At 72.8% G+C, this 90814-nt stretch carries 70 protein-coding genes, 2 tRNA genes and 4 pseudogenes (1 of these 76 running past the window's edge); 29 read left to right on the plus strand and 47 right to left on the minus strand.

The window, feature by feature from the left end; genetic code table 11:
• From GPA10_RS14485 to GPA10_RS14500, 4 genes are all read right to left on the minus strand, one after another.
• A protein-coding gene (locus tag GPA10_RS14485) for a serine/threonine-protein kinase (RefSeq protein WP_058846399.1) crosses the window boundary here: on the minus strand, positions 1-981 show its 5' portion. The gene continues 561 nt to the left of window position 1, outside the view; the window shows 981 of its 1542 coding nt (coding positions 1-981); it begins with the start codon at positions 979-981; the stop codon falls past the left edge of the window.
• The gene (locus tag GPA10_RS14490; RefSeq protein ID WP_343040921.1) at positions 978-1541 is read right to left on the minus strand and encodes a hypothetical protein; all 564 of its coding nucleotides are present in this window, start codon (positions 1539-1541) and stop codon (positions 978-980) included. Before GPA10_RS14490 ends, GPA10_RS14485 begins: the two co-directional genes overlap by 4 nt.
• 298 nt (positions 1542-1839) lie before the next feature.
• Positions 1840-2583: a GNAT family N-acetyltransferase gene (locus GPA10_RS14495; RefSeq protein ID WP_343040833.1), complete on the minus strand. Its 744-nt coding sequence runs from the start codon at positions 2581-2583 to the stop codon at positions 1840-1842.
• Positions 2584-2732: 149 nt separating this feature from the next.
• Positions 2733-3425 (minus strand): HNH endonuclease family protein, encoded by a 693-nt coding sequence (locus GPA10_RS14500; protein WP_425505752.1) that lies wholly within the window; start codon positions 3423-3425, stop codon positions 2733-2735.
• A gap of 238 nt (positions 3426-3663) precedes the next feature.
• Here GPA10_RS14500 and GPA10_RS14505 point away from each other — a divergent pair, with 238 nt between their 5' ends.
• A complete protein-coding gene (locus GPA10_RS14505; RefSeq protein WP_157165888.1) occupies positions 3664-4131 on the plus strand; it encodes a nuclear transport factor 2 family protein in 468 nt (155 codons plus the stop codon).
• A gap of 94 nt (positions 4132-4225) precedes the next feature.
• On the opposite strand, the gene mfd is transcribed toward GPA10_RS14505, so the two are convergent.
• Both mfd and GPA10_RS14515 read right to left on the minus strand, forming a co-directional pair.
• Positions 4226-7774, minus strand: a complete 3549-nt coding sequence (gene mfd, locus GPA10_RS14510) for a transcription-repair coupling factor (protein ID WP_157165889.1) — start codon at positions 7772-7774, stop codon at positions 4226-4228.
• Between the two features lie 127 nt (positions 7775-7901).
• Positions 7902-8195 carry a helix-turn-helix domain-containing protein gene (locus tag GPA10_RS14515; RefSeq protein ID WP_058846020.1) on the minus strand — a complete coding sequence of 98 codons (294 nt, stop codon included), beginning with the start codon at positions 8193-8195 and terminating at the stop codon, positions 7902-7904.
• Between the two features lie 450 nt (positions 8196-8645).
• Between GPA10_RS14515 and GPA10_RS14520 the strand changes: the two genes are divergently transcribed.
• Positions 8646-9185: a phospholipase A2 gene (locus tag GPA10_RS14520; RefSeq protein WP_058846021.1), complete on the plus strand. Its 540-nt coding sequence runs from the start codon at positions 8646-8648 to the stop codon at positions 9183-9185.
• 99 nt (positions 9186-9284) lie between these two features.
• Here the strand turns inward: GPA10_RS14520 and GPA10_RS14525 are convergent, their stop codons facing one another.
• Both GPA10_RS14525 and GPA10_RS14530 read right to left on the minus strand, forming a co-directional pair.
• Complete coding sequence (locus tag GPA10_RS14525; protein ID WP_157165890.1) at positions 9285-11876, minus strand: ABC transporter permease; 2592 nt, start codon at positions 11874-11876, stop codon at positions 9285-9287.
• Entirely contained in the window at positions 11873-12661 is a 789-nt protein-coding gene (locus tag GPA10_RS14530; RefSeq protein WP_058846023.1) for an ABC transporter ATP-binding protein, read from the minus strand. Before GPA10_RS14530 ends, GPA10_RS14525 begins: the two co-directional genes overlap by 4 nt.
• A gap of 523 nt (positions 12662-13184) precedes the next feature.
• Here GPA10_RS14530 and GPA10_RS14535 point away from each other — a divergent pair.
• Positions 13185-14714: pseudogene (locus GPA10_RS14535) on the plus strand (MFS transporter); the annotation flags it as partial.
• Positions 14715-15295: 581 nt separating this feature from the next.
• On the opposite strand, the gene GPA10_RS14540 reads toward GPA10_RS14535, so the two are convergent.
• The 3 genes from GPA10_RS14540 to GPA10_RS14550 all read right to left on the minus strand — a co-directional run bounded on the left by GPA10_RS14540 (position 15296) and on the right by GPA10_RS14550 (position 20869).
• On the minus strand, positions 15296-16237 hold the full coding sequence (locus tag GPA10_RS14540) for a cellulose-binding protein (protein WP_157165891.1): 942 nt from the start codon (positions 16235-16237) through the stop codon (positions 15296-15298).
• A gap of 359 nt (positions 16238-16596) precedes the next feature.
• On the minus strand, positions 16597-19878 hold the full coding sequence (locus GPA10_RS14545; RefSeq protein ID WP_425505743.1) for an SUKH-4 family immunity protein: 3282 nt from the start codon (positions 19876-19878) through the stop codon (positions 16597-16599).
• A gap of 10 nt (positions 19879-19888) precedes the next feature.
• On the minus strand, positions 19889-20869 hold the full coding sequence (locus tag GPA10_RS14550; RefSeq protein WP_058846025.1) for an SMI1/KNR4 family protein: 981 nt from the start codon (positions 20867-20869) through the stop codon (positions 19889-19891).
• A gap of 257 nt (positions 20870-21126) precedes the next feature.
• Between GPA10_RS14550 and GPA10_RS14555 the strand changes: the two genes are divergently transcribed.
• Positions 21127-21717 (plus strand): YwqJ-related putative deaminase, encoded by a 591-nt coding sequence (locus tag GPA10_RS14555; protein WP_157165892.1) that lies wholly within the window; start codon positions 21127-21129, stop codon positions 21715-21717.
• Between the two features lie 98 nt (positions 21718-21815).
• Complete coding sequence (locus GPA10_RS14560; RefSeq protein ID WP_058846402.1) at positions 21816-22307, plus strand: SUKH-3 domain-containing protein; 492 nt, start codon at positions 21816-21818, stop codon at positions 22305-22307.
• A gap of 36 nt (positions 22308-22343) precedes the next feature.
• Here the strand turns inward: GPA10_RS14560 and GPA10_RS14565 are convergent, their stop codons facing one another.
• Positions 22344-23684 (minus strand): sensor histidine kinase, encoded by a 1341-nt coding sequence (locus GPA10_RS14565; protein WP_058846026.1) that lies wholly within the window; start codon positions 23682-23684, stop codon positions 22344-22346.
• 265 nt (positions 23685-23949) lie between these two features.
• On the opposite strand from GPA10_RS14565, the pseudogene GPA10_RS14570 reads away from it, so the two are divergent.
• The 6 genes and pseudogenes from GPA10_RS14570 to pth form a co-directional block, all read left to right on the plus strand.
• A pseudogene (locus GPA10_RS14570) lies at positions 23950-24501 on the plus strand (hypothetical protein); the annotation flags it as partial.
• Positions 24502-24530: 29 nt separating this feature from the next.
• Positions 24531-24605: transfer RNA gene (locus tag GPA10_RS14575), tRNA-Gln, on the plus strand.
• Positions 24606-24731: 126 nt separating this feature from the next.
• Positions 24732-26216 (plus strand): bifunctional UDP-N-acetylglucosamine diphosphorylase/glucosamine-1-phosphate N-acetyltransferase GlmU, encoded by a 1485-nt coding sequence (glmU, locus tag GPA10_RS14580; RefSeq protein ID WP_343040836.1) that lies wholly within the window; start codon positions 24732-24734, stop codon positions 26214-26216.
• 148 nt (positions 26217-26364) lie between these two features.
• Entirely contained in the window at positions 26365-27351 is a 987-nt protein-coding gene (locus tag GPA10_RS14585; protein WP_058846029.1) for a ribose-phosphate diphosphokinase, read from the plus strand.
• Positions 27352-27542: 191 nt separating this feature from the next.
• Positions 27543-28133: a 50S ribosomal protein L25/general stress protein Ctc gene (locus GPA10_RS14590; protein WP_058846030.1), complete on the plus strand. Its 591-nt coding sequence runs from the start codon at positions 27543-27545 to the stop codon at positions 28131-28133.
• Between the two features lie 97 nt (positions 28134-28230).
• Positions 28231-28827 carry an aminoacyl-tRNA hydrolase gene (gene pth, locus GPA10_RS14595; protein ID WP_058846031.1) on the plus strand — a complete coding sequence of 199 codons (597 nt, stop codon included), beginning with the start codon at positions 28231-28233 and terminating at the stop codon, positions 28825-28827.
• Between the two features lie 83 nt (positions 28828-28910).
• Here the strand turns inward: pth and ppc are convergent, their stop codons facing one another.
• Positions 28911-31691 carry a phosphoenolpyruvate carboxylase gene (gene ppc, locus GPA10_RS14600; RefSeq protein WP_058846032.1) on the minus strand — a complete coding sequence of 927 codons (2781 nt, stop codon included), beginning with the start codon at positions 31689-31691 and terminating at the stop codon, positions 28911-28913.
• 348 nt (positions 31692-32039) lie between these two features.
• On the opposite strand from ppc, the gene GPA10_RS14605 reads away from it, so the two are divergent.
• Positions 32040-33071, plus strand: coding sequence for an acyl-CoA desaturase (locus GPA10_RS14605; protein WP_058846033.1), 1032 nt, complete (start codon positions 32040-32042; stop codon positions 33069-33071).
• Complete coding sequence (locus GPA10_RS14610; protein WP_058846034.1) at positions 33068-33787, plus strand: TetR/AcrR family transcriptional regulator; 720 nt, start codon at positions 33068-33070, stop codon at positions 33785-33787. The genes GPA10_RS14605 and GPA10_RS14610 overlap by 4 nt, the downstream gene beginning before the upstream one ends.
• A gap of 734 nt (positions 33788-34521) precedes the next feature.
• Here the strand turns inward: GPA10_RS14610 and GPA10_RS14615 are convergent.
• A complete protein-coding gene (locus GPA10_RS14615; protein WP_157165893.1) occupies positions 34522-35361 on the minus strand; it encodes a trans-aconitate 2-methyltransferase in 840 nt (279 codons plus the stop codon).
• 151 nt (positions 35362-35512) lie between these two features.
• Between GPA10_RS14615 and tamR the strand changes: the two genes are divergently transcribed.
• A complete protein-coding gene (gene tamR / locus GPA10_RS14620) occupies positions 35513-36010 on the plus strand; it encodes a MarR family transcriptional regulator TamR (protein WP_157165894.1) in 498 nt (165 codons plus the stop codon).
• Here the strand turns inward: tamR and GPA10_RS14625 are convergent.
• On the minus strand, positions 35969-36745 hold the full coding sequence (locus GPA10_RS14625; protein ID WP_058846037.1) for a LuxR C-terminal-related transcriptional regulator: 777 nt from the start codon (positions 36743-36745) through the stop codon (positions 35969-35971). The genes tamR and GPA10_RS14625 overlap by 42 nt on opposite strands.
• Before the next feature lie 228 nt (positions 36746-36973).
• On the opposite strand from GPA10_RS14625, the gene GPA10_RS14630 reads away from it, so the two are divergent.
• Entirely contained in the window at positions 36974-37426 is a 453-nt protein-coding gene (locus GPA10_RS14630) for a GNAT family N-acetyltransferase (protein WP_058846403.1), read from the plus strand.
• 242 nt (positions 37427-37668) lie between these two features.
• On the opposite strand, the gene galK is transcribed toward GPA10_RS14630, so the two are convergent.
• From galK to galT, 3 genes are read right to left on the minus strand one after another with little or no spacing between them, the layout of a single operon-like run.
• On the minus strand, positions 37669-38940 hold the full coding sequence (gene galK / locus GPA10_RS14635) for a galactokinase (protein WP_157165895.1): 1272 nt from the start codon (positions 38938-38940) through the stop codon (positions 37669-37671).
• 7 nt (positions 38941-38947) lie between these two features.
• On the minus strand, positions 38948-39922 hold the full coding sequence (gene galE, locus GPA10_RS14640) for a UDP-glucose 4-epimerase GalE (RefSeq protein ID WP_058846039.1): 975 nt from the start codon (positions 39920-39922) through the stop codon (positions 38948-38950).
• Positions 39922-40995, minus strand: coding sequence for a galactose-1-phosphate uridylyltransferase (galT, locus tag GPA10_RS14645; protein WP_343040838.1), 1074 nt, complete (start codon positions 40993-40995; stop codon positions 39922-39924). Before galT ends, galE begins: the two co-directional genes overlap by 1 nt.
• Before the next feature lie 202 nt (positions 40996-41197).
• Here galT and GPA10_RS14650 point away from each other — a divergent pair, with 202 nt between their 5' ends.
• Together GPA10_RS14650 and GPA10_RS14655 are read left to right on the plus strand one after the other, a co-directional pair.
• The gene (locus GPA10_RS14650) at positions 41198-42892 is read left to right on the plus strand and encodes a sodium:solute symporter family protein (RefSeq protein WP_157165896.1); all 1695 of its coding nucleotides are present in this window, start codon (positions 41198-41200) and stop codon (positions 42890-42892) included.
• Positions 42893-42928: 36 nt separating this feature from the next.
• Positions 42929-43201: a hypothetical protein gene (locus tag GPA10_RS14655; protein WP_058846042.1), complete on the plus strand. Its 273-nt coding sequence runs from the start codon at positions 42929-42931 to the stop codon at positions 43199-43201.
• Between the two features lie 42 nt (positions 43202-43243).
• On the opposite strand, the gene GPA10_RS14660 is transcribed toward GPA10_RS14655, so the two are convergent.
• The 10 genes and pseudogenes from GPA10_RS14660 to rsmI all read right to left on the minus strand — a co-directional run bounded on the left by GPA10_RS14660 (position 43244) and on the right by rsmI (position 56548).
• Complete coding sequence (locus tag GPA10_RS14660) at positions 43244-43960, minus strand: helix-turn-helix transcriptional regulator (RefSeq protein ID WP_058846043.1); 717 nt, start codon at positions 43958-43960, stop codon at positions 43244-43246.
• A gap of 304 nt (positions 43961-44264) precedes the next feature.
• The gene (locus tag GPA10_RS14665) at positions 44265-46178 is read right to left on the minus strand and encodes an outer membrane protein assembly factor BamB family protein (RefSeq protein ID WP_157165897.1); all 1914 of its coding nucleotides are present in this window, start codon (positions 46176-46178) and stop codon (positions 44265-44267) included.
• A gap of 49 nt (positions 46179-46227) precedes the next feature.
• Positions 46228-48045 (minus strand): outer membrane protein assembly factor BamB family protein, encoded by a 1818-nt coding sequence (locus GPA10_RS14670; RefSeq protein ID WP_157165898.1) that lies wholly within the window; start codon positions 48043-48045, stop codon positions 46228-46230.
• A gap of 146 nt (positions 48046-48191) precedes the next feature.
• Positions 48192-50003 carry an ABC-F family ATP-binding cassette domain-containing protein gene (locus GPA10_RS14675; protein WP_157165899.1) on the minus strand — a complete coding sequence of 604 codons (1812 nt, stop codon included), beginning with the start codon at positions 50001-50003 and terminating at the stop codon, positions 48192-48194.
• 102 nt (positions 50004-50105) lie between these two features.
• Complete coding sequence (locus GPA10_RS14680) at positions 50106-51017, minus strand: 4-(cytidine 5'-diphospho)-2-C-methyl-D-erythritol kinase (protein WP_343040840.1); 912 nt, start codon at positions 51015-51017, stop codon at positions 50106-50108.
• A gap of 293 nt (positions 51018-51310) precedes the next feature.
• A pseudogene (gene rsmA, locus GPA10_RS14685) lies at positions 51311-52162 on the minus strand (16S rRNA (adenine(1518)-N(6)/adenine(1519)-N(6))-dimethyltransferase RsmA); the annotation flags it as partial.
• A gap of 116 nt (positions 52163-52278) precedes the next feature.
• On the minus strand, positions 52279-53784 hold the full coding sequence (locus tag GPA10_RS14690) for a resuscitation-promoting factor (RefSeq protein ID WP_343040841.1): 1506 nt from the start codon (positions 53782-53784) through the stop codon (positions 52279-52281).
• A 158-nt stretch (positions 53785-53942) separates the two neighbouring features.
• Positions 53943-54812, minus strand: a complete 870-nt coding sequence (locus GPA10_RS14695; RefSeq protein WP_157165901.1) for a TatD family hydrolase — start codon at positions 54810-54812, stop codon at positions 53943-53945.
• 102 nt (positions 54813-54914) lie between these two features.
• Entirely contained in the window at positions 54915-55379 is a 465-nt protein-coding gene (locus GPA10_RS14700; RefSeq protein ID WP_058846050.1) for a hypothetical protein, read from the minus strand.
• A 281-nt stretch (positions 55380-55660) separates the two neighbouring features.
• Positions 55661-56548 carry a 16S rRNA (cytidine(1402)-2'-O)-methyltransferase gene (gene rsmI, locus GPA10_RS14705; RefSeq protein ID WP_058846051.1) on the minus strand — a complete coding sequence of 296 codons (888 nt, stop codon included), beginning with the start codon at positions 56546-56548 and terminating at the stop codon, positions 55661-55663.
• An 86-nt stretch (positions 56549-56634) separates the two neighbouring features.
• Here rsmI and GPA10_RS14710 point away from each other — a divergent pair, with 86 nt between their 5' ends.
• The 5 genes from GPA10_RS14710 (at position 56635) to GPA10_RS14725 (ending at position 63156) form a co-directional block, all read left to right on the plus strand.
• Positions 56635-58377, plus strand: a complete 1743-nt coding sequence (locus tag GPA10_RS14710) for a dolichyl-phosphate-mannose--protein mannosyltransferase (protein ID WP_343040843.1) — start codon at positions 56635-56637, stop codon at positions 58375-58377.
• Positions 58378-58460: 83 nt separating this feature from the next.
• A complete protein-coding gene (locus GPA10_RS14715) occupies positions 58461-60086 on the plus strand; it encodes a penicillin-binding transpeptidase domain-containing protein (protein ID WP_157165902.1) in 1626 nt (541 codons plus the stop codon).
• A 180-nt stretch (positions 60087-60266) separates the two neighbouring features.
• Positions 60267-61997, plus strand: a complete 1731-nt coding sequence (locus tag GPA10_RS14720; RefSeq protein ID WP_343040844.1) for a penicillin-binding transpeptidase domain-containing protein — start codon at positions 60267-60269, stop codon at positions 61995-61997.
• A 185-nt stretch (positions 61998-62182) separates the two neighbouring features.
• Positions 62183-62308 carry a hypothetical protein gene (locus tag GPA10_RS43365; RefSeq protein ID WP_281364797.1) on the plus strand — a complete coding sequence of 42 codons (126 nt, stop codon included), beginning with the start codon at positions 62183-62185 and terminating at the stop codon, positions 62306-62308.
• Positions 62305-63156, plus strand: coding sequence for an EamA family transporter (locus GPA10_RS14725; protein WP_343040845.1), 852 nt, complete (start codon positions 62305-62307; stop codon positions 63154-63156). The genes GPA10_RS43365 and GPA10_RS14725 overlap by 4 nt, the downstream gene beginning before the upstream one ends.
• A gap of 196 nt (positions 63157-63352) precedes the next feature.
• Here the strand turns inward: GPA10_RS14725 and GPA10_RS14730 are convergent, their stop codons facing one another.
• Genes GPA10_RS14730 through GPA10_RS14745 form a run of 4 tightly spaced genes read right to left on the minus strand, consistent with a single transcriptional unit; the run spans position 63353 to position 67396 of the window.
• Complete coding sequence (locus GPA10_RS14730; RefSeq protein ID WP_157165903.1) at positions 63353-64621, minus strand: serine hydrolase domain-containing protein; 1269 nt, start codon at positions 64619-64621, stop codon at positions 63353-63355.
• A 36-nt stretch (positions 64622-64657) separates the two neighbouring features.
• Positions 64658-65437 carry an energy-coupling factor ABC transporter ATP-binding protein gene (locus tag GPA10_RS14735; RefSeq protein ID WP_157165904.1) on the minus strand — a complete coding sequence of 260 codons (780 nt, stop codon included), beginning with the start codon at positions 65435-65437 and terminating at the stop codon, positions 64658-64660.
• Positions 65422-66186 carry a cobalt ECF transporter T component CbiQ gene (gene cbiQ, locus GPA10_RS14740; RefSeq protein WP_343040847.1) on the minus strand — a complete coding sequence of 255 codons (765 nt, stop codon included), beginning with the start codon at positions 66184-66186 and terminating at the stop codon, positions 65422-65424. The genes GPA10_RS14735 and cbiQ overlap by 16 nt, the downstream gene beginning before the upstream one ends.
• A 1-nt stretch (position 66187) precedes the next feature.
• Positions 66188-67396 carry an energy-coupling factor ABC transporter permease gene (locus tag GPA10_RS14745; RefSeq protein ID WP_157165905.1) on the minus strand — a complete coding sequence of 403 codons (1209 nt, stop codon included), beginning with the start codon at positions 67394-67396 and terminating at the stop codon, positions 66188-66190.
• A 269-nt stretch (positions 67397-67665) separates the two neighbouring features.
• Here GPA10_RS14745 and GPA10_RS14750 point away from each other — a divergent pair, with 269 nt between their 5' ends.
• Positions 67666-68046, plus strand: a complete 381-nt coding sequence (locus tag GPA10_RS14750; RefSeq protein ID WP_058846057.1) for an SsgA family sporulation/cell division regulator — start codon at positions 67666-67668, stop codon at positions 68044-68046.
• Between the two features lie 90 nt (positions 68047-68136).
• Here GPA10_RS14750 and GPA10_RS14755 read toward each other — a convergent pair whose 3' ends face one another.
• Positions 68137-70374, minus strand: a complete 2238-nt coding sequence (locus tag GPA10_RS14755; RefSeq protein WP_343040849.1) for an MMPL family transporter — start codon at positions 70372-70374, stop codon at positions 68137-68139.
• A gap of 126 nt (positions 70375-70500) precedes the next feature.
• Positions 70501-71106, minus strand: coding sequence for a TetR/AcrR family transcriptional regulator (locus GPA10_RS14760; protein ID WP_157165906.1), 606 nt, complete (start codon positions 71104-71106; stop codon positions 70501-70503).
• Positions 71107-71330: 224 nt separating this feature from the next.
• Between GPA10_RS14760 and GPA10_RS14765 the strand changes: the two genes are divergently transcribed.
• Together GPA10_RS14765 and GPA10_RS14770 are read left to right on the plus strand one after the other, a co-directional pair.
• Complete coding sequence (locus GPA10_RS14765; protein WP_157165907.1) at positions 71331-74807, plus strand: S41 family peptidase; 3477 nt, start codon at positions 71331-71333, stop codon at positions 74805-74807.
• A gap of 80 nt (positions 74808-74887) precedes the next feature.
• Complete coding sequence (locus GPA10_RS14770) at positions 74888-75100, plus strand: hypothetical protein (protein WP_157165908.1); 213 nt, start codon at positions 74888-74890, stop codon at positions 75098-75100.
• A gap of 104 nt (positions 75101-75204) precedes the next feature.
• Here GPA10_RS14770 and GPA10_RS14775 read toward each other — a convergent pair whose 3' ends face one another.
• The 3 genes from GPA10_RS14775 to GPA10_RS14785 are packed head-to-tail and all read right to left on the minus strand — an operon-like array spanning position 75205 to position 78604.
• Complete coding sequence (locus tag GPA10_RS14775; protein WP_343040850.1) at positions 75205-76092, minus strand: SDR family oxidoreductase; 888 nt, start codon at positions 76090-76092, stop codon at positions 75205-75207.
• On the minus strand, positions 76089-77066 hold the full coding sequence (locus GPA10_RS14780; protein WP_157165909.1) for an alpha/beta fold hydrolase: 978 nt from the start codon (positions 77064-77066) through the stop codon (positions 76089-76091). Before GPA10_RS14780 ends, GPA10_RS14775 begins: the two co-directional genes overlap by 4 nt.
• Positions 77063-78604: a flavin-containing monooxygenase gene (locus GPA10_RS14785; protein ID WP_157165910.1), complete on the minus strand. Its 1542-nt coding sequence runs from the start codon at positions 78602-78604 to the stop codon at positions 77063-77065. The genes GPA10_RS14780 and GPA10_RS14785 overlap by 4 nt, the downstream gene beginning before the upstream one ends.
• A gap of 209 nt (positions 78605-78813) precedes the next feature.
• Between GPA10_RS14785 and GPA10_RS14790 the strand changes: the two genes are divergently transcribed.
• Positions 78814-79470 carry a MerR family transcriptional regulator gene (locus tag GPA10_RS14790; RefSeq protein ID WP_058846405.1) on the plus strand — a complete coding sequence of 219 codons (657 nt, stop codon included), beginning with the start codon at positions 78814-78816 and terminating at the stop codon, positions 79468-79470.
• Between the two features lie 89 nt (positions 79471-79559).
• Here GPA10_RS14790 and GPA10_RS14795 read toward each other — a convergent pair whose 3' ends face one another.
• Both GPA10_RS14795 and GPA10_RS14800 read right to left on the minus strand, forming a co-directional pair.
• A complete protein-coding gene (locus tag GPA10_RS14795; RefSeq protein ID WP_246259101.1) occupies positions 79560-80615 on the minus strand; it encodes a DUF6528 family protein in 1056 nt (351 codons plus the stop codon).
• 148 nt (positions 80616-80763) lie between these two features.
• On the minus strand, positions 80764-81552 hold the full coding sequence (locus GPA10_RS14800) for an exodeoxyribonuclease III (RefSeq protein WP_058846065.1): 789 nt from the start codon (positions 81550-81552) through the stop codon (positions 80764-80766).
• Between the two features lie 92 nt (positions 81553-81644).
• Here GPA10_RS14800 and GPA10_RS14805 point away from each other — a divergent pair, with 92 nt between their 5' ends.
• Positions 81645-82124 (plus strand): GNAT family N-acetyltransferase, encoded by a 480-nt coding sequence (locus GPA10_RS14805; RefSeq protein WP_157165911.1) that lies wholly within the window; start codon positions 81645-81647, stop codon positions 82122-82124.
• 28 nt (positions 82125-82152) lie between these two features.
• On the opposite strand, the gene GPA10_RS14810 is transcribed toward GPA10_RS14805, so the two are convergent.
• The gene (locus GPA10_RS14810) at positions 82153-82902 is read right to left on the minus strand and encodes an FMN-dependent NADH-azoreductase (protein ID WP_343040852.1); all 750 of its coding nucleotides are present in this window, start codon (positions 82900-82902) and stop codon (positions 82153-82155) included.
• A 76-nt stretch (positions 82903-82978) separates the two neighbouring features.
• Between GPA10_RS14810 and GPA10_RS14815 the strand changes: the two genes are divergently transcribed.
• Entirely contained in the window at positions 82979-83902 is a 924-nt protein-coding gene (locus GPA10_RS14815; RefSeq protein ID WP_157165912.1) for a sigma-70 family RNA polymerase sigma factor, read from the plus strand.
• Positions 83903-83976: 74 nt separating this feature from the next.
• Here GPA10_RS14815 and GPA10_RS14820 read toward each other — a convergent pair.
• The 7 genes and pseudogenes from GPA10_RS14820 to galU form a co-directional block, all read right to left on the minus strand.
• Positions 83977-84050, minus strand: a tRNA-Ala gene (locus tag GPA10_RS14820).
• 103 nt (positions 84051-84153) lie between these two features.
• Positions 84154-85467, minus strand: coding sequence for a divisome protein SepX/GlpR (gene sepX / locus GPA10_RS14825; RefSeq protein WP_343040853.1), 1314 nt, complete (start codon positions 85465-85467; stop codon positions 84154-84156).
• A gap of 163 nt (positions 85468-85630) precedes the next feature.
• Positions 85631-86281 carry a GNAT family N-acetyltransferase gene (locus GPA10_RS14830; protein WP_058846110.1) on the minus strand — a complete coding sequence of 217 codons (651 nt, stop codon included), beginning with the start codon at positions 86279-86281 and terminating at the stop codon, positions 85631-85633.
• Positions 86278-86775 carry a MogA/MoaB family molybdenum cofactor biosynthesis protein gene (locus GPA10_RS14835; protein WP_058846111.1) on the minus strand — a complete coding sequence of 166 codons (498 nt, stop codon included), beginning with the start codon at positions 86773-86775 and terminating at the stop codon, positions 86278-86280. The genes GPA10_RS14830 and GPA10_RS14835 overlap by 4 nt, the downstream gene beginning before the upstream one ends.
• A 140-nt stretch (positions 86776-86915) precedes the next feature.
• Positions 86916-87389, minus strand: a pseudogene (gene moaC / locus GPA10_RS14840) (cyclic pyranopterin monophosphate synthase MoaC); the annotation flags it as partial.
• 246 nt (positions 87390-87635) lie between these two features.
• On the minus strand, positions 87636-88940 hold the full coding sequence (gene glp, locus GPA10_RS14845) for a molybdotransferase-like divisome protein Glp (RefSeq protein ID WP_157166038.1): 1305 nt from the start codon (positions 88938-88940) through the stop codon (positions 87636-87638).
• A gap of 120 nt (positions 88941-89060) precedes the next feature.
• The gene (gene galU / locus GPA10_RS14850; RefSeq protein WP_058846112.1) at positions 89061-89987 is read right to left on the minus strand and encodes a UTP--glucose-1-phosphate uridylyltransferase GalU; all 927 of its coding nucleotides are present in this window, start codon (positions 89985-89987) and stop codon (positions 89061-89063) included.
• Between the two features lie 94 nt (positions 89988-90081).
• Here galU and GPA10_RS14855 point away from each other — a divergent pair, with 94 nt between their 5' ends.
• On the plus strand, positions 90082-90705 hold the full coding sequence (locus GPA10_RS14855) for a 5-formyltetrahydrofolate cyclo-ligase (protein ID WP_157166039.1): 624 nt from the start codon (positions 90082-90084) through the stop codon (positions 90703-90705).
• The last annotated feature ends 109 nt before the right edge of the window (positions 90706-90814 follow it).

Raw genomic sequence — 90814 nt, forward strand, 5'->3', positions numbered from 1 at the left:
CTGGGCGGGGCCGGGCGGCCGGGGCTGCGGGGCGGGCGTCGTGGCGCGGTCGGGCCAGGGCGCGGCCGGGCGCAGGAACGGGCGGGTCGGGTCGAGCGGGCGGCCGGTGGGCACGGCGCGCCCCGGCAGCAGCGGCGCGAGCTCCTCGTACACGTCCTGGGCGCTGGCGGGGCGGTGCTGCGGGTCCTTGGCGAGCAGCCGCAGGACGAGGGATTCGAGGGCGTCGGGCACCTCGGGGCGCAGCCTGCGCACCGGCACCGGCGGCTCGTACAGATGGCGGTGCAGCACGCCGAGCGCGGTCGAGCCGGAGAACGGCACGTCGCCGCTGAGGAGTTCGTGCAGGACGACGCCGAGCGCGTACAGGTCCGTGTACGGGCCGACGGCGCCGCTCATGGCCTGCTCGGGCGCCATGTACGAGGGGCTGCCGATCGGGGAACCGGTGTGGGTGAGGCGGGTGGTGTCGGTGTCCATGACCGAGGCGATGCCGAGGTCGAGGACGGTGACCGTGCCGTCCTGCTTCACCATCACGTTCCGCGGTTTGAGGTCGCGGTGCACGATCGGCACGGCGTGCACCGCGGACAGGACGGCGCACATCTGGGCGGCGACGGCGACCGCCCACTGCCAGGGGTAGGGGGCGTGCTCGGCGAGGTGGTCGCCGAGGTCGGACCCGTCGACGTAACTCATGACGAGGTACAGGTCGTCGCCGTCGCTGCCCGCGTCGTGGACCGTGACCAGGCCGGGGTGGTCGACCTGCGCGGTGACGCGGCACTCGCGGGTGAAGCGGCGCCGCAGCTCCTCGGTCTGGGCCTGGCCCGCGGGGCCCGCGACCCGGTCCGGGCGCAGCAGCTTCACCGCGACCCGGCGGTCGAGGCGCTGGTCGTAGGCCGCCCAGACCTGGCCCATGCCGCCCTGGCCGAGCAGCGTCGACAGCTCGTACCGCCCGGCGACCACGCGGTGGTCCGTGCCCCCCGCCACGGTCAGTTGCCGCCTTCCTGCTTGCGCAGGTAGTCGCTCAGCTCGTCGAGTTCGGCGCGGACCTGGTCGATGCGGGCGGGACCTGGCGGACTCGGCGGACCTGCCGGGCCGGGCCCAGGCGCCGGGTAGCCGTACGACGCCTGGGGCGCCTGCTGGGGCTGGGGCGGCTGGGGCTGGGGTGGTACGTAGCCGCCGCCGAACTGCGTCTGGCCGAACTGCGTCTGCTGGTACGGGGACGGGGCCTGCGTCTGCGCGAACGCCGCGGCCTGCGCCGCCCGCGTGAGCTGGGAGAAGTGCCGGATGTCCATGGTCAGGTAGTAGGCGATCACGGGGACGAGCGTGGAGAGCAGGATCGCCATGCCCGTGTTGCCGGACCCGGTGAACTCGTCGTCGCCCGGGTCCACCGCGATGAGGATGACGGCGGCGGCCTCCAGCACGACCACGGCCGTGAAGAGCAGCCAGTCCAGCGCCTTGCGCGTGACCAGGGCGAGCCGCAGCATCGCGGCCCACGCGAGGAACCCGCACGTGACGACGGCGAGCACGACGAACATCACGCGCAACGTCACATACGGCCCGGAAGGGGCCGGTGATACGTGCGGCCCATAGCCGTGGCCGTGCATGGCTGCTCCAGAGACCCGATGAACGAACAAATGCAGAACGAGCGTATAGGCCGACCAGCACAACCGGTCCCGGGTTGTACCGAACCGTTGCCGTACTGGTCACAAGGGCCCCACCCGTGCCGTCATCGCCCACGGCTCACGGCCGGCGGCTCACCGCAGGTGGCTCGTGGCTCGGAGCACGGCTTACGGCCGGCGGCTCACCGCAGGTGGCTCGTGGCTCGGAGCACGGCTCACGGCCGGCGGCTCAGAGCACGTGCCGCACCCACACGTTCGGTTCCACGTACACCGCGTAGCCGCGCGCGGGCGCGCAGTGCACCGGGACCAGGGCGCCGGGCACCTCGACGAGGCCCTCCGTGTCGAACGGCAGTCCCGTCCAGTCGCGCCACTGCGCCGTCGTGCCCGACACCGTCATGGACACCGGCGCCACCTTCTCGACGACACCGCCCGCGCGGACGTGCGTCCGCAGCCAGGGGTCGTGCGGCAGCCCGTCGTCCCGGGTGCGCCACGCGTACTCCTCCACGGGGGTGGCGGGCTCCAGGTGCTTGGCGTTCGGGCGCACGGGGGCGACGACCTCGCCGTAGCCGCGTCCGCGGGCGTTCTCCCGCAGGGCGGCGAGCATCCGCCCGGACAGGCCCCGGCCCTGCGCGTCGGGGGCCACCGTGATCTCGACCGCGCTGACGGTGTCCGTCTCCCGGCCGCGCTTGAGGTCCGAGAACGCCCACAGCACGACCTGGTCCCACCCGCCGTCCGGCAGTTCCCCGCGCCCCTCGGCCCGCAGCGCGAACGGCACGCTGAACGCGCGCGCCACCACCCGCCCCGCGTCGTCCGTGGCGATCAGGACGTACTCCGGCCACTCCACGGCGATCCGCACCATGTGCGACCACGCGACGAGGTCGTACTGCACGAACTCCGCCCACGTGTCGGGCATGGCCCACATCGCGCCGGTCAGTTCGGGGCGCTCGGCAAGGGTGGTGATCTTCAGGTTCACTCCTCGGACGTTAGCCGCGCGGGCGCGCCCCGGGGAAACGGTTTTCCGCGCCGGGCACCTGCCCGCTGCCCCGCTCCGCCCCACCGGGCCGCCATGCGTCGCGCCCACCGGGCCGCCATGCGCCACGCCCCACCGGGCCGCCACGCACCTCACCGCGCCCGGAACCGCCCCGGTGCCTCGGTCGGGCTGCCGCCGCCCGGCAGCTTCTCCTGCGGGCAGCGCGAGAGGACCCGGCGCATCGCGTCCCGCTCGGCGCCGGTCACCCACAGCCCGTACTTCTTCTTCACCGCGACCTGCCGCGCGACATACGCGCACCGGTAGGGCTTGTTCGCGGGCAGCCAGGTCGCCGTGTCGCCGTCGCCCTTGCCGCGGTTGGGGCCCGCGTCGACGGCGAGGAGGTTCAGGGGGTCGTTGGCCAGGGCTATGCGCTTGCTGGGGCTCCACTTGCCCGCGCCCTTCTGCCAGGCGTCGGAGAGGGCCACGACGTGGTCGATGTCGACCCGGCTGCGACCGCGCGTGAACGTCACGTCCTTGCCGGTGTACGGGTCGGGGGCGAGCCTGCCCGACACCACCGTGCAGTCGCCGCCGCGGAACCTCACGCCGTCCAGGTCCCGTTTGAGTATGTCGTCCCGGGTGCCGCACCCGTTGGAGTCGGTGTCGGCCCAGGGGCTGCCGAACCGCGCGCGGTCGTAACCGGTCTTGGGGGCGCGGCCCTTGACGGCGAGTGAGTCCACGGCCGCCAGCGCCGCTCCGGCCTTCGCTGCGGAGCCCGTGCCGCCGCTCGCGGCATCGCCCTTGCCGCTGTCGGTGTCGCTCTTGCAGCCCGCCGCCCCGCCGAGCAGGACCAGCAGGGCCGCCGCGCCCGCGGCCGTACGCCGCCCCGCCGCCCGGCCTCGCGCCGCCCGCCCTGCCGCCGCCCGTCCACGCGTCACGGTGCCCGCGAACCTCACAGTGTTCCCTCCCCAGAAACGGCCCGCTCAGGACCGGCACCCACCGTAGCGGCCGGGGCCGCCGCTCCCCCGTACGGGTGTTACCTGCGGCGTAATCGACCGGCCCGCCCCGGCGCGGCAAGCTGCCGGTATGGACACCATCAACGTCACCGCACCCACCGAGGCCGGAACGGAAACCCTGGCCGACGCCACCCGCGCCGACGCCACCCGCGCCACCGTCCGCGCCTTCCTCGCCGCCCGCATGGCCGGGGACACCGAGCGGCTCACGGCGCTGTTCGCGGACCGCGTCGACTGGCTGCTCGCCGAGAACCCGGCGTGCCCCTGGATCCGCCCGCGCGCCACCGCCGCCGAGTGCGCCGCCCAGGTCACGGACCTGGCCCGGTACACCGTGACGGAGGACGCGCGGGCCTCCGTGGACGCCTTCCTCGTCGACGGCCCCGACGCCGTCCTCATGGGGTATCTGTCAGGGACCGTACGCGCCACCGGCAAGTCCTTCGAGGGCCCCTTCGCCCTGCGCCTGACCGTCGAGGACGGCCGGATCACCCGGCACCACCTCTACGAGAACGGCCTGTCCATCGCGGCGGCCTGCACTCCCTGAGGCGGGGCCGGGGCCGGGACCGGGGCCGGGGCCGGGACCGGGGCCGGGACCGGGATGGCGCAGGGGCTACGAGCCGCGGGCTACAAGCCGCGGGCTACGAGCCGAGCACCGACGCCAGGAACTCCCCGACCCAGCCGAGCAGGTCCCGGCCGACCAGCGGCTTGCCGCCGACCTTCGCCGTCTTCGGGCGCGGGATGAGCACCTGCTGGCCCGTCGGCTTGATGACGGCGCCGGGGTAGAGCCGCTTGAGGCGCAGTTCCTGGGACTCGCGCAGCTCCACCGGCGCGAACCGGATGTTGCTGCCCTGGAGCACGATCTCGCCGACGCCGCAGGCCCGCGCCAGCATCCGCAGACCCGCCACGAGCAGCAGGTTCTCCACCGGCTCCGGCAGCTTGCCGTAGCGGTCGGTCAGCTCCTCGCGGACGGCCTTGACGTCCTCCTCCGTGTTCGCGGAGGCGATGGAGCGGTACGCCTGGAGGCGCAGCCGCTCGCCGGGCGCGTAGTCGTGCGGGACGTGCGCGTCCACCGGCAGCTCGATCTTGACCTCCAGCGGCGGCTCCTCCTCCACACCGCCCTCTAGGGACGCCCGGTAGTCGGCCACGGCCTCGCCGACCATACGGACGTACAGGTCGAAGCCGACGCCCGCGATGTGCCCGGACTGCTCGCCGCCGAGGAGGTTGCCCGCGCCGCGGATCTCCAGGTCCTTCATCGCCACGTACATGCCCGCGCCCATCTCCGTGTGCTGGGCGATCGTCGCCAGGCGCTCGTGGGCGGTCTCGGTCAGCGGCTTCTCCGGCGGGTACAGGAAGTAGGCGTAGCCGCGCTCGCGGCCGCGGCCCACCCGGCCGCGGAGCTGGTGCAGCTGGCTCAGGCCGAAGTTGTCGCCGCGCTCCACGATGAGGGTGTTGGCGTTGGAGATGTCGATGCCGGACTCGACGATCGTGGTCGAGACGAGCACGTCGAACTTCTTCTCCCAGAAGTCCACGACGACCTGCTCCAGGGCCTGCTCGGACATCTGGCCGTGGGCGGTCGCGATACGCGCCTCGGGGACGATGTCGCGCAGCCGGGCCGCGGCCCGGTCGATCGACTCGACGCGGTTGTGGATGTAGAAGACCTGGCCCTCGCGGAGCAGCTCACGGCGGACCGCCGCGCCGATCTGCTTCTCCTCGTACGGCCCGACGAAGGTCAGGACCGGGTGCCGCTCCTCGGGGGGCGTGGTGATCGTGGACATCTCGCGGATGCCGGTCACGGCCATTTCGAGCGTACGGGGGATGGGCGTCGCGGACATCGTGAGCACGTCGACGTTGGCGCGCAGCTTCTTCAGCTGCTCCTTGTGCTCGACGCCGAACCGCTGCTCCTCGTCGACGATGACCAGGCCGAGGTCCTTGAACCTGGTCTCGGAGGAGAACAGGCGGTGGGTGCCGATGACGACGTCCACGGAGCCCTCGCGCAGCCCTTCGAGGGTGGCCTTGGACTCGGTGTCGGTCTGGAAGCGGCTGAGGGCGCGCACGTTCACCGGGAACTGCGAGTACCGCTCGGAGAACGTGCCGAAGTGCTGCTGGACCAGGAGGGTGGTGGGGACGAGGACGGCGACCTGCTTGCCGTCCTGGACGGCCTTGAAGGCCGCGCGGACCGCGATCTCCGTCTTGCCGTAGCCGACGTCGCCGCAGATCAGCCGGTCCATCGGGACCGACTTCTCCATGTCCTCCTTGACCTCGGCGATGGTGGTGAGCTGGTCGGGCGTCTCCACGTAGGGGAAGGCGTCCTCCAGCTCGCGCTGCCAGGGCGTGTCGGGGCCGAAGACGTGGCCGGGCGCCGCCATCCGGGCGCTGTACAGCTTGATCAGGTCGGCGGCGATCTCCTTGACGGCCTTCTTCGCGCGCGCCTTGGTCTTGGTCCAGTCGGCGCCGCCGAGGCGGTGCAGCGTGGGGGCCTCGCCGCCCACGTACTTGGTGATCTGCTCCAGTTGGTCGGTGGGGATGTAAAGACGGTCGCCGGGCTGGCCGCGCTTGGCGGGGGCGTACTCCACGACCAGGTACTCGCGGGTCGCGCCCTGCACCGTGCGCTGCACCATCTCGATGTAGCGGCCGACGCCGTGCTGCTCGTGCACGATGTAGTCGCCCGCTTCGAGGGTGAGCGGGTCGATGGACTTGCGGCGCCGGGCGGGCATCCGGGCGCCGTCCTTGCCGGCCGCCTTCTGGCCGGTGAGGTCGGTCTCGGTGAGCACGGCGAGCTTCAGGGCGGGGTCGACGAAGCCGTAGTCGATGCAGCCGCACGCCACGTGCACCACGGACGGCGTGAGCGTCTCCAGGTCGGCGTCCAGGCGGGCGGCGATGCCCTCGCCGCCGAGCACCTCGGCGGTGCGGGCGGCGGGGCCGTGGCCCTCGGTGACGTACACCGTGCGCCAGCCGTCGGCGAGCCAGCCCTTGGTGTCGGCGAGGGCCTTCGCGGTGTCCCCGCGGTAGGTCTCCGGGGCGTGCATGCCGAGCTTGAGGGTGTCGGCGTCGCCGTCCAGCGCGCTCTCGCCGGCGGCGAAGGGGCTCACCGACCACCACATGACGCCCAGCTCGCGGGCCCGGTCGCGGACGTCCGCGATGCCCCACAGCGAGGCCGCGCCGACGTCGATCGGCGCCTCCCCTCCCCCGGCGGTCGCGGCCCAGCTGGCCTGGAGGAACTCCTGGCTGGTCGCCACCAGGTCGGCCGCGCGCGTACGGACCCGCTCCGGGTCGCAGACCAGCGTCATGGACCCGGCGGGGAGCACGTCGAGCAGCAGCTCCATGTCGTCCACGAGGACGGGGGCGAGGGACTCCATGCCCTCGACCGCGATGCCCTCGGCGATCTTGCCGAGCAGCTCGCCCAGCTCCGGGTGGGCCTCGGCGAGGGCGGCGGCGCGGCCCCTGACCTCGTCGGTGAGCAGCAGTTCGCGGCACGGCGGCGCCCACAGGCCGTGCTCGGCGACCTCCAGGGACCGCTGGTCGGCGACCTTGAAGTAGCGGATCTCCTCGACGTCGTCGCCCCAGAACTCCACCCGCAAGGGGTGCTCCTCGGTGGGCGGGAAGACGTCCAGGATGCCGCCGCGCACGGCGAACTCGCCGCGCTTCTCCACCAGCTCCACCCGCGCGTACGCCGCCGCTGCCAAGGCCTCGACGGTCTCGTTCAGGTCGGCCGACTCACCGGTGCGCAGCGCCACTGGCTCCAGGTCGCCGAGCCCCTTGACCTGCGGCTGGAGCACGGAGCGCACCGGGGCCACGACCACCGAGACCGGTCCCGTCTCCGGGTCCCCGGTCTCCGGCGCGCTGGGGTGCGCGAGGCGGCGCAGGACGGCGAGGCGGCGGCCGACGGTGTCCGAGCGCGGGGAGAGCCGCTCGTGCGGCAGCGTCTCCCACGACGGGTACTCCACGATCCCCTCGGGCGGCAGGATCGTGCGCAGCGCCGCCGCCAGGTCCTCGGCCTCGCGGCCGGTCGCCGTGACCGCGAGCACGGTGCGGCGGGCCTCACGGGCGAGTGCCGCCACGGCGAAGGGGCGGGCGGCGGGCGGGCCGACGAGGTCGATGTGGTGCCGGTTGCCGTCGGACGCGGCCTTCACCGCTTCGGCGAGGGCCGCGTCCTTGACGACGGCGTCCAGCAGTCCGTGCAGGCTCATGAAGAGGCATCCAGTCCGAGGCAAGAGAGACGGTGCGAACAACGCGAACACCCGACTCGTCGCACGGGCCGGGGGCCTCCAGGGTACGTCGGCGCCGCCCGTCACGCCGTTCGTCTCCGCCGCTCCCCTATCCGGCCGCGGCCTCGGCGCGCGCCAGGTTCCGGAAGCCGATCATGACGGGTCGGCTGGGGGTGATCGCGACCAGCAGGACGGAGTCCAGCGCCTCCGCTATCCGCTCAAGAACCGGAATGGTGGGCATGCATTTTCCGCGTTCGAGGCGGGATATGGCTCCTTGGGTCATCCCGGTGCGTTCCGCGAGTCCCACCTGCGTCATGCCGAACTCCTGCCGCCGCGCCCGCACCGCGCGCCCGACCGACTCCTCCAGTTTGCACTTGGCGCCCGCATCGCCGGGAAACGTCATCCCGAATCACCCCCGTGATTGGTCCCACTGCCTTGCTCCGGTGCGCCGCGGGCCTCTTCCCCGGTCGCTCCCGAGGCCGCTCCCGCGCGCCGGCGAAGCATCAGCGTAGGAGGGAACGTGCCAGGTCGTCAGGGAGTTGAGCCAAATTTGAGCTTGCCCGGAGAGCGCTCCACGCGCACCGTCGCCCGCCGTCCCGCGACACACGGGAACCCCCGCCGCCCACACCCCGCGACGTTAACGAGTGCACCGGCATAACACGGATGGCATATCGCAGGAGTGACATATCCGTGCCCCCCGGAAGGGAAAGCCCAAGCCAGAGAGCATGGAATTAACCATTCCGTTTCCATTCGCCCACCGAGGCCTCTCAAGGGAGTTGCCAGAGATTGCCTGAGCATGTCATCTTCGCAGCGATCATCGACTGACGATCATCGAACGAGGGGACGCTTCGCCGTGAAGAATCTGTACAAGGCAATACCTGGTGCCGCCATCGCCGGACTCATGGTCGTCACGTCCATCACTCCGGCCGTCGCCGACTCCAAGGTCTCGTCCGAGCAGGTTTCCGCCCAGGTCAGCAAGAGCGCGAAGCTGAAGAAGATGAAGTCCATCACGTCGAACTCCAAGGCCTCCACGGCCCGCTGGTTCGACACCTACTCGAAGAAGAACAAGCCGTCCGTCAAGAAGTACAAGTTCAACTGGAAGACCGACGGCTGTTCCTGGGCCCCGGACAAGATCGCCGGCGGCTACGACTTCCACAACCCGTGCTGGCGCCACGACTTCGGCTACCGCAACTACAAGAAGACCGTCGGCAAGACCGCGTTCCGCCGGGACCACAAGCTCCGCATCGACAAGGCTTTCCTGACGGACATGCGGCAGGTCTGCAACTGGAAGCCCTGGGCCGACCCGTACACGCCCGCCATGCGGAAGAAGCTGAAGAAGTCCTGCAACAAGACGGCCAACAAGTACTACCAGGCCGTGCGCTCCTTCAACTGACACAACGCCATGGCCGCCCGGCCGTGAACCCGAAGCGTGGCCCCGTGCATTCCTTCCACGGGGCCACGCTTCCTTTTCCTGCACGTTTCCTACAGGACGCTATTCCGTCGCGATCGCATTCAGCACATTCATCCGTCCCGCCCGGAACGCGGGGATCAGGGCCGCGAACAGTCCCACGAACGCCGAGCCCACGAACACCGTGAGGATCGTCGGCCACGGGATCTCCAGGACCTTCAGCCCTTCGAGTGCCAGGAGCTTCTGAGCCGTGGCACCCCAGCCCATGCCGAGGCCGAGGCCGAGCAGGGCGCCGAAGAGGGCGATGACCACCGACTCCATGCGGATCATGCGGCGCAGCTGCCGCCGGGAGAGGCCGATGGCCCGCATCAGGCCGATCTCCCGGGTGCGCTCCACCACCGAGAGCGCCAGCGTGTTCACCACGCCCAGGACGGCCACGATGATGGCGAGCCCGAGCAGGCCGTAGACCATGTTGAGCATCTGCCCGACCTGGTCCTTCAGGTCGTCCTTGAAGTCGGCCTGGTTCATGACCTGCACGGCCGGGTCCTCGGCCACGGCGGCCTTCAGCGCCTTGTACGCCGCGTCCTGCTGACCCTTGTCCGCCGAGGCGAGCAGCATCGAGTCCAGCGGCATCCGGCCCGCGGGCACATAGCGCTCGGCCGTGGCGATGCTCGTGTACATCGCGCCCTTGTCGAACGCGGTGTCGTCCGACATGACGGCCGCGAGCGTCAGCTTCACCGTCCTGCCGTGGTCGAAGTCGACCGTCAGCTTGTCGCCCACCTTGAGGTGGTGCTTGTCGGCGAACTCCTCACCCACCGCCATCGCGTTCCCGCGGTAGGCCCCGGCCACGCTCCCGGAGACCGTCTCTCGGCGCAGGTCCTTCGTGTACGTCGGGTCCGTGGCGACCAGCGCCTCGCTCTCGGTCTTCCCCCCGGGGGTCGTGAGCTTCGTCTGGACCTCCTTCACGCGCGTGACGTGCCCGGTGTGCGGCGCCTCCCGCAGCTTGCGCACCGACTGCGGGGTGAGCGGCTTGCCGCTGTCACCGGCGGGCCGCACGATGAAGTCCGCACCCACCGACTTGTCGAGTTCGTCGGTGGCCGAGGCGACCATCGAGGAGCCGACCACGGAGAGGCAGGCGACCAGGGCGAGGCCGATCATCAGGGCCGCGCCGGTGGCGCCGGTGCGGCGCGGGTTGCGCAGGGCGTTGCGCTCGGCCATGCGGCCCACGGGGCCGAACATCCGCAGCAGCACCGCGCTGATCACCCGGACCACCAGGGACGCGAGGACCGGCCCGACCACCACGAAGCCGATGAGGGTCAGGACGACACCGCCGCCGAGGAACAGCGAGCCCTCGCTCGCCTTGTCCGCCTGCCCCGCGGTGTAGAGCGCGAAGGCGCCGGCGCCGGTGAGGACCAGGCCGATCAGCGCGCGCACCGCGCCCGCCTTGCCGTCGGCCGGTGTCCCCGCGTCGCGCAGCGCGGCCATCGGGGAGACCTTGCCGGCCCGGCGGGCCGGGAGATACGCGGCCAGGACGGTGACGATGATGCCGAGGGCGAGGCCCACCACGGGCGTCGTCCAGGCGATGGTGAGGTCCTTCGTGGACAGTTCCATGCCCACGCCGGACATCAGCTTCATCAGGCCGACCGCGAGGCCGATGCCCGCGCCGACACCGAGGACGGAGCCGACGACACCGAGGAGCAGCGCCTCCACCAGGACGGAGCGGTTGACCTGCTTGCGGCTGGAGCCGATGGCGCGCATCAGGCCGATCTCGCGGGTGCGCTGGGCCACCAGCATCGAGAAGGTGTTGATGATCAGGAAGATACCGACCAGGAAGGCGATCCCGGCGAAGCCGAGCATCGCGTACTTCATGACGTCCAGGAAGCTGCCGACGGACTTGCGGTCGTCGTCCGCGCTCTCCTTCTGCGTCTTGACCTTGTACGCGGCGGCGTCGCCCGCCAGGGTCCTGGTGACGTTCTGCTTCAGGGCGGCGTCGCTGACGCCGGTCGCCGCGGTGACGCTCAGATGGGTGAACCGGCCGCTCGCACCGAGGAGTTCACGCTGGGCGGTCTTGGTGTCGTAGTAGAAGACGGCCGCGCCCGGGTTGGTCACCTTGAAGGTGGCGATGCCGGAGATCCTGGCCTTGAAGTCGCCGTTGGCCGTGATGGTGCGCAGCTCTTCGCCGAGCTTCAGGTCGTGCTTGTCGGCCGTGTCGGCGTCGACCATCACCTCGGTGGGGCCGCGCGGGGCGTGGCCGGAGGTGATCTCCATGGACCGCAGTTCGTTCCTGGTCCAGTTGCCCGCGAGGGTGGGGCCGCCGCTGGTCGGGCCCATGTTCTTGTTCTTGGAGTCGGCGACCGTGACGCTGGTGCTGGTGATGCCGCCCTCTACGGACTTCACGCCGTCGGCCTTCTCGACCTGGGCTATCGCGGAGGCGGGCAGCGACTCGGGCCTGCCGTTCTTCGGCCCCTCCTCGTCGCCCTCCGGGGCGTTCTTCGGCTTGACCGTGACATCGGCGGACGTCGCCGCGAAGAGCTTGTCGAACGTGGTGGACATCGTGTCGGAGAAGACGAGCGTGCCGCAGACGAAGGCCACCGAGAGGACGACGGCGACCGCGGAGAGCGCCATGCGTCCCTTGTGCGCGAAGAAGTTGCGCATCGAGGTCCTGAGGACGGTCATGACGTGCGCCCCCGGGCGTCGAAGTGCTTCATGCGGTCGAGGACCTGCTCCGCGGTCGGGTTGTACATCTCGTCGACGATGCGGCCGTCCGCCAGATACAGCACCCGGTCGGCGTAGGAGGCGGCCACCGGGTCGTGGGTGACCATCACGATGGTCTGGCCGAGCTCGGTCACCGAACGGCGTAGGAAGCCGAGGACCTCGGCGCCGGCGCGGGAGTCCAGGTTCCCGGTCGGCTCGTCACCGAAGATGATCTCCGGCCGGGACGCGAGGGCGCGGGCCACGGCGACGCGCTGCTGCTGGCCGCCGGACAGCTCGGTGGGCCGGTGCTTGAGGCGGCCCGCGAGGCCGACGGTGTCCACGACCTGGTCCAGCCAGGCGCGGTCGGGCTTGCGGCCCGCTATGTCCATCGGGAGCGTGATGTTCTCGATGGCGTTCAGCGTCGGCAGCAGGTTGAACGCCTGGAAGATGAAGCCGATCCGGTCCCGGCGCAGCTGCGTGAGCTTCTTGTCCTTCAGGCCGGTGATCTCGGTCTCGTCCAGATGGATCTGCCCGGAGGAGACGTTGTCGAGGCCCGCGAGGCAGTGCATGAGCGTGGACTTGCCGGACCCGGAGGGGCCCATGATCGCGGTGAACTGGCCGCGGGCGATGTCCACGTCGATGTGGTCGAGGGCGACGACGCGGGTCTCGCCGGTGCCGTAGGCCTTGACGACCTGGCGTGCCCGAGCCGCCACGGCCGTACGCCCTCCAGTACCCCCGTGCCTGGGAGTGGTCACAGCCGTTGTCACGGTAAGTCTCCTATATCCGTTATGAGATGAGCCGGGTGTGCCGTGCCGTACGCGTTGCCGCTCGCTCACAGCCGCTGGTGTCGCCGCTCGCGCCGCACTCCGTGCCGCCGCTCGCGCCGCCGCTTGCTCACACTGAAGATTCTGGTCCGCCGGGGTGCCCCGGCGCCCTGGTGCGGAGCGCAGTCTTTCCCTGGGGAAAACCCCACCCCCGGGACTGCGGTTCGTCTCCTTGCCGCGCGTCCCCGCCCCCACCCAGCGGGCATAAAGCCAATCTAAGGACCAGGCCGGAGGGTCTCGTCCTCCGTCAGTACCAACGTCGCCCTGTCCGCAGTACGGAGGACCCCCTAGGGGTTCTCCACCCGGCGGTGGAGCGTTTCTCAGGGTCGCTCCACCCTTCAACCGAGCGATCTCCCGCCCCACCAGCCAAGAGAGCCTCCACCCCTGAAGGCGCGCCCTCCCCCGGAAGCCCTCCCGGTGAGAAGGTGACCCGAGGCAATAGGTGCAGGGGGAAGGAATCTTGGGGATGGCAGCGGGTGGAGGAACGCCGCACGGCGGAGCGGCACCACGGGCCGCCGACAGGCGCGGCGCCGTCGTCGCCGCGCTCATGCTCGTCATGGCGCTCGCCGCCCTCGACGCCACCATCGTCTCGACGGCGGTGCCGCAGATCGTCGGCGCGCTCGGCGGCTTCTCCGTCTTCTCCTGGCTGTTCTCCGGCTATCTGCTCGCCGCCACGGTCACGCTGCCGGTGTACGGCAAGCTCTCCGACACCTTCGGCCGCAAACCGGTCCTCGTCGTCGGCTGCGTCCTGTTCCTGCTCGGCTCGGCCCTGTGCGCCGTCGCCTGGAACATGGCCGCCCTGATCGCCTTCCGCGTCGTCCAGGGCCTCGGCGGCGGCGCCCTCCAGGGCACCGTCCAGACGCTCGCCGCCGACCTGTACCCCCTCAAGGAACGGCCGAGGATACAGGCCAAGCTGTCGACGGTATGGGCCACTTCGGCGGTCGCGGGACCCGCGGTGGGCGGCCTGATCACCGCGTACACCGACTGGCGCTGGATCTTCCTCATCAATCTGCCGGTGGGCGCGCTCGCCCTGTGGTTGATCGTCCGCCACCTCCACGAACCCGCGCGCGAGACCCCTGCGCCGGGCACCCGTGCCGGGGTGTGGAAACGCATCGACTGGCCCGGCGCGCTCGCCGTCTTCGCCGCGGGCGGCGTACTGCTCACCGCCCTCGTCCAGGGCGGCGTCGCCTGGGACTGGCTGTCGGCGCCGTCCCTCGCCCTGTTCGCGGCGGGGCTCGCGTGCGTCGCCGTGGTCGTGCTGGTCGAGCGGCGCGCCGCGGACCCGGTGATACCGGGCTGGGTGTGGCGGCGGCGCACCATCGCCGCCGTGAACCTGGCCCTCGGCGCGCTCGGCCTGGTGATGGTGGCGCCGACGGTGTTCCTGCCCACGTACGCCCAGTCGGTGCTGCGACTCGCGCCCGTGGCCGCCGGATTCGTGCTCTCCGTGATGACGCTGAGCTGGCCCGTCTCCGCGGCGCTCAGCCAGCACGTCTACCGGCGCATCGGCTTCCGCGACACCGCGATGCTCGGCATCGGCGCCGCCGCGTGCGTCCTGTTCGCCTTCCCCCTCCTCCCCTACCCCGGCTCCGCCTGGCAGCCCGCGCTGCTCATGCTGCTGCTCGGCGCCGCGCTCGGGATCTTCCAGCTCCCCCTGATCGTCGGCGTGCAGTCGACCGTCGGCTGGGCGGAGCGCGGTACGACCACCGCCTCCGTACTGTTCTGCCGCCAGATCGGGCAGACGGTGGGCGCCGCGCTGTTCGGGGCGGTGGCCAACGCGGTGCTCAGCGCCCGCCTCGGCGGGTCGGGCTCGCTCGACGCCGTGGCCGAGGCGCTCGACGACCCGGGCTCGGTGGCGGACGCGGACCGGCTGCGGCGCGCGGTGGACGCGGCCGTCGACGCGGTGTACCTGGGGGCGGCGTGCGCGGCGGTCGTGTGCCTGCTCGTGCTCCTGTTCCTCGCCCCGCGGCGCTTTCCCGTCATTCAGGAGGGGCCGGGCGCCCCCGCCGAACCGGGCACCCAGGAGATCGCTGGGGAGGACGGCTGGCGGGGCGAGCGGCGTGGCGACCTGCGCGGTGACCTGCGCGGCGAGCGAGCGGGCGACCAGCCGGGCACCCGGCGGGACGACCGGCAGGGCACGCGCCGGGACGCCCGGCGGGACGACCGGCGGGACGACCGGCAGGACGCGCAACCGGACGGCCGGCAGGGCGACCACCGGCAGAGCACCCAACCGGACGCCCGCCGGGACGACTGGCAGGACGCCCGGCGGGACGACTGGCAGGACGCCCGGCAGGATGACCGGCAGAGCACGCACCAGGACACCTGGCGGGACGACCGCCAGAGCACCCGCCAGAACGCCCGCCAGAACGACCGGCAGAGCACGCACCAGAACGCCCGCCAGAACACCCAGCAGAGCACACGCCAGAACGCCCGGCGGGACGACCGCCAGAGCACCCAGCAGGACACCCGCCAGAACGCCCGGCGGGACGACCGCCAGAGCACCCAGCAGGACACCCGGCAGGCGCCTGAAAAAGCACAGTTGACCCCCGCACCCCCCGAGCCAGCCGAGGAACCGCCCGCCTAGGCGCCCGCCTCCGGGGAGGGTCCGGGCACCCCGCGCGAGTTCTCGTCGTCCGGGGCGCCCCGCCCGGTCAACGCGGCCAGACTGCTCCGCACATGCTCCATGTGCGCCCGCACCTCGTCCCACCGCTCCCCGTGCTCCCGCAGCACCCGGTCCGTCTCCCGCCCGGTCCGCTCCTCCTGCATCCGCGCCCGCGCGAGCAGATCCGCGGCCCGCGCCTCGGCGTCCTCCTGCCCGTGCCGCGCGGCCTCCCTGGCCTGGGCCAGCTCCCGCTCGGCCTCCGCGAGCCGCGCCCCCGCGGCCTCGACGAGGGACGACTCGTGCGCCTGCGCCGCCGCCTCCCGCTCGGCGATCTCCCGCTCGGCGGCCTCCCCGCGCTCGGCGTGCTCCTTCTCCTGGTCGGCGAGGAGCCCACCGGCACGCTCCCGCGTCTCCCGCAGCACGGCGAGCGCCGCCCCGCGCCACTCCTCGGCGTCCGTCCGGGCGGCGGTCCGCAACTCGTCGGCGGCGGAACCAGCCGCGCCGAGCCGCTGCCGAGCCCGCTCCTCCGCCTCGCCGCACACCGAAGCGGCGTACGCCCGCGCGGACTCGCCGAGGGCCGCGCCCTCGGCTGCCGCCGCCTCCTCGGACTCGCGCGCCGAGGCGGCGGCCGCGTCGCGCACCGCGGCGGCCTCCTCCTCGGACAGCGCGAGGAGCTCCTGCGCGCGCCGCCCCAACTTCTCGTACGTCTGCGGGGCGAGCCGCGCGACCACCTCGCGCAGCCGCCCGGCCTCCGCGCCCATGTCCTTGGCGAGCACCGTGAGCCGGGCGGCACGCTCCCAGGCCGCGTCCCGGTCACGGGACAGCGCCTCGGCGTACGCCTCCACCTGTTCGGGCCGGTAGCCACGCCCGCGCACGGCGACGAAGCCATGAGGTGATACCGACACACTGCTGCCGCTCATCCTTGATCCCCTCTATCGCCCACACAGACTCTCGCCGTCGTGCCGACCACGTACAACGCGATTGGCGCACATCTTGATGGATCAAGCGGAAGTGGTCATAACGCGACACTCCGCCCATCCTGTCTGGTCAAGGATGCGTCAATTGGTGGCGGAAGTCGGAATCGGGTTGTCGTTCCGCAGTACGTCGAAGGCGTGAACGATCCCCGCGGGACACCTTGTGAGGCGGGTGAACGGGCGAGGCGCCCGCCCGGTATCCCGGGTCGGGCGCCTCGCTCTCGACCTCGCACGGCTCCGTACGGCCTCGTCGTAGGGCTTCGTCGTACGGCCTCGTCGTACGGCCTCGTCGTACGGCCTCGCGGCTACAGCAGGCCGTCCCACATCTGTTCGAGCAGGACGGACCACCAGCTCTCCGGTGACGCGAGGGCCGCCGGGTCGAGCGCGGCGAGCTGCGTCTGGAAGTCCACCGTCCAGCGGCCCGCCTGCTCCTGGTTGAGTCCGTACCGCAGCCGCCACATCCGGCCGAGCAGCCCCAGGCAGCGCGCGAACTCCGGCAGCCCGGTGTTCACGAACTGCGGCGGCACCGGGGTGCCGCCAGGACCGGCCTCCACGGGCACGGCGACGATGTTCGCCGTGCCGTACTGGACACAGATCGCCCGCCCGAAGTCGCTGCCCATCACGAGGTACGAACCGGCGTCGGACGCGGGCTGCACACCCCGCTCCTGCGCCATCTCCGCCAGCGTCGGCACCGGCCGCCCCGGCTGGGCCTGCGCCCAGAAGAACGGCCCGAAGTCGACGGGCAGGCCCGCCACGACGAGCGTGTGAGCCACCACGTCCGGCACGCCCTGACGCGACACCGACCGCTGGTCGAAGCGGAACACCCCGGGACCGAACGCCCCCGCGAGTTCCTGCGCCACGCCCTCCGGCGGCACCGCGGGCGCGGGCGGCACCTGCGGCAGCGGCGCCCGCACCGGCGCGGGGCGCGCCGGGCCGTCGGCGACCTGGTGCAGCTCGCCCTGGTGCGCGAGCAGTTGGTGCATGCCCTGCTGACGCGACGCGTGGTCCTTGCCGTACGGCGCGATCGAGGTGATACGTGCCTGCGGCCAGGTCTCGCGGATCATCCGCGCGCAGTACGCGCCGGGCAGCTCGCAGGACTCCAGCTCCGTGTGCAGCTCCAGGACCTGGTCCGGCGGAATGTTCATGCCGCGCAGCTCGTGGAAGATCTGCCACTCCGGGTGCGGCGTGCCCGGCGCCGAGCGACGGATGACCTGCTGCTCGGAGCCGTCGGGCGCGCGGTAGCGCAGCACGGCCTGGTAGCCGGGGCCCACGGTGGGCCGGCCGGCCGGCGGCTGCGGGTAGCCGTACGCCTGGCCCGGGAGGGGGCCGGGGGCCATGCCCGGGGCGGGGGCCATGCCCGGGGCGGGCGGGGGCATGCCCGGACCGCCGGGGGCACCTGGGGCGCCGGGAGCTCCAGGGGCTCCCGCGGCTCCCGCGGCTCCCGGGGGCATCGGTGCGCCAGGCGGCATGGGCGCGGCCGGGCCGCCGACGGCCGGGCCCGCGAGCATGGTGGCGGCGTGGTGGACACCACCGCCCGGTGCGCCCGGGGCGCCGGGGGGCTGCGGGGCTCCTGGGGGCTGCGCGGCACCCGGCGCGCCGGGCGGGCCGGGAGGCTGCGGAGCACCGGGGGCGCCCGGGGCTCCCGGGGGCTTCAGCCCGCCGCCGAGGCTCGGGTCGGCGAACATCGTCGCCGCGTGGTGCACACCGCCCGGAGGCGTACCCGGGGCGCCGGGCGCGCCGGGGGGACCAGGCGGACCGGGAGGCTGAGGGGCACCAGGCGCGCCAGGAGCACCAGGAGCACCAGGCGCCGCGGGCGTACCCGGAGCGCCCGGAGGCTTCAGCCCGCCCCCCAGGCTCGGATCGGCCAGCATCGTCGCCGCGTGGTGCACACCGCCCGGAGGCGTACCCGGAGAACCCGGGGCACCCGGGGCACCGGAAGGCTGCGGCGCACCCGGAGGCTGCTGCCCGGCCGGAGCACCGGGAGCCGCGGGCGCGCCGGGCTGCTGCCCCTCCGGGCCGAGGGGCGACATGAGCTGCGTCGGCACGTACCCGCCCGCGGGTACGCCCGGCGCACCGGACGGCGGCGGTGGCGTCGCGCCCGCCCCGGGGAACGGAGCCTGCGGCGCCCCGGGCGCACCCGTACCAGGAGCGGAAGCGGCGTCCACGCCCTGCGGATAGCCGTACGTCGGTGCCGGTGCCGGTGGCGGCGTGGCACCGGCCGGGGCCGAACCGGCGGGCGGCGGCGGCACGTTCGGACCGCCGACCGGCGAACCGGCGGGCGGCGGCGTATTCGTTCCGCCGACGGGCGAACCGGCGGGCGGCTGCGGCATCGCGGGACCACCCGGCGCCTGACCGGTGGGCGGCGGCGGGGCGCCGGGACCGCTCACCACGGCTCCCGGGGCGGGGGGCGGCAGCGGCGCGCCCGCGCCCTGCGCACCCTGCGCGCCCGCCTGCGGGTCGTCGAGGGCGGGGGCGACCGCCGTCCGCGGCAGTTGGCTGCCGCCCGACATCAGCGCGGTCTTGGCCTCCGGCGACACGGTGGGCGGCTGCTCGTCGCCGTCCGTGGCACCGTCCCCGCCGTCGAGGCGCAGGGGCGGCGAGAACACCGTCGCGGGCAGCGGCACCGCGACGTCCTCGTCGTCGACGCCCGTGTTCGTGTCGGTCCCGGCCCACGGCGTCGCCGACGCGGGCACGCCAGGCGAGCCCGCGCCACTCTCCTCGGCCCCCGCAGCCCCCGCCGCGGGAGCACCGGCGGCGGGCCAGGACGTGCCACCACCGGGCGCGGCGGGCTCCGCCGGGGGCATCGGCGCGGCGGCCGACCCGGGCGAACCAGCACCCCCGTACGGCCCGGAGCCCCCGGCCGCACCCGCACCGCCCGAGGCCCCGTACGCAGAGGAAGCCGCCGGCGCCGGAGCATCCGAAGGAGCGAAGGGAACCGCGGACGCGGAAGGGTCCCCCGGCGCGGAGAAACTCCCAGCCCCGGAAGGAGCCCCAGGCGCGAAAGGCCCCGCAACCGGGGGGGAACTCTCGGGGGCGGCGGGAACCGCGGACGCGGAGGAACCCGCATGCGCCGAGGAACCCCCGGCCGCAGACGGAACCTCCGACACAGAGGACCCCGCAGCCGCCGAAGAACTCCCAGGCACCGAAGAACCCCCAGGCCCGACAGCAGCACCGCTCCCCCCGGACGCCCCCGCATCCCCACCCCGGCGGTCCGGGATGCCCAGCTTGTCCGCTGCCTCCTGCAACCACTCCGGCGGAGTCAGCAGGAACGACGTCTGGTTCAGATCCATCCGCTGGGGCGCCGCCGGAGCAGGCTCGGGCGGCGTCTCCGGCACCCCGTACTCCTCCTCGTACCGGCGGATCACCTCGCCCACCGGCAGCGCGGGCCACAGCGTCGCCTCGCCGCTGTCCCGCGCGATCACGAGCCGCTGGCGGCCCCCGTCCGAACGGGGGCCGCCCTCACGGTCCTCCGCCCACACCACGAAGCCCAGCTCGAACTCCCGCACCCGCACCTCGCGGTGGCCGGGCCCGGGCACCTCGCCGTTGATCCACTCCTCGGCGCGCTCCTGCGCCTGCGCGAAAGTCACCACGGCCAGCTCACACTCCCACCGGGACGGCGTGCGCGAAGCCGCCGTCCACCATCAGGTTCGCCACGGTCTCCAGCTCCGGCGGGCTGCCCGCGAGCCGGGAGAGGAACGCGTCGAAGTCGTCGCCGCACGGCAGCAGCAGCCGCCGGACGCGCTCGGCGGGCGCCCAGGACGGGTCCACGTCCCGCGCGTCGTCGTACGCGCAGAACCACACCGAACCGATCCGGTCACCCTTGACCTTCACGGCGAGCAGACCCCCCTGGACGAAGCCCACGCCCAGATAGTCCTTGGTGAGATGGTCGCGCAGACACTTGTTGACGTACACCAGGTCGTTGACGGCCGCCTCCTCGCGGACCGTGAAGAACGGCTGGTCGACCAGGAGGCCGAGCTCCGCGTCGAGCGCCGTGCCCACCGGGGCGCAGCCGCCCGCCGCCTTCAGGAAGGAGCGGTAGGCGCCAGGCAGGCGGTACCCCAGGTCCTCCTCCACGTTCACGACCTGGCTCTCCGTGACGGCCACCGCCGCCTTCGGCAGGGCCAGATGCGCCGGACGGGTCTCCTGCAGCGGACGCGTACCGCGCTTGCCCTGGTCGACGCGCGCCGTGGCGATGCCGCCGTGGTGCCGCAGCAGCGCCTTCACCTCGACGGGGACCAGTTCCAGGCGGCGGCTGTTCGGTACGTGGTGCCAGGTCCAGCCGTGCGGCGTCGCGACCGGCGGGATCGTGTCCCACAGCTCGTGCCCCGACGCCGCGAGGACCGCGTTCGCCGACACGTAGTCCGTGAGCCGCAGCTCGTCCACGCCGAAGCCCTCCGGCGGCTCGGCGATCTCGGCGGCGGCCCGCGCGTACGGCGAGAAGTCCGGATGACCCACACCGTCGACGCGTACGCCTCTGGGATGCCGGGCGGCACGGACCGGGTCAGGGAAGTGCACCACCTGACCTGCGTAGGCCGCGTTCGGCGGCGCGGCCTGCTCCCCGAGCCGACCTGTCGTCATGGCGGTTGCCCCCTGCGGCACTGTGAGGTTCACGGACAGCGACAGCCTATGCGTAAGCACGACACCGGTCACCGGGCCACCGATTCCGTGACCACCCGCCACGGGCCCGTCACCCAGCGCCGAAACCTGGACCCGAACGAGGCGTGTCGGACAGCCCCAGCTTCCGCACCACGCGCCCCATTTGGCAGTCTGTTCCCGCAACGCGGGGGGCGCGGCACCGGCGGCTGACACCGCGGGGACGGGGAGGGAAACACCACATGCACACGGCACGAACCGGCATGCCCGGCAACACCGGCGCACCCGCCGCCGAACGGAGCGCCACGCACCCGGCCGCCGGCCGCACCGCCACCGGCCGCACCGCCACCGCCGAGGCCGGCGACCCACGCGTCGGCTGGAGCAGCGAGCCCGTCGGCGCCCCCGTCCTGCGCCACCGCCGCGACGGCATCCTGCCCACCGTCGCCGCCGCGCTCTCCGTACGCGGCACCACCCTCACGGGCACCCCGAGGCGCGGCGAGGACCTCCCCGAGCTGCACCCGCTCGTCCAGGACTTCCTCGACACCCTCACGAGCGGCCAGCGCGAACGATTCACCGGACGGTGCGCGGAAGCCGTCCTCATCTCCCGGCACATCGCGGCGGCCGACGCCGGCCGCTCCAAACGCGCGTCCCGCAAACCCATGACCAACGGCGAAGCCCGCAAGGCCCTCAAGCACGCCAAGCTCACCACCCGCCGCATCCGCGAGGACGGCGACCCCCTGCACGGCGCCTTCGCCCGGCCGTGCCGCTCCTGCACCGCCCTCACCGCGCACTTCGGGGTCCGCGTCGTCGACCCGACCGCCGCCGACGCGTGACGCGGGCCGCCCGCCGCCTGACGACCCCCGGCGCCCACCACCACGCCGGCCGCCGCCACCCGCACCCGCACCCGCACCCGCACCACGAGGGCCGAGCCATGCACACCGAGAACTCCACCCGCTTCCCCGTCCCCGTCGACGCCGCCCTGCGCACCGCAGGCTGGCTCCCGGGACGCTGGGACATCAAGCAGGCCGAGATCTGGGCCGACGTCCTGCGCCGGCACACCTCGCCCGCGGGCCACGAGCACTCCGTGTTCCCGGCCGCCGTCGAGGCCTGGGCGGAGTTCGGCGGACTGCACATCACCCCGACGGGGCCCGGCCGCCAGATCGCGCCCGCCACCCTGCACCTCGACCCTATGTACGGGCTCCATCTGGCCCGCACCCTCGGCGACCTGGGCCGGGCCCTCGGCACCGAGGTCTGCCCCATCGGCGAGGAGACCGAGACCCAGGCACTGCTCGCCGTCGACATGGAGGGCCGCGTGTACAGCCTCGACCACAGCGGCGACTGGTACCTGGGCCGCCACATCGACCAGGCCCTCACCACCCTCGTCGCGGGCACCCAGCCGGTACGGCTGACCACGACGGGCTGACCGCCACGACCCGGCGGTCACGGAGGGTGAGGAAGATCACTCCTCGGCGGCAGCCGGAAGCACCGCCGACACCCGGAAGCCCCCCGCGTCCGTCGGACCCGACACGAACACCCCGCCGAGCGCCGTCACCCGCTCCTTCATACCGACCAGGCCGTTGCCGCCGCTCGGCAGCCGCGCGTCGGCGGGGCCCGCCTCCGGGGGCGGACCGTTCTCCACCTGCATGGCGATCTCGTCCGGACGGTAGGCGAGCCGTACGAACGTCTTCGCGCCCGCCGCGTGCTTGTGGACATTCGTGAGCGCTTCCTGGACGACCCGGTACGCCGTCTCCTCCACGTCGGCCGCGCACGCCCGCGACTCGCCCTCCACCGACAGGTCCACGACCATGCCCGCGGCCCGCGACTGGTCCACCAGCTCCTCCAGCTCGGCCAGACACGGGCCGTCCACCGGCTCGGGCTCGGCCGCGGACCCGGCACGCGAGGCGGCCTGCGCGGCCGCCTTTCCGACGGCCGCGAGCGGCACCGGAACGGGCATGGGAGCGGGCGCGGGCTTCGGCGGCGCCTCGTCGGCCCGCAGCACACCCAGCATCTGCCGCAGCTCCGTCAGCGCCTGCCGCCCCATGTCACCGACCAGGGCGGCGTTCTTCACGGCCTTCTCCGGATCCTTGCGGGCCACGGCCTGCAACGCCGCCGCGTGCACCACCATCAGACTCACCCGGTGCGCCACCACGTCGTGCATGTCCCGGGCGATACGGGTGCGCTCCTCGCCCCGGGCCCACTCCGCACGCTCCTCGGCCCGCTCGGCGAGCAGCTGCAACTCGCGCTCCAGGCTGTCGGCGCGCTCCCGCAGCGACTCCATCAGACGGCGCCGCTGCCCCACGTACAGACCGAGCAGGACCGGCGGGGCGGTGACGCCGAGCGAGGTGGTGATGGCGATGAACGGTATGAACCCCTCGCCTATCGTCACGTCGCCGTCGGCCATGTCCTGATTGGCGCGGACCAGCGTCACGATCAGCGTGCCCGCGAGGGACATGCCCGCGAGGGCGCCGATGATGCGGCGCGGCAGCTCGGACGCGGCGAGGGTGTAGAGGCCGACGATGGCCATCAGGATGCCCATCCGGGCGGGGGTGATCGCGACGGAGATCAGCACGACCGCGATCGGCCAGCGGCGCCGCAGCACCAGGGTGGACCCCGCGAGCACCCCGAAGATCACGCCCACGGCGACCGGAATACCGGCGTCCGCGGCGAACTTCACGCCCTCGGCACCGCACTCCGCCGCCGACGCGAGGCCGAGGCCCACGTCGAGCACGGCACTGCGCCGCCGCTCCCACCACCACGGCCCGGTCCTGGCCGCCGCGTCACTGTCCCCCGTCGTGGTCATGCCTTCCAGCGTACGGGCGCCGGCGCTCCCTTTTCCGGTGAGTTTCGGGCTCCGTGATCCTGGGCACGGCGGGGCGGGATCCGGTACCGGGGCGGCCCTCGCGCAGCGAAACCACCCGGTAACGCTCGAACAGTTGAATCGCCCGAATTTTCGAGCTGGACGTCCGCATTCCGGACGAGGGTGACCGTATGACCGAGATCGTCGGCCGGTACGCCGATTACGAGACTCTGCGCGACCAGGCGGTCGCGCTCCGGCGCGCGGGCCACCGCCGCGGCGGGACCCCTCGGAGCAGGCCAAGCTGGCGGCCCGGAAGCGCTGGGAGCACGAGTCCGCGGTACGGGACGAGGAGCGGCGGCGCACGAAGGAGGTGGCCCGGCGCGAGATCGGGCGCATGTCGCAGCGCGAGCTGTTCCTGGTGGGCGTCGGCCTCTACTGGGCAGAAGGCGGCAAGGACAAGCCGTACGACCGCCGGGAGAACGTCGTGTTCGTCAACAGCGACCCCGGCATGATCATGGTCTTCCTCTCCTGGCTCGACCTGATGGGGGTGGAGCGCGACCGCCTGCGGTTCTGCGTGATGATCCACGAGACCGCCGACGTGCCGGGCGCCGAGCGCCACTGGGCCGAACTCGTCGGCGCGGACGCCGCCGCCTTCAACAAGACCACGATCAAGAAGCACAACCCGAAGACCGTCCGCAAGAACGTGGGAGACGCCTATCGTGGCTGCCTGGTGATCAAAGTCCGGCAGAGTGCCGACTTGTACCGTCGCATCGAAGGCGCCTGGTGCGGCATAGTGGAGGCCGCCAGCTCAACGGACTGATTATTTGTCCGTTTTGGAGGCGTTTGCTATCCCCTGTGGTGTAATAGGCAACACGGGTCACTTTGGATGATTTGTTCCAGGTTCGAGTCCTGGCAGGGGAGCCACGCAGCGCAAGGCTCCGGTTCGGGTCCTGACCGTATGGTCGGGACCCGCCCTCATTTCCGCCCCACTACGCCCCGGTATCCTGCGGATGTCCACCCCCAGAGCATCCGAAGCCGAAGGGCACCCCTGTGAGCGCCAATCGCCCGGCAGCCGTCGTCGTCCTTGCAGCGGGTGAGGGCACCCGTATGAAGTCGGCCACCCCGAAGGTCCTGCACGAGATCTGCGGCCGTTCCCTCGTCGGGCATGTGCTCGCCGCCTCCCGTGAGCTCTCGCCGGAGCGGCTCGTCGCCGTCGTCGGGCACGAGAGCGAGCGCGTCCGCGCGCATCTCGCCGCGATCGACCCCGAGGTCCTGACCGCCTACCAGGCCGAGCAGAACGGCACGGGCCACGCCGTGCGCATGGGCCTGGAGGAGCTGGGCGGCGGCGCCGGGAGCAGCGAGGGCCCCGACGGCACGGTCGTCGTGGTCTGCGGCGACACCCCGCTGCTCACGGGTGCGACGCTGGCCCGGCTCGCGGACACGCACACCGCCGACGGCAACGCCGTGACGGTCCTGACCGCCGAGGTGCCGGACGCGACGGGGTACGGCCGCATCATCCGGGACGCGTCCGGCGCGGTGACCGCGATCGTGGAGCACAAGGACGCGACGGACGCGCAGCGTGCCGTCCGGGAGATCAACTCGGGGGTGTTCGCCTTCGACGGGCGGCTCCTCGCGGACGCGCTCGGCAAGGTGCGGACGGACAACAGTCAGGGTGAGGAGTATCTGACGGACGTCCTCGGCATCCTGCGGGAGGCCGGGCACCGGGTCGGCGCGTGTGTGGCCGGTGACCACCGGGAGATCGCCGGGATCAACAACCGGGTGCAACTCGCCGACGCCCGCCGGGTCCTGAACGACCGGCTGCTGACCGAGGCGATGCTGGCCGGTGTCACCGTGGTCGATCCGGCGTCGACGTGGATCGACGCGACGGTCACGGTGGAGCGGGACGCGGTGGTGCATCCGGGCACGCAGCTCCAGGGGTCCACGCACCTGGGCGAGGGGTGCGAGGTCGGGCCGAACACGCGGCTGCGGGACACGCGGGTGGGCGCGGGCGCCCGGGTCGACAACACGGTGGCGAACGGTGCCGAGGTGGGGGAGCAGGCGAATGTCGGCCCGTACGCGTATCTGCGGCCGGGTACCCGGCTCGGGGTGAAGGCCAAGGCGGGTACGTACGTGGAGATGAAGAACGCGACGATCGGCGCGGGTACGAAGGTGCCGCATCTGAGTTATGTGGGCGACGCGACGATCGGTGAGCAGAGCAACATCGGTGCCGCGAGCGTGTTCGTGAACTACGACGGCGAGGCCAAGCACCACACGACGGTGGGGTCGCACTGCAAGACCGGTTCGGACAACATGTTTGTGGCTCCTGTCACGATCGGGGACGGTGCCTACACCGCCGCCGGGTCGGTGATCACCAAGGATGTGCCGGCCGGTTCGCTGGCCGTCGCGCGTGGCCAGCAGCGGAATATCGAGGGCTGGGTGGCCCGTAAGCGTCCGGGGAGTGCCGCGGCGAAGGCGGCCGAGGCGGCGGCGTCCGGGGCGGCGGAGGGCGCTGGGAAGCCGGTCGGCGAAAGCTGACCGGAAACAGGTGCGCCTGGCACCGCGTACCGTGATAGGTGCACGAAAGCTGCGTGATAGGTGCACGAAAGCTGATGGGTGCATGAAGATTCGGCTGGTTCGCGCGAGAGTCCTCGCGGCCAGGGAACACGTCTGAGGAGACTGTGCTGTGAGCGGGATCAAGACGACCGGCGAGAAGAAGATGATGTTCTTCTCCGGCCGCGCCCACCCCGAGCTGGCCGAGGAGGTCGCACATCAGCTGGGCATCGGTGTCGTACCGACGAAGGCCTTCGACTTCGCCAACGGCGAGATCTATGTGCGTTATCAGGAGTCGGCGCGCGGCGCCGACTGTTTCCTGATCCAGAGCCACACGGCTCCGATCAACAAGTGGATCATGGAACAGCTGATCATGATCGACGCGTTGAAGCGGGCCTCGGCGCGCAGCATCACGGTGATCGTGCCGTTCTACGGCTACGCGCGCCAGGACAAGAAGCACCGCGGGCGGGAGCCGATCTCGGCCCGTCTGGTGGCGGATCTGATGAAGACCGCGGGTGCGGACCGCATCGTGACGGTCGACCTGCACACGGACCAGATCGTCGGTTTCTTCGACGGTCCGGTGGACCACCTCTTCGCGCTGCCGATCCTCGCGGACTACGTGGGCACGAAGGTGGACCGGGACAAGCTCACGGTCGTCTCGCCGGACGCGGGCCGGGTGCGGGTCGCGGACCGCTGGTGCGACCGTCTGGGCGCGCCGCTGGCGATCGTGCACAAGCGCCGCGACAAGGACGTGGCCAATCAGGTCACCGTGCACGAGGTCGTCGGCAACGTCGAGGGCCGGGTCTGTGTCCTGGTGGACGACATGATCGACACCGGTGGCACGATCTGCGCGGCCGCCGACGCGCTGTTCGCGCACGGCGCGGAGGACGTCATCGTGACGGCGACGCACGGGGTGCTCTCCGGTCCCGCGGCGGACCGGCTGAAGAACTCGAAGGTGAGCGAGTTCGTGTTCACGAACACGCTGCCGACGCCGAACGAGCTGGAGCTCGACAAGATCACGGTGCTCTCGATCGCGCCGACGATCGCCAACGCGGTCCGGGAGATCTTCGAGGACGGCTCGGTGACCAGCCTCTTCGAGGAGCAGAGCGGCCCCGCGTAAGCACGGCCCGGAAGATCCTTTTGGTGCGGCCTCCGTCGCCGAGTAGACTGTCGAAGTTGCTCGGCGAGGGAGGCCGCATACGTGTCCGCAGGGACGCGGTGTGCGGCGGTCCGTTATCGACGCGCTCTTCGTAGCAGGCCAGTCGTGGCCGGGTGACTTCGTCAGTTCACCTTTTCTACGAGGAGTGCACCATGTCTGAGGTCAAGCTCGTCGCCGAGACCCGTACCGAGTTCGGCAAGGGCGCCGCCCGCCGCATCCGCCGCGAGGACAAGGTCCCCGGCGTTCTGTACGGCCACGGCACCGACCCGGTCCACGTCACGCTGCCCGGCCACGACCTGCTGATGGCCCTGCGTACGCCGAACGTCCTGATCTCCCTGGACATCGACGGCAAGTCCGAGCTGGCCATCCCGAAGGCCGTGCAGCGCGACGTCCTGCGTCAGGGCATCCTGACCCACGTCGACCTGCTCCTGGTCAAGCGCGGCGAGAAGGTCAACGTCGAGATCCCGGTGCACGCCGAGGGCGAGCTGGCTCCGGGCGCCAACCTCCTGGAGCACGTCCTGAACGCGCTTCCGGTCGAGGCCGAGGCCACCCACATCCCCGAGTCCGTCACGGTCTCCATCGCGGGCCTGGACGCCGGTGACTCCGTCCTCGCCAAGGACATCACGCTGCCTTCCGGTGTCTCCCTCGCCGTCGAGGACGACACCGTCGTGCTGCAGATCCTGGCCGCGCAGGCCGAGGAGGCCCCCGCCGAGGGCGAGGGCGACGAGGCCGCCGAGGCCTGATCCTCGCCGTTCGCAGTGCCGACCGCCGCTCAGCGCCCTGGCGCTGGGCGGCGGTCGGGCTGTGTAAGGTGCCAGGTGCCATGAAGGAGACACGCAGATGACGACGGATCCCAGCGCCCCCTGGCTGATCGTGGGCCTCGGCAACCCGGGACCGGGGTACGCCATGAACCGGCACAACGTGGGCTTCATGGTGGCCGACCTGATCGCGGACCGGATCGGCGGCGGCTTCAAGCGGGCCGGCAAGGCGCAGGCGCAGGTCCTGGAGGGCCGGATCGGCCCGATGGGCCCCGGCAGCCGCCGGGTCGTCCTCGTCAAGCCCATGTCGTACATGAACCTGTCGGGTGGCCCGGTGACCGCGCTGCGCGACTTCTACAAGGTGCCGACGGCGAACGTCGTCGCGGTCCACGACGAGCTGGACATCGACCACGGCACGCTGCGGCTGAAGCTCGGCGGGGGCGACAACGGGCACAACGGTCTGAAGTCGATGACGAAGGCGATGGGTCCCGACTACCACCGGGTGCGGTTCGGCATCGGGCGTCCGCCGGGCCGGATGCAGGTCGCCGACTTCGTTCTGAAGGACTTCTCGGCCGCGGAGCGCAAGGAGCTCGACTACTTCGTCGACCGGGCGGCGGATGCCGTGGAGTGCCTGGTCGCCGATGGTCTGGAGCGGGCGCAGAGCACGTACAACTCCTGAGGGCCCTGGCCACGGCTTCTGCACGGATCCGGCCCCGCCGTCACCACGAGTGACGGCGGGGCCGGAGTGCTGTGCGGTGGCGGTCAGCCGGTGTTGCGCAGGCCCGCGGCGACGCCGTTGACGGTGAGCAGCAGGGCGCGGGCGAGCAGCGGGTCGGGCTCCTCGTTCGCGGCGGCCGCGTCGCGCTGCCGCTTGAGCAGGGCGACCTGGAGGTAGGAGATCGGGTCCAGGTAGGCGTCGCGGATGGCGAAGGTCTGCTGGAGGACGGGGTTGGAGTCGAGCAGTTCCGTGCCGCCGGTGATGCGGAGCACCTCGGCGACGGTGAGGGCGTGCTCGGCCTCGATGACGGCGAAGATGTGCTTGAGGTCGTCGGACACGAGGGTGTCGACGTAGTGGCGGGCGATGCGCAGGTCCGTCTTCGCGAGCGTCATCTCGACGTTGGAGATGAAGTTGCGGAAGAAGTGCCAGTGCTCGTGCATCTCGTCGAGGACGGTGGCGTCTGTCGGCCGCAGACCGGCTTCGCGCAGGGCCTTCAGGCCCGATCCGACGCCGAACCAGCCGGGCACGATCTGCCGGGACTGGGTCCAGCCGAACACCCAGGGGATGGCGCGCAGTCCGTCGAGCGAGACGCCCGAGCCGGGGCGGCGGGAGGGCCGGGAGCCCAGGTGCAGGTCGGCGAGCTGGTCGACCGGCGTCGACGCGAGGAAGTACGTCGGCAGGTCGGGGTCCTCGACGAGCTTGCGGTACGCGGAGTGGGCGGCGTCGGAGACGACGTCCATGGCGGCGTCCCAGCGGGCGAGGGCCTCGTCGGACTGGCGGGGCGCGGTGTGCAGGGCGGAGGCCTGGAGGGTGGCGGCGACGGTCAGTTCGAGGTTCTCCCGGGCCAGGGACGGCACCAGGTACTTGTCGGAGATGACCTCGCCCTGCTCGGTCACCTTGATCTCGCCCTCCAGGGTGCCCCAGGGCTGGGCGAGGATGGCGTCGTGGGAGGGGCCGCCGCCGCGGCCGACGGTGCCGCCGCGGCCGTGGAAGAGGCGCAGGCGGACGCCGTAGCGGTGGGCGACGTCGCGCAGGCGGCGCTGGGCGCGGTGGATCTCCCACTGGGAGGTGGTGATGCCGCCGAACTTGGAGGAGTCGGAGTAGCCGAGCATGACCTCCTGGACGTCGCCGCGCAGGGAGACCAGGCGCCGGTAGGAGGGGTCGGCGAGCATCTCGTCGAGGATGACGTCGGCGGCGCGCAGTTCGTCGGTGGTCTCCAGGAGCGGCACGATGCCGATCTTGGCCCAGCCCGCGTGCAGGTCGAGGAGGCCTGCTTCGCGGGCGAGGACGGCGGCGGCGAACACGTCGTCGGCGCCCTGGCACATGGAGATGATGTACGACTCGATGACCTCGGGTCCGAAGACGTCGAGGGCGCGCTTGACGGTGCCGAACACGCCGAGGGTCTTCTCGCCGGCGGCGTCGAGGGGCGCGGGCGAGGGGGCGAGGGGGCGGCGGGAGCGCAGTTCCTTGGCGAGGAGCTTCTGCCGGTACTCGCGCGGCATGTCCGCGTACCGCCAGGATTCCTCGCCGAGGCGGTCGAAGAGCTGGCCGAGGGCGTGGTGGTGGGCGTCGGCGTGTTCGCGGACGTCCATGGTGGCGAGCTGGAGGCCGAAGGCGGCGAGGGTGCGGATGGTGCGGTTCATGCGGCCGTCGGCGAACAGGGCGCCCTTGTGGACGCGCAGCGACGACTGGATGAGCGTGAGGTCGTGCAGGAGCTCGGCGGTGCCGAGGTAGTCGCGGCCCGGCTCGTGGAGGGTGCCCTTGGCGAGGCGCTGCTTGGTGTTCTCCAGCTTCTGCCGGATGCAGGTGGCCTTGAGGCGGTAGGGCTCCTCGGCGTTGAGGCGCTTGTAGCGGGGGCTGATCTCGGGCAGCCGCTCCACGTCGCACTGGAGGGAGGTGAGGAGTTCCTCGGTGGCGCCGGTGTAGCGGATGGAGTTCGACAGGAAGCCGCGCAGCTCGTCGATGAGGTCGAGGGCGTCGTTGATGCCGTGCTCGTGCTGGAGGATCAGGACGTCCCAGGTGACCTCGGGGGTCACGTTGGGGTTGCCGTCGCGGTCGCCGCCGATCCAGGTGCCGAAGGTCAGGGGGCGGGTGTCGTGGGGCACCTCGACGCCGACGCGCTCCAGCTCGGCGGTGAGGTCCTCCAGGACGTCGCCGACGGCGTTCGCGTGCAGTTCGTCGAGGTAGTAGATGGCGTTGCGGGCCTCGTCGGCGGGCTCGGGGCGGACCACGCGGAGCTCGTCGGTCTGCCAGACGAGGTCGATGTTCTCGGCCAGTCGGGTGTCGTGGCGGCGCCGGTCGGACTCGATGACCGGGGTCTCCAGGAGCGCGGCGACGCGGCGGAGCTTGTTGAGCACGGAGCGCCGGGCGGCCTCGGTGGGGTGCGCGGTGAAGACCGGGCGCACGTTGAGGTGCTCGACGGTCTCACGCAGGTGTTCGGGGTCGGCGTCCTTGAGGCGGTCCGCGGTGCGGGAGAGGAGGCCGCCCTCGGCGGCGCGCTTGGCGCGCAGCTCACGGCCGCGGTGCACCTGCTCGGTGACGTTGGCGAGGTGGAAGTAGGTGGAGAAGGCGCGTACGAGCTTGGCGGCCGTCTCCAGCTCGGTACCGCCGAGGAGGCGGGCTGCGGCCTCGCCGTCCTCGCGGGTGAGGCGGCGGACCTTCTCCACCAGGTCGAGGAGCTCGGGGCCTTCCTGGCGTACGAGGGTCTCGCCGAGGAGGTCGCCGAGGCGACGGATGTCGGCGCGCAGCTCGCTGTTGGTGCCTGCCGACGCGGTGCTTGTGCTCGCGGCGGCCTGGCTTGCGGATCGGTCGTCGGCACTGCTCACAGGTGCGGCTCCTTGCGGTGTAGCCCGCCGTCTGCCGGTGACAGACGGGGGGTGGGCACGTCTGGGAGGGGTCCCGGCGGTGGAACCGGGGGAGATACAGAGCGGACCGCGCTGTCCGACCGATCCAAGGATAGGTGCCGATGCGATCCGGCCGTTTCGGGGTCTCGTGCCGCGCCCCCGCGCACTGCGAGGCTTACGTACCCGTAGGTTACGGTCGCGTAGGCGTCGGCATGCGCGGGCCGCCACACGGGCACTCGCCCGTGCGGGAGGTGCCGGTGCGGCACGTCCCGCCTCGCTCGTACCCGTCCGGTACGTGCCCTCACCCTCGACCCCCCAGGGGAATTCCCTATGACCACAAGCCCCGACGTCATCGACGAACCGAAGGGGGCGCCGGCGGGCGCCCCGCTCCCGTCCGCGACCCTCGGCGGTGAGCAGAAGCGCTCCCTGGAGCAGATCACGCTGCTGCTGTTCATCGTCGTCCCGTTCCTGGCCGTGCTGGCCGCGGTGCCGCTGGCCTGGGGCTGGGGCGTGAGCTGGCTCGACCTCGGCCTCCTTGTGTTCATGTACTACCTGGGCTGCCACGGCATCACGATCGGTTTCCACCGCTATTTCACCCATGGTTCCTTCAAGGCCAAGCGCCCGCTGCGGGTCGCGCTCGCCATCGCGGGTTCGATGGCGGTGGAGGGTCCGCTGGTGCGCTGGGTGGCGGATCACCGCAAGCACCACAAGTTCTCCGACGCGGAGGGCGACCCGCACTCGCCGTGGCGTTTCGGCGAGACGGTTCCCGCCCTGATGAAGGGCCTCTGGTGGGCCCATATCGGATGGATGTTCGACGAGGAGCAGACGCCGCAGGAGAAGTACGCCCCCGACCTGATCAAGGACCCGGCGATCCGTCGCGTCTCGCGTCAGTTCCTGCTCTGGACGATCGTCTCGCTGGCGATCCCGCCGCTGGTGGGCGGCCTCGTCACCATGTCCTGGTGGGGCGCGTGCACCGCGTTCTTCTGGGGCTCGCTGGTGCGTGTGGCGCTCCTGCACCACGTGACGTGGTCGATCAACTCCATCTGCCACGCCGTCGGCAAGCGCCCCTTCAAGTCCCGTGACCGCTCCGGGAACGTGTGGTGGCTCGCGGTCCTCTCCTGCGGCGAGTCCTGGCACAACCTGCACCACGCCGACCCGACGTCGGCGCGCCACGGTGTGCTGCGCGGCCAGCTCGACTCGTCCGCGCGGCTGATCCGCTGGTTCGAACAGCTCGGCTGGGCGTACGACGTGCGGTGGCCGTCCAAGTCCCGTGTCGAGGGCCGCCGCAAGGCCGTGGACGAGGGCGCCGCGGACGCCCCGGCCGCCTCCCCCGGCAAGCATCAGGCCGCAGACGCGGCATGATGGACCCCGTGGCGACCGACTCAAGCACACCGAGCACGACGCGCTCCGCGCGGTCCTCGCAGGGCCCCGCGAGTTCGAACACCGACAAGCCCCGGCGGGCCCGGCGGACCCGGATGACTGGTGCCGAGCGTCGCGAGCAGTTGCTCGACATCGGTCGTACCCTCTTCGCCGCCAAGGGCTTCGAAGGCACCTCGGTCGAGGAGATCGCGGCGAAGGCCGGCGTCTCCAAGCCCGTCGTGTACGAGCACTTCGGCGGCAAGGAGGGGCTCTACGCGGTCGTCGTGGACCGCGAGATGCGTCAGCTCCTCGGCATGGTGACCGGCTCCCTCACGGCCGGTCACCCCCGCGAGCTCTGCGAGCAGGCCGCCTTCGCCCTCCTCGACTACATCGAGGAGTACACCGACGGCTTCCGCATCCTCGTCCGCGACTCCCCCATCCCCCAGTCGACCGGCTCCTTCGCGTCCCTGATCTCCGACATCGCCACGCAGGTCGAGGACATCCTCGGCCAGGAGTTCAAGAACCGCGGCTTCGACGCGAAGCTCGCCCCTCTGTACGCGCAGGCCCTCGTCGGCAGCGTCGCCCTCACCGGCCAGTGGTGGCTCGACGTCCGCAAACCCAAGAAGGCGGAGGTGGCCGCTCACCTGGTCAACCTCGCCTGGCACGGCCTTGACGGGCTTGAGCCCAAGCCTCGGCTGATAGGGCATCGGAAGAACTGAGCCGACTGGCGGGGGCGCCCTTGGCGGCGGGGCCGGGGTTGCCGCCTTGGGCTGCCGCCGTGGGTTGCCGCCGGGCTGCGTTGCTCGGGCCCGCGCTGCGCGCCGCGCCCTGGCGACTCCGCAGGTGCCCTTGCGATAGGTGCGGGTGGGTGGCTGGTTTCCGCCACGCTGCGCGCGGCGAGTTCCCCACCCACCCACCCGTTACCCGGCGTCGTGGGGCGGGCCGGGGGGGGTGGTGTCGGTGGCCGGGGTTGGGCGGTGCGGCATGGCTGACCGTCCGCTGGCGGAGGCTGGGCGGTGCGGCGGGGACGACAGTCACGGGCGGGTGGGCGGGAGGCACCGCCGCGCAGCGGCGGGGACGGTTGCCGCCCGCGGTACGGCGAAGCTGGCCCGTCACGGACGCTGGCGGAGGCTGGGCGGCGCGACGGGGACGACAGTCACGGGCGGGTGGGCGGGAGACACCGCCGCGCAGCGGCAGGGACGGTTGCCGCCCGCGGTACGGCGGGTCCCACAGTCACAGGCAATCACGGCTGCCGCCCGCGGCACGGCGAGGCCGACAGTCACGGGTGGGTGGGTGGGAGACACCGCCGCGCAGCGGCGGAAGACGGTTGCCGCTACCGCAACCGGCCGCGCAGGGCGGCGGGGACGACGGTTACGGGCGGGTGGGTGGGTGGGGGTGAGCGCCGCGCAGCGGCGTGGGGGTTGCCGCCTGCGGGCAGGGGCGGGGCGCCGGGTCAGGGCTTGCGGGCCACGGCGAACAGGCGGCGGAAAGGGAAGACGGTGCCGTGCTCGTGGGCGGGATACGCTTCGCGGAGCCGCGCCCGGTAGGCCTCCAGGAACTCCTCCGTCGCCCCGGCATCACCCGCGAGCGCCGTGAGGACGGGCCGCAACCCCGTCCCCTTGACCCACTCCAGGACGGGATCGACCCCGGACAGGAGATGCAGGTAGGTGGTCTCCCAGACGTCCACCTCGCAGCCGAGCCCGGCGAGCAGCTCAAGATAGGCGGCGGGCGGCAACACGGCGTCGGCGTGCCGCAGCACCCCGCCGAGCCGCCCGCCCCACCTCTCCCCCGCACACAGCTCCCGCATCAGGACGTGGCTGGGAGCGTCGAAGTTGGCGGGCATCTGGACGCCGAGCACCCCGCCGGACCGCAGCCCCGCCACCCAGTCCGGGAAGCGGTCGGCGTGGCCGGGCACCCACTGGAGCGTGGCGTTGGAGAGGATCAGGTCGTACGCGTCCGGCGCGGGAGCCCAGGCCCCGGCGTCCGCGGCGGCGAACTCCAGGCGCCCGCCGCCCGCGGTGGGCCCCGCGAGCGCCTCGGCCTCGCGCAGCATCTGCGGGGAGTTGTCGAAGCCGGTGACATGGGCGTCCGGCCAGCGTTCGGTGAGCAGGACGGTGACGTTGCCCGGCCCGCACCCCACGTCGGCGATGCGGGGCGGACGGTCTCCGGGGAGCGCCGGCACCCGGGCGAGCAGGTCGAGGAAGGGGCGGGCACGCGGCCCCGAGTGGCGCAGGTACTGGTCCGGATCCCAGGCGGGGGACGACGCGGCGGACGGTACGGGCGCAGACGGCATGAGGACTCCTCCGTGACGGCAGAGCGACGGCCGGGCGACGCCCACGACGACACCGCACGGCGGCGCGGCACACCGCGCCCCCTCATCCTCGAACCCCAAGTATCTCGACGTCAAGAGACTTCATGTCGAGGGACCCCCTACACTGATCGACATGGAGGACGAGGTCGACCGGCTGGTCGCTGCATGGCGTCGGGAGCGCCCTGACCTCGACGTGGAACCGCTCGAGGTGCTGAGCCGCGTGAGCAGGCTGGCGCGCCACCTCGACCGCGCACGTCGGCTGGCGTTCGCCGAGCACGAACTGGAGCCCTGGGAGTTCGACGTCCTGACGTCGCTGCGCAGGGCGGGCGCGCCCTACCAGCTCTCGCCGGGCCAACTCCTCACGCAGACCCTCGTCACCTCCGGCACGATGACGAACCGCATCGACCGCCTCGCGAAGAAGGGCCTGGTGGAACGCCTGCCGGACCCCAGCGACCGCCGGGGCGTCCTGGTGCGCCTCACCGATGAGGGCCGCGACCGCGCGGACCAGGCACTGGCCGGCCTGCTCGACCAGGAACGGGCCATCCTGGTCGAGCTGTCCCGCGCCCAGCGCGGCGAACTCGCCGCGCTGCTACGCCAGCTGACCGCCCCGTTCGACAACGTCCCCGGCTAGGTCCACGGGCCCGACGCCGGCCCTGCGGGCGAGGGCGACGGCGGCGAGCGTGGAGTGCACGCCGAGCTTGCCTAGGACGTTCTGCATATGGGTGCGCACGGTGTGCGGCGAGAGGAAGAGCCGCTCCGCGACGGCCTTGCGGCCGAGCCCGGCCACCATGCAGCGCAGCACCTCGCGTTCGCGCGGGGTGAGCGACTCCACGAGGCGTTCGCTCTCCGTACGGTGCTTGCGGGCCGCGGTCAGTTCGCGCAGCACGCCGGTGAGCAGGGCGGGCGGCAGATGCGTCTCGTCGCGCAGGACACCGCGGATGACCGTGAGCAGCCGCGACAGCGAGCAGTCCTTGGCGACCCACCCGGAGGCCCCGGCCTGCAGGGCGAGGGCGGCGCGGCGCGGGTCGTCCTTCTCCGCGAGCACGACCGTACGCACGGCGGGCTGCCCCGAGCGCACCCCCGACACCAAAGAGATGCCGTCCACGAGCCCGTCGGCCTGGCCGTCGTGCACGGGTACGGCGGGGCGCACGCCCTGGAGGGCGGACGCGGTGCTGCCGAGGTCGGCGTCCACGAGCAGCACGTCGTATCTGCGGCCCTCGGCGGCCGCGCGGTCGAGGCAGCGCAGCGCCGCGGGCCCGCTGCCCGCGGCGGAGACGTCCACGTCGGGCTCGGCGGCGAGCGCCGCCGCGAGCGACTCGGCGAAGATGCGATGGTCGTCGACGACCAGGACTCGGATTCGAACCACGGAAACCCCCACAGGTCGGAGGACGCCCGACGCGGGTACGGCGCCCGGGTGGGGTCGCCGCAGCCCGCACGGCCGCCGCCGTGCCGTGACTGCCACCCCCACGCCGGGCGTCGTACCCGACTGTCTCGCCCCCTGATCGGCGCCGGCCCCCACCGGCGCTGCCCTTCAGAGTACGGACGGGGGCCCCGAGCGGAAGTGGATTTGCAGAACTGATTGGCCGACGCGTTTATGGTGAGCCGTATGTTTCGGATGGAGACAGGAGTCGACAAGGAACGTCATCGTCTGCTTCGCGCCAGGTTGCGGGCGGCCAACGCGGAGGCCTCGGCGGCTCTGCGGGAGATGCGGGGTACGCCCCTGGAGCAGGAGGAACCCCTCGGTGTGTGGGTCATCGGCGACGCCGGTGAGCTGGTCGGGGGGCTCACCGGGCACACGTGGGGGCGGTGGCTGCATGTGGGGTTGCTGTGGGTGGCCGAGGAGTTTCGGGGGGCGGGGGTCGGGGGGCGGTTGCTCGCCGAGGCGGAGCGGGTCGCTGTGGAGCGGGGGTGCCGTAACTCCCGTCTGGAGACCTGGGACTTCCAGGCGCCCGCCTTCTACCGGCAGCAGGGGTACGACGTCGTGTGCGTCATCCCCGACTACCCGGAGGGCCACAAGGAGTTCACGCTGACGAAGCGCCTGGGCTGAGCAGCGGTGCCCTCGCGGGACGCCCCGGACCCGCCCCTTCCCGAAACTGGGGCTCCGCCCCAGACCCCGCTCCTCAAACGCCGGAGAGGCTGAAAATTTCGCTGGTGCGGCAGAGTTCCAGCCCGCGCGGCGAAGTTTCAGCCCGTCCGGCGTTTGAGGACGAGGCGCGGAGCGCCGATACGGGGTCTGGGGCGGAGCCCCAGGATCGGAGAAGGGGCGGGTCCGGGGCGCCCCCGCGAGGCCTACAGCCTCCGTGCCCCCGCCGAAGCCTCCCCCACGAACACCCGCGGCTCCGCGAACCCCGCCCCCGCGAACGCCTCCCGCACGGCCTTGGCCACGGTCTCCGCCCCGGCGGCCTCGACGAGGACGACGGCGGAGCCGCCGAAGCCGCCCCCGGTCATCCGCGCCCCGAGCGCCCCACCCGCACAGGCGGCCTCGACCACGAGGTCCAACTCGGGGCAGGAGATGCGCAGATCGTCCCGCAGGGACAGATGACCCTCGGTGAGGACGGGCCCGGCGCTCCGTACGTCCCCGGCGTCGAGGAGGGCGATGACCCGTTCGACGCGGTGGTCGTCGGAGACGACGTGCCGGACGTAGCGGCGCACCTTCTCACCGTCGGGCCCGTCGCCCAGCTCGCCGTCGAGGCGCGCGAGCGCGGCGGGCAGCTCGGCGAAGGGAATGTCCCGCAGATGGGACACGCCGAGCGCCCGCGCCCCCGCCTCGCACCCGGCGCGCCGCTCCGCGTACGCGCCGTCGCCGAGTTCGTGCTTGACCCGGGTGTCGACGACGAGCAGGCACAGGCCGTGGGCGGACAGGTCGAAGGGGACCTGGCGCACGGACAGGTCGCGGCAGTCCAGGTGCAGGACGTGTCCGGCCTCGCAGGCGGCGGAGGCCATCTGGTCCATGACTCCGCAGGGCACGCCGACGAAGGCGTTCTCGGCGCGCTGGGCGAGCAGCGCCAACTCCCGCCGGGTGAGGCCGAGTTCGTACAGGTCGTTCAGGGCGAGGGCGGTGGCGACCTCCAGGGCGGCCGAGGAGGACAGGCCCGCGCCCGTCGGCACGGTGGACGCCAGGTGCACGTCCGCGCCGCCGACCGCGTGCCCCGCTTCGCGCAACGCCCAGACGACGCCCGCCGGGTACGCGGCCCAGCCGCCATGGGGGACCGGTGCCGGCGGTGCCAGCGGTGCCAGCGGTGCAAGGGGTGTCAGGGCGTCCGCCGCCAGTTCGACGACGGGGCCCGGCACGTCCGCCGAGTGCAGGCGCAGCACGCCGTCGTCGCGGCGGGCGACCGCGGCGACGACGGTGTGCGGCAGCGCGAGCGGCATCACGAAGCCCTCGTTGAAGTCCGTGTACTCGCCGATGAGGTTGACGCGGCCGGGCGCCGCCCAGACCCCGGCGGGCTCGTACCCGTACAGCGCGGTGAACGCGTCGGCGACCGCGGCGGCGGACTCCGCGGCGGACTCGGCGGACGCAGCGGACGCGGCGGACGCGGCAGGCTCAGCGGCGGCGGACATGGGCGGTTTACCCCCTTTGCTGGGCGAAGGCCCAGGCGTCGGCGACGATTCCCGCGAGGTCCGCGCGGGACGGATTCCAGCCGAGCTTCTCGCGGGCGGTGGCCGCGGAGGCGACGAGGACGGCCGGGTCGCCGCCGCGGCGGCCCGCGACGACCTCGGGGATCGGGTGTCCGGTGACCTGGCGGACGGTCTCGATGACTTCGCGCACGGAGAAGCCGTTGCCGTTGCCCAGGTTGCAGATGAGGTGGTCGCCGGGCGTCGCGGCGTCCAGGGCGAGGAGGTGGGCGTCGGCGAGGTCGGCGACGTGGATGTAGTCGCGTACGCAGGTGCCGTCGGGCGTCGGGTAGTCGTCGCCGAAGACGGAGATGGCCTCGCGCTTGCCCTGGGCGACCTGGAGGACGAGCGGGATGAGGTGGGACTCGGGGTCGTGGCGCTCGCCGAACGTGCCGTGCGCGGCCGTGGCGTAGGCGCCCGCCACGTTGAAGTAGCGAAGGGACACCGCGCCGAGCCCGTGGGCCGCCGCCTCGCCCGTGATCATGTGGTCGACGGCGAGCTTGGACGCCCCGTAGGGGGAGGTGGGGGCGGTCGGGTCGGACTCGGTGATGGGGCTGGCCACCGGTTCGCCGTAGGTCGCGGCGGTGGAGGAGAAGACGAGCTTGCGCACGCCGGCGTCCCGCATGGCGGCGAGCAGCGCCATGGTGCCGCCGACGTTGTTGTCCCAGTACTTCTCGGGCTTCACGACGGACTCGCCGACCTGGGAGAAGGCCGCGAAGTGGAGCACCGCGTCGTAGGAGGCGTCCAGCCATTTGGCGGCGTCGCGGATGTCGCCCTCGATGAACGCGGCGCCCGCGGGGACGCCCTCACGGAAGCCGGTGGAGAGGTTGTCGAGGACGGTGACCTCGTGCCCCGCCTCGACCAGGTGCTGCGCCACGACGCTCCCGACATAGCCGGCGCCACCCGTGACCAGGTACTTCCCACTCATCAACTCGCTACCTCTCGCAGTCGCTCGGCCGCGGTCTCCGGCGGCACGTCGTTGATGAACACACTCATGCCGGATTCGGAACCCGCAAGAAACTTCAGCTTGCCCGAAGTGCGGCGAATGGTGAAAAGCTCGAGGTGGAGCGCGAAGTCGTCCCGGTTGACGCCCTCGTACCCGTACGGCGCCGTGAACGGGGCCTGGTGCCAGGCCGCGATGTACGGCGTCGGCGGCTCGTCGCCGCCCTCGCGCTCACCGGGGCCGAAGATCCGGTCGAAGCGCCGCAGAAGTTCCAGATACACCTGGGGAAACTCTGTGCGAGCCGGCTCGTCGAGGGCGAGCAGGTCGGGGACGCGGCGCTTGGGGTGGAGGTGCACCTCGTAGGGCCAGTGCGCCGCGTACGGCACGAAGGCCGTCCAGTGCTCGGCGTCCAGGACGACGCGGTCACCGGCGCGCTCCGCGGCGAGGACGTCGTCGAAGAGGTTGCGGCCGGTCGTGGCGCGGTGCGCGGCGAGGTTGCGCAGCATCAGGTCCGTGCGCGGGGTGACGAAGGGGTAGGCGTAGATCTGGCCGTGCGGGTGGCCGAGGGTCACGCCGATCTCCGCGCCGCGGTTCTCGAAGCAGAACACCTGGGCGACGGACGGCAGGTGCGACAGTTCGGCGGTGCGGTCGGTCCAGGCCTCCAGGACGAGCGCGGCTTGCGCCTCGGTGAGGTCGGCGAAGGACGCCGTGTGGTCGCTGGTGAAGCAGACGACCTCGCAGCGGCCCGCGTCCCCGGCGAGGGAGGGGAAGCGGTTCTCGAAGACCACGACGTCGTACGAGGAGTCGGGGATCTCGGTGCGGCGGCCGCCGGTGGAGGGGCACAGCGGGCACTCGTCGGCCGGCGGGTGGTAGGTGCGGCCCTGCCGGTGCGAGGCGATCGCGACGGCGTCCCCGATGAGGGGGTCGCGGCGGATCTCGGAGGTGGTCGCGACGGGGTCCAGGGGCCTGGTGTCGGCCGCCGTGCGGACGGTGTCGTCGCGCGTGTCGTAGTAGATGAGCTCACGACCGTCGGCGAGACGAGTCGAGGTCTTCTTCACCTTCGGGGCTCCTTCACACCGCCCACCAACAGAACCGAACACAACAAATCACAAGCCAACATCATCGTCAATCCACGCGCTCGATCACAATCAAACAAAGAACATCAACAGAACTGTTCACTTACTGAAGCGTGGGGCGTAGGTTCCGGTCTGATCAGTTCGCGCGACGAAGCGAGTTCACATGCAGTCCCCCCCTTCTGCTATGCACACTGCTGCTCCGCACATCACCCTCGCCGAGGGGCTTCGGCTGCCCACCAACGGTCTCGACTACGCGATCCTGGCGATCTACTTCGTGGTCGTCCTCGGCATCGGATTCGCCGCCCGGCGGTCCGTGAAGACCAGCCTCGACTTCTTCCTCTCCGGGCGCTCCCTGCCCGCCTGGGTCACCGGCCTCGCCTTCGTCGCCGCCAACCTGGGCGCCACCGAGATCCTCGGCATGGCCGCGACCGGCGCACAGTACGGCGTCGCGGTCGTCCACTGGTACTGGATCGGTGCCATCCCGGCCATGGTCTTCCTCGGCCTGGTCATGATGCCCTTCTACTACCGCAGCAAGGTCCGCTCCGTGCCGGAGTACCTGCTCCAGCGCTTCGACAAGTCCGCGCACCTGCTCAGCTCGGCCCTGTTCGCCTTCGCCGCGGTGCTCATCGCGGGCGTGAACCTCTACGCCCTCGCGATCGTCGTGGAGGCGCTGCTCGGCTGGCCGCAGTGGGTCGCCATCGTCGTCGCCGGGTTCTTCGTGCTCGCCTACATCACCATCGGCGGCCTGTCCTCGGCGATCTACAACGAAGTGCTCCAGTTCTTCGTGATCCTCGCCGCGCTCATCCCGATCTGCGTCATCGGCCTGAAGAAGGTCGGCGGCTGGGACGGGCTCACCGGCTCCATCGAGAAGCAGCACGGCGACAACTTCATGACCGCCTGGGGCGGCACCGGCATCGGCGACCCCAACCCGCTCGGCGCCAACTGGCTCACCATCATCCTGGGCCTCGGCTTCGTGCTCTCCTTCGGCTACTGGACGACCAACTTCGCCGAGGTGCAGCGCGCCCTGTCCGCGAAGAACCTCTCCGCCGCGCAGCGCACCCCGCTCATCGCCGCCTTCCCGAAGATCTTCATCGTGTTCCTGGTGATGATCCCCGGCCTGGTCGCCGCCGTCCTCGTCCCGCAGATCGGCGCGGCGGGCTCCGGTCTGACGTACAACGACGCGATCCCCTATCTGATGCAGGAGCTGCTGCCCAACGGCGTCCTCGGCATCGCGGTCACCGGTCTGCTCGCCGCCTTCATGGCGGGCATGGCGGCGAACGTCTCCTCCTTCAACACCGTGTTCACGTACGACATCTGGGCCAAGTACGTGGTCAAGGACCGCGAGGACCGCTACTACCTGAGGTTCGGGCGGCTCATCACCGCGATCGGTGTGCTCGCCTCGATCGGCACGGCCTTCATCGCCTCGTCGTTCTCGAACATCATGAGCTACCTCCAGACGCTGTTCTCCTTCTTCAACGTCCCGATGTTCGTCGTCTTCATCATCGGCATGTTCTGGAAGCGGGCGTCCATGAAGTCCGGGGTGTGGGGCCTGGTCGCGGGCACCACCGCCGCGATGGTCAACTACTTCTGGATCTACAAGCAGGGCGTCATCGACATCCCCTCCGACCAGGGCGCCAACTTCGTCTCCGCGATCGTCGGCTTCGTGGCGGGCGCGGTGGTCATGGTGGCGGTCACCCTGTTCACGGCCCCCAAGCCGGACGCCGAGCTCGCCGGTCTCGTGTACGGGACGGAGCCGCCCGCCGACGACGAGGCCGAGGCCGCCGCGGCGGGCGACGACGCCTGGTACCGCAAGCCGGCGCTGCTCGGGTGGGGGGCGATGGTCCTGGCCACCGCCTGCTACATCCCGTACTCGTTCTGAACCGGCTCGCCCCCCTGACCCGAAGGTTCCGCACACATGTCTGATCTGCAGAAGGAAGTCTCCGATCTGGAGCGGAAGTCCGCGACGGCCGCGCGGCTCTTCGACATCCGGCTCATCATCGGTGGCCTGTTCACCCTCTACGGGGTCATCGTCACCATCGCCGGGCTCACCGCGTCCGACGCCGACCTCGAGAAGGCCGAGGACATCAACATCAACCTCTGGACCGGCCTCGGCATGCTCGCCCTCGGCCTGTTCTTCCTGGCCTGGCTGAAGCTGCGCCCGGCGAGCGCACCTGAGCCGGAGGAGTAGGCGCCGGCTGGGCCTCGCGGGTCCGGGGCGCCCCCGCGAGGCCTAGCGGTCCGCCGTCGAGTTCGCACCGTTGACGGAGTCCGGCCCCTGGCCGGGACGCTCCGCGCGGTCGAGGAGGCCCGTGCGGGCGGCCAGGGCGGCGGCCTCCAGGCGGGAGCCGACGCCGAGCTTCATCAGGACACGCTGGACATGCGTCCTGGCGGTACTGGGCGCGATCCCCATCCCGGCGGCGATGAGCCGCGTGTCCTCCCCGTCGGCGACCCGCACAAGCACCTCGACCTCACGCGGGGTGAGCATCTGAAGGAGTCGCTGCCCCTCGTCGTCGGGCTGGGCGGCGGGGTTGAGCAGCTCACTGAAGGCGCCTTGGAGCAATTGGGGTGCGACGGCGGCCTCACCGGCGCGCGCCTTCATGATGGCGCGCTCGACTCCTTCGATGCGCTCGTCATGGCGTACGTATCCGGAGGCGCCGGAGGCGAAGGCCGCCGCGATGCCCCGCGGCGACGGCACCGGGCCGAGGACCACCACGGCCACCTGCGGCCGCTCCCGTTTGATCCGCACCACCGGGTCGAACATGCCGGGCTCCGCCGGAGTGGCCGTGCCGAGCAGGCACACCTCCGGCGCACGGCTGATCACCAGATCCGCCGCGCCGGCGGCGGGCGCGGCCGCGGCGAGCACCCGGTGCCCCCGCAGTTTCAGCGCCGAGGCGAGTGCCTCGGCAAGCAATCGATGGTCGTCGACCACCATGAGCCGCACACCCACAGCGCAACCCCCCACAGTCCCCCACGGAATTCCCCCTCGGAATTCCCCCAATGATCCCCCCACGGATCGGGGGCCCCGGCCCTCCATCCCCCGGAAGCTACACGCTTGTTCGACGGAGCGCTGCCCCTACCGTCCAGAAGCGGCCCTGAATGCCTAAATCCCTGCCTTTCCGGGGGAGGGACTGCACGCGAGTACGGAGCGTGAATCGTACGGGCACAAAGCGGCCCCGCACTCGTTCGGGCGAGTGCGGGGCCGCTCGGCGGGCGCAGTCGGCGCGCCGCGCGCCGGGGCGCGGCGCCCGTGCTCACTGCGTGGTGAAGCCAAGCGCGATGTACTCCTTGTCGTCCTTGGAGTACGGCTTGCTGATCAGCTTCTTGCCCATGAACAGGTTGCCGTTGGTGTAGAGCAGTTCATTGGACTTCGGCACCATTCCGCTGATGGCGCTGCTGACCGATTCGGTCGCCGGCGTCTGAAGAAGGGTGGTTTCCTTCATGGTGCCGCCGTCGAGCGAGACGACCTTGGCGCCCTTGTTGTAGCCGCCGTTCTTGTACGCGAGGACATTGCCGCCGTCCATGCGCAGCGGGAACATCTCACCGTCGTCGCCCGCGTCCGCGCGGTCGCCGGTGGTCTTGCCGGTGGCCAGTGAGAACGCGATGATCTCGTTGGTGAAGCCGTAGTCGGAGCCGCCCGCGTCGTGCTGGCGCGTGGGCACGTACAGCTTGTCGTTGCCGACCGCGATGGCGCTGCAGCTGGCCCACTTGTTGACCTCGCAGTCGTGGGAGTACTTGCCGTCCTCCAGCTTGATGCGGGTCCGCAGCTTTCCGGCGTTGCTCAGCGAGAAGACGTCCGTGGCACCGCTCGCGGTGATCTCCCCGGTGTCCTGGCCGAAGACGATCGGGTTCGTCGAGATGATCTTTGCGTTGTCGACACCGGGCGACAGCGGGTAGGACCACTTCGCCTTGCCCGACTCGGGGTCGAGGAGCTGGATCTTGAGCTTCGGCGCGTCGTAGTCACCGCACTTGCGGACCGCGACGAGCTGGTCGCCGCCCGCGTAGCCGGCGTCCTTGCACTTGTCGCCGATCTGCGGCTTCCACCGCAGCTTGCCGGACATGTCCCAGGCCGCGCCGGTGCCGCCGGTGCCCGCGCCCGCGGCGACGGTGTCCCCGGAGATGGCGATCTCCTCGAACTCCACCTTCGAGCCGCTGACTTCGACGTTCTCCGTCCACAGCTTCTTGCCGGACTTCAGGTCGACCGCGGAGACCTCGCTGCAGTCGGGGTACTTGTCGGCCTTGGTGGACTTGGCGTCCTTGGAGACGACCGCGGCGATGCCCTCGTCGGTGACCTCCTTGGAGACCGCGCACGTCTCGCCGCTGAGCGGGATCGTCCACTTCTCCTTGCCGCTCGCCGGTTCGTACCCGATGAGCGCGTGGTCCTTGGCCTTGCCCACGTACCCGCTCTTCACGTACGTGTCGTCGGTCAGCCAGGAGCCCGCGACGCTCCAGATGTCGTCCTTCGGCACCTCGGGCGCGGGGACCTGGAAGCCGACCTTGGCGGTGGTGTTCGCCGGGGCCTTCTCCTTGGCGGGGCCGCCGCCCGCGGGCGGGTCGTTCTTGTCGCCGCCTGTGTCCTTGCCGTTCTCGCCGTCCTTGCCGCCCTTGCCGTCGTCGCCCTTGGCGCTGTTGTTCTTGTCGCCGTCCTTCGTGGAGGCGTAGAAGACCCCGCCGCCGACGATCAGGGCGATGGCGGCCACGGCCGCCACGATGATCGTCATCTGCTTGCTGGACTTCTTGCCACCGCCCGGCTGGGGCTGCGTCGGCATGGTCGGCGGCTGCGGATAGCCGTAGCCCTGGTGCGGACCGGGCTGGCCGGGCTGGCCCGGGTAGCCGTAGCCGGGGGGCTGGGAGCCCACGGCCGGGAAGGCGGCCTGGGTCGGCTGCGCGTACGCGGGCGGCGGGGTGCCGGGCGCGGCGGGCGGCGGGGTGCCCGGGGCCCCCGGCGCCTGCGGGTAGCCGTAGTTCGGCTGGCCCGGCGGGGGCGGCGGAGGCGACTGGGGGGCCGCGGGCGGGGCCCCCGGGGGCTGGGGAGCCCCCGGGGGCGGAGCCTGCGGGTAGCCGTAGCCCGGTTCGGGGGCCTTGCCGAAGCCCTGCGGCGGCGGGTCCTGGGGGGCGCCGAATCCGCCCTGCGGGGGCTGGTTGGGAGGCTGGGGCGGCTGAGTCATGACGTCTTTTCCTTGGGGACGGAAGGGCGGAACGAGGCGGTGGGGAGGGTCACTTGCCGTAGGCCAGCATCAGCTTCTCGCGGCCCTGCGCGGACCCGGAGAGGCGGGTGGTGGAGAGGTAGAAGCGCCCGTCCACGTAGTCGAACGCCTTCGAGAAGAAGCCGTTCTCGATCTTCGACGTGCCCGCCGGGTGCTTCAGCAGGGTCTTCGGCGTGTGCGAGCCGCTGGTCCCGAGGGACACCACCTGGCCGGCGGAGTCGTACGAGGGCTCGACGTACGCGAGCAGGTCACCGCCCTGGGTCTTCATCGGCAGCATCGAGGTGTCCTGCGGGGACTTCTGCCGCCAGGCCGCCTTGCCGCTGTCCAGGCTGATCGCCACGATCTCGTTGGCGCCGGTGGTCTTCTTGGTCGGCAGGTAGAGGTACTTGTCGTCGGCGGTCACACCGGCGCAGGCCTGGAGGTCACGGCCGAGGCCGCCCCAGCCGCACTCGGGCGCGAAGTCGTCGTTGACCTGGACCTCGGAACGGGTGGCGGAGCTGCCGGGCTTCAGCGTGGTGATGTTCCACTGCTTCTTGTCCTGGTTGGTGGCGTAGAGCACCGTGGGGCTGGTGGAGTAGACGTGTTCGAGGCGCCAGCCCTTGGGGAACTTCTTCGTCCACTTGGTCGAGCCGCTCTCGGGGTCGAGCTCCACGATCTCGTCGTGCTCGGTGGGCGTGCTCGCCCCGCACGACAGCGCCATCAGCATCCGGTCGCCGCCGGTGAACCCGGCCGGGAAGCAGGCGCCCTCGTCCTTCTTGCGCGCGACGAACTTCTCGTGGCCCCCGCTGACGCTGTACGCGGTGCCGGACTGGGAGCGGCCGACCATCAGGGTGTCGCCGGTGATGGACAGTTCGAGGCCGAGCGTGGAGTCGAAGAGACCTTCCTCCTTGATCTCCTTCTTCCAGCCCTTCTCGCCCGTCTTCAGGTCCACGATCTGAAGCTGGTTGCAGTCGGCGCCGCTCTTGATGCCGTTCTTGTACGCGACGGCGATCTTGCCGTCCTCGCTGTACTGCGGCGAAGCCGCGCAGATCTCCTGCGGGAACTCGATCGCGGACCAGGCGGGCTTGCCGCCGTCGACGTGGTAGGCGAGGAGTTCCTTGTACGCGGCCTTGACCGCGATGCCGTCCTTGACCCACATGCCGGGGGCGTCGGCGCCCTTGCCCGGGGCCTTGGGCGCCTCCTTGTACCAGAGGACCTTCGCCTCGTCGGCCTGGCGGCCCTCGTTGAGGTCCTCCTTGCCGGCGTAGCCGTCGCCGCTGCCGTCACCGGGGTTGGCCGGGGCGGAGGACTTCGGGTTCTTCTTCTTGCTCTCGGTCTTCTTGCCGTCGTCGTCACCGCCGCCGACGACGGCGTAGACGGCACCGCCCGCGACGAGCAGGGCGGCCACGGCCGCGGCGACGATCACCGCGGTCCTGCCCTTGAAGGGGCCCTTGCCGCCGCCACCGGCTCCGCCGGGCGGGGTGCCGGGGCCGCCGGGCTGACCCGGCCCCGGGTAGCCGTATCCGGGCTGCTGCCCGTAGGGGCCCGCCTGGCCGGGCTGCGTCGGCTGGCTGTACGGGCCCGGCTGCGCGGGCTGGCCGTAAGGGCCGGGCTGCTGCCCGTAGGGGCCCGGCTGCGCGGGCTGCTGCGGGGGCTGGCCTGGCTGCGCTGGCTGCCCGTAAGGGCCGGGCTGCGCGGGCTGCCCGTAGGGGCCGGGCTGCTGCGGATAGCCGTACGGGCCTGCCTGGCCCGGCTGTTGCTGCGGGTAGCCGTAGCCCCCGCCCTGCCCCGGGTCCTGTGGAGCTCCGAAGCCGCCGCCGTGCGGCGGCTGATTGGGCGGCTGAGTCATCAGCGCTTCCCCCTTCACTGATTTTTCGGCACGCCAAGTGGTGCTCAGGCCGCCCTTTCTATCACTCCTATCCGGCCATGTTCGGGGCCGGTCCCGCCCCTGTTCCCAAGGGAGGACCGGCCTGTAATGCGTCTGTTACGGGAAACTCACGCGTCCTCCGCGAGTTCCAGCCAACGCATTTCCAACTCCTCACGTTCGCCACCGAGTTCGCGCAACTCCGCGTCCAATTTCGCCACCTTTTCAAAGTCTGTGGCGTTATCGGCGATCTGTGCGTGGAGTTTGGTCTCCTTCTCGGAGATCTTGTCCAGTCGCCGTTCGATCTTCTGCAGTTCCTTCTTCGCCGCGCGGGCGTCCGCGGCGGACACCGTCCTCGTGCCGCCCGGGGCGGCGGCGGGCGCGGGGGCAGCCGGGGCCGCCGCCTCCGTCATGCGCTGCCTGCGCTCCAGGTACTCGTCGATGCCGCGCGGCAGCATCCGCATCGTCGCGTCCCCCATGAGGGCGAGCACCCGGTCGGTGGTGCGCTCGACGAAGAACCGGTCGTGGGAGATGACGACCATGGATCCGGGCCAGCCGTCGAGGACGTCCTCCAGCTGCGTCAGCGTCTCGATGTCGAGGTCGTTGGTGGGCTCGTCGAGGAAGAGGACGTTCGGCTCGTCCATGAGCAGGCGGAGCAGTTGCAGCCGCCGCCGCTCACCGCCGGACAGGTCCCCGACGGGCGTCCACTGCTTCTCCTTGCCGAACCCGAACGTCTCGCAGAGCTGTCCCGCGGTCATCTCCCGGCCCTTGCCGAGGTCCACGCGCTCACGCACCTGCTGCACGGCCTCCAGGACCCGGAGGGCCGGGTCCAGCTCGGCGACCTCCTGGGAGAGGTAGGCGAGCTTGACCGTCTTGCCGACGACGATCCGGCCCGCGGCGGGCTGCCGCTCGCCGCCGCTGCGGGCGGCCTCCGCCATGGCGCGCAGCAGGGAGGTCTTGCCCGCGCCGTTCACGCCGACCAGGCCGACCCGGTCGCCGGGCCCGAGCTGCCAGGTCAGGTGCTTGAGCAGCAGCTTGGGTCCGGCTTGGACGCTGACGTCCTCCAGGTCGAAGACCGTCTTGCCGAGCCGGGTGGTGGCGAACTTCATCAGCTCGCTGGTGTCGCGGGGCGGCGGCACGTCCTGGATCAGGGCGTTGGCGGCCTCGACGCGGAAGCGGGGCTTGGAGGTGCGGGCGGGGGCGCCGCGGCGCAGCCACGCCAGCTCCTTGCGGACCAGGTTCTGCCGCTTGGTCTCCTCGGTGGCGGCGATCCGCTCGCGCTCGGCGCGCGCGAAGACGTAGTCGGAGTAGCCGCCCTCGTACTCGTAGACGGAACCCTTCTGCACGTCCCACATCCGCGTGCACACCTGGTCGAGGAACCACCGGTCGTGGGTGACGCAGACGAGGGCCGAGCGGCGCTCGCGCAGATGCCGCGCCAGCCACGCGATGCCCTCGACGTCCAGGTGGTTGGTCGGCTCGTCGAGCACGATCAGGTCCTGCTCGGCGATCAGGAGCTTCGCGAGGGCGATGCGGCGCCGCTCGCCGCCGGACAGGGGTCCGATGACGGTGTCGAGGCCCTGCGGGAAGCCGGGCAGGTCGAGGCCGCCGAACAGGCCCGTGAGCACGTCCCGGATCTTGGCGTCGCCCGCCCACTCGTGGTCGGCGAGGTCACCGATGACCTCGCGCCGCACGGTGGCGTCCGGGTCGAGGGAGTCGTGCTGCGTGAGGACTTCGAGGCGCAGGCCGCCGCTGTGCGTGACGCGTCCGGTGTCGGCCTCCTCCAGCTTGGCGAGCATGCGGATGAGGGTCGTCTTCCCGTCACCGTTGCGCCCGACCACGCCGATCCGGTCCCCCTCGGACACACCGAGCGAGACACCGTCGAGCAGCGCGCGGGTGCCGTACACCTTGCTGACTGCCTCGACATTGACCAGGTTGACGGCCATTTCTCTCCTGACGACGGAATGCGATCGATCGTCCAGCGTAGTCGGGCCGCGGGACCCTGTGCGGCGGGCGTCCGGAGTGCTTGCCGTACGCGGGCGCGGGCGTCAGGCGCGCGGGCCGAGCACCGTCGCGCCGGGGGCGGGGGCCTCGGCGACACGGGCGGTGCGGCAGGTGCCGGAGGTGCGCAGGGTCTCGGCCACGTGGGCGGCGGCCTCGGCGTCCTTGGTGAGGAAGGCGGTGGTGGGTCCCGAGCCGGAGACGAGGGCGGCCAGGGCGCCCGCCGCCGTGCCGGTCGCCAGGGTGTCGGCGAGGGACGGGAAGAGGGACCGCGCGGCGGGCTGGAGGTCGTTGGCGAGGGTGGCCGCGAGGGCGGTGGCGTCGCCCGTGCGCAGGGCGGCGAGCAGGGGCTCAGACGCCTCGGGGGCGGGCGCGTCGGGCGTGAGGCGGTCGAACTCGCGGTAGACGGCGGGCGTGGACAGGCCGCCGTCGGCCACGGCGAAGACCCAGTGGAAGGTGCCCCCGACGGCCAGCTCCGTCAGCCGCTCGCCCCGCCCGGTGCCGAGCGCCGCGCCGCCGACGAGGCTGAACGGCACGTCGCTGCCGAGTTCCGCGCAGAGGTCGAGGAGCTCGGCGCGGGTGGCTCCGGTGCCCCAGAGCGCGTCGCAGGCCAGCAGGGCGCCCGCGGCGTCGGCGCTGCCGCCCGCCATGCCGCCCGCCACGGGGATGTCCTTGGCGATGTGCAGGTGCACGTCGGCGCGGCGGCCGTGCCGGGCGGCGAGGGCCTCGGCGGCGCGTGCCGCGAGGTTCGTGCGGTCCAGGGGGACCTGGTCGGCGCCGGGGCCCTCGCAGGTGATCCGCAGTGCGTCCGCGGGGGTGGCCGTGACCTCGTCGTACAGGCCGACGGCCAGGAAGACGTTGGCCAGGTCGTGGAACCCGTCGGCCCTGGCCGCGCCGACGGCGAGCTGGACGTTGACCTTGGCGGGGACGCGTACGGTGACGCTGCGCGGGACGGTCACTGGACGGGGCCTTCGGTGTCGGCGGCGGCGCGGGGCGCGGGCTGCTCGTGCGGCTGCGCCTGCTTGTCCTCGGCGGCGGCGCGAGGTGCTGGGTGCTTGCCCTCGGCTGCGGCGCCGGGCGCGGGCTGCTTGTCCCCGGCTGCGGCGCCGGGCGCGGGCTGCTTGTCCCCGGCCGCGGCGCCGGGCGCGGGCTGCTTGTCCCCGGCCGCGGCGCCGGGCGCGGGCTGCTTGTCCCCGGCCGCGGCGCCGGGCGCGGGCTGCTTGTCCCCGGCTGCGGCGCCGGGCGCGGGCTGCTTGTTCTCGGCGATCCGCGCGAACTCCTCCACCGTCAGGGCCTCACCGCGGGCCTGCGGCGAGACGCCCGCGGCTACCAGGGCCGCCTCGGCCGCGGCGGCGGAGCCCGCCCAGCCGGCGAGGGCGGCCCGCAGCGTCTTCCTGCGCTGTGCGAACGCCGCGTCGACGACGGCGAACACCTCCTGCCGCGACGCGGTGGTCCGCGGCGGCTCGGCGCGGCGCACCAGGGACACCAGGCCCGAGTCGACGTTCGGGGCGGGCCAGAAGACGTTGCGTCCGATCGCGCCCGCGCGCTTGACCTCGGCGTACCAGTTCGCCTTCACCGACGGGACGCCGTAGACCTTCGAGCCGGGGGCGGCGGCGAGCCGGTCGGCGACCTCCGCCTGCACCATCACCAGCGTGCGCTCGATGCTGGGGAAGGTGGCGAGCATGTGCAGCAGGACGGGTACGGCGACGTTGTACGGGAGGTTGGCGACCAGGGCGGTCGGTGCGGGGCCCGGGAGTTCCGTCACGAGCATGGCGTCGCTGTGGACCAGGTCGAAGGAGGCCTTCTTCGCGGGCAGCCGGGCCTCCACCGTCGCCGGGAGCGCCCCCGCGAGCACGTCGTCGATCTCCACGGCCGTGACGTGGGCGGCGGTCTCCAGGAGGGCCAGGGTCAGCGAGCCGAGGCCCGGACCCACCTCGACGACGGTGTCGTCCGGGCCGACCTCCGCGGTGCGGACGATGCGGCGGACGGTGTTCGCGTCGATGACGAAGTTCTGGCCGCGCTGCTTGGTCGGGCGTACGCCGAGGGTCGCGGCGAGGTCGCGGATGTCGGCGGGGCCGAGGAGGGGGCCGTACTCGGTGGTCACCGCCCCAGGGTAGCCCTGGGTGCGCAGCGCTCCTTCCCCTCGCCGGGGTGCCGGAGGGCTGATCCTCCCCACCGCGGTAACGGGTGGGCGCGTGGGAGAAAAGGGCAAGCGGAGTGTCAGAGGCGACCGCCGCAGTGGGGCCAAGGACTCGCCCCCCGCTGCACGTACAGCTTCTTCGCGCGGTGGGTCTGTTCGGCGGCGGGGGCGTCCTGGGGGCGTCCTGAGCCGCCGAGGCTCTGCCAGGTGCGGGTGTCGAACTGGTAGAGGCCGCCGTAGGTGCCGGAGGCGTCCACGGCTCCGGGGCGGCCGCCGGACTCGCACGCGGCGAGGGCACCCCAGTTCAGCCCCTCGGCACCGGCGACGGCGGTCGGCTGGACCTTGGTGCCGACCTTCACGATCCGGGTCTGCGGCTCCCGCACCACCTCGCTCCTGAGCCGCTTCGGCCGCTGCCGCACGCCGTTGACGGTGCGCACCGAGTACGTGATCCGGCGCGCCCCTTCCCGCCCGGCCTGCGCCACCACCTCCGTGCCGCGCGGCAGCGAGGCGTCGTCGGACTTGTGCACGGCGTACGGGATGGGCTCCTCCCGTACCTCCTCGCGGCCGGAGATCCGCATGACGGTGACGGTCTGCCCGTCGCGCGGGAAGCTGCTCGCGGGCACGGAGGTGGTGTCGGAGCCGCGCAGGGTCACGCCGGACTCCTCCACGACCTCCCCGACGGTCGCCGCGTTCGTCCGGATGGTGCGCGACCGGCCGTCCGCCATGACCGTGACGGTGCGTTCGGTGCGGACGTCGAGGTCGAGGCCCTCGCGGGCGATGCGCTTGCCGCGTGAGGCGGACAGATAGGCGCCCTCGGCCCGCACCCCGAGCTGCCGGAGCGCGCCGTCGACCGTGCGGGCGGTCGTCCACACGTTGCGGCGCTGCCCGTCGAGAGTGAGCTCGACGGGCCGTCCGTAGCGGACGGCGATCTCGTCGCCGCTGGTCAGGGCGGTCGCCGCGGCGGGGGCGACGATGTCGTGCGCGCCGATGTCCACGCCCTCGTCGGCGAGGAGTTCACCGACGTCGTCGGCGAAGGTGTGCAGGGTGCGGGACCTGCCGTCGACGCTGAGCTGGACGGCCTTGTCGTTGGCGACGAAGGCGGAGGTGCCGCCCGCCAGGAAGGCGACGACGAGTGCCTGCGGGACCAGCCGGCGCAGGCCGTCGGGCCGCTCACCGCCCCGTCTGCGCCGTGCGGCCCTGCGGGCCCCCGCCCGCCCGTCGGCGCGCCTCCCGTCGCCCCGCCGCGGCTGCGGGAGCGCCGTCCCGGCGGCCGGGACAGCCGTGGCGTCGGGCGTGGGCGTCCTCGGCGGGAACGCGTCCGGGGTGAACGCCCGGGTCGGCAGTTCGTCCACCGCTCCCGGCGCGAACGCCCGCGCCGGCGCAGGGCCGCCCGGGTACCCGCCGGCCCTGTCGTCCTGTCCGGCACCGCCGAACGCGCCGGCGGTGAACATCTGCGTGGCGGGCCCGTCCGCGGCGCCCACGGTGTCGTACCCGTACGCGGGCCGGTACGGGTCGTACCCGGCACCGGCGGCGCCGTACGGCTCGTACTGCGGCTGCTCGTACGTCTCGTACTGCGGTTTGCTCACGACGGCGCTCCAGCTGACAAGTGACCACTGACAAGCCAAGTGCAGATCGGCTTGCAGAACCTAGCGGAGGCTTCGTCACTCTCCAAAGCAGCGCGGCTACGCAGTGTCGCCGTTCAGGCCCAAACCGTCAGCCCTTGAACGGCTTCAGTCGTTATCGATCAGTAATCAAAGGCGCGGGCGGTGTTCGCCGAGATCGCCGCGGCCATGGTGTCCTCGTCGACGCCCCGCACCTCGGCCATCGCGCGCAGCGTGACCGGAATGAGATAGGGGGCGTTGGGCCGTCCGCGGTACGGCGCGGGGGTGAGGAAGGGCGCGTCCGTCTCGACGAGGACGAGCTCCAGCGGGGCGACGGCGAGCGCGGCGCGCAGCGGTGCCGCGTTCTTGAAGGTGACGTTGCCCGCGAAGGACATGAAGTAGCCGCGTTCCGCGCAGACTTCGGCCATCGCGGCGTCGCCGGAGTAGCAGTGGAAGACGGTACGCTCGGGCGCGCCCTCCTCCTTCAGGACGCGTAGCACATCGTCGTGGGCCTCGCGGTCGTGGATGACCAGGGCCTTGCCGTGCCGCTTGGCCATCTCGACGTGCGCGCGGAAGGACCGCTCCTGCGCCGCCTTGCCCTCGGGTCCGGTGCGGAAGTAGTCGAGTCCGGTCTCGCCGACGCCCTTGACGTGCGGCAGCGCGGCGAGGGCGTCGATCTCGGCGAGCGCCTCGTCCAGGGCCGCGTCGCCGCCCGCGGGGCGCGCGCCCTGCCGGGACCAGCCGTCGGGGTCGCCGTGGACGATGCGCGGGGCCTCGTTGGGGTGCAGGGCGACGGCCGCGTGCACGGCGGGGTGGGCGGCGGCGGTCGTGGCGGCCCAGCGCGAGCCCGCGACGTCGCAGCCGACCTGGACGACGGTGGTCACGCCCACCGCGGCGGCCTGTGCGAGGGCCTCGTCGACGGTGCCGGACTGCATGTCGAGGTGGGTGTGGGAGTCGGCGGCCGGCACCCGCAGCGGTGCGGGTGCCGGGGGCGGCGTGGTGTCGGCAGGCATGCCCCGATCCTACGAAGGCGTCGGCGTCCCGCGCGGGGGCCGGGGTGCCTGCCGCGGGCCCGCCGTGTGCGGGCGGGCCCGCCGTGTCCGCGGGAGTGCGGTTCAACCCGCCCGGCGGAAGGGGTGCAGCAGGTCGGACAAGTGCCAGTGGTGGTGCGCGGGGCGGGCCGCGGCGCCGTCCGCCGGGGCCGTGGCGGACGCGGGGTCCGGCACGGTCCCGGCCGGATCCGCGGCTCCCGGCGGGCCCGCGACGGACTGCGGGGGCTGCGCCGGGCGCCGCTGGTGCAGGGAGTCGAGGGCCGACCGCACCGAGGACACCTGGCCCGCGCGCATGATCCGTACGACGTGGCCACCGCAGTTCAGGCAGGTGGGCCGGGTCAGGGGCGACGGCACCCGGCTGCCGTGCGCCAGATAGGTCACGAATTCCTGGCCCTTGGCGTCGACGTGGTGCTCTATGTCGTACGACTCCTCCCAGCCGTGCCCGCATCGCATGCAGGCGAACGCATAGGACTCGTGGGCGACGCCGACCGCCGTGGCGCGGTGACCGGTGGCTGCGATCTCACTCATGCCAGCTCCTCTTGTCCGCTGGACAAGCGCCGTCGGCCGGAGTCTTTCCTGCCCCGGGGCGGCGGCGTGGGACGGGTGCGTCCCTGCACCCAGTGGACGCCTTTCCCGGAGCGGGCGCATCAGACCTGTCGACTGTTGGAACCGATTTGGTATTTCCATAGAAAAGCGGCCTGGTGCGCGGCCCGCGCTTTGCCTTTTACGATAGTCCTTTGCCTATTGATGGGCGCGTGCAGCTTCTGCGCGCCGGTGTTCCGGACCGTGCGCCGGGGCCGTGCCTCGCTTCACGCCCCGCGGTCGGCGTTCTTCGCCGCCACGACCGCGTCGAAGACGGCACGCTTGGGCAGGCCCGCCTCGGCCGCGACCGCCGCGATGGCCTCCTTGCGCCGCTCCCCCGCCTCCTCGCGCACCCGCACCCTGCGCACAAGCTCCTCGGGCCCGAGCTCCTCGGGGCCCTTCTCCGGGGCGCCCTCGACCACCACGGTGATCTCGCCGCGCACGCCGTCGGCCGCCCACGCGGCGAGCTCCTTCAGCGGGCCCCTGCGGACCTCCTCGTAGGTCTTGGTCAGCTCCCTGCACACCGCGGCGCGCCGCTCCGCGCCGAACGCCTCGGCCATCGCGGCGAGCGTGTCGTCCAGGCGGTGCGGTGCCTCGAAGTACACGAGGGTGCGCCGCTCACCGGCCACCTCGCGCAGCCGCGAGAGCCGCTCGCCCGCCTTGCGCGGCAGGAACCCCTCGAAGCAGAAGCGGTCCACGGGCAGGCCCGAGAGGGCCAGGGCGGTGAGCACCGCGGAGGGCCCCGGCACGGCGGTGACCCGGATGCCGCGCTCCACGGCCGCCGCCACCAGGCGGTAGCCGGGGTCCGACACCGACGGCATGCCCGCGTCCGTCACCAGGAGCACCCGGGCCCCGCCCGCGAGCGCCTCGACCAGCTCCGGGGTGCGCGCGGACTCGTTGCCCTCGAAGTACGACACGACCCGGCCGCCCACCTGCACGCCGAGCGCCTGCGTGAGGCGGCGCAGCCTGCGCGTGTCCTCGGCGGCGACGACGTCGGCGCCGGCCAGCTCGGCGGCGAGCCGCGGCGGGGCGTCCGCGACGTCGCCGATGGGCGTGCCCGCGAGGACGAGGACGCCCCCGGGCTCCGTGCCGCCGGCCGCTGCGGACGTGTTCACGACTGAATCTGCGCTTCCTGTCACCGATCCATCCTCGCAGGGGCCGGGCGCGGGACTGTCACCCTCTGGTTCCCTACGATGGCGCGGTGACCAGTACCGCGCCTTCCCCGGACACCCGCAAGGGCCAGGCAGCCGAGGAGCCACCGCCGTCGTCGTGGCAGCACCGGCTGCGCCGCTTCGGCTACGCGGCACGGACCAGAGGAGACGTGCGGACCCGGCTCGTCCCGCCGTACCCCGAGCCCGGCAGCCGGATCTGGGCGGTGCTCGGGGTGCCGAGGGACGCGACCCGGTGGCTGGTGCGGTGGTCGGGCTGGCTCGGCCCCATCGGTGTCGCCCTGGTGGCGGGGCTGCTGCGGTTCTGGAACCTCGGCAGCCCGAAGGCCGTGATATTCGACGAGACGTACTACGCCAAGGACGCCTGGGCCCTGCTCCACCGGGGCTACGAGCTGAGCTGGCCGGACAAGGTCAACGACGCCGTCATCGACCAGGGCGGCGGGATCGCGCTGCCCACGGATCCGGCGTACGTGGTGCATCCGCCGGTCGGCAAGTACGTGATCGGCGTCGGGGAGTGGCTCTTCGGCTTCGACCCGTTCGGCTGGCGGTTCATGACGGCCGTGCTCGGCACGCTGTCGGTCCTGATGCTGTGCCGGATCGGGCGGCGCCTGTTCCGCTCGACGTTCCTCGGCTGTCTCGCGGGCGCCCTGCTCACGGTGGACGGCCTGCACTTCGTGATGAGCCGCACCGCGCTCCTCGACCAGGTCCTGATGTTCTTCGTGCTGGCGGCGTTCGGCTGCTTCCTGGTCGACCGGGACCGGGCGCGGGCGCGGCTCGCGGCGGCGCTGCCGGTGGACGCGGACGGCGTCACCCGGCCGGACGCCTACGTCGCGCAGACGCTGCGCCTCGGCCCGCGGCCCTGGCGGTGGGCGGCCGGGGTCTGTCTCGGCCTGGCCTTCGCCACGAAGTGGAACGGCCTGTACATCATGGTCTTCTTCTGCCTGATGACCGTGTTGTGGGACGTGGGCGCGCGCCGCGTCGCCGGGGCGGACCGGCCGTACGCGGCGGCCCTGCGGCGGGACGTGCTGCCCGCGTTCGTGACGACGGTGCCGGTCGCGGTCGGCACCTATCTGCTGTCCTGGCTCGGCTGGATCCTGTCGCCGAGCGACGGCAACGGCGGCTACTACCGCGACTGGGCGGCGACCGCGGGCAAGAAGACCGACTGGGGCTGGCTGCCGGACTGGCTGCGCTCCCTGTGGCACTACGAGAACAAGGTCTACGACTTCCACGTGGGCCTGTCGTCGCCGCACACCTACCAGTCCAACCCGTGGAGCTGGATCGTCGACGGCCGTCCCGTCTCGTACTTCTACGAGTCGCCGATGCCGGGCCGGGACGGCTGCCCCGCCGACACCAAGGAGAAGTGCGCGCGCGAGGTCCTCGCGCTCGGCACGCCCCTGCTGTGGTGGGCGGCCGCGGCGGCGCTCCTGTACGTCCTGTGGCGGTGGGCCTTCCGCAGGGACTGGCGGGCCGGCGCCATCGTGTGCGGGATCGCGGCGGGCTATCTGCCGTGGTTCATGTACCAGGAACGGACGATCTTCTACTTCTACGCCGTGGTGTTCGTGCCGTTCCTGTGTCTGGGGCTCGCGATGCTGCTCGGCGCCGTTCTGGGGCCGCCGGGTTCCTCGGAGCGGCGCCGGGTGGTGGGCGCCGCGGCCGTGGGCGTCCTCGTTCTTTTGATCTTCTGGAATTTCATTTATTTCTGGCCGATCTACACCGGGCAGGCGATCCCGATCGACTCGTGGCGCTCCAGAATGTGGCTCGACACCTGGGTTTGACCGCGGTATCCGCAGCCGAATTCCGACCCCCCTCCCGCACCGGCCCCATAATGTTGGGGTAATTCCTGGGGAGGGGGCGCCGAATGCGCAAGGGAGTGAAGGCTGCTGTTGTCGGCGGGGTGTTCGCCGTCATGGTGGGGGGCGCCGGATACGGCGCGTACAACGTGGTGGACGCGCTGAGCGAGGACACCGCGCCGGCGGGGACCGCGCGTCCGAAGGGGCCGCCGACGCCCGCCGAGGTTCGCGGGACGGCGGCGAGGTTCCTCGCGGCCTGGGCGCGGGGCGACGCCGACGGCGCCGCGTCGTACACCGACAACGCGCAGGCCGCCGCACCCGCCCTGACCGGCTACCGCGAGGACGCGGGCATCGGCAGGGTGCGGCTGACGGCGGGCCGGATCAGCGGGACGCGGGTGCCGTTCACGGTCAGCGCCACGGTGACGTACGAGGGCAGGAGCAAACCGCTGCGGTACACGTCCGCCCTCGACGTCCGACGCGGCGTCAGCACCGGCAGGGCCCTGGTCGACTGGAAGCCGGGCGTGCTGCACCCGGGCCTCGGACGCGGGGACACCCTGGTGACCGGCGAGGGGGCGGCGCCGCCGATCCGGGCCGTCGACCGGCACGGCACGGTCCTGACCGCCGCGAAGTACCCGTCGCTCGCCCCGGTCCTGGAGCAGCTCCGGTCGAAGTACGGCGAGCGGGCGGGCGGGAGACCGGGGGTCGAGCTGTACATCCGGCGCGCCGGCGAGGACGCGGGCACCAAGACGCTGCTCACCCTCGCGAAGGGCCGTCCGGGCAGGCTGCCGACGACCCTGGACGCGTCGGCGCAGCGGGCCGCGGAGCGGGCGGTGGCCCGGTACGCCGAGTCGTCGGTGGTCGCCCTCAGACCGAGCACCGGCGAGGTCCTCGCGGTCGCCAACCACCGCGGGGACGGCTTCAACGCGGCCTTCGAGGGCAAGCTGGCGCCCGGCTCGACGATGAAGATCGTGACGGCGGCGATGCTCATCGACAAGGGCGTCGCGAAGGCGTCGGGGCCCGCGCCGTGCACGCCGGAGGCGACCTGGCAGAGCCAGACGTTCCACAATCTGCGGGGCATGGCGCCGAACGCGGACGCCACGCTCGCGGACAGCTTCGCGCGGTCCTGCAACACCGCGTTCGTGAAGCTGGTCGACGAGGAGCCGCTCACGGACGCCTCGTTGACGGAGGAGGCGCAGGAGCGCTTCGGGCTCGGCCGGGACGACTGGCGCACCGGCATCACCTCGTCGGACGGTTCGGTGCCCCCGTCGGTGGGGCCCGACCGCGCGGCCAACGCGATCGGGCAGGGGCAGGTGCAGCTGAACCCCCTGAACCTGGCGTCGGTGACGGCGACGGCGAAGACGGGCGCGTTCCGGCAGCCCCTCCTCGTGCCGCGGTCCCTCCTCGGCGGCGCACCGGCCACCGCGCGCGGCCTGTCCGCGGACACGGCGGCCCAGCTGCGGCAGATGATGCGGCGGACCGCGGTGTCCGGCACCGGCGCGCGGGCGATGGCGGGGCTCGGCGGCGACATCGGCGCGAAGACCGGTTCGGCCGAGGTCGACGGGCAGACGCAGCCCAACAGCTGGTTCACGGGCTACCACGGGGACGTGGCGGCGGCCGCGATGGCGCAGGAGGGCGGGCACGGCGGGGACACGGCGGGGCCGATCGTGGCGGCGGTGCTGCGCGCGGTCGGCTGACGCCGATGACTCCGCGTACGCCGACGACTCCATGTACGCCGGGGACTCCACGTACGCCGATGAGCGCACGCGGTCGTCCCGGCGGACGGGTGCCGTGGTCGGTGGGCGGTGTGCGTGCCGCTAGGTTGGGCTTCCGGTGACTGTGGTGTGACGGGGGCCGAAGGGGATTGCGGAGGGCTTGTGGGCAAGAGGAGACGCGCCACCGAGCGCAAGAAGGTGCACCCGGTGGTGCTCGGCGGCGCGGCGGTGGCCATCGTGTGCGGCGTGGGAGTCACCGCGTACGCCGTGGTGGGGAACGGCGGGAGCGGCCGCGACGGCGACGAGAAGTCGGTGGCGACGGGCCCGCCGACGGCCGCCGAAGTGCGCACCACCGCACGGGCGTTCCTCGCCGCGTGGGAGAAGGGCGACGCGGCCGGGGCCGCGGCCCTCACCGACGACCGGGAGTCGGCGCTGACCGCGCTCACCTCCTACCGCAAGGACGCCCGGATCTCCGAGGTCCGGCTGACCCCCGTCAAGCAGACCGCGCGCAAGGGCGCGAAAGTGCCCTTCAAGGCCGCGGCCACGGTCTCGTACGGGGGAAAGAAGAAGCCGTACGCGTACGAGACCGCGCTGACCGTGGTACGCCGGGCGGCCGACGGCCGGACCCTGGTCGACTGGCGGCCGACCGTGCTGCACCCCGAACTGCGGCCAGGCGACCGCCTGGTGACCGGCGCGGCGGGCGTACCGCCGATCAAGGCCGTGGACCGGGACGGCGCCCCGCTGACCGCCGCGAAGTACCCCTCGCTCGGCACGGTCCTCGACGGCCTGCGGGAGAAGTTCGGCAAGGAGGCGGGCGGCAAGGCGGGCGTGGAGCTGCGGGTGGTGCGCGCCGAGCCGGAGCAGGGCGGAAACGACAAGGACGGCAAGGACGGCAAGAACGGCGAGGGCTCGTCGGCGAAGAAGAGCGACGCCGAGGACACCCCTGACAAGACACTCCTCGACCTGTCCCCCGGTACCCCGGGCACGCTGAGGACGACGATCAGCGCACGCACGCAGGCGGCGGCGGAGAAGGAGACGGCCAAGCGCAAGCAGGCCTCGGTCGTGGTGGTCAAGCCGTCCACCGGGGAGATCCTGGCCGTCGCCAACTCCAACCCGGGCGGCTTCAACACGGCCATGCAGGGCTCCCTCGCGCCGGGCTCGACCATGAAGGTCATCACGGCGTCGATGCTCCTGGAGAAGGACCTGGCGGGCGTCGACAAGAAGCACCCCTGCCCGAAGTACGAGACGTACGGCGGCTGGAAGTTCCAGAACGACAACAAGTTCAAGATCAAGGGCGGTACGTTCCGGGCGAGCTTCGCGCGCTCCTGCAACACGGCCTTCATCAGCCAGGCCAAGGAGCTGAAGAACGACGACCTGACCCGGCAGGCCCAGGACGTCTTCGGCCTCGGCCGTGACAACTGGTCCGTCGGCGTCCCCACGTTCGACGGCGCGGTGCCCGTGCAGTCGCACGCGCAGATGGCGGCCTCCCTGATCGGCCAGGGCGGGGTGCGGATGAACCCCCTGAACATGGCGTCGGTCGCGGCCACCGTCGAGTCCGGCACGTTCCGCCAGCCCTATCTGGTCGCACCGGACATGGACGGCCGCAAGCTCGCCACCGCCCCGCGCAAGATGTCCAGCAGGACCGTCTCGGACCTGCGTGACCTGATGCACTTCACGGGCGTGTCCGGGACCGCCGCGGAACCCATGCGGGGGCTCGGCTCGGACTCCGGCGCGAAGACCGGCTCCGCGGAGGTCGACAACCAGAAGAAGCCCAACGGCTGGTTCACCGCGTACCGCGGCGACGTGGCCGCGGCGGCCGTCGTGCAGGCGGGCGGGCACGGCGGGGACACGGCGGGGCCCGTGGTGCGGGCGATGCTGCTGGCGGGGCGCTGAGCGGAGCCAGCGCGCGGCGCCGAGCCGAAGCCGTCGCGCGGCGCCGAGCCGAAGCCGTCGCGCGGCGCCGAGCCGAAGCCGTCGCGCGGCGCCGAGCGATGCCGCTCGCGCGGCGCTGAGTATCACGTCACGCTCATGTGGAAGACACTCGCGTGTCATACGCACGTACCGCTAGCGTGCAGCTCATGAGCACTACGGACATGGAACCGGGCGCCGTCGGCGCCCACCCCCGTCTCGTCGGGGCCCCGCGTGCCGCGGGCCCCGACGAGGTCACCCCCACCGTGGACGAGGCCGCCGGACCCGTTCAGTGACCCCGCTGGTCGCGGCGGCCGTCCTGCTCGCCGCCGTCACCCACGCCAGCTGGAACGCGATCGCCCACCACATCACCGACAAGCTGATCGGCTTCACCCTCATATCCGGCGGCGGCACCCTCATCGGCCTCGCCATGGCGCCCTTCGCGCCGTTCCCCGCGGCCGCCGCCTGGCCCTACCTGGCGCTGTCCGCCGTCCTGCACGTCGCCTACATGGTGCTGCTCATGCGGTCCTTCCGGCTCGGCGACTTCGGGCAGGCCTATCCCATCGCCCGCGGCTCCGCCCCGCTCGTGGTGACCGTGCTCGCCGCCGTGTTCGCCGGGGAGGTGCCCGGCGGGTGGCAGGCCGCCGGGGTCGCCGTCTGCTCGGCCGGGCTCACCGGGCTCGCCCTGTGGGGGATCCGGGGCACCGGGAAGCGGCCGGACTGGGCGGCGATCGGTGCCGCGCTCGCCACCGGTGTCGCCATCGCCTCCTACACCGTCGTCGACGGCCTCGGCGTACGCGCCTCCGGCTCCTCCCTCGGCTACATCGCCTGGCTGATGATCCTCGAAGGCATCGCCGTGCCCGTGTACGCCGTGTGGCGCTGGCGCGGGGGGCTCGGCGCCCGGCTGCGGCCCTTCGCCGCCGTCGGGCTCTTCGGGGCCGCGCTGTCCGTCGCCGCGTACGGGCTGGTCCTGTGGGCCCAGACCCGGGCCGACCTCGCGCCCATCTCCGCCCTCCGCGAGTCCTCGATCATCGTGGGGGCGGGGATCGGGGCCGTCTTCTTCAAGGAGCGGTTCGGGTGGTCGCGGATCGTGGCCGCCGGGGTGATGGTCGCGGGGATCGGGTTGATGCTGCACGCGGGGTGAGGTGCCTTCGCGGGGCGCCCCAGGCCCGCCCCTTCCCGAAACTGGGGCTCCGCCCCAGACCCCGCTCCTCAAACGCCGGAGGGGCTGGAACTCACCGGCACGTATTCAGCCCGTCCGGCGATTGAGGACGAGGCGCGGAGCGCCGATACGGGGTCTGGGGCGGAGCCCCAGGATCGGGAAGGGGCGGGATCGGGGGCTACGCAGCCGCGGCCCGTACCGCCCGCACCAGCCCCTGCGCCCGCACGTCCGCGGTCACCCCCTTGCTCATCCCGTTCGTGACGTAGCCGAAGGCGATCCCGGACTCGGGGTCGCCGAAGGCGAGGACGCCGCCCCGGCCGGGATGGCCGAAGGACGTGGGGGCGAGCAGGGGAGACGAGGGCCCGTGGAGCATGTAGCCGAGGCCTAGGCGGGTGGGGACGACGAGGACGCGGTCGGGCCCGGCGGACGCCTCGGTGCGGGCGAGGGCGAGGGTGGCGGAGGAGAAGAGCGGGGCGGCACCGTCCACGGGGCCGATGAGCGCGGCGTAGAAGCGGGCGAGCGCCCCGGCCGTGGCGATCCCGCTGGAGGCGGGCAGCACGGCCGCGTGATAGGCGGCGGAGTTCTCGTCGGGGAACGGCTCGACCACCCCGAAGGCCCGCCGGGTGAGCGACTCGGGGTCGCGGTGAGCGGCGGACACCTCCGGCTTGGCCCGTGCCCGGAGCCCCGTGGCGGCCGGCGGATCGAGCCGCCCGAGCCACCCCACCCGGCCCGTCTCCGCGTCGGGAAGACCGATCCACAGGTCGAGGCCGAGCGGCCCGGCGATCTCGTCGGCGACCACGTCCCGGATCGAGCGCCCGGTGACGCGCCGCACCAGCTCCCCCGTCAGCCAGCCGAAGGTGTGCGCGTGGTAGCCGTGGTCCGTGCCCGGCTCCCAGAAGGGCGCCTGGGCGGCGACCGCGGCGGCGGCCAGGTCGGGGTCGAGGGCCTGCGCGGGCGTCAGCGGCACGTCGAGGGCGGGCACCCCGGCCCGGTGCGCGAGGACGTGCCGGACGAGGACGCCGTCCTTGCCGCGCGCCTTGAACTCCGGCCAGTACGTGGAGACGGGGGCGTCCAGGTCGAGGTCGCCGCGCTGGTGCAGCAGGAGCAGGGCGGCGGCCGCGACGCCCTTGGTCGCGGAGCGGACGACCTGCGCGGTGCCGCGCTCCCAGGGCGCGGCCGGGGTCACCCCTGACCCGCCGCCCGGCACCCCGGGCCCGCCCGGCACCGCGGGCCCACCCAGCGCCCCGGCCCCGGCATCCGCCCCCGCACCGTCGAAGTCCCTCGCCCCGCCCCACAGATCCACCACCGGCCGCCCGTCGCGGTACACCACGACCGCGGCCCCGCGCTCCCCCGCCGCCGCGAAGTTGCGCACGAAGGCGTCCCTGACCGGCTCGAACCCGTCGGCCACGGTGCCGTGCACCCCGGCCGCCTCCACGTCACTGTTCATGTACAGCACAACGTGGTGCCGGCACCGAAGATTCCATCAGCCCTCGCGCGCCGCCGTCTTCGGATCGAAGCCGAAGGGCAGCTCCAGGCGGTGGCCGCTCATCAGGTCCTTGTCGGCGAGGAGTTCGCCGGTGGGGCCGTCCGCCGCGATCACGCCGTCGCTGAGGATCAGGGCCCGCGGGCACAGCTCCAGGGCGTACGGCAGGTCGTGCGTGACCATCAGGACCGTGACGTCCAAGGAGCGCAGGATGTCGGCCAGTTCGCGGCGCGACGCCGGGTCGAGGTTGGAGGACGGCTCGTCGAGTACCAGGATCTCCGGCTCCATGGCGAGGACGGTGGCGACGGCGACCCGGCGCCGCTGCCCGAAGGACAGGTGGTGCGGCGGGCGGTCCGCGTACGCGGCCATGCCGACCCGGCCGAGCGCCTTCAGGACCCGGGCCTCCAGTTCGGGACCGCGCACTCCGGCCGCGGCGGGCCCGAACGCCACGTCCTCGCGCACCGTCGGCATGAACAGCTGGTCGTCGGGGTCCTGGAAGACGATGCCGACCTTGCGGCGGATCTCCGCGAGGTGCCGCTTGCCCAGGGGAAGGCCTGCGACCGTGACGGTGCCCGCGCCCGCGGTGAGGATGCCGTTGAGGTGCAGGACGAGGGTGGTCTTGCCCGCACCGTTGGGCCCGAGCAGCGCGACGCGTTCGCCGCGGGCGATGCTCAGGTCCACGCCGAACAGGGCCTGGTGGCCGTCGGGGTAGGCGTAGGCGAGGCCCGCGACCTCCAGGGAGGGGGGCGCGGGACGTGTGGTGGTCACGTGAGGGTCCATCCCAACAGGCAGACGGCGAGGGCGGTGAGGGGCAGGGCGAGGGCGTACGTCCACTGGGCGCGGGACGCCGTCACCTCGTCGATGACCGGCATCGTGCCGGTGTAGCCACGGCTGACCATGGCGAGGTGCACCCGCTCGCCCCGTTCGTAGGAGCGGATGAACAGGGCGCCCGCGGACTTGGCGAGCACACCCCAGTGGCGCACTCCGCGCGCTTCGAAGCCGCGGGACTCGCGGGCGACGCGCATGCGCCGCATCTCGTCCGTGACGACGTCGCCGTAGCGCACCATGAAGGACGCGATCTGTACGAGGAGCGGCGGCAGCCGCAGGCGTTGCAGGCCGAGGAGCAGGTCGCGCAGCTCCGTCGTGGCGGCGAGCAGCACGGACGCGGCGACGCCGAGGGTGCCCTTGGCGAGCACGTTCCAGGCGCCCCAGAGCCCTTCGACGCTCAGTGAAAGGCCGAGGACGCCGGTCCGCTCGCCCTGCGCCACGAACGGCAGGAGCAGCGCGAACGCCACGAACGGCACCTCGATCAGGAGCCGCTTCAGCCAGAACGCGGGCGGTACGCGGGCCGCGTACGCCACCGACGCGAGCAGCAGCGCGTACACCGCGAACGCCCAGACCGCCTCGCGCGGTGTGGACACCACCACGAGGACGAAGCAGAGGACGGCGGTGAGCTTGGTGTGCGGGGGCAGGGCGTGCACCGGGGAGCGGGCGTGCCGGTACAGGCGGTGGGCGTGACCGGCCCCCACGTCAGGCGTCCTCGGCGGGCTGGGTCCTGGGGGCGGGCTCGGCCCTGGGGGCGGGCTCGGCCCTGGGGGCGGGCTCGGCCCCGACGGCACGGGGCGTCGGGGTACCTTCGACGGCCGTCGACGCGGGCCCGTCGTCACCACCGGTACGCCGTCGCCGTACCGCCCAGAACACCGCGCTGCCCGCGACCACCGTCACGCCGACGCCGATGACGCCCGCGAGGCCGCCCGACAGGCGGGTGTCGGCGATGTCCCCGACGCCGTAGTCGGCGAGCGGCGAGTCCGCGGCGGCGTGCTCCTTCTCGCCCTTGTCGAAGCCCTTGTCCGCGGCGACCTTCTCCAGGCCGTCGGGGTCCGTGGAGGCGTAGAAGGAGACGAAGCCCGCGAGGACGAGGGAGGCCAGGAGGCCCGCGGCCCAGAGTGTGCGGTGCGAGCGGGCGGGCGACGCGGAGGCGGCGGGGGCGGCCCGGGTGGCGGGCGCGGCCGGGGCGTCGACCAGCTCCCCGCCGACGCGCAGCTTGAGCGGAACGGTCAGACCGCGCGCTCCGTACACGAGGTCGGGCCGGACGGCGATCACCGCGCCGACCGTGAGGGCGGTGATGGCGGCCTCGCCGACGCCGATCAGGACATGGACGCCGATCATGGCGGTGGCGACCTTGCCGAGCGGCACGTCCGTGGTGCCGCCGACGGCGTAGACGAGGGTGAAGGCGGCGGCCGCGGCAGGTACGGAGACGAGCGCGGCGGTGAACGCCGCGGCCGTCACCGAGCGGCGCCCGCGCGGCAGCACCTTCACCAGGCCGCGGAAGACCGCGTACCCCACGACGGTCGTGACGACCGCCATGACGAGGACGTTCACGCCGAGCGCGGTCAGGCCGCCGTCGGCGAAGAGCAGCCCCTGCATGAGCAGGACGACGGCGACGCACAGGACGCCGGTGCAGGGGCCGACGAGTATCGCCGCGAGCGCGCCGCCGAGGAGATGACCGCTGGTCCCGGCGGCGACCGGGAAGTTCAGCATCTGCACGGCGAAGATGAAGGCGGCGACGAGCCCGGCGAGCGGCGCGGTGCGCTCGCCTCCGTCCGCCACCGCGCCCGCCGGGGACAGGGCCGCCTGTTCTCTGCGCGCGCCGCGCAGGCACACGGCGATCGCGCCGGCGGCGAGGGCTCCGGCGGCGGCGGAAACGGGCGCATTGATGAAGCCATCGGGGACATGCATGCGCGTGCTCCTGGAAAGGCGCATGTCGTGAGGGTGGGGAGGCACTCACGACGAGAGCGGTTCGCTCCGAGCGGGTCGCTCGTGAACCTTTCAATGATGGGCGTTGTTGCAAATCGCTAGCAAGAGCGGGCCGCCAACGATTGCGCGCCCGTCCGGCACACCGGGCGCCCCCTGTCCCGGCAGCGTACGCGAGTAACATTTACGTACATATGGGACATTAGGGAGTGGCCATCAGACGTGGGCCGGAACGATGACGAGGAGTAGGGCGCATGTCCGCAGTCGAGCAGTACACCCGGGCCCTTTTGGTCACCGACTCCCCGGACGAACACGTCGTCGTTCCCGTCGCGCTCCGCTACGACGCGGAGGCCGACCCGCAGTCGGTGCGGGTCGGCCTCCCGGGCAATCAGGGCAGTCGCCTGGTGGGGCTGCCCGGCGGAGCCGAGTGGGTGGTGGCGCGCGAGCTCCTGGAGCGGGGGCTGCGGACCCCCGCGCGCAGCGGTGACGTGACCGTCTGGCCGTGCGGCCGGGTACAGGCGGTGGTGGAGTTCCACTCACCGGCGGGGGTGGCCGTCATGCAGTTCGACTCGTCGGCGCTGATCCGCTTCCTGCGCCGTACGCGGACGGCCGCCGCCTCGCCCGTCGGCCGCTGACCCGGGGAAGGCTCCGGACCGGGGGCCACGGGCGCGGACCGGCCGCCGGTCCCGGACCCGCGGCCGGTCCCGGACCCGCGGCCCGGTGCGTCAGGCGTTCACCAGCTCCCGCTTGCCGTCGGAGTCGCCCTGGCCCGCCGTGTCGCGCAGGCCCTCGCCCTCGACGTCCACGTTCGGCATCGTGCGGTCCAGCCACTTCGGCAGCCACCAGGCCTTGCGGCCGAGCAGCGCGAGGACCGCCGGGACCAGCGCCATGCGCACGATGAACGCGTCGAAGAAGACCGCGATCGCGAGGCCGAAGCCGATCATCTTGACCATCTGCTCGCTGGAGCCGATGAACCCGGCGAACACCGCGATCATGATGACCGCCGCCGCGGACACGACCCGCGCCCCGTGCTTGAAGCCGGTGACGATGGCCTCGTGCGGGCTCTCGCCGTGCACGTACGCCTCCCGCATCCGGGTCACGAGGAACACCTCGTAGTCCATCGCGAGGCCGAAGACCACACCGACCATGAAGATCGGCATCATGCTCATGATCGGGCCGGTCTGTTCGACGCCGAACAGCGAGCCGAGCCAGCCCCACTGGAAGACCGCGACCACGGCGCCGAGCGCGGCGAGCACCGAGAGCAGGAAGCCGAGCGCCGCCTTGAGCGGGACCAGGATCGAGCGGAAGACGACGATCAGGAGGAGGAAGGCGAGCCCGACGACCAGCGCCAGATACGGCAGCAGGGCGTCGTTGAGCTTCTGCGAGACGTCGATGTTCATGGCGGTGCTGCCCGTGACCATGACGTCGGCGCCGCTGTCGGCCTTGACGTCCTTCGCCTCGGCACGGATCGCGTGCACCAGGTCCTCGGTCTCGGTGCCGCTGGGCTTGGACGACGGCACGACGGTGATCATCGCCGTGTCGCCCGCCTTGTTGAACTGCGGGGGGCTCGCCGAGAGGACGTCGTCCATGCCGGCGATCTTCTTCTGGACGGCGGCCGCCTCGCCCTTCGGGTCGTCGACGCCCTTGAGGTCGGTGACCGTCATCAGGGGGCCGTTGAAGCCGGGGCCGAAGTTGTCCGCGATCAGGTCGTAGGCCTTGCGCTGGGTCGTGGACGTGGGCTGCGCGCCGTCGTCGGGCAGGCCGAGTTCGAGCTGGGCGACCGGTACGGCGGCGGCGCCGAGGCCGAGGACGCCGAGCAGCAGGACGGCGACAGGGCGGCGGACCACGAAGCGGGCCCAGCGGGTGCCGAGGTTCTCCTTGGCGGGGCGCTCCGCGCCACCACCGGCCCCGGCCGCCGCCCTGCGGCCGCCGAGGAGCTTGCTCTTCTCGCCCGCGGGCTTGACCTTCCTGCCCGCGTAGCCGAGCAGCGCCGGGATCATGGTGAGCGCGATCAGGACCGCGATGGCGACCGTACCGGCGGCGGCCGTGCCCATCTTGGTGAGCATCGGGATGTTGACCACGGCGAGGCCGACGAGGGCGATCACGACGGTGAGGCCCGCGAAGACGACGGCCGACCCGGCGGTGCCGACGGCGCGTCCGGCCGCGTCCTCGCGCTCGCGGCCCTCGGCGAGTTCGGCGCGGTAGCGGGAGACGATGAAGAGCGCGTAGTCGATGCCGACGGCGAGGCCGATCATCATCGCGAGCGTCGAGGTGGTCGACCCCAGGTCGAGCGCGCTGGCGAGCGCGGTGATCGAGGAGACCCCGATGCCGACGCCGATCAGCGCGGTGAGCAGCGGAAGACCGGCCGCGACGAGCGAGCCGAAGGTGATGACGAGGACGACGGCCGCCACGGCTATGCCGATGATCTCGGTGGCGCCGGTGTGCGGCATGGCCTGCAGCGCGTCACCGCCGACCTCGACGGTCATGCCGTCGGTGCGGGCCTCGTCGGTGGTCTTCTCCAGGGCGTCGCGGCTGTCGTCGGTCAGCTCCATGGAGGTGACCTTGTACGTCACGGACGCGTAGGCGGTCGTGCCGTCCTTGGAGACGGCCTTGGCCGCGAACGGGTCGGCGGCAGCGGCGACCTGGTCCGAGCCGGAGCCGAGCGCGGCGACCGTCTTCTCGATGGCGGCCTTGCGGTCGGGGTCGGTGACCTTCGCGCCGTCCGGTGCCTTGAAGACGACCCGGGCGCTCGCGCCGTCGGCACTGGCCTCGGGGGCGCGCTGCTCCAGGAGGTCGAAGGCCCGCTGGGCCTCCGTGCCCGGAATGGAGAAGGAGTTGGAGGCGGCGGTGGGCGCGGACGCGGCACCGACACCGGCGAGGGTGAGCAGCGCCACCCAGATCAGGGCGACGAAGTGCCGTCGCCGGAAGGCGAGTCGGCCGAGTTTGTAGAGGAATGTGGCCACGAGGGCGTACTCCCGGTCAGGTCGTGGTGAGGGCAGGGCAGGGGCACTGCGGCGCAGGGGGCTGCGGGCAGCAGGTATCGGCCCGACGACGTGAGCGGTCGCGTCAGGTGAAGGGGGGTGTGCTGGTCAGACGCCGAGGGCGGGGAGAAGCACGGCGTCGATGTAGGAAGCGAGGAACGCGCCGTCGACCGGGCGGTCCTCGATGAGGTCGCGGGCGGCGAAGCCGCCGATCAGGACGTGGACGGCGTACTGCAACGCCGGGTTGTCCGCGGCGACCTCACCGCGTTCCACGGCTCTGCGCAACACGGTGTTCAAGCCGGTGATCTCCGGCTCGATCAGCAGGTTCCGCAGCGCCTCGTGCAGGTCGGGGTTCTCGTGGACGGCGTGGAGCAGACCCCGCATCAGCGCGGCGTCCCGCTGCATCTGGCAGTCGTCCGAGCGGATGACCATCTGGTGCAGGTCCCCGCGCAGGGACCCGGTGTCGATGTCGTCCAGGGACACCGGCTTGTTGTGTCTGAGGGCCCGCGCGACCAGCTCCGGCTTGCTGCCCCACTGGCGGTAGAGCGTGGCCTTGCTGGACCGCGTACGGGTGGCCACCGCGTCCATCGTGAGGCCGTCGTACCCGACCTCGCGGAGCAGGTCGAGAACGGCCTCGTACAGCTCGGCCGCGCGCTCGGGGGTGATACGGCTCCGCCGTGCCGACACCGTCGTGCCGGCCACCGTCTCGGCCATGTGCCGACTCCCTCCGCGATGGGACCGCTGTTCTGCTCCGTATCGTATGCCCCGCAATAACGAAACGAAACGGTTTCGTACGTGTCTTGGAACACACCGTTCCGCGCGGCCGCCCGCGGAGTCCGCCTCCAGCCCGTCCGGCGCTCGAGGACGCGGCGCGGAGCGCCGACAGGGGGAAAGGGGCAAAGCCCCATAAGTTGCCACGCCAAGGAGTACGGAAAAGCATGGGGAGGGTGACCCAGGCCTACCTGCGCTTCCCGCACGTGAGCGGCGACCACCTGTGCTTCGTGACAGAGGACGACCTCTGGGTGGCACCCCTGACCGAGGAGAGCGCGCCCGCACAACGGGCGTACCGCCTCACCGCGGACCGCACCAAGCTGGGCCACCCGAGGTTCTCCCCCGACGGCCGCCACATCGCGTACACGAGCTGGCGCAGCCTCGACCCGGAGGTCCATCTGGCGCCGGTGGACGGCGGGCCCGCGCGGCGCCTGACCTACTGGGGGTCCACCGACACCCGGGTCTGCGGCTGGACGCCGGACGGCGACATCCTCGCCGTGTCCTCGCACGGCCAGCCGTTCTCGCACTTCTGCTGGGCCTACAGCGTGCCCACCGACGGCTCGCCCGGCGGCAAGCTGCCGTGGGGTCCCGTCCACGACATCGCCGTCCTCGACACGGCCGGCGACGGCGGCGCGGCCGAGGGCGAGTGCGACCGCAGGACGCTGCTGCTCACCGGCAAGCCGCCGCACGAACCGGCCGCCTGGAAGCGGTACCGCGGCGGTGCCACCGGCCGTCTCTGGCTGCACGGCGAGCGGCTGCTCGAAGACCTCGGGGGGCACCTGGACTCCCCGATGTTCGTGTCCGGGCGCATCGCGTTCCTCTCCGACCACGAGGGCGTCGGCAACCTCTACTCCTGCCGGCACGACGGCACGGACCTGCGGCGCCACACCGACCACGACGCCTGCTACGCGCGGCACGCCGCGAGCGACGGCACCCGCGTCGTCTACCAGTGCGCGGGCGAGATCTGGCTGGTGGACGACCTGGCGGCCGACTCCGTACCGCGCCGCGTCGACATCGAGATCGGCGGTCCGCGGCCGGGCCGCCGCGTCTACCAGGTACCGGCCTCGCGCCACCTCGACGCGCTGTCCGTGGACACCACGGGCCGCGCGAGCGCCGTCGTCGTCCGCGGCAGCCTGTACTGGCTCACCCACCGCGACGGACCCGCCCGCACCGTCGCCGACACCCCGGGCGTACGGGTACGGCTCCCGGAGATGCTCGGCACCGGCGGGAAGGTCGCCTACGTCACGGACGCGGAGGGCGAGGACGCCATCGAGATCGCCTGTCTGCCGCGGGCCAGCGGCACCCGGGAGACGACCCGCCTTGCGGGCGGGCGGCTCGGGCGGGTGCACGAGCTGGTGTCCGACCCGGACGGCGAGCGCCTCGCGGTCGCCTCGCACGACGGGCGGCTGCTCCTCGTCACGGTGCCGGAGGACGGCGCGGACGGCCTGGACGGCGCGGACGGCCCGGGGGCGCCGGGCGGGGTGCGCACCGTCGTCGTGGGGAGGACGGTGACGGGGGCGCCGGTGCTCGGGACCGCGCCGGAGGCGCCTCCGGAGGCGGAAGGGCAGGCAGAAGGGAAGGCGGAAGGGGAAGGGGAAGCCGCCCCCGACTGCGAAGTCACCGAGTTGATCCGTTCCGTCAACGGGCCGGTGCGCGATCTCGCGTTCTCGCCGGACGGGGCGTGGCTCACCTGGTCGCACCCGGGCATCGGCAGGTCCCTGCGGCAGATCAAGCTGGCGCGGATCGCGGGGCCGGGCGCCCCCACGGTCATCGACGTGACCAACGGCCGGTTCGAGGACGAGAACCCGGTCTTCACCCGGGACGGCCGCTATCTGGCCTTCCTGTCGTGGCGCGGCTTCGACCCGGTCTACGACGTGCACACCGGCGACCTGTCCTTCCCGCTCGGCTGCCGCCCCTACCTCGTGCCGCTGTCGTCCGCGACACCGTCGCCGTTCGCGCTGCTGCCCGACGGGCGGCCCGCGGCGGGCGGCCTTGACCCGGCCCCCGAGGACCGGGGCGGCGGCCCCGGCGAGGGCACGGTGACGGTGGAGGCGGAGGGCCTGGCCAGCCGCGTGACACCGTTCCCGGTGGCGGCGTCGAAGTACTCCGCGCTGTGCCCCGTCAGCGGCGGCGGCCTGGTCTGGCTGCGCTGGCCCATCTCGGGCGCGCTCGGCGAGACCTTCGCCAACCCGGCGGACATGTCGGGGCGTCCGACGCTGGAGTACTTCGACATCACCAAGGCCAAGAAGTACGAACTCGTCGACCACCTGGACTGGTTCGCTCCGAGCGGGGACGGCTCGCGGCTCGTGGTCGTGGATGAGGGCGACCTGCGGGCCGTGCCGTCCACCGAGTCCGGCGACCTCGACACGACCGTCTGGATCGATCTGCGGCGCGTCCTGCACGACGTCGACCCGGCCGCCGAGTGGCGGCAGTCCTTCGAGGAGGCGGGCCGCCTCATCCGGGCCTACTTCTGGGAGCCGGGGATGTGCGGCATCGACTGGGACGCGGTGCTCGACCAGTACCGGCCGCTCGTGGCCCGCGTCGCGTCCCCCGACGAGTTCGCCGACCTGCTCCGGGAGGTCCTCGGCGAACTGGGCACCTCGCACGCCTACGTCACCGCCGCCCGCCGCAACGAGGGGCCGCCGCACTACCAGCGGGCGATGGGCCTGCTCGGCGCCAACCTCGTGCACCGGGACGAGGGCTGGGTGGTGAAGCGGATCCTGCCCGGCGAGTCCTCCGACTCCAAGGCGCGGTCGCCGCTCGCCGGCGCCGGCATCCGGGACGGCGCGGTGCTCACCCACGTCGACGGGCGGCCCGTGGACCCGGTGACGGGCCCCTACCCGCTGCTCGCGGCGGCGGGCGGCACGACGGTCGAGCTGACCTTCCGGCCCGCGGAGGGCGGCGGCCGGGCGCGCCGGGTGGCGATCGTGCCGCTGGTCGACGAGCGGCCGCTGCGGTACCAGGACTGGGTGGCCAAGCGCCGTGACGTCGTACAGGAGTTGAGCGGCGGCCGGTGCGGCTATCTGCACATCCCCGACATGGGCGGTTCGGGGTGGGCGCAGTTCAACCGGGACCTGCGGCTCGCGATGTCGCGGCCCGCGCTGCTCGTGGACGTGCGGGGCAACGCGGGCGGCCACATCAGCGAGCTGGTGGTGGAGAAGCTGACCCGGAAGATCATCGGCTGGGACCTCACCCGGGACGCCCAGCCCGTGTCGTACGCGTCGAACGCCCCCCGGGGCCCGGTCGTCGCCCTCGCCGACGAGGCGACCTCCTCCGACGGCGACATGATCACGGCGGTGTTCAAGCTGCTCGGGCTCGGCCCCGTGGTGGGGCAGCGGACGTGGGGCGGGGTGGTCGGGATGACCGGGCGGCACCCGCTCGGGGACGGCACGGTCATCACGGTGCCGATGAACGCGGCGTGGTTCGACGCCTACGGCTGGTCCGTGGAGAACCACGGCGTGGAGCCCGACCTCGCGGTGGTGCGGACGCCCCTGGACTGGGCGGAGGGGCGGCACGCGCAGCTCGCTGACGCGGTGTACCTCGCCCTGGACCTCCTGGAGCGGCAGCCGCCCGCCGTGCCGCCCGGCTACTCGGACGTGCCCGACCGGCGCCGCCCGCCGCTGCCGCCCCGCAACGCAGAGTGACTGATCGACATGCGGCCCGCGCGCCGGCGTGTGAGTCTGGTCGAGCCCCGATCCCCTCACCCATCACGGGAGTGAACTCCATGGGCATCAAGGACCAGTTCCAGGACAAGGCCAACCAGATGCGCGACAAGGCGCAGGACTCCATGGGCAAGGCGAAGGAGGAGGGCAGCGAGCGTGCCTCGCAGGCCCGCGACCGCGCCTCCAAGGCCTCCAAGGCCTCCAAGGACACGAACGACACCGACCGGGCCTCCCAGGAAGCCCAGGACAAGTTCAATCAGGACTACGACGCCTAGTCACTGTCACTGTCACTGGAACTGAGCGGTGGCGGTACCGCGCTGCCGCGCAGCACAGAAGCGGGGCCCACCCGGTGCACGGGCGGGGCCCCGCTTCCGCTGCCTCACCCGCCGCCGCGCTCCGAGCGGGCCACCTCGTCGGCGGCCCCTCCGGCCCCGACGAGCCCCACCCGCACCCCGTCGAGGCGGGGTGCGAGCCGCCGCACCTCGCGCTGCCCCACAGTGGCGATGACCCCCGGCAGATACGGCCTGAGGCCCTGCATGCCCCGCAGCCACCACTGCGCGTACACGTGCGCGGAGCGCCGCTCGATGCCCGCGACGATCCGGTCCACCGCGGGCCCCAGCGGATACGTCTTGTTGGACGGCCACGGCAGCCGCTGCCGCATGTCGCGCATCACGTCGTCGGCGTCGGCGCCGCGCACCATGTCGGTGTCGGTCCAGGACAGATAGCCGACGCCCACCTTCACGCCCTTGTAGCCGACCTCGGCCCGCAGCGCGTGCGCGTACGCCTCGACGCCCGACTTGGACGCGCAGTACGCGGTCATCATCGGTGCGGGCGTGATCGCGGCGAGCGAGGCGATCTGGAGGAGATAGCCGCGGCTCTCCATCAGGAGGGGCAGGAACGCCCGCGCCGTCACCGCGCTGCCTATCAGGTTGACCTCGATCACCCGCCGCCAGGCGACCGGGTCGGACGTCAGGAACGGACCCCCGCTCGCCACCCCGGCGTTGGCGACGACGATGTCGACCTTGCCGAACCGCTCCTTGACCTCCTGGGCGACGCGCGCCATCGCCTCGTGGTCGGTGACGTCGGCGTGCCAGTGGTCGGCGTCGCCGTGCAGCCGCGCGGCGACCTGCTTCAGCTCGTCCGGTTCGAGTCCGACGAGCGCCACGTGCGCGCCGCGCGCCGACAGTTTGCGGGCGAGGAGTTCACCGACTCCGCGCGCCGCTCCCGTGACGACGGCGACCTGTCCCTCAAGGCTGACCCTGCTCACGCGTCCTCCCTCTCCCGTTGCTGTCCCTGGTGCTGCTGCCCCTGGTGGCCCCGCGCTCCTTGGGGCACGACGTACGCCTCGGCCAGTTCCGCGATCCGGTCCGTGACCGCCTCCGGTGCCTCGATCGGGGTCATGTGGCCGACGCCCGTCAGCTCGGTCAGGCCGACGCAGTGCGGCAGCGCGTCCGCGATCCGGCGGGCGTGCACCACGGGCGTGAGCCGGTCCACCGCGCCCGCGAGCACCGCCGTGGGCGCCGTCAGTTCGCCGACACCGGCGTCCAGGTGCAGCTCGCCGAGGACGTGCGCCCAGCGGTAGCGCACCACCCGCGGGCACGCGTGCACGATCCGCGCGCACGCCTCCACCCGCTCCCGGGGCGAACCGGCGCCCATCGTGCCGTACCTGAGGACGCGCATGGCCAGCGGCGTGACCGGCCCGAGGGGCGCCCGCGCGCCCAGGACGCGGTGCGTGATCCGGGTCCGCAGCGGCCCGGCGCGCAGCGGCACCACCGTGGACTCGGCGACGAGCCGCGAACTGCCCGTGCTGCACAGCAGGACGGCCGCCGCGTGCTCCCGCACCCCCGGCCTGTCCGCCGCCGCGAGCAGGGTCATCGCGCCCATGGAGTGCCCGGCGAGCACGGCGGGTTCACCGGGCGCGAGAGTCGCGGCGAGCACGGCCTCCAGGTCGTCGGCGAGCGCCCGGGTGCTGTACCCGGCGGGCTCCAGGGGCGCCTCGCTGCGGCCGTGCCCGCGCAGGTCGTAGGCGATCACGCGGTACGTGTCCGAAAGGGCCCGCACCTGCGCCGCCCAGAAAGCCGTCGAGCAGGTCCAGCCGTGCACGAGGACGACGGCGGGCGCGTGCTCGGGCCCGTGCACCTCCACGTGCACGCGGGCGCCGTCGGCGGACACGGCCGTCAGCTCGTGCCCGGGGACGGGCGGCGCGTACGGTCCGCTGCGGACGTGCGTGAGCCTGCTCATGCGGTGGCCCCCGCCCGCGCGCCCCCGGCCCTGCCCGCCGCGGCCGGCCGTGCGGCCCCGGGGGCGCGCAGGACCTCGTACTCGGAGAGGTCCACGCGCCGTGTCGCCGCGCGGAACTCCGTCGTCGTACCGGGCCACACCGTCGTGTTGACGCCGTTGTCGTCCAGGTACCAGCTGGTGCAGCCGCCGGTGTTCCACACGGTGCGCTTCATGCGCTCCTGGACCCGGTCGTTCCAGGCGTCGACGGACCGGGGCCGGGGGTCGAGCGCGGTCCTGCCGCCGATGACGTTCAACTGGCGCATGTAGTCGGCGAGATAGTTGAGCTGGGACTCGATCATCAGGATCATCGAGGAGTTGCCGAGGCCGGTGTTCGGGCCGATGACGGTGAAGAAGTTGGGGAAGCCCGCGGCGGTCGCGCCGCGCAGCGACTTCATGCCGTCCTTCCAGCTCTCCATCAGCGTCACGCCGTCCGCGCCGACGACGCGCTCGGCGATCGGCATGTCCGTGACGTGGAAGCCGGTGCCGAAGACGATCGCGTCGACCTCGGCCGCGCTGCCGTCGGCGGCGACGACGGTCGATCCGCGCACCTCGGCGAGGCCGCTCGCGACGACGTCCACGTTGGGCTTCGCGAGCGCCGGATAGTAGGCGTTGGACAGCAGGATGCGCTTGCAGCCGATGCGGTACGTCGGCGTCAGCTTGGCCCGCAGCTCCGGGTCCTTCACGGACCGCATCATGTTGCGCTTGGCGATCCGCTCGATCAGGCCCAGCTCGTCGGGCCGCTTGGTGAACGCCTGCACCTGGAGCTCCCTGATGCCCCACAGGATGCCCCGGCGCGCCAGCGTCGTGAACGGCAGCTGCCGGTGCAGCCAGCGCTCCGCGCCGCTGATGGCCCGGTCCGCGCGCGGCAGGACCCACGGCGGGGTGCGCTGGAACAGCGTGAGCCGGGACACCTCGCGCTGGATCTCCGGCACGATCTGGATCGCGGAGGCCCCGGTGCCGACCATGGCGACGCGCTTGCCGCGCAGGTCGTAGTCGTGGTCCCAGCGGGCGGAGTGGAAGACCTTGCCGGGGAAGGTGTCGAGGCCGGGGATGTCCGGGGTCTTCGGGTCCGAGAGCGGTCCGGTGGCGGAGACCACGACGTCGGCGGAGAGCTTGCCGTCGCTGGTCTCGATCAGCCAGTGCAACGCGTCGCCGTCCCAGGTCAGCTTCAGGACCTCGGTGTTCAGGCGGATGTGCGGGCGCAGCCGGAAGGTGTCCGCCACCCCCTCCAGGTAGTCCCGGATGTGCTCCTGCCCGGAGAAGGCGCGCGGCCAGTCCGGGTTGGGCGCGAAGGAGAACGAGTAGAGGTGGGAGGGCACGTCGCAGGCGCAGCCCGGGTAGCTGTTGTCGCGCCAGGTGCCGCCCACCGCGGCGGCCCGCTCCAGGACCACGAAGTCCGTGACCCCCTCCCTGCGCAGCCGGACGGCGGCCCCGATCCCGCCGAACCCGGAGCCGATCACCGCCACCCGTACGTGTTCCACACGTTCGCTCCCGGCCATGCCGACGCCTCCCGATGCGTGACTCTGCCAGTAAGCACTGGCGCAATGGGGAGCGTAGAACAGCCTCGTACTCATGGGTAGGGGGTGGACGGGGAAAGTTACCGGCGGTACGGCTCCGGCGCCCCGGGGCCGCGCCGACATAGGCTGCACGCGTGGCAGACGAAGCGGCGGACGGAACGGCAGGCGGCGCGGGCGTACGCGAGTACCGCATGGAGGAGCTGGCCAAGGAGGCGGGCATCACCGTGCGCACCGTCCGCTTCTACCGCGAGCGCGGGCTGATCCCGCCGCCGCGCCGCGAGGGCCGCATCGCCTGGTACGACGAGCACCACCTGGCCCGGCTCCGCACCATCGCCGCCCTCCTGGAGCGCGGCCACACCCTGAGCGGCATCGCGGAGCTCGCCGACGCCTTCGAGCACGGCAGGGACGTCGCCGAACTCCTCGGCATGGAAGGACCGTCGGAGGAGACCCCGGTCCGCCTCACCCCGCAGGAGCTGGCCGACCGGTTCGCCGGCGAGGTCACCCCGGAGAATCTGTCGGCCGCCCTCGACCTCGGCTATCTCGGCACCGACGGCGACGACATCGTGCACATCAGCCGCCGCCTCCTGGACGCGTCGGCCACCCTGGTCCGCCAGGGGATACCGCTCGCCGCCGTCCTGGAGGCGGGTCAGCGCGTACGCGAACACGCCGACGCGCTCGCGGAGTTGTTCGTGACCGTCGTGCGCACGCACGCCCCTGAGAACACGGACGACCCGGCGGACACAGCCGTCAGCGTCGAGATGCTGCGGCCGGTCGCGAAGAGCGTGGTGGAGGCGGAGCTGTCGCTGGCGCTCGACCGGCGGATCGCGGACGAGAAACCGGCGCGGTAGACCGCGTCCCGGCGGGCGGGATCAGTGCGGGCAGACCGCGTCCCGGCGAGCGGGATCAGCGCGGGCAGACCGCGTCCCGGCGGGCGGGATCAGCGCGGCAGCCACCAGCGGGCCTTGTAGATGCCGCCCTTCACCAGCGTGTACGCGGCCGTGGGCCGGTGCACGGTGACCTGCGTCGTCCACCAGGTCTGTTCAAGTCCCTTCTCGGGGACGGTACTGAGGACCTGGCCGGTGCGCGGGTCGTTGCCGACGGCCTTCACGGAGGCGCGGTCGACGAGTTCGTGCCCCGCGTAGTCGCGGACGAAGCCCCCGGTGCGCTTGTCGTACTGGAGGACGCCCGCGTTGGTCGTCACCCACAGCCGCCCCGGCCGCCCCGCCACCGGGAACAGGTCGTGCCCGCCCGCCGTCCTGCCGGGCACCGCGACGGGCAGCGCCACCGCGGACGTCCGCGTCAGCGCGGGCCGCGCCGCCGTGCCGCCGACCGCGTACGCCACCAGTTCGTCGTCGCCGAGCGCCCACAGGACCCGCCGGGCGCGGTCCCAGTGCAGGCCGTGGGCGCCCTTGAGGTGGTCCTCCGCGTACCGGCCGGCGTCGGGGCCGAGCGAGGCCGCGTACACGCGCACGAGCGCGCCCGTGCTGCACGCCACCGCCACATTGCCGTCCGGCAGCAGCTCCGCGCTGTGCGGGTTGAACAGGTCGTCGCCGGGGCCGAGCGCCGTGCCCCAGTAGCGCCGGCCCGACGGGTACTCGACGGCGGCCACGAACCCGAACGACGCCGTGGTCAGGACCAGCGTCCGCTTGCGGTGCAGCCGCACCTTCGCCTCGCACGGGTACACCCAGCTCACGTCGGGGCGCAGGTCCTGGTAGCGCGGGTCGCCGAGGGGCGAGAACTGCCAGCGCACGACGGCCGGGTCCGCCGCCGGGTCCCAGACGCGGCGGCGCGGGTCGAGCAGGAGCAGGCGCTTGCTCGCCTGCTCGGTGACCAGGACGGGCGGGGTGCCCGGAGGGACGCCCGGGGCGGCGGGGCGGGCGGCGGCGGTCGCGGTCACGTCCGCCGCCGCGGGGTGCGCGCCCGCGAGCGCGGCCCCCGCGGCACCGGCCGCCGCCCCGATCAGCAGCCCTCGTCTGGAAAGACCAGCAGACATGACGTACCCCCGCGTGACCGGCCGGCGCCGCGACATGTGTCGCGTACGTTTGTCGCGTACGCGTCCGCAATCTGCCACGCGGCAGGGGACGGGGACAGACCTCGACCGGACTTTTCGCCGCGTCTTGGCCTGCCGGTCGCCGGGTGTCCTACTCGTAGACGACGGTCACCGGCGCGTGGTCCGACCAGCGCTCGGCGTGGGTGGCCGCCCGCTCCACGTACCCCTTGACGGCGCGCCCGGCGAGGCCCGGCGTCGCCACGTGGTAGTCGATGCGCCAGCCCGTGTCGTTGTCGAAGGCGCGGCCGCGGTAGGACCACCAGGAGTAGGGGCCTTCGACGTCCGGGTGCAGCGCCCGCACGACGTCCTCGAACTCCGCGAAGACCTCGGTCATCCAGGCCCGCTCCTCGGGCAGGAAGCCGGAGTTCTTCTTGTTGCCCCGCCAGTTCTTGAGGTCGGCCTCCTGGTGGGCGATGTTCCAGTCGCCGCAGACGAGGACCTCACGCCCGTCGGCGGCGGCCTTCTCCTTGAGCTCCTTCAGATACACGAGGAACTCGTCCATGAACCGGACCTTCTCGTCCTGGCGCTCGGTGCCCACCTCGCCCGAGGGCAGATACAGGCTGGCGACGGTGACTCCGGGCAGGTCGGCCTCCACATAGCGGCCGCTGCCGTCGAACTCCGCGGACCCGAAGCCCACCCGCACCCGCTCCGGCTCGCGCCGCGTGTACAGGGACACCCCGGCGCGGCCCTTGGCGGCGGCCGGGGCGTGCGTGACGTACCAGCCCTCGGGGGCGCGCACCTCGTCGGGCAGCTGCTGCGGCTCGGCCCGCACCTCCTGGAGACACAGCACGTCCGCACCGGTCCCGGCGAGCCACTCCACGAAGCCCTTCTTGGCCGCGGCACGCAGGCCGTTTACATTCACGCTGGTCACTGTGAGCATCCCGGCACGATACCGGCACACTGGAGGCCGCCCGGAATTCCACCGCCGCGTGCCATCCGGCCCGCAGCCTGCATAGAAGTACGATGGAGCGCATGAATATACAGACCGTCGCCTTCGACCACCCCGACGCGATCAAGCTGAACGACCGCGTCCAGCTCGAATACGCCGAGCGCTACGGCGACGAGGGCGACGTGACGTACCTGGACCCGACCATGTTCAAGACCCCCGTCGGTCTGTATCTGATCGCCTACGACGACGCGGGCACCCCGCTGGCCACGGGCGGCTGGCGCACCATGGACGCGAACGGCGAGGGGTACACGGACGGCGACGCGGAGATCAAGCGCATGTACGTCACCCCGGAGGCCCGGGGGCTCGGCATCGCCCGCCGCATCCTGGCCGCTCTGGAGGACGACGCGCGCGCGGCGGGCCGCCACCGCATGGTCCTGGAGACCGGCACCAAGCAGCCGGAGGCCATCGCCCTGTACACGTCGAGCGGCTACGCCCTCTGCCCGAAGTTCGGCTACTACCGGAACCACGACCTCAGCCGCTGCTACGCCAAGCCGCTGCGGTAGTCACCGCCGGTCCCCGTGCCGGGCCCCGTCAGCTCCCGGCGAGCCCGGCAGGCCCGGCCGCAGCTTCCTGGGCCACCGCCTCCCTGGCCACCGCCTCCCTGGCCACCGCGAGGGAGGCGTCCGCGGCGTCCTGGAAGGCGGCGAGCCCGGGGATGTCCCGGGCCCGGGTCAGCTCGGCCCGCACCACGTGCAGCCGCTCCGCCGCCACCCCGAGCCGCGTGAAGTACGCCCGCAGGTAGGGCACCTGGAAGTCGCAGGCGGCCAGTGGCGCCCCGGGCCCGTACCCGCCGCCGCACGCCGCGACCACCACGACCCGCACCTCCCCGAGCAGCGCCCGCCCGCTGTCCGGATCGGTGAAGACCCCGGGGAAGGACACCCGGTCGATCCACGCCTTCAGGGCCGCGGGCACCCCGAAGTTGTACATGGGCGCACCGACGAGCAGCGTCCCCGCCGCCGCGCCCACCGCCCGCACCTCCGCCACCAGCGGCAGCGTCAGCGCCCACTCCCGCTCCTCCTCGGCGCCCTCCGCCAGCGCGGCCACCTTCTCCGGCGGCACGACCCCCTGCCGCTCCACCCGCGTCCCGAGCCCTACGTACCCGGAGCCCACCAGCGGCACCGGCTCCCCGGCCAGGTCCCGGTACCGGTATCCGGCACCTTCGTGCCGCTCCCGCCAGATCCGCGCGAACTCCCCGGTGAGCCGCCGGGTCACCGAGCTCCCCCGCCGGTCGGCACTGGAATCCAGATGCAGCAGAAATCCGCCCTGCCCCACACCACTCACGGCACCCGCTCCTTGTCACTTCCGTACGGTCGGCTACGTCAAGGAGGTGACGGAGCACGACGGGGAAAGGTGACCGATGGACGACCAGGGCGGCCTCGCCGACCGTTTCGAGGCGCACCGCGGGCGGCTGCGTGCCGTGGCGTACCGGATGCTCGGCTCGGCGGCCGAGGCGGACGACGCCGTGCAGGAGACCTGGCTGCGGCTGAGCCGCACGGACCCGGGCACCCTCGCGCGGGTGGCGAACCTCCCGGCGTGGCTGACGACGGTGCTCTCCCGCATCTGCCTCGACCTGCTGCGGATCCGCGCCTCCCGCCGGGAGGACCTGGTGGGCGGCCACGTCCCCGACCACGTCACCCGGACCGCGGCCGCCGTCGCCGCCTCCGCCGCCGAGGCCGATGCCCGCGGCCCGGAGGAGGAGGCCCTCCTGGCCGAGTCGGTGGGCCGCGCCCTCCTTGTGGTGCTGGACACGCTCACCCCCACCGAACGCGTCGCCTTCGTCCTGCACGACTCGTTCGCGGTGCCCTTCGACCGCATCGCCCCCCTCGTGGAGCGGTCCCCGGTCGCCACGAAGAAGCTGGCGAGCCGCGCCCGCGGCAAGGTGCGCGGCACCCCGGCCCTGCCCGCGGCGGAACTGGCCCGGCACCGGCACGTCGTCGAGGCGTTCCTCGCCGCGGCCCGCGGCGGCGACCTCGACGCCCTGCTCGCCGTCCTCGCCCCGGACGTCGTACGCCGCGCCGACCCCGCCGCGCTGCCCCCGGGCGCCGCCGCCGAGATCCACGGCGCGGACGCCGTCGCCCGCGAGACGGTCCTGCTCACCGCGAACGCCCGGCACGCCGCGCTCGCCCTGGTCGACGGCGCCCCCGGCATCGTGGTGGCTCCCCGCGGCCGGCTCGTCCTCGCCCTGCGGGTCGCGGTGGCCGCGGGCAGGGTCACCTCGTACGAGGTGATCGCGGGACACACCCGCCTGCGGCGCCTCGCCCTGGCGGTCGTCCCCGACTGAGCGGCACGGGCGCGAGCGCGGGCAACGCAAAGATCCCGCCCGATCTTTCGATCGGACGGGATCTTCATGTGCAGTGGACCTGTGGGGATTTGAACCCCAGACCCCCTCGATGCGAACGAGGTGCGCTACCAGACTGCGCCACAGGCCCTTGCAACGAGTGAAACTCTAGCATCCCCATCCGGGTGCTCGGAAATCCGTCCCCGCGCTGCTCCTGCTGGTCAGGACGGCGGGTCGGGCGGGGCCGCCGGACGTCACTCGTTGGCCGCGCGCGGGCGCCCGCCGCCCTCGTCGTCGTACTGGTCGAAGAGCGGGGTGCGGCCGCGCTCGCGGGAGCGGCGGGCGGAGGCGGCTCGGCGGGCGTCGCTGCGGCCGCCGTCGGCGCCGCCCTCGCCCCCGTCGGGGCGCCGCTCGTCGGCGGGCGCGGGGTCGGCTCCCCGCGCGGCCTCCCGGGCTTCGCCCGCTGCCGCGTCGGCCGGCTGGGCGGCGCTCGACCGGGCCGAGCTCCAGGTGTCGGGCGCGCCCAGGTCGATGCTGCCGGTGGCGCGGGGGGCGACCGGCGCCGTCACGTAGGTGGGCAGCGGCACGGGCACCGGGTCCCAGCTGTCGGCGCGGCCGGGTCCGTGCTGCCGCTCGCGCTGCTGGTCGACCCACTCGGCGTGGTCGGTCTGCTCGACGAGGGCGCGCCGGTCGGCCGCGAGGGCGGAGAGCCCGGGGTCGGGCTCCGGCGCGGGCTCCTCGGCCTCGGGCTCGGCGTCCACCGGGCGCCCGCGGCGCTGCCGCTCGCGCAACTGCCGTGCGGCGGCCTCGGCGCGGCGCCGGTCCATCGTGTACGTGAACCTGCGGCGTTCCTGGCGGCGCAGATAGACGATGTACGCGCTCAGGAGCGCGGCCGGGGCCGCGGGCGCCCACAGGAAGGCGAGGCCGCCGACCGCGGCGACGACCGCGCCGAGCGTGAAGGCCACGAACAGCATGACGGTCGTACGGCGACGGCGGGCGAGGACCTTGGTGCGCCGGGCCCGCGCGGCGGCGTCCGCCGCGGCGGCGCGCCGGGCCGCCTGGGACGGGCCCTTGGCCTGGGCCTGGGACGGGTCCTTGGCCTGGCCCTTGGTGCGGTTCGCGCCGGGGCCGCGGTGCGCGGCGGCGTTCGCGCCGGGGCCCCCGACGGGCCGCGCGCCCTGTCCCGTACCGGGTTTGGCGCCGGGCCCCGGCCTGGCGCCGAGCCGCGCCCGGACGGCGGGGGGCCCGGCCTGCGCGGTGGGTGCCGGGCGGGCGTGCGGGTCCCGTTCCTCCTCCGGGGGCACGGCGAAGGCCCGTACGTCCACCGAGTCGGTGACGACGTCCGGGTCGCTGCGCGACTCCTCCTCCTCTTCAGGCGAGCGCGCTTGCAGGTCCTTGGCGTACCGGCGCTCCATCCCCGCCCGTCCGGACAGCAGTCGGATGGCGGTGCTGAAGCGTTCCGTCGGACGGGCTTCGTTGAGCTCGTCCTGCCTACGGAGCCACATCGGCACCAAGTAGGCGGCCCAGGCCCCGACGATGACTGCGTAGATGAGGCCGCTGCTGCTCACGCCTCACACGGTAGAGGGGTTTTGTCGAGGCCATCCGCCAATTGAGCCGGTGTGTCGCACGATCTGGCTGATATCTCGAACTTTTTTTGTGACTGATGCGATCAACACGCCGTCAGAACCCCGAATTTAACGGTCTCTCAGCAGCCAATTTCGAACAGGTATTTCATTTATGAGAGTCAGCATTGTGTCCACCCGGACTTCCGGGGGACGCGCGACGGCGCCAGCGCCGCACCAGGCCCTCCGGCACCTCCTCCTCGGTGAGCGCGAACACGAGGTGGTCGCGCCACGCCCCGTCGATGTGCAGATAGCGGGGCCGCAGCCCCTCCTCGCGGAAGCCGAGTTTCTCCACCACGCGGCGGCTCGGCGCGTTCTCGGGCCGAATGCAGACCTCGACGCGGTGCAGGCCCACGGTCCGGAAGCAGTGGTCGACGGCGAGCGCCACGGCCGTCGGCATCACGCCGCGCCCCGCCACCGACTCGTCGACCCAGTAGCCCACGTGCGCGGAGCACATCGAGCCCCAGGTGATGCCGGCGACCGTCAACTGTCCGACGAGGCGGCCCTGGTACTCGATGACGAACGGCAGCATGCGGCCCGCGCTCGCCTCGGCGCGCAGGTGCCGGACCATCTGCCGGTAGGTGGGGCGGTGGGTGACCGGGCCGCTCGGCGTCGGCGGCGGGATGGTGGCCTCCCAGGGGCGCAGCCAGTCCCGGTTGCGCCGGTTGACCTCGCGCCAGGCGCGCTGGTCGCGGAGTTTTATCGGCCGCAGGACGACGTCGCCGTCCGCCAGCTCGACGGGCCAGCCGGCGCTGTTCAGCTCGCACCCCCGTCGCCTCGCGGATGGTCCCCGCCGCGCAGCTGGTCGACGGCGTGCACCAACAGGGGCGACAGGACGGCGATTCCGTCGCGCACGCCGCCGCTGGAGCCCGGCAGGTTCACGATGAGGGTGCGTCCCGCGACGCCCGCGAGGCCCCGGGACAGGGCCGCCGTCGGGACCTTCGCGCGGCCGTGGGCGCGGATCGACTCCGCGATCCCCGGCACCTCGTGGTCGATGACGCGGCGGGTGGCCTCGGGCGTCGCGTCGGTGGGCGAGATGCCGGTGCCGCCGGTGGTGAGGATGACGTCGTAGCCCGCGGCGACGCCCTCGCGCAGGGCCTGCTCGACGGGGTCGCCGTCCGGTACGACCCGGGGGCCGTCGACGGCGAAGCCGAGCGCGCCGAGCCCTTCGACGAGGATCGGGCCGCCCTTGTCGGCGTAGACGCCCGCGGCGGCGCGGTTGGAGGCGGTGACGACGAGCGCGCGGTACGTCATGCTCCGGCCTCCTGCGCGCCTTCGGCGTCCTGGATGTCCTCGGCCTCCCGGGTGCCCTCGGCTTCCCGACCGGCCCCGGTGTCCCGGCTGCCCTCGCCCGTGGCTGCCGCGGCCCCGGCCCCGGTCCCCGGGGCGCTCCCCCGGTGCCAGTCCCCCGACTTCCCGCCGGTCTTCTCCTCGACCCGTACGTCCGTGATGACGGCGGCCTTGTCGACGGCCTTGACCATGTCGACGACCGTGAGGGCGGCGACGGTGACCGCCGTGAGGGCTTCCATCTCGACGCCCGTGCGGTCGGTCGTCTTCACGGTGGCGAGGATCTCCACGGCGTCGTCGGCGACCGTGAGGTCCACCTTGACGCCGGAGACGGCCAGCGGATGGCAGAGCGGGATCAGGTCGGGGGTGCGTTTGGCGCCCATGATGCCGGCGATGCGGGCCGTCGCGAGAGCGTCGCCCTTGGGCACGCCCGCACCGCGCAGCAACTCGATCACGCGGGGCGAGACGAGGACCCGGCCGCGGGCGCGTGCCGTGCGGGCGGTCACGTCCTTCTCGGAGACGTCGACCATGCGGGCGGCGCCCGCCTCGTCGATGTGCGTCAGTCGCTGCTGCGTGCTCATGTGCTGTGGCGCTCCCGGTCCGGGCTCCGCGCGGTGCGGTGCGCGGGCCTGCTGTGCGCGACACAGTACCGCCCCGCCGCCGCGCCGCCCGAGCACGTCGCCCCTGCCCCGCGGCGCCCGCGGCCCCGGCCCACGGGGGCGGGGGAGGTCCGGGTGCGGGCGGCTGGTGAAGGGGCTGCGGCGCCGGGCGCCCGCGCGGACGCGGCGGCGTCCGGAACGGCCCCGCCGTCGTCGCCCGCGCGGACGTCAGCCGAGCAGGACCACCTCGACCTCCGTGCCGGGCTCCACCGACGTCGTGGCCTCGGGGACGACGATCAGCGCGTCCGCCTGGGCGAGCGCGGCGACGAGGTGCGAGCCGGAGCCGCCGACCGGCGTGACCGTGCCCGCGTCGGCGTCGTGGCGCCCGCGCAGGAACTGGCGCCGCCCCGACGGCGAGGTCAGTGCCCCGTCGGCGGTCAGCCGCGCGCGGACGGTGGTCCTGTGCAGGTCGGAGAGGCCCATCAGGGCGCGCACGGCGGGCCGTACGAAGATCTCGAAGGAGACGTACGAGGAGACGGGGTTGCCCGGCAGGGCGAGCAGCGGGGTGTGGTCGGGGCCGATGGCGCCGAAGCCCTGCGGCTTGCCGGGCTGCATGGCGAGCTTGCGGAAGTCCACGCCCCCGCCCGCGCCGAGCCCCTCGTCGTCGTCCGGGTCGCCGATCGAGTCGAGCGCCTCCTTGACGACGTCGTACGCCCCCACGCTGACGCCGCCCGTGGTGACCACCAGGTCGGCGCGGATCAGCTGGTCCTCGATGGTGGAGCGCAGGACCTCCACGTCGTCGGTGACCGCGCCGACGCGGTAGGCGATCGCCCCGGCGTCGCGGGCGGCGGCGGTGAGGGCGAAGCTGTTGGAGTCGAAGATCTGGCCGGGGGCCAACTCCTCGCCCGGCTGGATCAGTTCGCTGCCGGTGGACAGGACGACCACGCGCGGGCGCGGGCGCACCTTGACCGTGCCCCGGCCGATCGCGGCGAGCAGGGCGATCTGTGGGGGGCCGAGGATGGTGCCCGCCGCCAGGGCGCGGTCACCGGCGCGGACGTCGCTGCCCCGGTCCCGCACGTGTGCCCGCGCCTCCGCGGGCCGGTACACACGGACCTCGCCGGAGGCGCCCTCGGGGGCCGTGCTGTGCGCCCGCATCCCGGCGGCGGGCCCCTCGCCGAGCCCGCCGTCGGTCCACTCCACGGGCACCACGGCCTCGGCGCCGGGCGGCAGCGGGGCGCCGGTCATGATGCGGGCCGCCTCGCCCGCGCCGACCGTGGGCTGCTCGCCCTGGCCCGCGGCGACGTCCCCGATGACCGTGAGCACGGCGGGGAACTCCTCGCCCGCGCCCGCCACGTCGGCCACCCGGACCGCGTACCCGTCCATGGAGCTGTTGTCGAAGGGCGGCAGCGACACGGGCACCGTGACGTCCTCGACGAGGACGCAGCCCTGGGCGTCGAGCAGTTGCAGCACGATCGGTTCGAGCGGGCGGACGGTCGCGAGGATGTCGTCCAGATGCTCGTCCACCGACCACAGCCGGCCGGCGCCCGGGGACGCGTCGTGGCCGTGGTCCGGCGCGACGGGGGCGGTGGTGCCGTCCGGGGCCTCGGAGCCGTCCGTGGCGTGGTGCGTCGTCGTGCCGCTGCTGCTCAAGTGCTACATCTCCTCGGTGACGTAACTGCGAAGCCAGGCCTTGAAGTCCGGGCCCAGGTCTTCACGTTCGCACGCGAGTCTGACAATGGCACGCAGATAGTCACCGCGGTCGCCGGTGTCATAGCGGCGGCCCTGGAAGACCACGCCGTGCACCGGGCCGCCGATCTTCCCCGCGGCGTCAGCCGCTGATTGGTACGTCGCGGCGAGTTGCTGGAGCGCGTCGGTGAGCTGGATCTCGCCGCCGCGGCCCGGCTCGGTCTTGCGCAGTATGTCGAAAATGTGCGGGTCCAGGACGTATCGGCCGATGATCGCATAGTTGCTGGGCGCGTCGGCGGGCTCCGGCTTCTCGACCAGACCGGTGACCTCCACCACGTCGCTGTCCCCCGTGGGCTTCACCGCCGCGCAGCCGTAGAGGTGGACCTGCTCGGGCGCGACCTCCATGAGCGCGACGACGCTGCCGCCGTGCTGCTCCTGGATCTCGACCATGCGCTGGAGCAGCGGGTCGCGCGGGTCGATCAGGTCGTCGCCGAGGAGGACGGCGAACGGCTCGCGACCGACGTGGGGGGCGGCGCACAGGACCGCGTGACCGAGACCTCGGGGGTCGCCCTGGCGGACGTAGTGCATGGTCGCCAGGTCGCTGGACTCCTGGACCTTGGCGAGCCGGGACTCGTCGCCCTTCCTGGCGAGGGCCGACTCCAGCTCGTAGTTGCGGTCGAAGTGGTCCTCCAGGGGACGCTTGTTGCGTCCCGTGATCATGAGGACGTCGTTCAGGCCCGCGCCGACCGCCTCCTCGACCACGTACTGGATCGCCGGCTTGTCGACGACCGGCAGCATCTCCTTGGGCGTGGCCTTCGTGGCGGGCAGGAAGCGCGTGCCGAGACCCGCTGCTGGAATGACAGCCTTCGTGATCTTGGGGTGAGACTCAGTCATGGGCGACACCCTAACCGGTGCCTATGTGAACAATCTGTGGCTTCGGAATATTGGCCCACATGTGAGCTCAATAGGAAGGATTTGTGAGTTGACCATGGCGCAAACCGGCTCCGGCAAGGGAAACAAGCGCACGTTGCGGGGAGAGATCCTGGCGGTGAGACGCGGGTTGACGGCGGGTGACGCGCAGAAGGCCGCCGCCGCGCTCGCCGAGCACGCGCTCGAACTGTCCGAACTCTCCACCGCCCGCGCGGTCGCCGCCTATGTCTCCGTGGGCACCGAACCGGGCACGCACGCCCTCCTGGACGCCCTGCACGCGCGCGGGACCCGGGTCCTGCTGCCCGTCCTGCTCCCGGACAACGACCTGGACTGGGCGGCGTACGACGGGCCCGACTCCCTCGTCGAGGTGCAGCACCCCGGCCGCATGACCCTCCTGGAACCGGCGGGCGAACGGCTCGGCCCCGACGCGGTCCTGGAGGCGGACGCCGTGCTGCTCCCGGGACTCGCGGTGGACGAACGGGGGACGCGGCTCGGGCGCGGCGGCGGTTCCTACGACCGCGTGCTCACCCGTCTTGAGCGCGCGGCCGTGCCGTCCGCCCTCGTCGTGCTCCTGTACGACTCCGAAGTGGTCGCGCACGTCCCCGGAGAGGCGCACGACCGACCGGTGCACGCCGTGGTGACGCCGTCGGGCACGCGCCGCTTCGTCCGACACGGCGTCTGACACGACGTCAGCGTACGAAGAAGCGGAGGGGACCGCCCCGCGCGCGGGGGGGGGCCCACCCCGATTTTTACGATCCCCCCGCGCCAACCCCAACTTTGGTTTGTACACC

Source organism: Streptomyces typhae, from assembly GCF_009755605.1.
GTDB classification, from domain to species: Bacteria; Actinomycetota; Actinomycetes; order Streptomycetales; family Streptomycetaceae; genus Streptomyces; species Streptomyces typhae.

What these genes read in the sequence shown, in the direction of transcription:
- GPA10_RS14505 (WP_157165888.1), top strand. Translation starts at nt 3,664, where the DNA reads ATGGACACCATCAACGTCACCGCACCCACCGAGGCCGGAACGGAAACC.
- GPA10_RS14605 (WP_058846033.1), top strand. Translation starts at nt 32,040, where the DNA reads ATGACCACAAGCCCCGACGTCATCGACGAACCGAAGGGGGCGCCGGCG.
- GPA10_RS14760 (WP_157165906.1), bottom strand. Translation starts at nt 71,106, where the DNA reads ATGGCCGAGACGGTGGCCGGCACGACGGTGTCGGCACGGCGGAGCCGT.
- GPA10_RS14765 (WP_157165907.1), top strand. Translation starts at nt 71,331, where the DNA reads ATGGGGAGGGTGACCCAGGCCTACCTGCGCTTCCCGCACGTGAGCGGC.
- GPA10_RS14780 (WP_157165909.1), bottom strand. Translation starts at nt 77,066, where the DNA reads ATGAGCAGGCTCACGCACGTCCGCAGCGGACCGTACGCGCCGCCCGTC.
- galE (WP_058846039.1), bottom strand. Translation starts at nt 39,922, where the DNA reads ATGAGTGGGAAGTACCTGGTCACGGGTGGCGCCGGCTATGTCGGGAGC.
- GPA10_RS14800 (WP_058846065.1), bottom strand. Translation starts at nt 81,552, where the DNA reads ATGCTCACAGTGACCAGCGTGAATGTAAACGGCCTGCGTGCCGCGGCC.
- GPA10_RS14855 (WP_157166039.1), top strand. Translation starts at nt 90,082, where the DNA reads ATGGCGCAAACCGGCTCCGGCAAGGGAAACAAGCGCACGTTGCGGGGA.
- GPA10_RS14790 (WP_058846405.1), top strand. Translation starts at nt 78,814, where the DNA reads ATGGAGGAGCTGGCCAAGGAGGCGGGCATCACCGTGCGCACCGTCCGC.
- GPA10_RS14805 (WP_157165911.1), top strand. Translation starts at nt 81,645, where the DNA reads ATGAATATACAGACCGTCGCCTTCGACCACCCCGACGCGATCAAGCTG.
- galU (WP_058846112.1), bottom strand. Translation starts at nt 89,987, where the DNA reads ATGACTGAGTCTCACCCCAAGATCACGAAGGCTGTCATTCCAGCAGCG.
- GPA10_RS14555 (WP_157165892.1), top strand. Translation starts at nt 21,127, where the DNA reads ATGCACACGGCACGAACCGGCATGCCCGGCAACACCGGCGCACCCGCC.
- GPA10_RS14715 (WP_157165902.1), top strand. Translation starts at nt 58,461, where the DNA reads ATGCGCAAGGGAGTGAAGGCTGCTGTTGTCGGCGGGGTGTTCGCCGTC.
- GPA10_RS14730 (WP_157165903.1), bottom strand. Translation starts at nt 64,621, where the DNA reads ATGAACAGTGACGTGGAGGCGGCCGGGGTGCACGGCACCGTGGCCGAC.
- GPA10_RS14750 (WP_058846057.1), top strand. Translation starts at nt 67,666, where the DNA reads ATGTCCGCAGTCGAGCAGTACACCCGGGCCCTTTTGGTCACCGACTCC.
- pth (WP_058846031.1), top strand. Translation starts at nt 28,231, where the DNA reads ATGACGACGGATCCCAGCGCCCCCTGGCTGATCGTGGGCCTCGGCAAC.
- GPA10_RS14540 (WP_157165891.1), bottom strand. Translation starts at nt 16,237, where the DNA reads ATGAGCGGCAGCAGTGTGTCGGTATCACCTCATGGCTTCGTCGCCGTG.
- GPA10_RS14785 (WP_157165910.1), bottom strand. Translation starts at nt 78,604, where the DNA reads ATGGCCGGGAGCGAACGTGTGGAACACGTACGGGTGGCGGTGATCGGC.
- GPA10_RS14590 (WP_058846030.1), top strand. Translation starts at nt 27,543, where the DNA reads ATGTCTGAGGTCAAGCTCGTCGCCGAGACCCGTACCGAGTTCGGCAAG.
- mfd (WP_157165889.1), bottom strand. Translation starts at nt 7,774, where the DNA reads ATGAGCCTGCACGGACTGCTGGACGCCGTCGTCAAGGACGCGGCCCTC.
- GPA10_RS14665 (WP_157165897.1), bottom strand. Translation starts at nt 46,178, where the DNA reads ATGACTCAGCCGCCCCAGCCTCCCAACCAGCCCCCGCAGGGCGGATTC.
- GPA10_RS14770 (WP_157165908.1), top strand. Translation starts at nt 74,888, where the DNA reads ATGGGCATCAAGGACCAGTTCCAGGACAAGGCCAACCAGATGCGCGAC.
- GPA10_RS14515 (WP_058846020.1), bottom strand. Translation starts at nt 8,195, where the DNA reads ATGACGTTTCCCGGCGATGCGGGCGCCAAGTGCAAACTGGAGGAGTCG.
- GPA10_RS14670 (WP_157165898.1), bottom strand. Translation starts at nt 48,045, where the DNA reads ATGACTCAGCCGCCCAATCAGCCGCCGCACGGCGGCGGCTTCGGAGCT.
- GPA10_RS14610 (WP_058846034.1), top strand. Translation starts at nt 33,068, where the DNA reads ATGATGGACCCCGTGGCGACCGACTCAAGCACACCGAGCACGACGCGC.
- GPA10_RS43365 (WP_281364797.1), top strand. Translation starts at nt 62,183, where the DNA reads ATGAGCACTACGGACATGGAACCGGGCGCCGTCGGCGCCCACCCCCGT.
- GPA10_RS14675 (WP_157165899.1), bottom strand. Translation starts at nt 50,003, where the DNA reads ATGGCCGTCAACCTGGTCAATGTCGAGGCAGTCAGCAAGGTGTACGGC.
- GPA10_RS14550 (WP_058846025.1), bottom strand. Translation starts at nt 20,869, where the DNA reads ATGACGACAGGTCGGCTCGGGGAGCAGGCCGCGCCGCCGAACGCGGCC.
- GPA10_RS14565 (WP_058846026.1), bottom strand. Translation starts at nt 23,684, where the DNA reads ATGACCACGACGGGGGACAGTGACGCGGCGGCCAGGACCGGGCCGTGG.
- GPA10_RS14735 (WP_157165904.1), bottom strand. Translation starts at nt 65,437, where the DNA reads ATGGACCCTCACGTGACCACCACACGTCCCGCGCCCCCCTCCCTGGAG.
- galK (WP_157165895.1), bottom strand. Translation starts at nt 38,940, where the DNA reads ATGTCCGCCGCCGCTGAGCCTGCCGCGTCCGCCGCGTCCGCTGCGTCC.
- GPA10_RS14745 (WP_157165905.1), bottom strand. Translation starts at nt 67,396, where the DNA reads ATGCATGTCCCCGATGGCTTCATCAATGCGCCCGTTTCCGCCGCCGCC.
- GPA10_RS14695 (WP_157165901.1), bottom strand. Translation starts at nt 54,812, where the DNA reads ATGCCTGCCGACACCACGCCGCCCCCGGCACCCGCACCGCTGCGGGTG.
- GPA10_RS14655 (WP_058846042.1), top strand. Translation starts at nt 42,929, where the DNA reads ATGTCTGATCTGCAGAAGGAAGTCTCCGATCTGGAGCGGAAGTCCGCG.
- GPA10_RS14560 (WP_058846402.1), top strand. Translation starts at nt 21,816, where the DNA reads ATGCACACCGAGAACTCCACCCGCTTCCCCGTCCCCGTCGACGCCGCC.
- GPA10_RS14815 (WP_157165912.1), top strand. Translation starts at nt 82,979, where the DNA reads ATGGACGACCAGGGCGGCCTCGCCGACCGTTTCGAGGCGCACCGCGGG.
- GPA10_RS14835 (WP_058846111.1), bottom strand. Translation starts at nt 86,775, where the DNA reads ATGACGTACCGCGCGCTCGTCGTCACCGCCTCCAACCGCGCCGCCGCG.
- GPA10_RS14795 (WP_246259101.1), bottom strand. Translation starts at nt 80,615, where the DNA reads ATGTCTGCTGGTCTTTCCAGACGAGGGCTGCTGATCGGGGCGGCGGCC.
- GPA10_RS14650 (WP_157165896.1), top strand. Translation starts at nt 41,198, where the DNA reads ATGCACACTGCTGCTCCGCACATCACCCTCGCCGAGGGGCTTCGGCTG.
- tamR (WP_157165894.1), top strand. Translation starts at nt 35,513, where the DNA reads ATGGAGGACGAGGTCGACCGGCTGGTCGCTGCATGGCGTCGGGAGCGC.
- GPA10_RS14700 (WP_058846050.1), bottom strand. Translation starts at nt 55,379, where the DNA reads ATGAGTGAGATCGCAGCCACCGGTCACCGCGCCACGGCGGTCGGCGTC.
- GPA10_RS14615 (WP_157165893.1), bottom strand. Translation starts at nt 35,361, where the DNA reads ATGCCGTCTGCGCCCGTACCGTCCGCCGCGTCGTCCCCCGCCTGGGAT.
- GPA10_RS14630 (WP_058846403.1), top strand. Translation starts at nt 36,974, where the DNA reads ATGGTGAGCCGTATGTTTCGGATGGAGACAGGAGTCGACAAGGAACGT.
- GPA10_RS14525 (WP_157165890.1), bottom strand. Translation starts at nt 11,876, where the DNA reads ATGACCGTCCTCAGGACCTCGATGCGCAACTTCTTCGCGCACAAGGGA.